Origin of the sequence: Solidesulfovibrio magneticus RS-1 (genome assembly GCF_000010665.1) — a bacterium.
GTDB classification, from domain to species: domain Bacteria; phylum Desulfobacterota; class Desulfovibrionia; order Desulfovibrionales; family Desulfovibrionaceae; genus Solidesulfovibrio; species Solidesulfovibrio magneticus.
Genome location: NC_012796.1, coordinates 576717 through 689025, shown reverse-complemented (window position 1 = coordinate 689025; position 112309 = coordinate 576717). Strand labels below are relative to the sequence as shown.

At 65.1% G+C, this 112309-nt stretch carries 107 protein-coding genes (2 of these 107 only partly in view); 44 read left to right on the top strand and 63 right to left on the bottom strand.

What is annotated here, in order from left to right; all coding sequences use genetic code 11:
* Positions 1–1497 carry the 3' portion of a SpoIIE family protein phosphatase gene (locus DMR_RS02905; protein WP_012750189.1) on the top strand. Its footprint begins 627 nt before the window's first position, so the window shows 1497 of its 2124 coding nt (coding positions 628–2124); the start codon falls outside the window, past its left edge; it ends in the stop codon at positions 1495–1497.
* 121 nt (positions 1498–1618) lie between these two features.
* Here the strand turns inward: DMR_RS02905 and DMR_RS02900 are convergent, their stop codons facing one another.
* The 4 genes from DMR_RS02900 to DMR_RS02885 all read right to left on the bottom strand — a co-directional run bounded on the left by DMR_RS02900 (position 1619) and on the right by DMR_RS02885 (position 4416).
* Positions 1619–1909, bottom strand: a complete 291-nt coding sequence (locus tag DMR_RS02900) for a type II toxin-antitoxin system RelE/ParE family toxin (protein WP_012750188.1) — start codon at positions 1907–1909, stop codon at positions 1619–1621.
* Positions 1910–1915: 6 nt separating this feature from the next.
* Positions 1916–2194: a ribbon-helix-helix domain-containing protein gene (locus DMR_RS02895; protein ID WP_012750187.1), complete on the bottom strand. Its 279-nt coding sequence runs from the start codon at positions 2192–2194 to the stop codon at positions 1916–1918.
* 76 nt (positions 2195–2270) lie between these two features.
* Positions 2271–3131 (bottom strand): class I fructose-bisphosphate aldolase, encoded by an 861-nt coding sequence (locus DMR_RS02890; RefSeq protein ID WP_012750186.1) that lies wholly within the window; start codon positions 3129–3131, stop codon positions 2271–2273.
* A gap of 19 nt (positions 3132–3150) precedes the next feature.
* Positions 3151–4416, bottom strand: coding sequence for an RsmB/NOP family class I SAM-dependent RNA methyltransferase (locus DMR_RS02885; RefSeq protein ID WP_043599928.1), 1266 nt, complete (start codon positions 4414–4416; stop codon positions 3151–3153).
* Positions 4417–4573: 157 nt separating this feature from the next.
* Here DMR_RS02885 and DMR_RS02880 point away from each other — a divergent pair, with 157 nt between their 5' ends.
* A complete protein-coding gene (locus DMR_RS02880; protein WP_012750184.1) occupies positions 4574–5230 on the top strand; it encodes a DedA family protein in 657 nt (218 codons plus the stop codon).
* Between the two features lie 494 nt (positions 5231–5724).
* Here the strand turns inward: DMR_RS02880 and DMR_RS02875 are convergent, their stop codons facing one another.
* From DMR_RS02875 to DMR_RS02865, 3 genes are all read right to left on the bottom strand, one after another.
* The gene (locus DMR_RS02875) at positions 5725–7062 is read right to left on the bottom strand and encodes a glutamine synthetase family protein (RefSeq protein WP_012750183.1); all 1338 of its coding nucleotides are present in this window, start codon (positions 7060–7062) and stop codon (positions 5725–5727) included.
* Positions 7063–7316: 254 nt separating this feature from the next.
* Positions 7317–7841: a DUF6691 family protein gene (locus tag DMR_RS02870; RefSeq protein WP_012750182.1), complete on the bottom strand. Its 525-nt coding sequence runs from the start codon at positions 7839–7841 to the stop codon at positions 7317–7319.
* Between the two features lies 1 nt (position 7842).
* Positions 7843–8355: a YeeE/YedE thiosulfate transporter family protein gene (locus tag DMR_RS02865; protein WP_012750181.1), complete on the bottom strand. Its 513-nt coding sequence runs from the start codon at positions 8353–8355 to the stop codon at positions 7843–7845.
* 122 nt (positions 8356–8477) lie between these two features.
* On the opposite strand from DMR_RS02865, the gene DMR_RS02860 reads away from it, so the two are divergent.
* Positions 8478–9002, top strand: coding sequence for a YbaK/EbsC family protein (locus tag DMR_RS02860; protein ID WP_052278941.1), 525 nt, complete (start codon positions 8478–8480; stop codon positions 9000–9002).
* Between the two features lie 105 nt (positions 9003–9107).
* Positions 9108–10205: a GGDEF domain-containing protein gene (locus DMR_RS02855; protein ID WP_012750179.1), complete on the top strand. Its 1098-nt coding sequence runs from the start codon at positions 9108–9110 to the stop codon at positions 10203–10205.
* Positions 10206–10500: 295 nt separating this feature from the next.
* On the opposite strand, the gene DMR_RS02850 is transcribed toward DMR_RS02855, so the two are convergent.
* From DMR_RS02850 to DMR_RS02805, 10 genes are all read right to left on the bottom strand, one after another.
* On the bottom strand, positions 10501–11280 hold the full coding sequence (locus DMR_RS02850; protein ID WP_043599925.1) for a YkgJ family cysteine cluster protein: 780 nt from the start codon (positions 11278–11280) through the stop codon (positions 10501–10503).
* A gap of 214 nt (positions 11281–11494) precedes the next feature.
* The gene (locus DMR_RS02845) at positions 11495–12523 is read right to left on the bottom strand and encodes an XdhC family aldehyde oxidoreductase maturation factor (protein ID WP_012750177.1); all 1029 of its coding nucleotides are present in this window, start codon (positions 12521–12523) and stop codon (positions 11495–11497) included.
* Positions 12520–13578 (bottom strand): DVU_1553 family AMP-dependent CoA ligase, encoded by a 1059-nt coding sequence (locus tag DMR_RS02840; RefSeq protein ID WP_012750176.1) that lies wholly within the window; start codon positions 13576–13578, stop codon positions 12520–12522. Before DMR_RS02840 ends, DMR_RS02845 begins: the two co-directional genes overlap by 4 nt.
* Complete coding sequence (gene trsS / locus DMR_RS02835) at positions 13569–14915, bottom strand: radical SAM (seleno)protein TrsS (RefSeq protein ID WP_012750175.1); 1347 nt, start codon at positions 14913–14915, stop codon at positions 13569–13571. The genes DMR_RS02840 and trsS overlap by 10 nt, the downstream gene beginning before the upstream one ends.
* Positions 14916–15042: 127 nt before the next feature.
* Positions 15043–15486 carry a DVU_1555 family C-GCAxxG-C-C protein gene (locus DMR_RS02830; RefSeq protein WP_043599922.1) on the bottom strand — a complete coding sequence of 148 codons (444 nt, stop codon included), beginning with the start codon at positions 15484–15486 and terminating at the stop codon, positions 15043–15045.
* Between the two features lie 2 nt (positions 15487–15488).
* Positions 15489–16259 (bottom strand): DVU_1556 family methyltransferase, encoded by a 771-nt coding sequence (gene trsM / locus DMR_RS02825; RefSeq protein WP_012750173.1) that lies wholly within the window; start codon positions 16257–16259, stop codon positions 15489–15491.
* On the bottom strand, positions 16259–16474 hold the full coding sequence (locus tag DMR_RS02820; RefSeq protein ID WP_012750172.1) for a DVU_1557 family redox protein: 216 nt from the start codon (positions 16472–16474) through the stop codon (positions 16259–16261). The genes trsM and DMR_RS02820 overlap by 1 nt, the downstream gene beginning before the upstream one ends.
* Before the next feature lie 5 nt (positions 16475–16479).
* Positions 16480–18786 carry a pyridine nucleotide-disulfide oxidoreductase/dicluster-binding protein gene (locus tag DMR_RS02815; protein ID WP_012750171.1) on the bottom strand — a complete coding sequence of 769 codons (2307 nt, stop codon included), beginning with the start codon at positions 18784–18786 and terminating at the stop codon, positions 16480–16482.
* 90 nt (positions 18787–18876) lie between these two features.
* Positions 18877–21609 (bottom strand): molybdopterin-dependent aldehyde oxidoreductase, encoded by a 2733-nt coding sequence (locus tag DMR_RS02810; protein ID WP_012750170.1) that lies wholly within the window; start codon positions 21607–21609, stop codon positions 18877–18879.
* 97 nt (positions 21610–21706) lie between these two features.
* A complete protein-coding gene (locus DMR_RS02805; protein WP_012750169.1) occupies positions 21707–22729 on the bottom strand; it encodes a molybdopterin-binding protein in 1023 nt (340 codons plus the stop codon).
* Positions 22730–23178: 449 nt separating this feature from the next.
* Between DMR_RS02805 and DMR_RS25180 the strand changes: the two genes are divergently transcribed.
* Complete coding sequence (locus tag DMR_RS25180) at positions 23179–23367, top strand: hypothetical protein (protein ID WP_148208343.1); 189 nt, start codon at positions 23179–23181, stop codon at positions 23365–23367.
* A 246-nt stretch (positions 23368–23613) separates the two neighbouring features.
* Here the strand turns inward: DMR_RS25180 and DMR_RS02800 are convergent, their stop codons facing one another.
* The gene (locus DMR_RS02800; protein WP_012750168.1) at positions 23614–24255 is read right to left on the bottom strand and encodes a DUF2238 domain-containing protein; all 642 of its coding nucleotides are present in this window, start codon (positions 24253–24255) and stop codon (positions 23614–23616) included.
* 318 nt (positions 24256–24573) lie between these two features.
* Here DMR_RS02800 and DMR_RS02795 point away from each other — a divergent pair, with 318 nt between their 5' ends.
* Positions 24574–24759, top strand: a complete 186-nt coding sequence (locus DMR_RS02795) for a type II toxin-antitoxin system HicA family toxin (RefSeq protein WP_012750166.1) — start codon at positions 24574–24576, stop codon at positions 24757–24759.
* 8 nt (positions 24760–24767) lie between these two features.
* A complete protein-coding gene (locus DMR_RS02790; RefSeq protein ID WP_012750165.1) occupies positions 24768–25214 on the top strand; it encodes a type II toxin-antitoxin system HicB family antitoxin in 447 nt (148 codons plus the stop codon).
* Positions 25215–25268: 54 nt separating this feature from the next.
* Here the strand turns inward: DMR_RS02790 and DMR_RS02785 are convergent, their stop codons facing one another.
* The 8 genes from DMR_RS02785 to DMR_RS02750 form a co-directional block, all read right to left on the bottom strand.
* Entirely contained in the window at positions 25269–26468 is a 1200-nt protein-coding gene (locus tag DMR_RS02785; protein ID WP_043599919.1) for a threonine ammonia-lyase, read from the bottom strand.
* Positions 26469–26577: 109 nt separating this feature from the next.
* On the bottom strand, positions 26578–27081 hold the full coding sequence (locus DMR_RS02780) for an asparaginase domain-containing protein (protein ID WP_081429562.1): 504 nt from the start codon (positions 27079–27081) through the stop codon (positions 26578–26580).
* Between the two features lie 121 nt (positions 27082–27202).
* A complete protein-coding gene (locus DMR_RS02775) occupies positions 27203–27907 on the bottom strand; it encodes an ABC transporter ATP-binding protein (RefSeq protein ID WP_012750162.1) in 705 nt (234 codons plus the stop codon).
* Positions 27900–28685, bottom strand: coding sequence for an ABC transporter ATP-binding protein (locus DMR_RS02770; protein WP_012750161.1), 786 nt, complete (start codon positions 28683–28685; stop codon positions 27900–27902). Before DMR_RS02770 ends, DMR_RS02775 begins: the two co-directional genes overlap by 8 nt.
* Positions 28685–29722: a branched-chain amino acid ABC transporter permease gene (locus tag DMR_RS02765; protein ID WP_012750160.1), complete on the bottom strand. Its 1038-nt coding sequence runs from the start codon at positions 29720–29722 to the stop codon at positions 28685–28687. Before DMR_RS02765 ends, DMR_RS02770 begins: the two co-directional genes overlap by 1 nt.
* On the bottom strand, positions 29722–30615 hold the full coding sequence (locus DMR_RS02760) for a branched-chain amino acid ABC transporter permease (RefSeq protein ID WP_012750159.1): 894 nt from the start codon (positions 30613–30615) through the stop codon (positions 29722–29724). Before DMR_RS02760 ends, DMR_RS02765 begins: the two co-directional genes overlap by 1 nt.
* A gap of 96 nt (positions 30616–30711) precedes the next feature.
* Positions 30712–31845 (bottom strand): ABC transporter substrate-binding protein, encoded by a 1134-nt coding sequence (locus tag DMR_RS02755; RefSeq protein ID WP_012750158.1) that lies wholly within the window; start codon positions 31843–31845, stop codon positions 30712–30714.
* 51 nt (positions 31846–31896) lie between these two features.
* On the bottom strand, positions 31897–32664 hold the full coding sequence (locus DMR_RS02750) for an IclR family transcriptional regulator (protein WP_012750157.1): 768 nt from the start codon (positions 32662–32664) through the stop codon (positions 31897–31899).
* A 298-nt stretch (positions 32665–32962) separates the two neighbouring features.
* Between DMR_RS02750 and DMR_RS02745 the strand changes: the two genes are divergently transcribed.
* Complete coding sequence (locus tag DMR_RS02745) at positions 32963–33454, top strand: phosphate-starvation-inducible PsiE family protein (protein ID WP_052278940.1); 492 nt, start codon at positions 32963–32965, stop codon at positions 33452–33454.
* 78 nt (positions 33455–33532) lie between these two features.
* Here DMR_RS02745 and DMR_RS02740 read toward each other — a convergent pair whose 3' ends face one another.
* The 18 genes from DMR_RS02740 to DMR_RS02655 form a co-directional block, all read right to left on the bottom strand.
* Complete coding sequence (locus tag DMR_RS02740; RefSeq protein WP_012750155.1) at positions 33533–34240, bottom strand: ABC transporter ATP-binding protein; 708 nt, start codon at positions 34238–34240, stop codon at positions 33533–33535.
* Positions 34227–35006 carry an ABC transporter ATP-binding protein gene (locus DMR_RS02735; RefSeq protein ID WP_012750154.1) on the bottom strand — a complete coding sequence of 260 codons (780 nt, stop codon included), beginning with the start codon at positions 35004–35006 and terminating at the stop codon, positions 34227–34229. The genes DMR_RS02740 and DMR_RS02735 overlap by 14 nt, the downstream gene beginning before the upstream one ends.
* Positions 35003–35902, bottom strand: coding sequence for a branched-chain amino acid ABC transporter permease (locus DMR_RS02730; protein WP_012750153.1), 900 nt, complete (start codon positions 35900–35902; stop codon positions 35003–35005). Before DMR_RS02730 ends, DMR_RS02735 begins: the two co-directional genes overlap by 4 nt.
* Before the next feature lie 2 nt (positions 35903–35904).
* Entirely contained in the window at positions 35905–36855 is a 951-nt protein-coding gene (locus DMR_RS02725) for a branched-chain amino acid ABC transporter permease (protein ID WP_012750152.1), read from the bottom strand.
* Positions 36856–36925: 70 nt separating this feature from the next.
* Complete coding sequence (locus DMR_RS02720; protein WP_012750151.1) at positions 36926–38107, bottom strand: ABC transporter substrate-binding protein; 1182 nt, start codon at positions 38105–38107, stop codon at positions 36926–36928.
* A gap of 368 nt (positions 38108–38475) precedes the next feature.
* Entirely contained in the window at positions 38476–39231 is a 756-nt protein-coding gene (locus tag DMR_RS02715) for a fumarate reductase iron-sulfur subunit (RefSeq protein ID WP_012750150.1), read from the bottom strand.
* Between the two features lie 141 nt (positions 39232–39372).
* Complete coding sequence (locus DMR_RS02710) at positions 39373–41196, bottom strand: fumarate reductase flavoprotein subunit (protein WP_012750149.1); 1824 nt, start codon at positions 41194–41196, stop codon at positions 39373–39375.
* A 12-nt stretch (positions 41197–41208) separates the two neighbouring features.
* A complete protein-coding gene (locus DMR_RS02705) occupies positions 41209–41868 on the bottom strand; it encodes a hypothetical protein (RefSeq protein WP_012750148.1) in 660 nt (219 codons plus the stop codon).
* A 15-nt stretch (positions 41869–41883) separates the two neighbouring features.
* Positions 41884–43284: a C4-dicarboxylate transporter DctA gene (dctA, locus tag DMR_RS02700; RefSeq protein WP_012750147.1), complete on the bottom strand. Its 1401-nt coding sequence runs from the start codon at positions 43282–43284 to the stop codon at positions 41884–41886.
* A complete protein-coding gene (locus tag DMR_RS02695) occupies positions 43277–43831 on the bottom strand; it encodes a Fe-S-containing hydro-lyase (RefSeq protein ID WP_012750146.1) in 555 nt (184 codons plus the stop codon). The genes dctA and DMR_RS02695 overlap by 8 nt, the downstream gene beginning before the upstream one ends.
* Positions 43831–44670 carry a fumarate hydratase gene (locus DMR_RS02690; protein ID WP_012750145.1) on the bottom strand — a complete coding sequence of 280 codons (840 nt, stop codon included), beginning with the start codon at positions 44668–44670 and terminating at the stop codon, positions 43831–43833. The genes DMR_RS02695 and DMR_RS02690 overlap by 1 nt, the downstream gene beginning before the upstream one ends.
* 23 nt (positions 44671–44693) lie before the next feature.
* Positions 44694–46037, bottom strand: coding sequence for an anaerobic C4-dicarboxylate transporter (locus DMR_RS02685; protein WP_012750144.1), 1344 nt, complete (start codon positions 46035–46037; stop codon positions 44694–44696).
* Positions 46038–46722: 685 nt separating this feature from the next.
* Positions 46723–48138 (bottom strand): sigma-54-dependent transcriptional regulator, encoded by a 1416-nt coding sequence (locus DMR_RS02680; RefSeq protein WP_012750143.1) that lies wholly within the window; start codon positions 48136–48138, stop codon positions 46723–46725.
* Positions 48135–49868, bottom strand: coding sequence for a transporter substrate-binding domain-containing protein (locus DMR_RS02675; protein WP_043599914.1), 1734 nt, complete (start codon positions 49866–49868; stop codon positions 48135–48137). Before DMR_RS02675 ends, DMR_RS02680 begins: the two co-directional genes overlap by 4 nt.
* A 188-nt stretch (positions 49869–50056) precedes the next feature.
* Positions 50057–52618: a PAS domain-containing hybrid sensor histidine kinase/response regulator gene (locus DMR_RS02670; protein ID WP_012750141.1), complete on the bottom strand. Its 2562-nt coding sequence runs from the start codon at positions 52616–52618 to the stop codon at positions 50057–50059.
* A 31-nt stretch (positions 52619–52649) separates the two neighbouring features.
* Entirely contained in the window at positions 52650–53129 is a 480-nt protein-coding gene (locus DMR_RS02665) for an EVE domain-containing protein (RefSeq protein ID WP_012750140.1), read from the bottom strand.
* A 28-nt stretch (positions 53130–53157) separates the two neighbouring features.
* The gene (locus DMR_RS02660) at positions 53158–53367 is read right to left on the bottom strand and encodes a hypothetical protein (protein WP_043599912.1); all 210 of its coding nucleotides are present in this window, start codon (positions 53365–53367) and stop codon (positions 53158–53160) included.
* Positions 53368–53569: 202 nt separating this feature from the next.
* Positions 53570–54004 (bottom strand): phage regulatory CII family protein, encoded by a 435-nt coding sequence (locus DMR_RS02655; RefSeq protein WP_012750138.1) that lies wholly within the window; start codon positions 54002–54004, stop codon positions 53570–53572.
* Positions 54005–54252: 248 nt separating this feature from the next.
* Between DMR_RS02655 and DMR_RS02650 the strand changes: the two genes are divergently transcribed.
* From DMR_RS02650 to ribD, 4 genes are all read left to right on the top strand, one after another.
* Positions 54253–55737 carry an SLC13 family permease gene (locus DMR_RS02650; protein ID WP_012750137.1) on the top strand — a complete coding sequence of 495 codons (1485 nt, stop codon included), beginning with the start codon at positions 54253–54255 and terminating at the stop codon, positions 55735–55737.
* A gap of 86 nt (positions 55738–55823) precedes the next feature.
* Positions 55824–56144: a hypothetical protein gene (locus DMR_RS02645; protein WP_052278939.1), complete on the top strand. Its 321-nt coding sequence runs from the start codon at positions 55824–55826 to the stop codon at positions 56142–56144.
* A 114-nt stretch (positions 56145–56258) separates the two neighbouring features.
* Positions 56259–56720, top strand: a complete 462-nt coding sequence (locus DMR_RS02640) for a deoxycytidylate deaminase (RefSeq protein ID WP_012750135.1) — start codon at positions 56259–56261, stop codon at positions 56718–56720.
* The gene (gene ribD / locus DMR_RS02635) at positions 56710–57855 is read left to right on the top strand and encodes a bifunctional diaminohydroxyphosphoribosylaminopyrimidine deaminase/5-amino-6-(5-phosphoribosylamino)uracil reductase RibD (protein WP_012750134.1); all 1146 of its coding nucleotides are present in this window, start codon (positions 56710–56712) and stop codon (positions 57853–57855) included. The genes DMR_RS02640 and ribD overlap by 11 nt, the downstream gene beginning before the upstream one ends.
* Here ribD and DMR_RS02630 read toward each other — a convergent pair.
* Positions 57852–58973, bottom strand: coding sequence for an AAA family ATPase (locus tag DMR_RS02630; RefSeq protein WP_043599909.1), 1122 nt, complete (start codon positions 58971–58973; stop codon positions 57852–57854). The genes ribD and DMR_RS02630 overlap by 4 nt on opposite strands.
* Positions 58974–59270: 297 nt before the next feature.
* Here DMR_RS02630 and DMR_RS02625 point away from each other — a divergent pair, with 297 nt between their 5' ends.
* The 8 genes from DMR_RS02625 (at position 59271) to DMR_RS02590 (ending at position 67901) form a co-directional block, all read left to right on the top strand.
* Positions 59271–60410, top strand: a complete 1140-nt coding sequence (locus DMR_RS02625) for a CvpA family protein (protein ID WP_012750132.1) — start codon at positions 59271–59273, stop codon at positions 60408–60410.
* On the top strand, positions 60407–61201 hold the full coding sequence (gene mazG, locus DMR_RS02620; RefSeq protein ID WP_012750131.1) for a nucleoside triphosphate pyrophosphohydrolase: 795 nt from the start codon (positions 60407–60409) through the stop codon (positions 61199–61201). The genes DMR_RS02625 and mazG overlap by 4 nt, the downstream gene beginning before the upstream one ends.
* Positions 61202–61377: 176 nt before the next feature.
* A complete protein-coding gene (phrB, locus tag DMR_RS02615) occupies positions 61378–62727 on the top strand; it encodes a deoxyribodipyrimidine photo-lyase (protein ID WP_012750130.1) in 1350 nt (449 codons plus the stop codon).
* Positions 62728–62736: 9 nt separating this feature from the next.
* Positions 62737–63465: a TVP38/TMEM64 family protein gene (locus DMR_RS02610; protein ID WP_012750129.1), complete on the top strand. Its 729-nt coding sequence runs from the start codon at positions 62737–62739 to the stop codon at positions 63463–63465.
* An 11-nt stretch (positions 63466–63476) separates the two neighbouring features.
* Positions 63477–64400: a phosphogluconate dehydrogenase (NAD(+)-dependent, decarboxylating) gene (gene gnd / locus DMR_RS02605; RefSeq protein WP_012750128.1), complete on the top strand. Its 924-nt coding sequence runs from the start codon at positions 63477–63479 to the stop codon at positions 64398–64400.
* Entirely contained in the window at positions 64393–65937 is a 1545-nt protein-coding gene (gene zwf / locus DMR_RS02600) for a glucose-6-phosphate dehydrogenase (protein WP_043599908.1), read from the top strand. Before gnd ends, zwf begins: the two co-directional genes overlap by 8 nt.
* Positions 65934–66650 carry a 6-phosphogluconolactonase gene (gene pgl, locus DMR_RS02595; RefSeq protein ID WP_012750126.1) on the top strand — a complete coding sequence of 239 codons (717 nt, stop codon included), beginning with the start codon at positions 65934–65936 and terminating at the stop codon, positions 66648–66650. The genes zwf and pgl overlap by 4 nt, the downstream gene beginning before the upstream one ends.
* 192 nt (positions 66651–66842) lie before the next feature.
* Positions 66843–67901 carry an acyltransferase family protein gene (locus DMR_RS02590; protein WP_148208342.1) on the top strand — a complete coding sequence of 353 codons (1059 nt, stop codon included), beginning with the start codon at positions 66843–66845 and terminating at the stop codon, positions 67899–67901.
* 259 nt (positions 67902–68160) lie between these two features.
* Here DMR_RS02590 and DMR_RS22880 read toward each other — a convergent pair whose 3' ends face one another.
* Together DMR_RS22880 and DMR_RS02580 are read right to left on the bottom strand one after the other, a co-directional pair.
* On the bottom strand, positions 68161–69105 hold the full coding sequence (locus tag DMR_RS22880) for an IS110 family transposase (protein ID WP_148208341.1): 945 nt from the start codon (positions 69103–69105) through the stop codon (positions 68161–68163).
* A gap of 202 nt (positions 69106–69307) precedes the next feature.
* Positions 69308–69865: a hypothetical protein gene (locus DMR_RS02580; protein ID WP_012750123.1), complete on the bottom strand. Its 558-nt coding sequence runs from the start codon at positions 69863–69865 to the stop codon at positions 69308–69310.
* 60 nt (positions 69866–69925) lie between these two features.
* Between DMR_RS02580 and DMR_RS02575 the strand changes: the two genes are divergently transcribed.
* On the top strand, positions 69926–72094 hold the full coding sequence (locus DMR_RS02575; protein ID WP_012750122.1) for a methyl-accepting chemotaxis protein: 2169 nt from the start codon (positions 69926–69928) through the stop codon (positions 72092–72094).
* 102 nt (positions 72095–72196) lie between these two features.
* Here DMR_RS02575 and DMR_RS02570 read toward each other — a convergent pair whose 3' ends face one another.
* The 4 genes from DMR_RS02570 to DMR_RS02555 form a co-directional block, all read right to left on the bottom strand.
* On the bottom strand, positions 72197–73399 hold the full coding sequence (locus DMR_RS02570; RefSeq protein WP_012750121.1) for an HD-GYP domain-containing protein: 1203 nt from the start codon (positions 73397–73399) through the stop codon (positions 72197–72199).
* A 348-nt stretch (positions 73400–73747) separates the two neighbouring features.
* Positions 73748–74461 (bottom strand): LysM peptidoglycan-binding domain-containing protein, encoded by a 714-nt coding sequence (locus DMR_RS02565; RefSeq protein ID WP_012750120.1) that lies wholly within the window; start codon positions 74459–74461, stop codon positions 73748–73750.
* Positions 74458–75819: a PP2C family protein-serine/threonine phosphatase gene (locus DMR_RS02560; RefSeq protein WP_012750119.1), complete on the bottom strand. Its 1362-nt coding sequence runs from the start codon at positions 75817–75819 to the stop codon at positions 74458–74460. The genes DMR_RS02565 and DMR_RS02560 overlap by 4 nt, the downstream gene beginning before the upstream one ends.
* 80 nt (positions 75820–75899) lie before the next feature.
* Entirely contained in the window at positions 75900–77237 is a 1338-nt protein-coding gene (locus tag DMR_RS02555) for a hypothetical protein (RefSeq protein ID WP_043599906.1), read from the bottom strand.
* A gap of 78 nt (positions 77238–77315) precedes the next feature.
* On the opposite strand from DMR_RS02555, the gene DMR_RS02550 reads away from it, so the two are divergent.
* Positions 77316–77585: a cysteine-rich small domain-containing protein gene (locus DMR_RS02550; protein ID WP_012750117.1), complete on the top strand. Its 270-nt coding sequence runs from the start codon at positions 77316–77318 to the stop codon at positions 77583–77585.
* Positions 77586–77616: 31 nt separating this feature from the next.
* Positions 77617–77844: a hypothetical protein gene (locus DMR_RS22875; RefSeq protein WP_081429560.1), complete on the top strand. Its 228-nt coding sequence runs from the start codon at positions 77617–77619 to the stop codon at positions 77842–77844.
* A gap of 103 nt (positions 77845–77947) precedes the next feature.
* Here DMR_RS22875 and DMR_RS02545 read toward each other — a convergent pair whose 3' ends face one another.
* The 7 genes from DMR_RS02545 to DMR_RS02515 form a co-directional block, all read right to left on the bottom strand.
* Positions 77948–78637 (bottom strand): hypothetical protein, encoded by a 690-nt coding sequence (locus DMR_RS02545; protein ID WP_012750116.1) that lies wholly within the window; start codon positions 78635–78637, stop codon positions 77948–77950.
* 14 nt (positions 78638–78651) lie between these two features.
* Positions 78652–79851 carry a quinone-interacting membrane-bound oxidoreductase complex subunit QmoC gene (qmoC, locus tag DMR_RS02540; RefSeq protein ID WP_012750115.1) on the bottom strand — a complete coding sequence of 400 codons (1200 nt, stop codon included), beginning with the start codon at positions 79849–79851 and terminating at the stop codon, positions 78652–78654.
* A 13-nt stretch (positions 79852–79864) separates the two neighbouring features.
* Positions 79865–82156, bottom strand: coding sequence for a hydrogenase iron-sulfur subunit (locus DMR_RS02535; protein ID WP_012750114.1), 2292 nt, complete (start codon positions 82154–82156; stop codon positions 79865–79867).
* 5 nt (positions 82157–82161) lie between these two features.
* Positions 82162–83403 carry a CoB--CoM heterodisulfide reductase iron-sulfur subunit A family protein gene (locus DMR_RS02530; RefSeq protein ID WP_012750113.1) on the bottom strand — a complete coding sequence of 414 codons (1242 nt, stop codon included), beginning with the start codon at positions 83401–83403 and terminating at the stop codon, positions 82162–82164.
* Between the two features lie 156 nt (positions 83404–83559).
* Complete coding sequence (gene aprA, locus DMR_RS02525) at positions 83560–85557, bottom strand: adenylyl-sulfate reductase subunit alpha (RefSeq protein WP_012750112.1); 1998 nt, start codon at positions 85555–85557, stop codon at positions 83560–83562.
* A 48-nt stretch (positions 85558–85605) separates the two neighbouring features.
* Positions 85606–86097, bottom strand: coding sequence for an adenylyl-sulfate reductase subunit beta (gene aprB, locus DMR_RS02520; protein ID WP_012750111.1), 492 nt, complete (start codon positions 86095–86097; stop codon positions 85606–85608).
* A 782-nt stretch (positions 86098–86879) separates the two neighbouring features.
* Entirely contained in the window at positions 86880–88457 is a 1578-nt protein-coding gene (locus DMR_RS02515; RefSeq protein WP_012750110.1) for an acyltransferase family protein, read from the bottom strand.
* A 499-nt stretch (positions 88458–88956) separates the two neighbouring features.
* Between DMR_RS02515 and DMR_RS02510 the strand changes: the two genes are divergently transcribed.
* The 15 genes from DMR_RS02510 to DMR_RS02440 all read left to right on the top strand — a co-directional run bounded on the left by DMR_RS02510 (position 88957) and on the right by DMR_RS02440 (position 103345).
* Positions 88957–89754 (top strand): 2-amino-3,7-dideoxy-D-threo-hept-6-ulosonate synthase, encoded by a 798-nt coding sequence (locus DMR_RS02510; protein WP_012750109.1) that lies wholly within the window; start codon positions 88957–88959, stop codon positions 89752–89754.
* A 3-nt stretch (positions 89755–89757) separates the two neighbouring features.
* Positions 89758–90732 (top strand): 3-dehydroquinate synthase II family protein, encoded by a 975-nt coding sequence (locus DMR_RS02505; RefSeq protein ID WP_012750108.1) that lies wholly within the window; start codon positions 89758–89760, stop codon positions 90730–90732.
* Between the two features lies 1 nt (position 90733).
* Positions 90734–91885 carry a prephenate dehydratase gene (pheA, locus tag DMR_RS02500; RefSeq protein WP_012750107.1) on the top strand — a complete coding sequence of 384 codons (1152 nt, stop codon included), beginning with the start codon at positions 90734–90736 and terminating at the stop codon, positions 91883–91885.
* 214 nt (positions 91886–92099) lie between these two features.
* Positions 92100–93437: a 3-phosphoshikimate 1-carboxyvinyltransferase gene (aroA, locus tag DMR_RS02495; RefSeq protein WP_012750106.1), complete on the top strand. Its 1338-nt coding sequence runs from the start codon at positions 92100–92102 to the stop codon at positions 93435–93437.
* A gap of 341 nt (positions 93438–93778) precedes the next feature.
* Complete coding sequence (locus DMR_RS02490) at positions 93779–94516, top strand: prephenate dehydrogenase/arogenate dehydrogenase family protein (protein WP_232502868.1); 738 nt, start codon at positions 93779–93781, stop codon at positions 94514–94516.
* On the top strand, positions 94513–95931 hold the full coding sequence (locus tag DMR_RS02485; protein ID WP_043599901.1) for an anthranilate synthase component I family protein: 1419 nt from the start codon (positions 94513–94515) through the stop codon (positions 95929–95931). The genes DMR_RS02490 and DMR_RS02485 overlap by 4 nt, the downstream gene beginning before the upstream one ends.
* Entirely contained in the window at positions 95915–96487 is a 573-nt protein-coding gene (locus tag DMR_RS02480) for an anthranilate synthase component II (RefSeq protein WP_012750103.1), read from the top strand. Before DMR_RS02485 ends, DMR_RS02480 begins: the two co-directional genes overlap by 17 nt.
* Positions 96488–96499: 12 nt before the next feature.
* The gene (locus DMR_RS02475) at positions 96500–96904 is read left to right on the top strand and encodes a HEPN domain-containing protein (RefSeq protein WP_012750102.1); all 405 of its coding nucleotides are present in this window, start codon (positions 96500–96502) and stop codon (positions 96902–96904) included.
* A gap of 11 nt (positions 96905–96915) precedes the next feature.
* Entirely contained in the window at positions 96916–97926 is a 1011-nt protein-coding gene (gene trpD, locus DMR_RS02470) for an anthranilate phosphoribosyltransferase (protein ID WP_012750101.1), read from the top strand.
* On the top strand, positions 97919–98689 hold the full coding sequence (locus DMR_RS02465) for an indole-3-glycerol-phosphate synthase (protein ID WP_012750100.1): 771 nt from the start codon (positions 97919–97921) through the stop codon (positions 98687–98689). The genes trpD and DMR_RS02465 overlap by 8 nt, the downstream gene beginning before the upstream one ends.
* The gene (locus DMR_RS02460; RefSeq protein WP_012750099.1) at positions 98686–99309 is read left to right on the top strand and encodes a phosphoribosylanthranilate isomerase; all 624 of its coding nucleotides are present in this window, start codon (positions 98686–98688) and stop codon (positions 99307–99309) included. The genes DMR_RS02465 and DMR_RS02460 overlap by 4 nt, the downstream gene beginning before the upstream one ends.
* A 201-nt stretch (positions 99310–99510) precedes the next feature.
* Complete coding sequence (gene trpB, locus DMR_RS02455; protein ID WP_012750098.1) at positions 99511–100704, top strand: tryptophan synthase subunit beta; 1194 nt, start codon at positions 99511–99513, stop codon at positions 100702–100704.
* Positions 100701–101471, top strand: coding sequence for a tryptophan synthase subunit alpha (gene trpA, locus DMR_RS02450; protein ID WP_012750097.1), 771 nt, complete (start codon positions 100701–100703; stop codon positions 101469–101471). The genes trpB and trpA overlap by 4 nt, the downstream gene beginning before the upstream one ends.
* A 134-nt stretch (positions 101472–101605) precedes the next feature.
* Positions 101606–102220, top strand: a complete 615-nt coding sequence (locus DMR_RS02445; RefSeq protein WP_043599898.1) for a LysE family translocator — start codon at positions 101606–101608, stop codon at positions 102218–102220.
* A gap of 27 nt (positions 102221–102247) precedes the next feature.
* On the top strand, positions 102248–103345 hold the full coding sequence (locus DMR_RS02440; protein ID WP_043599895.1) for a hybrid sensor histidine kinase/response regulator: 1098 nt from the start codon (positions 102248–102250) through the stop codon (positions 103343–103345).
* Here DMR_RS02440 and DMR_RS02435 read toward each other — a convergent pair.
* Together DMR_RS02435 and phoU are read right to left on the bottom strand one after the other, a co-directional pair.
* Positions 103320–103688 carry a response regulator gene (locus tag DMR_RS02435; protein WP_232502867.1) on the bottom strand — a complete coding sequence of 123 codons (369 nt, stop codon included), beginning with the start codon at positions 103686–103688 and terminating at the stop codon, positions 103320–103322. The two genes, DMR_RS02440 and DMR_RS02435, sit on opposite strands and share 26 nt — an antisense overlap.
* Before the next feature lie 136 nt (positions 103689–103824).
* Positions 103825–104481, bottom strand: a complete 657-nt coding sequence (gene phoU / locus DMR_RS02430) for a phosphate signaling complex protein PhoU (protein WP_012750093.1) — start codon at positions 104479–104481, stop codon at positions 103825–103827.
* Positions 104482–104761: 280 nt separating this feature from the next.
* Between phoU and DMR_RS02425 the strand changes: the two genes are divergently transcribed.
* Positions 104762–106144: an MFS transporter gene (locus DMR_RS02425; protein ID WP_043599892.1), complete on the top strand. Its 1383-nt coding sequence runs from the start codon at positions 104762–104764 to the stop codon at positions 106142–106144.
* 20 nt (positions 106145–106164) lie between these two features.
* Here the strand turns inward: DMR_RS02425 and DMR_RS02420 are convergent, their stop codons facing one another.
* The 3 genes from DMR_RS02420 to pyk are packed head-to-tail and all read right to left on the bottom strand — an operon-like array spanning position 106165 to position 109009.
* Positions 106165–106779 carry a MarC family protein gene (locus DMR_RS02420; RefSeq protein WP_232502910.1) on the bottom strand — a complete coding sequence of 205 codons (615 nt, stop codon included), beginning with the start codon at positions 106777–106779 and terminating at the stop codon, positions 106165–106167.
* A gap of 18 nt (positions 106780–106797) precedes the next feature.
* Complete coding sequence (locus DMR_RS24195) at positions 106798–107526, bottom strand: hypothetical protein (RefSeq protein ID WP_148208340.1); 729 nt, start codon at positions 107524–107526, stop codon at positions 106798–106800.
* A 55-nt stretch (positions 107527–107581) separates the two neighbouring features.
* On the bottom strand, positions 107582–109009 hold the full coding sequence (pyk, locus tag DMR_RS02415) for a pyruvate kinase (RefSeq protein ID WP_012750090.1): 1428 nt from the start codon (positions 109007–109009) through the stop codon (positions 107582–107584).
* 183 nt (positions 109010–109192) lie between these two features.
* Between pyk and DMR_RS02410 the strand changes: the two genes are divergently transcribed.
* From DMR_RS02410 to DMR_RS02390, 5 genes are all read left to right on the top strand, one after another.
* Positions 109193–109498 carry a DUF1844 domain-containing protein gene (locus tag DMR_RS02410; RefSeq protein WP_043599889.1) on the top strand — a complete coding sequence of 102 codons (306 nt, stop codon included), beginning with the start codon at positions 109193–109195 and terminating at the stop codon, positions 109496–109498.
* Positions 109499–109511: 13 nt separating this feature from the next.
* Positions 109512–110564, top strand: coding sequence for an N-acetyl-gamma-glutamyl-phosphate reductase (gene argC / locus DMR_RS02405; RefSeq protein WP_012750088.1), 1053 nt, complete (start codon positions 109512–109514; stop codon positions 110562–110564).
* 95 nt (positions 110565–110659) lie between these two features.
* Positions 110660–110905, top strand: coding sequence for a Nif11-like leader peptide family natural product precursor (locus DMR_RS02400; protein ID WP_006921193.1), 246 nt, complete (start codon positions 110660–110662; stop codon positions 110903–110905).
* 3 nt (positions 110906–110908) lie between these two features.
* A complete protein-coding gene (locus tag DMR_RS02395) occupies positions 110909–111610 on the top strand; it encodes a DUF1847 domain-containing protein (RefSeq protein ID WP_012750086.1) in 702 nt (233 codons plus the stop codon).
* 119 nt (positions 111611–111729) lie between these two features.
* Positions 111730–112309: the 5' portion of a DUF4239 domain-containing protein gene (locus DMR_RS02390; protein WP_012750085.1), read on the top strand. Its footprint extends 194 nt past the window's final position; only the first 580 of its 774 coding nucleotides appear in the window; the start codon lies at positions 111730–111732; the stop codon falls past the right edge of the window.

The following is a 112309-nucleotide window of genomic DNA, read 5'->3' as shown; positions in this document are numbered from 1 at the left end:
ACCTGGGACATCATGACCGACGCCGCGACCCGGCAGGTCGTGGCTTCCATGGCTCTGGCCCTGCGCACGGACAGCGGCCGGGTGCTTGGCGTGGCCGGGCTGGACATCCCCATGGCCCGGCTGTTTCTCCAAAGCGACCTGTCCCGGGCCTGGAGCGACAAGATACGGTCCATGGTCGTTTCCCTGGGGACGCAAGGGGCGGCGGGCAAACCGGACCTGATCATCGTGGCCTGCCGCGACTATGCCCAGAAAAGCCGGGACTGGACCGCGCCGGTGGAACTGGAGCGCATCGAATCCCCGGACACGGCCATCCTGGCCGAAGTGACCCATGAACTCGCCGCCGGACGTAGCGGCGTGCGTCGGCTGACCTACCGGGGCGAGGACACCCTGCTCGCCTTTGCCCCGGTCGCCAAAAAACGGCTGGCCGTGGTGCTGGCCGCCCCGCGCGAGGTGGTGGTGGCCAGCGCCCGCCAAGCCGAGGCCCGGGTCATGGCCTCGGCTTCCGGCCTGGCCGGCCAGATCGGCCTGTTCCTGGCCGGCGCGGTGGCCTTGGTGGCCTTGCTGGCCGTGGCCGCCTCCAAAACCGTCACCAGACCGGTGCGCGAGCTGGCCGAGGCGGCCCGCAAGCTGGCCTCGGGCGACTTCTCGGCCCGGGTCACGCCCTACGGCCGTGACGAGCTGGCCGAGATGGCCGCCTCGTTTAACGACATGGCCCCCCAGCTCGTCGAGCGCATGAAGCTCAAAAACGACATGGCGCTGGCCATGGAAGTGCAGCAGCATCTGCTCCCCGGGCGGCCGCCGGCCATGGAGGGCATGGATATCGCGGCGCTGAGCCTCTACTGCGACGAAACCGGCGGGGATTATTTCGATTTTCTGGAATTCGCCCAGGACGACGCCAGCCATGCCGACATCGTCATCGGCGACGTCACCGGGCACGGCGTGTCGGCGGCCCTGTTCATGGCCACGGGGAGGGCGCTGTTGCGCGGCCGGGCCGTGGGCCAGCCCGGGCCGGGCGCGCTTTTGACCGAGGTCAACGACCTGCTGTGCCAGGACACCCATCTGACGGGGCGCTTTATTACGCTCTTTTTCCTGCGCCTGGACCGCGGCGCCAAGGAGATGGTCTGGTGCCGGGCCGGCCACGATCCCGGGATGCTCTACGATCCGGCCGCCGACGCCTTTGGGCTGCTGCAGGGATCGGGCATTCCCCTGGGGGCCGTGCCGGACTGGAGCTACGAGGAGATGCGCCGGCCGTGGCTGACGCCGGGGCAGGTGCTGGTGCTTTTCACCGACGGCATCCACGAGGCCCGAAACCCCTCCGACGGCATGTACGGCAAGGAGCGCATGGAAGCGGTGATCCGCCGCGAGGCGGCCGGCCCGGCCTCGGCCATCGTCAACGCCCTGGTGGCCGATCTCAAGGAGTTCAAGGCCGGCCTGCCGCTCGAAGACGACGTGACCCTGGTGGTCATCAAGGCCACGGACGAGGGAAAGGCGGGGTAGCGAGGTGTCCCTGAAAAAATACGACTGTATTTTTTAAGAAAAATGAACGATTTCAGTTTGCCAGCGACAAACGTCCCATGCCCTTTTCGCGGACGCGACAAGAGCAAGGGGGGAGCGGCGATCAAGGAAAAAGCGCGCGCAGATCCCGCGCGCCGTGGAGCACCCGGACGACCTCGATGCCGCCCTCGGTTTCCCGGTAAAGAACCAGATAGCGTCCGGCTAGGCCGTAACGCAGCTGCGGGGCGATGTCCGGCCGGGCCGGACCGGCCTTGGGATGGGCCGCCAGGAAAAGGCATTTTCCGTGGATGTCGCGCAGCACGGCCGTGGCGGCGTCCTGGTCTTCGTCGGCGATGTAGCCCCAGATGGCGAGCAGATCGTCTTCGGCCGCCCGTGTGAAACAGAGCCCGGGCACGTCCGCTCAGCCGTTTTTCCGGGAAGCGTCCAGACGGCTGCGGGCCTCGGACATGAGCGCCTCGAAACCCTCAAAACGGCCCGGCCCGCTGGCCAGGCCCGCTTCCCAGGCGTGTCGCACCGCAAGGACGGCGTCTTCCAGCCCGGCCCGCCGGTCCCGCCAGTCGCGAAGGGCGTCGGAAACCACCTCGCTGGCCGAGGCGTATGCGCCGCTGGCCACGGCCCGACGCACCATGTCGGCCATTTCGGGCGGCAAGGCGATGTCGATCTTTTCCATGGCTGGCATAGGCGCTCCGGCGGATGGTTTTGCCCCTACCATAAGACCGTGACCCGCCGCGGGCAAGTCCCAGCGAATCGCCCCCCTACTCCCCGGCCGCGTCCCCAGCCGCCGCCTCGGCCGCCGCTTCTGCCGCCGCTTGCGCCTCCTCGGCCTGACGCAGGACCTCCTCGGCCAACTCCAGCACTTCCTTGCCGTGCACGATCTCCACGATGCGCCGCATGGCCTCGGTGGGGTTGGGATGCTGGAACACGTTGCGCCCGATGCAGGCCCCGGCCGCGCCGGCTCCCATGGCCGCTTCCACCATGGCCGCGAAGCTCTTGAAATCCGCCCGCGACGGGCCGCCCGTCACCAGCACCCGGGACGACGAGGCGGCCACCGCCCGGCCGAAGCTGCGGGCGTCGCCGGAATACGGCACCCCGGTGACGTCGGCCCCAAGCTCGGCCCCAAGCCGGATGCAATGGTTGATAAGGCTCGGGTCCATCTCGTTGACCACCCGCTCGCCCTTGGGGGCGATAAGGGCCAGCACCGGCGTGCCGAAGCCGTGCGCCTCGTCCACGATGGCCCCGAGGTCGGCCAGCATCCGGTCCTCGAATTCGTTGGCGATGTTGACCTGCACCGCCACCATGTCCGCGCCCAGGCGCAGGGCCTCGGCCGTGGAACACATGAGGCTTCGGGCATAGGGCGGCTGGCAATGCCGCGTGCCGCCGGAAAGCTGGAGCACGGCCGAGACGTCCACCGGAATCTCGTGCAGGTAGGCCCGCAGCGCCCCCTTGTTGAGCATGATGCCCTGCACCGGAAACCGCGACACCATCTCCAAAAGGCTCGTCAGTTCCTCCAGCCCCGAGAGCATCCCTTCCGAGACGCCATGGTCCAAGGGAGCCACCACGGCCTTGCCGGTGTGGGGATGGAAAAGCCGCGCCAGTTTGCGATCATTGCCGTGCATTGATCCTCCAGAAAAAGACTTATCGGTCGGACCACAAGGCCCGGGAACCCTTCTTAGTCAAAAATCCCAGCGGCAGCCCGCGCCAGTACAGTCCCGGCCGGGCCGGCAGATCGCCGGCCGGCAGGCTCTGGCCGGCGAGCAGCGCCTCGATACGGGAAAGCGCTTCCTCGTTCAAGCCCGGCCCGCCGCGTCCCATAAGCAGCCGCGCCCGTCCATGGGGCCGAAACACCCTGGAGCGAAACGAACCCACGGCAAAGCCCTGGTAGCGAAAGCCGGCCGGCAGCCAGGCCGCCCCGGCATGGAGAAAAAAGGCCTTGTCGCCAAAAGACCGCACCACCCCGGGCGGCAAGCCCGAAGGCTCGCAGCCGGCGGCCGCAATCGCCGCACGCGGCACGGGCTCGCCCGGAAACACCCCGTCGTCGGGATCGTGCGCCTCGCCGCCGACCTTCTCGAAGAGCGCCAGGTAAAAGCCCTGGGCGGCGCTGGCCGCGCTGTCCACCCGAAGCACCCCGGACACGTCGCCCCGATGCGGAGCCTCGAACACGAACCCGGCCGGCGCGGCCAGGGGAATCTGGCGCAGGGGCAGCTCGTCCAGGGCAAAGCGCGTCTGGTCCTCGTTTTCGGCCACGTTGGTGGTGCAGGTGGAATAGAGCACCCGCCCGCCCGGGGCCAGAAGCGCGGCGGCCGTGGCCAAAAGCTTGCGCTGCAGCGCCACCAGGGGCGCGACCTTGTCCCCGGCCCAAATCTTGGCTGCCTGCGGATTCTTGTCCAGGGTGCCCCAGCCGCTGCACGGCGGATCGAGCAAAATATGGGTAAACGAGCCGGCCGGCAGTTGGGGCGAAAGATCGGCGAACGAGCAGGTGGCTGTGTTGGCGAGGCTTTCCCGAAACAGCGTCTGGCGCAACGTGGCCAGCCGGTCGGGCGAGGGTTCGTTGCCCAGCACAAAGCCCGTCGGCCCCACGAGCTGGGCCAGAAAACCCGTCTTGCCGCCCGGCGCGGCGCACATGTCCAGCACCCGCGCCCCGGCCGGTGGATCAAGCAGCAGCGGCGGCAGCATGGACGAACGGTCCTGGATGTGGATGTAGCCAAAGCGCGCCGCCAGCGACGCGCCCAGGGCCGTGGGTTCGGCCGTCACGCGCCGGCACCACGGCGAAAACGGCTCCGCCTCGGCCACATGCCCCGTGGCCCCCAGAAAAGCCTCCACGAGGTCCCGCTCGCCAGCCTCGCACACCAGTCGGAAACTGCGTCCCGATCCCTTTGCCGTATCCGTGTCGCAAACCGCCATGCCCACACCCTATCGTGCCGGCAACGCCTTGAAAAGCCCCGGCTCCGCGCCTCCCCCCGGGACGACGCCGGGCCGGGCCAGCCGCGAAACGCCCTTGCCAAACGGCCAAGCCCTGCATAGGTTCTGGCCCATCCCGAACAGCACATAAGGAGCCGTCATGGATCTGGTCATGCAACTTGTCGACATGGTTCTCCACGTCGACAAGTATTTAAACGCCCTCGCCGCCGACTACGGCACGTGGACCTACTTCATTTTATTCATGATCGTCTTTTGCGAAACAGGCCTTGTCGTTACGCCGTTTTTGCCCGGCGATTCCCTGCTCTTCGCCACCGGGGCCTTGTGCGCCGGCGGGGTGCTCAATCCGCACCTGATATGCATCCTGCTCGTGTCCGCCGCGTTTATCGGCGACAATCTCAATTACTGGATCGGCCGCCGCGTCGGCCCGGCCGTGTTCGAGCGTGAAAAGACCCGCTTTTTCAAGAAAGAATACCTGCTGCGCGCCCACGCCTTCTACGAGAAGCACGGCGGCAAGACCATCATCCTGGCCCGGTTCGTGCCCATCGTGCGCACGTTTTCCCCCTTCGTGGCCGGCATCGCCCGCATGAGCTATCCGCAGTTTTTGGTCTACAGCATCGGCGGCGCGGTGATCTGGGTCACCTTTTTCGTCTACACCGGCTTTTTCTTCGGCAACATGCCGTTTATCAAGCGCAATTTCAGCATCGTCGTGCTGGCCATCATCGTCATCTCGGTGCTGCCCGGCGTGATCGAATACCTGCGCCACAAAAAAGCCGCCGCCGCCGTCGCCGGCAAATAAGCCGGGCGACAGGGCGCCAGGGCGCTGCCCTGGACCCGCCGGGCCCTGCCCGGACACGCCGGGGGGATAATCCCCCCGGACCCCCTGGCTGTCCGTGGCGGGGGGGAGAGCCACAAGCGGGCGGAAAAGGTGAAGGGCGCAAGAGAAAAGGCCGATCCGGCCAGAAAGACAAACGCCCCGTCCGGCAATGCCGAACGGGGCGTTTGTCGCCCCTGGACCCGGGCGTGCCCGGTCCATGAACATGGCAGGACGTAAGCCGCGCCCTCCGTCCCCGGACAGTATGCGCGGCCGGCCTTCCTGCCGCCTGGCGGCCGGCCCCCCTCGAAAAATAGGTCCTCGCGCCGCCGTTCTGGCGGATGCGACTGTGGCTTGTTGCAAACGAACGCCTGTGTTTTGCACAGGCCCCGGGCACTGGCAAGACAAAACCCGGCCCCGTCTGCCCAAACCATGCAAAAGGCCGCCCGAAGGCGGCCTTGGTCGTTGTCGGCGACAGCTTACAAAATCGGCAGATACCGCTCGATCTCCCACTCCGTGACCTGGGTGCGGTAGGCGTCCCACTCGGCCTTCTTGTTCTCCACCAGCGCGGCGTGGAGATGGTCGCCCAGCACCTCGCGCATGAGTTCGCTTTTCTCCAGATTGTCCACGGCCTCGCGCAGGCTGCCCGGCAGCGAGGTCACGCCCTTTTCCTCCATCTCCTCGTCAGTCATCTTGAAGATGTTCTCCTCGATGGGGTCGGAGAGCGTGTAGCCTTCCTCGATGCCCTTAAGGCCCGCCCCGAGCATGGCGGCGAAGGACAGGTAGAGGTTGCAGGCCGGGTCCGGGCTGCGCAGCTCGATGCGCGTGGCCGATTCCTTGCCGGGCTTGTACATGGGCACCCGCACCAGGGCCGAGCGGTTGCGCCGGGCCCAGGCGATGTAGACCGGGGCTTCGTAGCCCGGCACCAGCCGCTTGTAGGAATTGACCCACTGGTTGGTGATGAGCGTGAATTCCGGGGCGTGGCGCAAAAGGCCGGCGATAAATCCCTTGGCCTCGCCGGACAGATGGTAGGGGTCGGAGGCGTCGTAAAAGGCGTTCTTGGCTCCCCGGAAAAGCGACTGGTGGCAGTGCATGCCCGAGCCGTTTTCGCCGAAAAGGGGCTTGGGCATGAACGTGGCGTAACAGCCGTGCTTGCGGGCCACTTCCTTGACCACCACCCGGTAGGTCTGGGCGTAGTCGGCCATGATCAGGCCTTCCTGATAGCGCAGGTCGATCTCGTGCTGGCTCGGGGCGACCTCGTGGTGGCTGTATTCCACGGCCACGCCCATGGATTCCAGGGCGAAGTTGATGTCGCGGCGCACGTCGTTGGCCAGATCGCGCGGCGGCGCGTCAAAGTAGCCACCGTGGTCGAGGATCTTGGGCTCGGTGGAGTTGGCGAAAAGGAAGAACTCCAACTCCGGGCCGACGTAATAGGTGTAGCCCAGGTCGGCAGCCTTTTTGAGCATCCGCTTGAGCACGTAGCGCGAGTCGGCCGCAAACGGCGTGCCGTCGGGGTTTTTCACGTCGCAAAAAAGCCGGGCCACCGGTCGGTCGGACGGACGCCAGGCCACCAACTGAAAGGTGGCCGGGTCCGGGAAGGCCACCATGTCCGATTCCTGGATCTTGGTGAAACCGGTGATGGACGAGCCGTCGAAGCCCATGCCCTCTTCAAAGGCGTTTTCCAGCTCCCGGGGCGTAATCTGGAAGCTTTTGAGCACCCCCAGCACGTCAATGAACCAGAACTGGATGAAGGAAACGTTGTAATCCTTGACGGCGCGCAGCACGTCGTCGGCGTTTTTGCAGTTGAAAACCGCCATCGGCCTGTCCTCCGTTTGCGGGTTGCGAAGCAGGCGGCCTCAACCGAGGCCGTTTGTAAACGTCTGTCTGAAAATACCGCCGCCCTTCCAAAGGACGCGCGCCACGGGCGCGGACAACCCGCCAAGGCGGGCGCGACCGGGGCGGGAAAGTCTCCTATTCTGGCCGAGTTGGCCCGCCAAATCAAGGGACGGACGGCCCACGAGACCGCAAACACGGCGATGCATTGCCGGTTGGCCCCGGCCTGACCGCGTCGCTACAGCCCCTTGCGCTCAATGAACCGCAAAATAGCCGCGAAGGCGACGATAAGGATGGCGATGACCAGCCAGTGGTTGACGCCAAGGACGCCGGCCAAGGTGATCTTGCCGTAGTCGCCCCAGGTGTAGACCGTGGGCAGCAGCCCGTCGTAGGCCCGGGCGAAGATGCCCGCGCCCACGAGCATGCCGGCGATGGCGGCCAGGGCATCAAGCCGCCCTTCGCCCACGGCCCCCAGCGACGTGCCCGGGCAGTAGCCGACCAGCCCCCAGCCCAGGCCGAAAATAAGCCCGCCAAGGGCGTTGGCCCCGACCACGGTGGCCTTGAGCGACAGCTTCACCAGCCCGAGATCGTTTAAGAGGTAAATCCCCACCATGGCCACCATGATGTGGGAGAGCATAAACTTGACGATGGTCATGTCCTTAAGCCGCAGCGCCCCGAGCTGCACGTCGTAGCGCAGCACCTGCCCCCGTTGCAGGAGGAAACCGAAAAGGACGCCGGTCACGAGTCCGAAAACGAGCTCCATGTCATTTCCCCCGATAGAGCAGCCGGGCCATGAGGATGCCCCCGGCGAAAAAGCCCGCCCCGGCCAGATAGCCCGAGACGGCGAGCTGCGACATGCCCGACAGCCCATGCCCGCTGGGGCAGCCGTCGGCCAGCCGCGCCCCGAACATGGCCACGGCCCCACCGACGAAGGCGGCCAAGGCCCGCAGCCCGATCCCGTCGCCAAACCGCGCCCGCCAGGTGTCCGGCACGAGCTGCACCTTGAAATCGCCGCTGGCCTTGGCCGCGACAAACGCGCCCAGGGCGATGCCCAGCACGAACAGAAACTGCCAGTCGATAATGGGCTTTTCCTTGATATAATACGCCAGCGTCGTCACCACATCCGGGGCGTAGAGCCGTTCGGCCAGGCCCGCGCCGCGAACGAAGGTGGTGGACGCGCCCAGATATTTGCCGGCGACCCACACCGACCCCACCGACACCAGCCCCGAAAGCGCCCCGGCCAGATACGGGCTCCAGCCTTTTGCCTGTCGCGCCATGTTCGTCCTCCTGCCGCAAAACCCATTTGCGTCATAGCAGCAGTAGCGCCTTGGCACGGATGCGTAAAGGGAACAGGCGCATTTTCTTGCATCCCGCGACGCAACGGGGCAGAACCCCGGCCATGACGCACGCACCATATCCCGACCCGTCGCAGGACGTTTTCCGCCATCTGGTCGAGCGCCTCGCCCAGACCGGCCTGCCCCACGTCGTCCACGTCCACGCTCCCACCCGCACCGTGGCCGAAGCCGAGGCCAATCTTGACTTTGACACTTCCCGCATCGTGAAAACCATCGCCTTTGCCCTGCGCAGCGGCGGGCTGGTCCTGGCCGCCCTTCGCGGCACGCGCCGGGTGGCCTATCCGGCCCTGGCCGGCCTGCTTGGCGTAGGGAGAAGGGATCTGGCGGCGCTGTCGCCCGAGGAAGTCATGACCCGCCTTGGCGTCGCGCCGGGCAGCGTGTCGCCGCTGCTGGCCGAAGGACGGGGGAAGCTCTTGGTGGATGCGGACGTGCTGACGATCACGCCCACGCTCTATTGCGGGTTGGGGCGGTCGGACAGGACGCTCGAAATCGCGCCTAAGGATCTGGTCGCGGCGGCGGGAGGGACGGGGGAGGCGATAGTTCGCGTGGGGATGATTTCAAAAGCGTAATAACAAGAAAGAATGGAGAACACCTTGCGCGTTTCCCTATTGTTGCATAGCATCAAAAAGCAAAAAGCAAAAAGCATCCAATATCGCCGTTAAAGAGGAATATCTATGAACCTGACAGACCAGGATTTGGCTGTTCAGTTAAAGATTACGCGGCAAGATATCCGCAGGCGCAAAGAGCTTCTGGGGTTTACGGAAGAAGACGCCCAAACCCTGGCTGAATTAAAACTAGATATAGGCCTTATTGTGTCTTCAATTGTTGATGAGTTCTATGACGATCAAGTCACCAAACCCGAGATCGAAAGGACAATTGGAGACTCCGGCACGCTCGGGCGATTGAAACACCACATGTCGAACTACATTTTAGACATGTTTTCTGGAACTTACGACGACGTATACGTTCTCTCACGCCTCAGAATAGGCTTGGTCCACGACCGCATCGGCGTTCCGCCGATGCTCTACATCTCTTCCATTCGTACGCTCTTTCAAATATTACGAGAACGATTGACCAGCAAGCTTTCCGCAAACAAGCAGTGCAGCACTTGTCACGGCATCTTGGGGGCTCTTGAAAAAATCATCCTTTTCGACCTGACCCTGGTCATGGACACCTATATTCATGCTCTTGTCAAGCAAGTCACCAACAGCAAGATCGAGCTGGAGAACTACGCTAAAAGCCTTGAAGAAGAGGTGTCTTCGAGAACAAAGGAACTCATTGAATTCGCGCGAACGGACGCATTGACACAACTCAACAACAGAAGAGCGTTCTTTGATGCATTGAGAAGAGAAGTAGCCCGATCACTTCGACACAAAGAAGAGTTCGTCCTGGCCTATATCGACCTTGACAATTTCAAGCAGGCCAATGATACGCTTGGACATCAGGAAGGCGATAGGATTTTGATTTGCATGGCCGAGGCCGTGCGTGAGTCCTTGCGGGCCGAAGACCTTGGCGCACGAATTGGCGGCGATGAATTTGCTGTCATCATCGCTAATGTCGATCTTGCCAAAGCAAAGGAGGTCATTGAAAGGCTGACGAAAAGGTTCGACACAAACAAAGGAAACTCCCCCGTCACGATGAGCGTCGGCCTCGCTCGCTTCAACTTAGAATACCCCCAGCTTCCTGACGCATTGATGAAGGAAGCCGACGTTGCCATGTATAATGCAAAGAAACACAAAGGCAACAGTATCGCAACCTTTGGCCAGTCGTAGTCTCTCCTTTTGTTTCTTCATCCTTCCAATGCCTTCAGCCCCTCCTGACCATGGCGAGGGGCTCCGCGACGTGCGACAAACCAGCCTTTTCTGACCGCCTCTCGACAAGCAGTTCCGCCAGGACACTGACCGCGATTTCTTCCGGCGTCCCGGCTTCTCTCCATGGGCGAATGAGCGAACGACAGCGAACGATACCGGCGACGGCAAACGGACGCTCGAAATCGCGCTCAGGGATTTGCTCGCGGCGGAGGAGGGAGGAACGGCAGGAGCGCCTTCCAGATAAAAGACCGTGAAATCACCTGCTGAAATGCTTGTCAACGTGGCGCAAGAATCGCGCAATCATGACTTCCGCCGTCGCTTTGGGGCGCTCAAAGCAATGCAGCATCCCATGAACCAGAAAAATCGCCGGCAAGGGTATTGTCCGGGTCTTTATCGCCTCAAGCCCGTCGAAGGAGGCCGCCGCGCTGCCGAAGTCGTGGGACAGCCTGATCCTTTCGATAAGGTGGTCCTTCTGGAAAACCTGCCCGCAATGTTCCGGGTCGGAACTGACGCCATACTGCCGGCAAATAAACGGTCGACAGGGATATATGGCACAGGTGTCGCCAAGCAGGAACGGACAGGCCAACCCGAGCGACCAGTACCGTTTTTGCGCACCAACAACCAGCGCCCTGTCTTCAAACGCATTCACATGCGAATGCAACAGATCGCGCAACAAGCCGGCTTCTTCAAGGCGCTTCAAGCTACCCTCAAAGGTCGACTGTATCCGCTGCTGCTCTTCCTGACGCAGCAGGCCAACGATATGCGTCAGCAACAGCGCTTCATGAACGGACACCGTGATCAGCTGATGACAGCAGCTGACGCAGCCCTTGCCGCATCGGACCGGTTTTCCTTTCTGCTCGCTTTCTTCGAAATTGACGCCGAGGATATTGGTGTAAATCTCATAGACTTCAGGCAACACATCCACGAACGTCACATCGCCGTCAGGCGGAGACAGGACGCAGGAAAAGGACCGCTTTGCATCCAATCCTATTGAAACGTCGAGAAGTTGGCCATTGGCAACAATATCGATCTTCATGAGGGGGTCCTGAAAAGCGCTCTTGCCTGACGCGGCTGGTGCTTCCCGGCCAAAACGCGCGGCATCCCAACCGCGCCGGGCGCACTGTCGCCGGGCGCGACAGACAAGCCGCAACCATGCCGCAGTCTGCCGCTTCGCTGTAGTGGTCTACCCCGGGAGCCACCACGTCGCAAGGGCGGACGGCTGTCCAGGCGCAAAGCCCGGCTGCCGACGCCTACCCCCGCCGCGCCGCCCGGCAGGCGATCAGCTCGGCCACGATGCTGACCGCGATTTCCTCCGGCGTCTCGGCCTCGATCTCCAGGCCAATGGGCGAATGGCAGCGGGCGATGTCGACGGCGGTGAAACCCTCGGCGCGAAGCCGTTCGTAAACCGAATCCCGCTTGCCCACGCTGCCGATCATGCCGATGTAGCCGGCCCGCGTCCGCAGCGCCAAGGCCAGGGCGTCCTTGTCCTGGGCGTGGCCGCGCGTGACGATGACCACCGAGGCGCTCTCTTCAAAGGGGCGGCCCGCGAAACAGTCGGCCAACTCCTTGTAAGCCATGGTCTCCCGGGCGTCGGGGAAACGCTCGGGGTTGGCGAATTCCGGGCGGTCGTCGAAGACCGTGACGCCAAAGCCCACCAGGGCCGCCATGTGGCAGGTCGGACGCGACACATGGCCGCCGCCGAAAATATAGAGCGGATCGCGGGCCAGGGCCGGCTCCAGCACCCACGGTACTCCGGCCGCCTCGAAACAGATGGGCGCGGCGATGCCCCGGCCTTGCTTGCGGGCGGCTTCCAGCACCTCGGGCGGTACAGCGTCACCAAGAACGCCGTCCGGCGCGATGAGCGCCCGGCCGCTGGCCCCGTCGCCGATGCGGGCCACGATGAGGCAGCCGCGCCCGGCGGCCAGATGGCCGGCCAGGGCGGCGAACAGCGCCTTGGTGGCGTCGTCGGGGTCGATGCGCTCGATAAACACCCGCATCCGGCCGCCGCAGATGAGATCGGCCCCGGCCGAGGCCTGGCCGGTCATGTCGATGCCCAGAAGCCGCGACGGACCGGCGGAGAGCGTTTCCTTGGCGGCGGCGATGGCCATGCCCTCGCCCAGGCCGCCGCCCACGGTGCCGGCGATGGAGCCGTCGGCAAAGACCAGCATCTTGGAGCCGGCCGTGCGCGGCGTGGAGCCTTCGTTGGTGACGATGGTGACGGCGGCCAGGGCCTCGCCCCGGGACAAACGGTCGTTTATGCCGGCAATCAGTTCGATCATGCCCTGCCCTTTCCCTTGTCGGGGGTGACGACGGCAAAGCCGTCGGAAGTTTTTTCGATGCGTCCAAGGATCGGCCCCAGCCGCCGCAGCGGACTGCCGCACGGGCACGGCCCGGGCAGCATGGCCGCCGCGTCGCCGGTGCGGTAACGCACCAGCGGCACGCCGCGCGGTGTCAGGGTGGTGAAGGCCACCTCCCCCACCTGTCCCTCGGCCAGGGCGACGTCGGAGCGAGGATCAAGCACCTCGAAATAGAGCTGCGCCTCGCGCAGATGGTAGCCGACCCCGGCCAGACATTCCATGCCGCCGCCGTAGGCCATTTCCGTGGCGCTGTAATAGTCGAAGACGCGGCAGCCAAACCGAGCCGCCGTGCGCTCGCGAAGCTCCGGCGAAAGGAAATCCGAGGCGTAGACCACCGAGCGCAGCGTCTCCCGGGCGGCCTGCATGGCGGCGAGGTCCTCCAGGGCGGCGCGGAGCTGGGACGGCGCGGCAATGAGGCTGGCCGGCCGATGGGCGTTTAAAGCCTCGGCCAGCCGCGACGGGTTGCCCGTCGGGTCGCCGAACACCGGCAATGCCCCGAGCCGGCGCATCCCCCGGCCGATGAGGTCGCCCACGCTGTCGGGCTTGTCGGCCGGAAACAGGATCAGCACCCTCTCGCCGGGATTGAGCGTCACGGCCATGACCACCTGGAAACACGCAAGCGTTTCGGCGAGGTCGACGTCGGTCAGGCCCATGCGCTTGGGCGGACCGGTGGTGCCCGAGGTGGCCACGGTGACCATGCGGGCGACCGCGTCCTGGGGCACGGCCAGGAAACGCGGAAACTGGGCGGCCAGATCGGCCGGCGTGGTGGTCGCAAGCCCGGCGAAGGCCTCGAAGCTCTCGGGAAACCCGGGCGGCAGCTGGGCCAGCCGGTCGCGGTAAAACGGGGCCTTGCGAGCGTGGTCCAGGGCGCGGCCCAGGGCGGAAAGCTGCCAGTCGACCAGCCGGGCCGGGTCCGGGGTGTCGCCGTCCTGGCCGATGGCCGTGGCGATCCAGGCGTCAAAGGGGCTTACGCGCATGGTTTTGGGCGATACAGCGCCGTCCCGTCGGCGGCGGTCAGATTGTAGAGGCAAAAGGGAATGAGCCGGCCGTCCGGCACGGCCACATGGATGCAGCAGCCGCGCGCCCGCTCCAGGTCCAGGGTCCAGGCGTCCATGAAGGCCATGGCCGAGACGCTCAGTTTGGGCCGGCTGGCGGCGGTGGCCAGGAAACGGTCGAAATCGTCGCAGATGGCGGCCGGCTCGGGCGCGGCCTTGGCCGGCCCCCACTGGCGGGCGACAAAGGCCATGGACTGGCGCGCCCCGTCCTCGGCCGGGATGGCAGCCGCCCCCGTGTCGCAGCAGTTCCCGCCGCCGGATACGGCCAGCCGACCGTCCGGGCCCACGAAGAAGGAGGCGGAAAAAGAGCACAGGGAATGCTCGCAGCACGGGGCATGGAAATCGTCGGCGCGCAGTTCTCCGCCGGTTTGCGCCTCCAGGGCGGCCAGGAGTTCGGGCAGGGTCAAGCGCGGGGCGCTGGCCCCGTCGCCGGGATAGCGGCCAAAGCAGGCGGCCGGCTGGAAATGCACCCCCCGCACGCCCGGGGCGAGCTTTGCCGCCAGCCGCACCAGTTCGCCGACCTCGGCCACGTTGACGCCCGGGACCAAGGTCGCCACCAGCACCAGGCCAAGCCTGGCGGCGGCGCAAGCCTCCATGGCCGCGCGCTTCTCCCGGGCCAGGGGCCGGCCGCGAAGGGCCGTATGGACTGCGTCGGACACGCCGTCACATTGCAAAAAGACCGAATCCAGGCCGGCCGCCGCCAGGCGCGGGGCCAGGGCGGCGTCTGCGGCCAGGGCCAAGCCGTTGGTATTGAGCTGGACAAAGGGAAACCCGGCGGCTTTGGCGGCGGCCACGATGTCCGGCAGATCGGCGCGCATGGTCGGTTCGCCGCCCGATATTTGCAGATTGGCCGGTCCGGCCTGCTGGCGGGCCTGGACGAGGCGCGCCGCGATGTCGGCCAGGCTTGGATCGGGCGCGCTGGCGCTGCCGGCGTCGGCAAAGCAGACCGGGCAGCCGAGGTTGCAGCGGCCGGTCACTTCCAGGACCACGGTGCAGGTGCGCTGGTGGTGCTCCGGGCACAGGCCGCAGACGTAGGGACAGCCCGGCCCCGGGGCCGTGCCAAGAGGTTCGGTCCCGGGCTTGGGGATTTTCGGCCGATCCCAGCCTTGGGGCCCCGGCGGGCCGTGCCAGTAGCGCGTACGGAACAGGCCGTGCTTCGGGCAGGTCCGCACCAGCCAGCCGTCGTCGCCGTCCTGTTCGCGATATGCCGGCAACCGGGCCAGACACACCGGACAAACGCTCTCGGTCGCCGTCATCATATACCGTATTCCTTCCAGCCGGACGACGCTCTCCCGCCGCCCGCACCAGCCCCCGTTAAAAGTCTTTGGAAGGGGGCCCGGGGGAAACCTTTCTCCAGAAAGGTTTCCCCCGCTCTTCCTCTTCGTCCTAATCACGCCCTTCGGACGGGTCGAGGCCGTAGGCCACGAGCAGTTCGAGCATCTTGTTCCAGGCGTCGGCCATGAGTCCGCCGCAGCGGGTGGGGTCGGGCTTGCCGTCGCTTAAAATGGCAGCGCAGGTGATGGCCCCGTAGTCGTCCAGGGCGCGCTGGCTGAACCAGTCGACGAAATCCGACACCAGGGCGTCGCCTTGTTCGAAGGGCGTTTCCTCGTCGCGGCCCTTGCCGGTGTAGAGTCCCAGGGCCAGGCAGCCGCCGGTCATGATGCCGCAGGCCCCGCCCGTGCCGCCCATGCCGTGGCACAGGCCCATGGCGGCGCGGACGAGTTCCGGGTTTTCGCGGCCCTGGGCGGCCAGGGCCAGGAGAATGAGGATCTGGCTGCAGCAGTAGCCCTTGTGGGCCAGGGGCAGGATTTCGAGCAGCGTGGGATTCATGGTCACGCCTCCTTGCGGCAAATCCACAGGCCGTAGCCCAGACGCGGTTTTTGGCCGTCTCCCGCGCAGCCCGGCTCCCGGCCGGTCAGCACGGCCATGACCTCCCGGGCGGAACCGAGTTCGAGGACAAGACGGCAGGAAAGATCAATGAGGTGGCGGGTGTGGTCCTCGAAGACCACGGCAGGCAGCCCATGCCGGGCAAAGCGCGATTCGGCCACTTCCCGGGGCAGGGCCCCGGCGGCGCAGCCCGCGCCCGCGCCCCCGCTGCCGGGCGACCCGGCCCGCAGATAGAGATCGGAGACGACGAGATAGCCGCCCGGGACAAGGACCCGGGCGATCTCCTCCAGGGCGGCCTCGGGCCGGGCCAGGGCCGAGAGCACACATTCGCCAAAAACGCCTTCAAAGACGGTCGAGGCAAAGGGCAACCAGCAGGCTTCGGCCCGAAGCGCCCGGCCCGGGACGCGGCCCGCCGCCTCGGCGGCGAGCAACGCCGAGATGTCGCAGCCAACGGCCCGGAAGCCGGCGGCGCTCAGGCGGGCCAGGGTGGCCCCGGCCCCGCAGCCGCAGTCCAGGAGCCTTGCGCCGGCGGCAAAGGGCAGCAAGTCCAGGGCGCGGTCGGTGAGCGCCAGCCCGCCCGGACGGATGGCCCCGCCCGTGGCCCGGCGCACGTCGGCGCGTTCGTAGGGCTTTTCGCCCGGCCGGCCGCCCCCGAGGCCGGGGCCGGCCGGCGGCGCAAAGGGCGCGGGGCCGGTCAGGGGCGCGGCGAAGGGCACTACTTGTCCTCCAGAAGCTGCTCCACCTCGAACATCTTGCCCACGGCCAGATGCTCGGGCACCAGCGACAGCCCGCACTTGGGGCAGGTCATGAGCGTGATGGTGAACCCGCCTTGCAGATAGGTGACGCCAACCGGCGCGGGGGCCAGCTTCTCGCCGCAGGCGGCGCAGCTCCAGTCGCCGGACTCGGGCAGATAGGTGGGGGTGTCGTTCATGGCGCTTACGCCTCCTGCCGGTCCACGCCGGTGACGTTCATGCGGTGGCTGTAGCCGGCGTGTATGTGGGCCACGCCGTCAAGCATTTCGTAGAGCGCCCAGTAGGTGACCCGCGCCCCGGCCAGTCCGGCCAGATGGCGGCCGGTTGCCGCGTCGGTGAACTTGCGGCCCGTGGCCTCGGCGTAGGCCACGACCCGGGCCAAGTCGGTGTCCAGCACGTGGCGGGCCTCCAGCACAGCCCGCACGGCGTCGGGGATGACGAGCCGCACGGCCGGCGGCGTGTCGGGCGGGGCCGGCTCGTTCCAGAAGGTTTCCAGCACGGCCCGCTTGAGCCGGACCCGGGCCTCGTGGCGGTAGGAAAAGCCGGGATCGGGCCGGGCCGGATCGGCGGCCTTGCTCGGGAAAAGTAGGTCCAACAGATGGAAGGTCCGCTTGCCGGCCCCGGCCAGCCGGTCGCGGCACATGGAGCAGGTGGCCACGAAATCGCGCGGGCTTTCGGCCACGCGCCGGGCGATGGTGGCGGCGGCCAGTTCCGGGTGGGCGTTGGCTTGCAGGCCGCCAAAGCCGCAGCAGGAGGCCAGCTTGCCCGAGGCGGGCAGCTCCTCGACGGCGACGCCGCGCTTGGCGAGAATCTCGCGCACGGCGGCCAGCCCGGCGGCGTCGTGGCGGCCGGTGCAGGCGTCGTGGATGGCCACTGGCGCGTCGGGAAGCTGGCCGGCGGGCGCGGGCAGCCCGGCTTCGTCCAGGAGCACGCGCCACAGGGAGACCACGGGAATGTCGGGGGCCAGGCGGGCGAAAGTGGCCTGGCAAGAGGAACAAGCGGCGATGACGCGCGGTTTGCCCAAGGCTTCCCAGTCAGCCTGGAAGGCGGTCATGGCCGCCTCGGCCAGATCCTGCCGGCCGGCCCAGAAGGCCGGCGCGCCGCAGCAGGCCAGGCCCAGCCCTACGCCGCCGGCCAGGCCGGCGCGCAGGTGGGCGTAGACGGCCGGCACGGAGGCGGCCGGATCGCCGCCAAGCTGGCAGCCCGGGAAAAAGAGGTGGGAGCAGGTCGTCTCGCCCGGCGCGGCCCGCATCAGGCGGAAGGCGTCGGACAGGGAAAAGGCCATATCCTCCAGGGCGAACTCATGGGCCCAAAGCGGCATCTTGCCGCGCGATACCATGTCGCGCCGGGCCGAAAGGATGAGGTCGGGCATGGAAAAGCCCGACGGGCACAGCTCCTCGCACTGGCCGCACAGGGTGCAGGAATTGATCATCTGGTTGTACGACCGCGCGCCCTGGACGATGGAAAGATTATTATAGATCTGGCGGGCGTAGACGCGGGGATAGCCTTTGTAGCGGGCGAGGTACGTGCAGGCCTTGACGCACTCCAGGCACTGGCAGTCCAGGCAGCGGGCGGCCTCGGCCTTGGCCTCGTCCGGGGTGAAGCCGGCGGCGGCATCGGCCGCAGCCACGGCCGGCAAAGGGATGACGCCGGTGGTGTTGGTGAAAAGGCGCGTGGGACAAGCCCCTTCGCGCTCGCGGGAGGCGGTGACGGACACGCCGGCCAGATGCCGGTCCAGGGACACGGCGGCCCGGCGGCCGTCGCCGGCCAGGGAAATGACGGAGAGCGGCTCTCCGGGCGCGGCGAAACCGCCGCAAAAAACGCCCTCTCGCCCGGCCAGGGCCAGGGTGAGAGAATCGACGTCGTCCCTGGCCAGACCAAGAGCCGGGACGGACAGGGCCTCGACATAGACGCCGTCGTTGTCGGCGCAAAGCTGGTCAAGGAGCGCCGCATCCAGGGTCGTGCCCGGACGAAACGTCACGTTCATGCGGCCCATGATTTCGATCTCGGCGGCCAGGGCAGCCGGCGGGAGGATCTCGGGCGAAAGCGCCCGCAGATGCCCGCCCGGGGCGTCGCCCGGGAAATACATGTCCACGGCGTAGCCCTTCTTGCCCAGGTCCCAGGCCACGGTCAGGGCGCTGACGTCGCCGCCCATGACGGCCGCGCGCTTGCCCTTGCCGGGCATGGACAGGGGCTTGGCGGCCGGGCCGGTGGCCTGCAGGACGGCGCGCTCCAGCGACCCCATGGCCAGAGCCGCGTCAATGGGCAGGCGCACGCAACGGGTCTGGCAGAGGTGGTCGCAGACGCGGCCAAGGACGGTTGGCAGGGGCAGGGTGCGGTCCAGGGTCTTGCGGGCCCCGGAGAAATCACCGGAGCGGACCTGGGCCATGAACTTGCGGACGTCGACATGGAGGGGACAGGCGGCCTGGCAGGCGGGCTGCTCCTCCTGGATGCAACGGTACTCGATATCGCGCAGACCCTGCTGATCCATGAAGACCTTCCCTGTTTGCAAGACGGGGCGAACGCCTGGCGTCCGCCCCGTCCGGTTACGACATGAACTTCAAAGTTGCTTGAAACGATCTTACTTGCCAAGAGCCTTGAGGCCGGCCAGCACCTTCTCGGGGTAGGCCGGCAGGTGGCGGATGCGCACGCCGCAGGCGTTGTAGATGGCGTTGATGATGGCCGGGTGCGGGCCGCACAGGGGCACTTCGCCCACGCCCGAGTTGCCGAACGGGCCGTGCTCACGCGGCGATTCGACGTAGATCAGCTCCATGGCGTCGGGGATGTCCTTGGCGTAAGGCACGCCCGCGCCGGCCAGGGAGGAGTGCTTCTTGATGTCCTCGAAGTCCTCGGTGAGGGCCAGGCCGATGCCCTGGGCCAGGCCGCCCCAGTTCTGGCCGTCGACGGTCTGGCGGTTGTTTATCGTGCCGATGTCCTCGACCAGGACCATCTTGTCGACCTGGGTCTTGCCGGTGGCCAGTTCCACGGTCACTTCGGCCAGGAACACGCCGTACATGTAGCAGCAGAAGGGCGAACCGAGGCCGTTGGCGTCGCAGTCCTTGGCCGGGGCGGTCCAGGTGCCGTTGTAGCGGGTCTTGAGGCCTTCCTTGACCATTTCGTCGTAGGTGCGGAACGTGCCGTCGGCCTTCTTCATGGCGGCCACGAGCTGCTCGCAGCCGTTCTTGATGGCCTGGCCGACCACGACGTTGGAGCGCGAGCCGCCGGCCGGGCCGGAGTTGGGGCACTTGCTCGTGTCGTTGAGCACCAGCTTGATCTTGCAGGCCGGGATGCCCAGGGGCTTCAAAGCCTCGTGGGCGAAGCCGACGGTGCCGGCGTCGGAACCCTGGCCGTGATCCTGCCAGGTGTTGTAGATGGTCACTGAACCATCGGCATTGAGCTCGGCGTCGGCGCCGGCGGAGTCCGGACCGTCAAGGCCGGAGCCGTAGATGCCAATCGCCACGCCAACGCCCTTTTTATGGGTGGCGGTGGAGTTCTTTTTGGCGTTGGCCAGGGCTTCCTTGTACTTGGGACGCAGGATGTCGATCATCTCCGGCAGGGTCCAGGAATCGGGCACCTGGTCGGTGGGGGTGGTGTCGCCCGGGCGATACACGTTCACATACCGGAATTCCAGGGGATCCATGCCGAGCTTCTCGGCCATTTCGTCCATGAGGCACTCGGAGGGGAACATGATTTCCGGCGAGCCGTAGCCGCGGAAAGCCGAACCCCAGCCGTGGTTGGTGGCCACGCAGTAGCCCTTGGCGCGCATGTTGGGGATGCCGTAGCCGGCCATCCAGTACTGGGAGCCGCGCAGGGTGAGCAGGTCGCCGAACTCGGAATAGGGGCCGTGGTCCACGATCCATTCCATTTCGGAAGCCACGATCTTCTTGGTGGCCTTGTCCACGGCGATCTTGCCCTTGGTCCAGAACGGGGAGCGCTTGCCGGTGTAGTACTGCTGCTGGGCGTAGTTGTAGCGCAGGTGCACCGGACGGCCGGTGACCATGGCGGCGACGCCGACCAGGGCTTCCATGGTCGGGCTGAACTTGTAGCCGAAGGTGCCGCCGGTGGGGTTCTGCACGAGAACGAGGTTCTCGGGCTCGACGCCCAGGCCCGGGGCGATCATGTACAGGTGCAGGTACAGGCCGATGGACTTGGAGTGGATGACCAGCTTGCCCTCTTCGTTGGTGTAGGCGAAACCGACGTCGGGCTCGATGGGCAGGTGGGGCTGGCGCTGGGTGTAGTAGTCGCCGCCCATGACTTCGTACTTGGCCGGATCGGCGAAGAACGGGGCCACTTCCGCGCCCTTGGCGTGGTTCTGCTCGTAGTAGGTGTTGGGGGTGCCGGGGTGGATTTCGATGGCGTCGTCGGCCATGGCCGCCGGGGCGCTCATGTAGGCCGGCAGGACTTCCAGGTCGACCTTCACCTTCTCGGCGGCGGCGCGGGCATTGGCCTCGGAGTCGGCCGCGACCAGCGCGATGGCGTCGCCGTACTGGAACACCTTGGTGTCGCACAGGATGGGACGATCCCAGCCGTCACCCTTGTTGGTGGGGAAGGTGATGAGGCCGGTGATGCGGTTTTTGCCCTTGACGTCCTTGGCCGTGATGACGCTGTGCACGCCCGGCATCTTGAGGGCTTCGGCTGTGTCCACGCCCTTGACGTTGGCATGGGAAACGCGGGCTTCGACAATGGCCAGATGCAGCGTGCCCGGGGGCAGCATGTTCTTCTGGTCGTCGCCGAACAGCCACTGGCCGGTGACCTTGGCCACGCCGGTGGGCCGCGGGGCGCGCGAACCGAACACGTTGCCGTCGGCCGGCATGTTGTGGTTGATGCAAAGGGTCATTTCGCCGCGCAGCACCTTGGCGGCGTCCATGACGGCGTCGACGAGCGGGATGTAGCCGGTGCAGCGGCAGACGTTTCTGTGCTTCTGGAACCAATCGCGCACCTGTTCGCGGGTGGGCTTGGGATTGCCGTCCAAAAGGCCCTTGGCGGACATGATGAAACCGGGGGTGCAAAAGCCGCACTGGGCCGCGCCGTGGACGACCCAGGCGGTCTGCAGCGGGTGCAGGTTGGCCGGGGTGCCGATGCCTTCGATGGTGGTCACGTTGGCGTAGTCGGCGACGCGGCGGATCTTGGTGATGCAGGCGCGGGTGACCTTGCCGTCGATGATGACCGAGCAGGCGCCGCACTGGCCCTGGGCGCAGCCCACCTTGGTGCCGACCATGTGCAGCTGGTTGCGCAGCACGTCGGACAGGAAGGCCTCCGGGTCGGCGATGATTTTACGCTCGATCCCGTTCACGATAAGAATTTTTTCCTGCATGTCGTCTCGCTCCGTTTCGGTTGGAGGTTTGTCGCGTTGCCGATGCCGCGCCCGGAACCGATTCCCGTCCGCGCGGCCTTTGATCCTTGGCCAGGCCCTATCCCTTGCCGAAACCGCAGGCGGGATAGCGGCATTCGGGACACATGGCGCAAAGGCCGCCGTGCCCCAGTTCCACGATGTCGTCCCGGGTCAGGTATTCGCCGGCCACCAGGCGCGGCACGGTCAGATCGAAGATGCTGGCCTTGTGGTACATGACGCAGCCCGGCAGCCCGACCACGGGGATCTCGCCGACGTAGGCCAGCATGAACATGGCCCCGGGAAAGGTCGGCGATCCGTAGGTCACGACCTCGCCGCCGGCCGCCCGGATGGACGACGGGGTGAGATCGTCGGGGTCCACGGACATGCCGCCGGTGACGGCGATCATGTCGGCCCCTTCGTCGATGAGGCGGGCGATGGCCCGCACGGTCATGTCCTGATCGTCGGGGACGAAGATCTGGCGCGTGACGGCGCAGGATAATGCCTCGAACTTGCGGCGCAGGATGGGTCCGAAGGCGTCCTTGATGCGGCCGTGGTAGACCTCGCCGCCGGTGGTCACCACGCCGACCTTAAGCGGCCGGAAGGGACGCACCCGCACCACCGGGCCGTACGCGGCGCACACGGCCTCCACGGCCTCGATCTTGGCCTCGTCCACCACCAGCGGCACCACCCGCGTGCCGGCCAGCATCTGGCCCGGGGTCACCACGACGTTGCCGTGCAGGGTGGCGATGGTCACTTCCTCAATGCCATTGAGGCGGCGCAGGATGCCGGCGTCGATGGACAGCAGGCCGGCGTGGGCGGCCAGCAGATTGATGCGGCCCTCGCAGGGGGCGGACAGCACGATGCCTTCGCCGGCGATGGCCCGGGCCATGCGCTCGGCGGCGTCGTCCTCGTGGATGAAGCCATCGGCCAGATCCCAGACGTAGAGGTGTTCCTTGCCGAGCTTGAGCAAGGTATCGATGTCGCCGTCCTCGATGACGTGGCCCTTGCGGAAGGCCGGCCCCTTGCCCTCGCCCGGCACGATGCGGGTGATGTCGTGGCAAAGGACCATGCCCGAGGCCTGATGGACGGGGATGGAACGCATGGGGGCGTTTCGGTGCCGGAGGACTTCTTGGCTCACCTGCATGGCGCGTCTTCTTCCCTTGCGGTTGGTTGTTGGTTGGCCGGACCTTGTCCGGCGACTGCCGGCTTTCCGACCGGCCACAGCCTCTGTCTCGGGCCTGCATCCCCGGATACGGCCGGGAATCTGTTGTATTAAACTTAACACGATGCAATCATGAACAAGGAATCACCTGCACAAACGCCTTCTTGAAGCCTAACTTTCTCTGTTAATTTGAACATAGCACGCTTTTATTCTATGTTTTTCACAACACAATACATTCACTCACACTGAAACAGCAATTTACAGGCCAATGCTACGACACCATTGCACACGGCCATTCATGAATATTTTGCCGTGTAGCGTAACAAAGCACGACAGACATGGTGACCCTGCGTGACCGTCGCATCTTCCGGCCAGTCTTGACATAGGACATGCAACACCCTGAAAACAAAAGCTCTTTTCAAACGAGGGACAAATGGGTCAATTTGGCCCGGCGAATGGGTCAAAAAGCGACAGCCGCCGAAGAACTCGGCGACCCTCGCCGCAAGAACGGCAAGAAGCCACGGGGAATTGTCGAATGCGGTGCGTTCCAGGACCGGCAGGGACTGTCGAAGCAGTGAAAAATCCTTCCCGCACTAGGCGGTGAAGGTCTTAGACGGACAACGAGGCGGCCTGGAGGAAAGGCCGATGAGGGAATCAGAGCCGGCGGCGCGGGACCGCGCTCCGGGACAGGGCCGGTTTACCGGCGTGGCGGCACGGACCGGGACCAGCCCGGCCGAGTGTCGCGTCCACGAAAAGCGCCTAGGGCATTGCGTGGACAACAGCCTAAAACCATGTGTTTTTCCTAAAAAATACTCTCGTATTTTTTAAGAGACGCGACACGAGCGGTCGTGGCGATACGAACCGGCCCGATCAGGCTCCACGGGCAGCCGGCGGCGGACGATCCAGAAAAGCGCCACAACGGCCACGGCCCCCAGGGTGTCGGCCAGCATGTCCTTCTGGGCGTCCCAGACGTCGCCCTGGCTGCCCAGGAACTCAATGCCGGCCTGACCGCCCTCGGCGGCGGCGTACCACCATTCGATGATCTCGTAGGCGCAGGCCACGGCCATGATCATGGTGAGGCCAAACACGGCGATGACCGCCGGATGGGCCAGCCGCCTGCGCCAGAGGAATTCGGCTAGGGGAAAGGCGTAAAAACCCACGGTGAAATGGGCCATGCGGTCGAAGTGGTTGCGCGAAAAGCCGAACAGGTCGGTGACAAAGCCAAAGGGGACATTGGCGAAGGTGTAATGCCCGCCGATGGTGTGGAGAACGAGCCAGACCGACATGAGCGCGTAGGCCAGGTTGGAAAACCGGAAGCGCCGGGCTGTGGCCACGAGCAGCAGGAAGACGACCATGATGGGGATGACCTCGGCCCACCAGACCTCCCGGGAGACCGGGGACAGGCCAAGCAACACGAAAAACACCGCGAACGCCGCCGCCAGGGCCTCGGGAAACCAGCGCGCCATGACATTCCTCCTGAGTGGGCCAGCCCGGACAGTCGGGCCGTGGCCTAAAAGGCCTACCCCAGCCAGGGCCTGGCGGCAACGGGCGCGGAACTTTGGGGGCCGTGTCGCGGCCACGAAAATGCGCATGGAGCCTTTCACGGCCAACAGACTAAAACCATGATCTTTTCATACACAATGCTCTCGTATGTTTTTCAGGGACGCGACGCCAGCGGCGGCGTGCGCGCTGGCGACGGCAACGCCGGCCACGCGGCAGGGTTCCCCGAGACGCCGTCCGAAGCCGACAGTTGACATAGTTCTTTTTTGATATACCAAAAGAGGATGAACGGACATGACGTCATCGAACGGCTCAAAGCCGCCGGCTGGCGTCTCGACCGCATCAAGGGAAGCCATCACGTCATGCTCAAGGATGGCCGGGCGGTCCCGGTGCCGGTTCACGGCGCAAAAGACCTGGGGGCCGGCCTGCTGGCCGCCATCGCCCGCCAGACCGGCGTTACGCTCAAATAGGAGAAGCCATGGAAATCCGCTACCCTGCCCGTCTCGAACCCCAGGAAGGGGGCGGCTATTTCGTAAGTTTTCCCGACTTCGCCGACACCTTCACCGAAGGGGACAGCGAGGAAGAGGCTCTCTATTACGCCTCGGAAGTGCTGACCGCTATGCTCGAAACCAAGATCGCCCACGATCTGCCCATCGCCGCGCCCTCCCCGGCAGGCCCCGGTGAACGCCTCATCGCCCCCGACGCCAAGACCCAGGCCGCCCTGCTCGTGCGCTTCGCCCGGGGGCCGCGTGCCCTGGCCGATCTGGCCCGCGCCCTGGGCACGTCCTGGCCGGCCGCCAAGCGGCTGGAAGATCCGGGGCACTGGCCGTCGCTCAAAAGCCTGGAACGGGCTGCGGCGGCTCTGGGCCAGCGGTTGGTGTTGTCCTTCGAGGAAACAAAAACCGGCCGCGACCACACACGGTGATCGCGGCCGGCAGGTCCGGCACGCCAGGGGGGCTTGGCGCGCCGGCGTTGTAAACTACAGCACTTCCGGCTGAAATCCCGCCGCCGTCAGCGCGGCCACCACTGACCGGCCATGCTCGCGGTCCCGGGCCTCGAAGGCGATTTCCAGGCTCGCCTCCTTGGCCGGCAGGGCGAGCAGCGTGCGGTGGTGCTGGATCTCCATGATGTTGGCCCCGCTGTCGCGCAAGACCGCCGTCACCTGGGCCAACGTGCCGGGACGGTCGGAGATGGGCAGGCGGATGGTCACCACCCGGCCTTCCCGAATCAGCTCGCGCATGATGACCGAGGCCAGAAGCCGGGGGTCGATGTTGCCGCCGGAAAGGACCAGCCCAACCTTCTTGCCGGCGAAACGGCCGGGATATTCCAGCAGCGCGGCCAGGGGCGAAGCGCCGGCCCCTTCGGCCACGGTCTTTTCGATGAAGAGAAAGAGCGCCACGGCCTGCTCCAGGCGCGGCTCGTCCACGGTCAAGACCGCGTCCACCCGGGCCTTGACCACCTCGGTGGTGAGCGCGCCCGGATACTTGACGGCAATGCCCTCGGCGATGGTGTTGCCCGTGCCCTCGGGGGGCTCGCCGCGCATGGCGCACAGCATGGACGGATAGCAGGCGGCCTGGACGCCCACGACCTCGATGTCCGGGCGCACGCCCTTGGCCGCCGTGGCCACGCCGGAAATAAGCCCGCCGCCGCCGATGGGCGTGACCATGACGTCGAGGTCGGGCACGGCGTCCAGCATTTCCAGGGCAACCGTGCCCTGGCCGGCCATGACCATGGGATCGTCAAAGGGATGGACAAAGGTCAGGCCGCGCTCGGCCGTAATGCGCTTGGCCGCCTCGGTGGCCTCGGCCAGGGTTTCGCCGGCCAGCACGACTTCCGCGCCGTGGGCGCGGGTATGCTCCACCTTCACCGACGGGGTGTGGGCCGGCATGACGATGACGGCCGGGATGCCCAGGTTCTTGGCGTGGTAGGCCACGCCCTGGGCATGGTTGCCGGCGGACATGGCCGACACGCCACGCGAGCGTTCGGTTTCGGAGAGCGTCAGCAGCTTGTTGAGCGCGCCGCGTTCCTTGAAGGAGGCGGTGAACTGATGGTTTTCGAATTTGACCCAGACAGCGGCCCCGGTCATGGCCGAAAGCACCTGGGACTGCAAAAAGGGCGTCGGAGCCAGCCGGGGCGACAGGCGCTCCCGTGCGGCCAGGACATCGGCGAGTTCGATCATAGGGCTTCTACCTGATGCAAAACACAACGGCCGTCATGTCTTGCGTCTGTCTAAACAGAGCAGCGTGGAAGGGCTTGCGCCGGTTCCACATGGAAAATGGAATCGGCCCTTACCCTTCCCCGCCGGCGGGGGCTGCGTCCTCGAACCGGCCGCGCTTGCGGTTCTTGCGCACGGCCCCGGCCGGGAACACCCGGCCGCTCATGGCGATGTAGACGCCGGGGGGGCTGGACCAGACCGCGCCCACGGCGCAGCCCACATTGAACGGCGCGTCGGAGGCGGCGAACCGGGCCGGGCTCATGGCCCCGGTCAGGACGATGGTCTTGCCCGGGATATCGGCCAAAAACTCGGCCGTGCGGGTCATGGTGTCGGTGCCGTGGGTGATGAGCACGTGGCCGGCCGCGTCGGCCAGGATGCGTCCGCGCAGGACGGCGCGCTCCTCGTCGGTGACGTAGAGGCTGTCCTTGCGGGCGATCTCGGTGACGCTCCAGGTGAAGTCCACCCCGGCCTGGGTCAGGATGGCCCCGACTTGCGGATCGCCCACGGAGTAGTCGGACAGGTCGTCGAAATAGACCTTGTCGATGGTTCCGCCCATGGAATAGACGGCAAGTTTCACATGTTTCCCCATTGCAAACTGTTTCCCCAGGTGGGGTTTCCAAAGGGGCTCAGCCCCTTTGGCCGCCGGAGGCCTCTTCCTCTTCTCAATCCACCGAAAACGCCGTGTTTTTAAACCCCTACTATCCACCCAAATAGGCTTCGCGGACGCGGTCGTCGGCGATGAGCGCTTCGCCGGTGCCGGAGAGCGTGATGGTGCCGACTTCGAGGACGTAGGCCTGGTGGGCGACCTTGAGGGCCGCATAGGCGTTTTGTTCCACAAGCAGCACGGTCATGCCCTTGGCGTTGATCATGCGGATGATGTCGAAGACTTCCTTGACGATAAGCGGGGCCAGGCCAAGGCTTGGCTCGTCGAGCATGACGAGCTGCGGCGCGGCCATGAGCGCGCGGCCCACGGCCAGCATCTGCTGTTCGCCGCCGGAGAGCGTGCCGCCTTTCTGGTTGCGGCGTTCGGACAGGCGCGGAAAGAGTTCGAAGACCCAGTCGATGTCCTTGGCGATGCCGGCCTCGTCGGAGCGGCTGTAGGCTCCCAGGCGCAGGTTTTCCAGCACGGTCAGGTGGGCGAAGATGCGCCGTCCCTCGGGGGACATGACGATGCCGGACTTGACGATGTCCACGGGATTCTTGGTGGAGATGTCCGTGCCGTTCCAGGAGATGCGGCCGCGCTTGTTTTTGACCAGCCCCGAGATGGCCCGAAGCGTACTCGACTTGCCCGCGCCGTTGGCGCCAATGAGCGTCACGATGGAGCCCTTGGGCACGTCGAGGGAGACGCCCTTTAAGGCATGGATGCCGCCGTAGTGGACGTGGAGATCGCGGATCTCAAGCATGGAGTCCCCCTTCCTCGCCGAGGTAGGCCAGGATCACCTTGGGATCGCGGCGGATGGCCTCGGGAGCGCCCTCGGCGATGGTGACGCCGTAATCGAGCACCCAGATGTGTTCGCAGATGCCCATGACAACTTTCATGTCGTGTTCGATGAGCAGGATGGTCAGGTCGAAGTCCTGGCGGATGGTGCGCACGAAACCCATGAGGTCTTCGGATTCCTGGGGGTTCATGCCGGCGGCGGGTTCGTCCAGGAGCAGAAACGACGGCTCGGTGGCCAGAGCTCGGGCGATTTCCAGGCGTCTTTGCGCGCCGTAGGCCAGGCTGGAGGCCTTTTCGTCGGCCAGATCGGCCAGTCCCACGGCGGCCAGCAGCTCCAGACAATGGGCGCGCATGGACTTGTCCTCGCGCAGGTAGCCCGGGGTGAAGAGCACGGCGTCGATCCAGCTGGTCTTCTGGCGCAGATGGCGGCCGATCATGACGTTTTCGAGCACGGTCTCATTGCCGAACAGCCGGATGTTCTGGAAGGTGCGGGCGATGCCGGCCTTGCAGACCTTGTGCGGCGGCAGCCCGGTGACCTCCTGGCCGTTAAAGACGATGGAACCCATGGTCGGCTTGTAAAAGCCGGTGATCATGTTGAAGCAGGTGGTCTTGCCCGCGCCGTTGGGGCCAATAAGCCCGGCGATGGTTCCCCGGCGCACGGCCAGGGACAGGTCCGTCACCGCGGCCAAACCGCCAAAGCGCATGGTCACGTCGTTTGTGGCTAAAATCACGTCGCCGGACATCACGCCCTCCCCCGGGAAAACACTTTGGACAGGGATTGCCAGTGCAGTTCGCGCATACCCATGAGTCCCTCGCGCCGGAAGAGGATGATCATGATGAGCGCCAGGGAAAACACGACCATGCGCATCCCCGGCACGCCGGGCAGCTCGTAGCCGAAGATATCCACCGGATTTTCCACCACCCGCAGCCATTCAAGCAGCACGGTGATGCCGATGCCGGCCATGACCGTGCCGCTCAGGGAACCAAGGCCGCCGGCCACCACGATCATGAGGATGTTAAAGGTGAGGGTAAAAAGGAACATCTTGGGGTCGATGGTGGTGAGCAGGCTGGCCAGGAGCGCGCCGCCGATGCCGGCGAAAAACGCGCCCACGGTAAACGACAACAGTTTGTAGCGGAAGACGTTGACGCCCATGGCCCGGGCGGCGGCTTCGTCGTCGCGGATGGCCTTGAGCACGTTGCCGGTGTTGCTTTTGAGCAGCCGCACGATGACGTAGAGGGTGACCAGGCACCAGCCGAAGTTCCACCACAGGTTGGCGTAGTCGGGAATGCCCTTGAACCCCAGCGCCCCGTTGGTCAGGCGGGGGAAGTTGTTGGCCAGCACGCGGATGATTTCGGCAAAGCCCAGGGTGGCGATGCCGAGGTAGTCGTCGCCCAGGCGCAGCAGCGGAAAGCCGACCAGCGCGCCGATGGCGGCGGCCACGAGTCCGCCGGCCAGGACGGCGACCAAAAACGGGGCGTGGGCGTTTTGCACCCAGTCATAGGCCGGTTCCAGCAGAAAGAGCATGTCTTTCTGGTCCGGGGTCATGATCAGGATGGAGCAGATATAGGCTCCGATGGCCATGAACCCGGCGTGGCCGAGGCTGAAAAGCCCGGTGAAGCCGTAGATGAGGTTGAGCGACAGGGCCAGGATGATGTTGATGGCGATGAGGTTTAAGATCTGGATCTTGTAGCCGTCGAAATTGCCTTCGGCCAGCCACAGAAATCCGCCCAGGGCCAGCACGGCCACAAGATTGAGGATGATGGTTTGTCCGCGTCGCATCAGACTTTATCCTCCAGACGTTCGCCCAAAAGGCCTGTCGGCTTGAACATCAGGACGGCGATGAGCAGCACAAAGGCGAACGCGTCCCGGTAGCCGGCCAGATCGGGGAAGAAGGCCACGGTCATGATCTCGATGAATCCCAGGGCCAGACCGCCGATGACGGCGCCCTGGATGGAGCCGATGCCGCCGAAGACGGCGGCGATGAAGGCCTTGAATCCGGGGATGGTGCCCATGATGGGCTGGAGCTGGGGATAGCGCAGGGCCCACATGATGCCGCTGGCGGCGGCCAGGGCCGAGCCGATGCCAAAGGTCAGGGCGATGATGCGGTTGACCGGCACGCCCATGAGGTAGCTCGTCTCAATGTCCTTGCTGATGGCCCGCATGCCAAGGCCGGCCTTGGTGCGGTAGACGATCCAGATAAGCCCGAGCATGAGCGCCAGGGACAGTAGCGGCACGAAAAGCGTCAGCGGCAGCACCCGCACCCCGCCCATGATGATGGGGTTTTCCAGCCACTGGGGCCGGTAGACCTCGCGGGGGATGGCCTGGAAAAAGACGATGGCCACGTTTTGGAGGAAAAAGGATACGCCGATGGAGCTGATGAGTGCCGAAATTCGGGGAGCGTCGCGCAGCGGCCGGTAGGCCACCTGATCGACCACGATGCCAAGCGTCGCGGTGACGACGATGGCGATGACCATGGCCACGGGCCAGGGGAGGTTGGCCAGGGTGATGCCCCAGAAAACGAAATACGCCCCGAGCATGAACATTTCGCTGTGGGCGAAATTGATCAGGCGCAGGATGCCGTAGACCATCGTGTAGCCGATGGCGACCAGGGCGTAGAGACTGCCCAGGGTCAGGCTGTTGAGCATGTGCTGGATGAACGTCGCCGAGTTCATGCGGGGGTCCTTGCCTGCGGTTTCGCCACCCGGTCGGTTTGGCGGGACGGCCCCTTTTTGGGGCCGCCCCGCCGCGGGCGAAACGCGTCGTACGGTTTAGAGTTCGGGGGTGATTTCGCCTTCGTAGATCTTCTTGCCGTCCTTGATCACCACGAGGCCCACGGGTTTTTCGGCGTCGTGGGTTTCGTTGATGGTGGTGGCGCCGGTGACGCCCTGGAATCCCTTGGTGGCGGCCAGGGCCTTGGCGATGGACTCGGGGTCGGCCTTGCCGGCGCGGGTGATGGCGTCGAGGATGATCATGTAGGCGTCGTAGCCCAGGGCGGCATTCACGTTGAGTTCCTTGCCGGGATACTGGGCCTTCCAGGCGGCGGTGAACTTCTTGGCCATCTCGGTCATGTTCTTCATGGACGGATCATAGGGGAAGGTGGTGTGGACGAACCCTTCCACGGCGGCGCCGCCGATGTCGGTGATCTTGGGGTTGTCCATGGCGTCGCCGCCCATGATCTTGAAGGTGGCGCCGAGTTCCTTGGCCTGCTTCATGATGATGGCGCCTTCGGCGAAGTAGGAGGGGATAAACAGGACGTCGGGCTTCTCGGAAATGATCTTGGTCAGCTGGGCGGTGAAGTCCTGGTCGCCGGACTGGTAGTTGAGCGTGGCCACGACCTGGCCGCCGAGCTTGGTGAAGGACTTGCTGAAGAACTTGGACAGGCCCACGGAGTAGTCGCTGGCCAGGTCGACGAGCATGGCGGCCTTTTTCAGGCCCAGGGTCTTATAAGCATAGGTGGCCGCGCCGGCGCCCTGGTAGGGGTCGATGAAGCACACGCGGAAGATGTACTTCTTGCCCTGGGTGACCAGCGGGTTGGTGCAGCTTGTGCCGACCTGGGGGATGCCGGCCTTTTCGGAGACTTCGCCGCCGGCCATGGCCAGGGAGGAGCCGTAGGTGCCGATGATGGCCTGGACTTTTTCCTTTTCGATCAGGCGCTTGACGGCGTTGGCCGCTTCGACCTTGTCGGACTTGTTGTCCACGACGAACAGTTCGACTTTTTTGCCCAGGACGGTGGGGTTTTCCTTGGCGGCGAGCTGCACGCCCTCAAGCTCCAGCTGTCCGCCAAAGGCGTTCTGGCCGGTCAGGGGCAAAAAGACGCCGATCTTGACGGTGTCGTCGGCGGCCAGGGCCGCGTTGGCGAAACCGAGCACCAAAGCCAGGCACAAAAGAAGCATTTTGCGCATGAGAAGTCCTCCACGTTGCGGTTTTCGCCGGCGGCCGATGCGGCCCGGCGGTTACAGCGAGACCACGGCCGATATTTTCTTGGCCAACTCCACCAGATAGCCGGCGAAGAGGCGTTCCAACTCCTGCATGGAATAGGTGGCGGTGGACGAGTCGAAGCTGACCGCGCCGACCACCTCTCCGGTGCGCAGGGAAAACAGCGGCGCGCCGATGGCGATGAGGCCCGGCAGCGATTCCTCGTTATTCTTGGCGTAGCCCAGTTCCCGGGCCTCGGCCAGCTCGGCTTCGAGCACGGCTTTGTCGGTGATGGTGCGGTCGGTCTTGGCGGTAAGCTGCAAGCGCGACATGATGCCGGCCAGGGCGCGCGGTTCCATGAAGGCCATGGCGGCCTTGCCGGCGGCCAGATAGTGCAGGGACGAAGCGTAGCTGAACGACCGGAAGACCCGGGTGTCGGCCGAGTCACGGCGATAGACAAGATAGACGGCGTCCCGGGAGAGCAGGGCCACGTCGATGTGGATGCCGTGGCGGGCGGCGGCTTCGTCCACAAAGGGGCGCAGGCCGCGCACCAGCTCGCTGGTCTCGATCATGGACTGGGCCAGGGCCAGGGTGCGCACGCCCAGGCGGTACAGGCCCGAGCGGGGATCGCGGGCCAGATAGTCCTGTTCGCAGTAGGTGGTGACGTAACGGTGGGCGGAAGTTTTGCTGATGCCGACGCGGGCGGCGATTTCGCTTAAGGTGAAGCCGGCGTCCTCGACGCCGAACAGGTCGAGGATAGCCAGCCCCTTGGCCAGGGATTCGGATATATTGGCCTTTCCCGACACGAAATCGGCTCCATTTGGCTTAAAATGCGAACCATCGTTCCGCCAGCCGGAACACCCGGCCCGCTGAGCAATACACGGCGGCCGCCCGGCTGTCAAAGGGGAAGACGGGGCCGGCGCAGATTTTTCGGCGTAATTTTAACTTTTTTGGCAATCGTTCGGCGACGACACGAGTTAGCGCGGCAACAGGCTTGACTTTCGTTCTGGAGACGCTACCCCTGGACACTGGGAGCATGGCCGCCGGGCATTTTTGTCCGACCAACAGGCCGCCCGAGGCAGTCCTACGACTCCGGAGAACCCCATGGACCACGACAAAGACGCCCTCCCCCCGCCCGCCTTGACCCGGGACGACGTGTTCCTGGCCCGCTGCCATGGGGTCATCAAGATGGCAGTACGGTTTTTGGCCGTGCTCATGACCTTCGTCATCTGCTGGGGCACCCTGGACGTGGTCTGGGTGATGTACCGGCGCATGGCCGCAAATCCGTACTTCCTGCTCGACATCAGCGACATTTTGGCGACCTTCGGGGCGTTTCTGGCAGTGCTCATTGCCATCGAGATTTTCGAGAACATTGTGATGTATCTGCGCATGGAGTTCATCCAGGTGCGCCTCGTGCTGGCCACGGCCCTGATGGCGGCGGCGCGCAAGGTCATCGTGCTGGATTTCCAGGAGACGGACCCGCAGTTCGTCTGGGCCATCGCGGCGGTGATCCTGGCGCTGGGGGTGGTTTACTGGCTGCTGTCCGCCAAGAAGGCGGCCGCGCCGGCCCCGGGCAATCCGGCCGGAGCGCCCTGAGCCGCCTTCCGCAAAAAAGCGCGGCGGGGAAACCTCCCCGCCGCGCGCGAAAATCCCTCTGCCGAACTGGCGTCGCGATCAGCCCAAATACGCCTTGGTCACCCGCTCATCGGCCGCCAACTCGGCCGACGGCCCTTCCAGCACGATGCCGCCCGACTCCACCACGTAGGTGCGGGCCGCCGCCCGCATGGCCAGACGGGCGTTTTGCTCCACGAGCAGGATCGTCGTGCCCATGGCCCCAAGCCCGGCGATGATCTCGAAAATTTCGGAAACCAGCAGCGGCGCGAGTCCCAGGCTCGGTTCGTCAAGGAGCAACAAGCGCGGCCGGCTCATGAGCGCCCGGGCGATGGCCAGCATTTGCTGCTCGCCGCCGGACAGCGTTCCGGCCGACTGGTTGCGCCGCTCGGACAGCCTGGGGAACAGTTCGTACATGCGGGCCATGTCCTTGGCGATTTCCGCCCGGTCCTTACGCACGTAGGCCCCAAGCTCCAGGTTGTCGCCGACGCTCTGCTTGGCCAGCACCTGCCGGCCCTCCGGGGAATGGGCCATGCCCAGGCGAACCAGCGCCTCGGGCGGCAGGGCGGTCACGTCGCGGCCGTCGAAGCGCACCACGCCGGAACGCGGCGCGACGAGCTTGGAGATGGCGCGCAAAATGGACGTCTTGCCCGCGCCGTTGGCCCCAATGAGCGTGACGATCTCGCCCTGCTCCACGGACAACGACACGTCGCGCACGGCCGAGACGGCCCCGTAATTGACGCAAAGCGCCTCGACCTCAAGCAGCGCCATGGGCGTCCCCTCCGAGATAGGCTTCGATGACGCCCGGGTCGCGCTGCACGTCCTCGGGCGCGCCCACGGCGATGGTCTGGCCGAAATTGAGCACCATCACCCGGTCGCACAGCCCCATGACCATGGGCACGTTGTGTTCGATCAAAAGCACCGTGAGGTCGAAGCGTTCCTTGATGTCGCGGATGAAATCGGCCAGCCCGAGCTTTTCCGAAGGATTGAGGCCGGCAGCCGGCTCGTCGAGGAGCAACAGCTTGGGCGAAAGCGCCAGGGCCCGGGCGATCTCCAGCCGGCGGCGGTCGCCGTAGGGCAGCGAGGCGGCCAAGTTATCGGCCCGGTCCTCCAGGCCGACCAGGCGCAGCAGACCGTAAGCCTCTTCGGTGACGGCCTCGTCCTCGCGGCGGCTGCCCGGGGTGAAGCACAGGCCGGAGAGCAACCCGTGGCGGGCCTGGACCCGGCCGGCCACGCGCACGTTGTCCATAAGGGTCAAGCCGCCAAACAGGCGGATGTTCTGAAAGGTGCGGGCCAGCCCCAGCCGGGCGATGGCCTCGGGCTTGGCCCGGGTCACGTCGTGGCCGTCAAAGACCACCGTGCCGGAATCGGCCCGGGTCATGCCGGTGAGCAGATTGAAAAAGGTGGTCTTGCCCGCGCCGTTGGGGCCGATAAGCCCCATGATCTCGCCGGGGCGCACCTCGATGGACACGTCGCACACGGCCATAAGCCCGCCGAAGCGGCGGCGCAGATCGGTGGCTTGTAACAGCGCGCTCATGCCGCCCCTCCCCGGCCGGACAGCCGCGACCGCAAGGCGGCAAGGCCCCCCATGATGCCCTGGGGCAGATAGACGCAGGCGGCCACCAGCACCACGCCGTTTAGGATCATGCGCGAGTCCTTCAGCGGCCGCAACAGCTCCGGCAGGCTGACCAGCAGCGCCGCGCCGCACAGCGGCCCCCAGATGGAGCGCGAACCGCCGATGAGCACGTAGGCCAGACAGGTGACCGAGGCGTCGAAGGTGCCCTGCCGGGCGTTCCAGGTATTGAGGAACGGCGCGGACATGGCTCCGGTGACGCCGGCCAGGGCGCAGCCCAGGACAAAGGCCGTGACCTTGTTGCCGGTGGTGGCCACGCCCATGGCCCCGGCGGCCAGCTCGTCCTCGCGCACGGCGAAAAAGGCCAGGCCCCGGCCCATGTTCCCAATGCGCCAGACCAGAAACAGGGCAAAAAGGAACAGCGGTCCGAAAAACCAGATGTAATCCAGGCGCGATTCGAAAGCCTGGGGGATGCCGAAGAGGCCGACCGCGCCGCCGGCGATGGGCATGTTGAGCACGGCCACGTTGACCACCTGGACAAAGGCCACGGTGGCCAGGGCCAGATAGATGCCGCGCAGGCGCAGGGCCGGATAGCCCACGGCGATGCCCAGGATCACGGACAGGATAAGCGCCCCGAGCCACTCCAGGGGGAACATCCAAAAGCCCAGGGCCTCGCGCAGCGGAGCCAGGGCCGGATGGGTGCCCATGATGGCGGCCACGTAGCCGCCCAGGGAATAAAACCCGATGCTGGCCAGGGACAGCTGGCCGGCCATGAGCGGGAAATAGATGCTCAGTCCCAAAAGCGCCTGCTGCACGATGGTGACGATGAGAAACCCGTAGTTTTCAAAAAAGCCCGACATGATTACACCTTCTGCTCCAGACGGCCGCCGAGCAGGCCTTGGGGCCGAATCAGCAGGATGGCGAACAACAGCACAAAGGCCACGGCCTCTTTGTAGGAACTCATGTCCGAGGGCAAAAAGGCCTCGCCCAGGCCAATGACCAGCCCGCCAAGCACCGCGCCGGGAATGCTGCCAAGGCCGCCGAGCACGATGACCGCCAGGCCTTTTAAGCCGTAGGACACGCCGAAATACGGCCCGGCCACGCCAAAGGAGACGCCAATCAGCGTGCCGGACAGCCCGCCAAGCAGGCCGGAGATGAAAAAGGTGCCCAGGATGAAGCGGTTGACGCTGATGCCAAGCAGGCTGGCTGTGTCGGCGTTCTCGGCCGTGGCCCGCAGGGCCTTGCCGCCGCGGGTGCGGCCGATGAACCAGCCCAGGCCGGCCAGCATGACGAGGCTTGCGCCAAAAAGGATGATCTGGATGGTGCGCACGGCCACGGGCTTGCCGCCGATCTTGAAGATGACGGCCATGGGCAGGTCGCCGAAGATGTCGGCGGGGAAGGAATAGATCTCCGCGCCGACGAGATACTGGATCAGGTTGACGACAATAAGGGCCACGCCCAGGCTGCTGACCAGGGCCAGGAGCGGATCGGCCCCGCGCTTGCGCAGGGGCTTAAAGGCCAGCCGCTCCACGGCCATGCCGGCCAGACCCGACAGCAGCGCGCCGAGAATCAGCGCCGGCACGAAGGGCAGGGTCACGGGCATGGTCCAGTCGGCCAAAAGGCCGTTTATGCCGAAATGGCCCACGGCCAGGGCGTAGGTGAGGTACGCGCCCAGGGTAAAGACCGCGCCATGGGCGAAATTGATGATGCCGAGGATGGAGAAGACCAGGGTGTAGCCCAGGGCGAAGACGGCGTAGACCGACCCGATGCTCAGGCCGTTGAGGAGACTTTGCAGGAGCCAGGCGAAATCCATGGGAACGCTTTTTTAGCGGCCGGGACGCCCATGCATGGGCGTCCCGGCCGCAGCCGTGATGGGACGGTTGCTATTCGGAGACGAGCACGAACGCGCCGGTCTTGCCGTCGGGATTCATGACGATCTTGGAGACGTAGAAGTCCTTTTGCTGCACCTCGCCGGAGGGGGCCATGCTGATCTCGCCCATGGGCGTCAGGTACGTGCCGGTGCGCAGGGACTTATTCAGGGCGGCGCGCAGGTCGGCCAGCTCGAAGTCGGCGATCTTCTTGCCGGTCTCTTTTTCGATCTTGGCCAGGGCCTCGACCACCACCTGGACGGCGGCGTAGGCCTGGGCCGAGAACTGGGCCGGGCCCTTCTTGTAGGCGGCCTCGAAGGCGGCGGCGAAGTCCTTGTTGACCGGGTTTTTGTCCACCGCGCCGGGGCTGTAGGCCTGGGCCACCAGCACGTCGTTGCACAGCGCGCCGCACACCGGGAACATGTTGGGCGAATTGAGCCCGTTGCCGCCGACGATGAGGCCCTTGTAGCCGAGCTGGCGCAATTGTTTGACGAGGTTGCCGGAATCGGCGGCCAAGCCCGAGATGACGACCAGATCGGCATTGGCTCCGAGCACGGCCGTGACCTGGGTGGTGAAGTCGGTGTCGGTGGTCTGGAACTTCTGGACGGTGACGGTTTCCAGGCCGAGTTCCTTGATGGCGTCCTGGAAGGTCGTGGTCTCGGAAGAGGAGAAGGCGTCGTTTTGGGCGTAGAGCACGGCCACCCGCTTGAGGTCGGGCTTGATCTTCATGGCCTGCTTGAGGGAGTTGGGCGCGACCTGGGTCATGGGGGCGGAGATGCGGCCGACGAACTCGCCGATCTCGGGAATGCCCTTGGCGGTGTTGGAGGGGCCGACCACCGGGGTCTTGGCCCGGTCGGCGATGGGGTTGGCGGCGAAAGCCTGCTGGGAGAGCGTGGGTCCGATGATGGCCACGACCTTGTCGCGGTTGAGCAGGTTCTGGAAGGCGTTGACGGCCCCGGCTTCGTCGCCGGCGGTGTCCTGGAAGACCAGGGCGATTTTCGTGCCGTTCACGCCGCCGGCGGCGTTCAGGCGTTCCTCGGCGAGCTTGGCGCCGTTGACCTGCTCCTGGCCGAAAAGCGCCACGTTGCTGGTCTGGGCCACGGCGATGCCGATGGGGATGGGAGCGGCGACCTTGTCGGCCAGGGCCGGCTGGGCGGCGCACAGGACCAGGGCCAGGGCGATGACGATACGCTTCATGGAGCCTCCGGGCGGGGGAAAGTTGGCGGCACGATGCCGATCACGTCAATGGTGAAAAATGTCTCTTGGGCAATGGCGGCGGCCGTGTCAAGTGCCGCGCGGCGAAAAGCGGCGTGGGAGGCCGATTTTCGCCCAGCGGCGGCGGGGTTGCCTTGTTTTTCCGGGAGTGCTTTCCACAATAACGTCAAGGCCCCATCACCAGGGCGCAAAAAAGGGGCGACGTCGCCGTCGCCCCTGCCGCCTGTGCCGCCCAAGTCTCCCGATCGTGTCGCATTCGGGAAATGCCGGGACGTGAGTCCTTGCGGCAACAGGCTGTTGTTATTGTCTTTACCTGCAACACAACAGATATGTGTTGTGCGGACGCCGCGCTAAAAGTCTTTTTTCAAAAACCTGGGCAGGATGTTTTTGACGGCGGCCAAAGCCATCTTGCGGCGCAGCTTGCCGAGCTGTTCCTGGAGCGGAATCTGCTTGGGGCAGACGTCCTCGCAGGCTAAAAGGCCCATGCAGCCGAAGATGCCTTCGTCGGTGCCCACGATGTCGAAATACGCTTTCTCGGTGCGCTCATCGCGCGGGTCGAGAATGAAGCGGGCGAGCCGGTTTAAGGCCACCGCGCCGAGGAAGTCCTCGCGCATGAGCGCCGTGCCGCAGGCCGCCACGCAGCAGCCGCATTCGATGCAGCGGTCAAGCTCGTAGATCTGCTCGGCCAGGGCGTTGTCCATGCGCTCTTCCTTGGCGGCGGGATCGAAGACCTTGTCGGTGTGCACCCAGGATTCGACCTTCTGGTACATGCCGCGAAACCAGGTCCCGGTATCCACGGACAGGTCGCCCACCAGCTTGAAGACGGGCAAGGGCATGAGCGTGATGTCCTCGGGCATGTCCTTGGTCTTGGTGTGGCAGGCCAGACCCGGGCGGCCGTTAATGACCATGGCGCAAGCGCCGCAGATGCCGGCCCGGCAGCAGAAGTCGAACATCAGGGTCGGGTCGATCTCCTCGCGAATCTTGTTGAGCGCGATGAAAAGCGTCATGCGCTCGGTTTCGGGCAGGGTAAACGTGTCCATATGCGGCGAGGAGGCCGGATCGGACGGGTTGTACCGGAATATATTGAACGTCAGCGTTCTTGCCATCTTGTTCTCCTTCTCATTGACGCGCAACGACGCCGTCACGCCACCAAGTCTTTAACCCATGCCGGGGGTCCGGGGGCCTGAGGCCCCCGGCGGAGAGGTCCAGGAGAGGTAGCGCCTCTCCTGGCCGCCGGAGGCACATCCCTACTCGTCGCGGGCAATGATCTTGCCGCCGCCGTAGCCGCGGTCGCCGGGGGGCAGTTCGAAGGTCTGGGTGGCGGCCTCGTAATTGAGCGTCGGCAGATCGGCTCCCTCGGCCCAGGTGGCCAGGGTGCGGGTCAGCCAGTCGCGGTCGTTGCGCTCGGGGTAGTCCTCGCGGGTGTGCGCGCCGCGCGATTCGGTGCGCTTAAGCGCCCCGTAGGCCACGCACAGGGCGAGCTTGACCATGCCTTGGATTTTGAGCGCCATGGTCAGCTCGGGATTGGCTCCCTTGCCGTTTGAGCGCAGGCCCACGCGGCGGGCGCGGCCGAGAATCTCCTGGAGATCGGCCACGCAGGTTTCCAGGTCCTTGCCGTTACGGAAGATGCCGGCTCCCTTCATGATGGCGTCGTGCATGGCGTTTTTGACGGCGTAGGGATTTTCGCGGCCGTTTGCGCAATTAATGAGATCGTCGATGCGGGCCTGCTGGGCGGCCATGGCGTCGCGCACCGAGGCGGTCTTGATGACGGTCTCGGCGCCTTTGAGGAATTCGACGATTTTCGCGCCGACGATCATGCCGGCGACCACGGTTTCGGCCAGGGAATTGCCGCCCAGGCGGTTGAAGCCGTGCATATCCCAGCAGGCGGCCTCGCCGGCCGAGAACAGGCCCTTTAAGCCGTAGGCCGCGCCGTCTTTATTGGTGCGCACGCCGCCCATGGAATAGTGCTGGGTGGGGCGCACGGGGATGAGCTGGTGGACGGGGTCCACGCCCAAAAACGATTGGCAGATCTCGTCGACCTCGCGCAGCTTGGTGCGGATGTGGTGCTCGCCCAGGTGGCGGATGTCGAGCCAGAGGTGGTCGCCGTAGGGGGAGGGCACGCCCAGGCCCTTGCGCATGTGCTCGGTCATGCGGCGGCTGACCACGTCGCGGGAGGCCAGCTCGGCCTTTTCCGGTTCGTAGTCCGGCATGAACCGGTACTCGTTTTTGTCGAGCAGCGTGCCGCCGTCGCCGCGACAGCCTTCGGTGACGAGGATGTCTGTCGGCACGATGCCGGTGGGGTGGAACTGCACGGCTTCCATGTTGCCCAGGGGCACGACGCCGGTGTCCAGGGCGGCGATGAGGCCGCCGCCGTCGCAGATGACGGCGTTGGTGGACTCGCGGTAGATGCGGCCGAAACCGCCGGTGGCGATGAGCGTGGCCTTGGCCAGGTAGGCGGTCAACTCGCCGGTTTTCAGGCAGCGGGCCACGGCCCCCATGCAGGTTTCGCCGTCGTGGATAAGCCCGATGACCTCGACCTTGTCGATGACCGTGACGCCAACCTGGGCGGCCCGGTTGTCCAGGGTGAAAAGGACGCAATGCCCGGTGCCGTCGGAGGTGTAGCAGGTGCGCCACTTGGCGGTGCCGCCGAAGTTGCGCGAGTGGATCAGCCCCTCGTTTTCGGGCTTTTCAAAGGCGGTAAAGGGCTTGCCGCCCTTGTAATAGGTCTGTTCGCCGGGCACCACGCGGTTCCAGGGCACGCCCCAGAAGGCCATCTGGCGCATGGCGATGGGGGCGTTGTCGCAAAATAGCCGGGCCACTTCCTGGTCACAGCCCCAGTCGGAGCCTTTGACGGTGTCGGCGAAATGGACGTCCGGGCAGTCGCCCTCGCCCATGGCCGAGTTGCCCAAAGCCGCCTGCATGCCGCCCTGAGCGGCCGAGGAGTGGGAACGCCGGGCCGGCACGATGGACAGGCAGATGGCGGAAAAACCGTTCTCGGCGGCCTCAATGGCCACCCGTTCGCCGGCCAGGCCCGCGCCGACCGACAGCACGTCGGATTGGATGATCCTCATGGCGTTGCGTCCTTATTTGAGCGGCAGGAAGTAGTAACGAAGCAGGGTGAGAAGGCCAATGCCGATAAAGATCATGGTCATGGCGTTCTCCTTTTTTTTCAGGGAGAAACGGCCGGAGCGGTCGAGAAAGCCCCACTTGACCAGGATGCGGTAGAAGCCCACGCCGACATGGAGTTCGACCATGGGCAACAGGATCAGGTAGAAGACGAACCAGAAGCCGGACTGGATGCGGGCGGCGGATTTCTCGGCCGAGATGGGCAGGTCGTTAAGAACCACCCACAAATGGATGCCGCCCATGATGAGGATGCCCATGGCCGTGGTCGCCTGGACCACCCACAGCCAGGTGTCGGTGTGGCGCAGGCGTTTGGCGTTGGAGAGCATCACCCGCTGCTGGCTGGTGGCAAAGGGAATCTTGCGGGCGGCCAGGACGAAGTGGACCAGAAAGGCGAGGAAAATAAGCGGTCCGCCGACCTGGGCCATGTAGGTGACCTCAAAAAACCAGGCCAGGGCGTTCATGACCTTGGGGCTTATGAGCACGCTGGAAACCAGCATGAGGTGGCACCACATAAAAAGCACCAGGGCGGCTCCGGTGAGCATCTGCACCCAGTCGAGCCAGGCCGCGAGTTTCCCGACCGGCAGCCCGGCGTGGGTTGCCGTGGATGGTACGGACATTTCCTTTCTCCCGTTTTAGCGTTGCTGCTCGTTTTCGACCACGGACAGCGCCGGTTCGGCCGAGGCCAGAAGCGGCGCGGCGTCCTCGTCGTCGCACAGGCCGCCGGACAAGGCCGCCTCCAGGCGGGCCACGTCCAGGGCCTTTTCCCATTTGGCGACCACCAGGGTGGCCACGCCGTTGCCGATGAGGTTGGTGATGGCGCGGGCTTCGGACATGAAGCGGTCCACGCCAAGAAGCAGGGTGAGCGAGGCCACGGGGATGGTCCCCATGGTTTGCAGGGTGGCGGCCAGGGTAATGAACCCGCCGCCGGTGACGGCGGCCGCGCCCTTGGAGGTCAGAAGCAGGATGCCCAGCAGCGAGAGCTGGTGGCCAAGATCGAGAGGCGTGCCCGTGGCCTGGGCCAGAAACACGGCGGCCATGGTCAGGTAGATGCAGGTGCCGTCGAGATTAAACGAATAGCCCATGGGCAGGCACAGCCCGACCACGGACTTGTCCGCCCCGGCCCGCTCGAGCTTGCGCATCATGCGCGGCAAGGCCGCCTCGGACGAGGACGTGCCCAGCACGAGCAGGATCTCGTCGCGGATGTAGGCCAGGTAGCGCAGCAGCGAAAACCCGGCCAGCCGGCAGACGAGGCCAAGGACCACGAAGATAAACAGCGCACAGGTCACATAGACGCCCAGCATCAGGTAAAACAGCCGGGCCAAGGCGTCGTGGCCCTGGGAGGCGACCACGTAGGCCATGGCTCCGAAGGCCCCCAGGGGGGCGAAGTACATGATGTAGTGGACGACCTTGAAAAGCCCCTGGCCGAACTCGTCAATGACGCCGACGAGGCGCTTGGTCTTTTCCCCCAGGCTGGCCAGGCCGACGCCGAAGAGGATGGAGAAAAAAAGCACCTGCAGGATGTCGCCCTTGGCAAAGGCGTCCACCGCCGAATGGGGCACGATGTTGAGCATGAACTCGGTGGTGGAGAGCTTTCTGGCCTTGCCGGCGAACTCCTCCACCTTGGCCGTCTCGGCCTGGTTGGCCTGCATCCGGGCGGCGTAGTCGTCCATGCCGGCCCCGGGCTGCAGCAGATTGACCACGACCAGGCCAATGGCCAGGGCGCACAAGGTCATGGCCCAGAAGTAGAGCATGCACTTGAGGCCAACGCGGCCGACTTTCCCCATGTCGCCCATCTTGGCGATGCCGGTGACCACGGTGCAGAAGATGATGGGCGCGATGATCATCTTCACCATGCGAATAAAGGCCGTGCCAAAGGGCTGCATCTCCATGGCCAGGCCCTTGGTGGCCGGGACCAGCCCCAGGACGATGCCGGCCACGATGCCGGCCACCACCCAGAAGTAGAGGGAAGCGTAGAGGGGTTTGGGGCCGCCCGGACAGACGCCGCCGGCCGATACGGCCCCCGGGCTAGCCAAGGGCGGCCTCCAGGTCGGGCACGGCGTAGAGGTCGCCGCCCACGCAGTCGTTAATGACCAGCACCGGGAAATTTTCCACGGTCAACTCCCGCACGGCCTCGGGGCCGAGGTCTTCGTAGGCGATGACCTTGGCGTCCTTGATGCGCAGGCCGAGAAGCGCCCCGGCCCCGCCGGTGGCCCCGAAATAGACGGCCATCTCGGTTTCCATGGCCTCGCGCACGGGCGCGGCGCGCATCCCCTTGCCGATCATGCCCTTGAGGCCGAGCTTGAGCAGGCGCGGGGCATAGGAATCCATGCGATAGGAGGTGGTGGGGCCGGCCGAACCGATGGGACGGCCGGGACGGGCCGGCGAGGGGCCGACGTAGTAGATGACCGCGCCCTGCAGCGGAAACGGCGGATTTTCGCCCGCGTCCAGGGCGTCCACGATGCGTTTGTGGGCGGCGTCGCGGCCGGTGTAGATGACGCCGGTCAAGTAGACGACGTCGCCGGCCCGCAGCTTGGACACGTCGGCGTCGGTGAGCGGCGTGGTCAGGTGATGTTCGGCCATCAGAGCGTGACCTCCTTATGCCGGGCGCTGTGGCACTGGATGTTGACGGCCAGGGGCAGGCTGGCCAGATGGCAGGGAGCGAGCTTGACCTTGACGCCAAGGCAGGTCGTGCCCCCGCCCAGGCCCATGGGGCCGATGCCCAGGCGGTTGATGGAGGCCAGCAGATCGGCCTCCATGGCCGCGACCTCGGGATCGGCATGGACGTCGTCCAGCTCGCGCATGAGGGCTTTTTTGGAATTGATGGCGGCAAGCTCGAAGTTGCCGCCGATGCCGACGCCCACGATGATGGGCGGGCAGGGATTGGACCCGGATTCGGCCACCCGGCGGATGACGAACTCGCGCACGCCTTTCCAGCCCTGGGCCGGGGCCAGCATCATGACCCGGGACATGTTCTCCGAACCGCCGCCCTTGGCCATCATGGTGATTTTGAGCCTGTCGCCGGGCACGAGATCGAAATGGACGATGGCCGGCGAGTTGTCGCCGACGTTTTTGCGGCTAAACGGGTCGCAGGTGGACTTGCGCAAAAAGCCGTCCTGATAGCCCCTGACCATGCCTTCGTTGATGGCTTCCCGCAGGCCGCCGCCGGCCAGGCGCACGTCCTCGCCGACTTCCACGAAAAAGACGCCCAGGCCGCAGTCCTGGCACAGGGGCAGTCCGGTTTCCTTGGCCAGGGCGGCGTTTTCTTCCAACTGGTTGAACACTTCCCGGGCGGCCGCCGAGGATTCGGCGGCCTTGGCCCGGGCAAAGGCGGCGAGCACGTCCGCTGGCAGGAACCGGTTGGCCTCCATGCACAGGGCGGCCACGGCCTCCACCACGGTTTTCTTGTCGATAGTACGCATGGCGTTGTTCCAATCTCCCGCGATTACATGAAGATCTTGACCAGGGTGTAGCTCATGAGGGTACCGCAGCCGACGCCGATGGCCCCGGGAATGATGAAGCTGTGATTTAAGATGTACTTGCCGATGCGGGTCGTGCCGGAGCGGTCGAAGTTGATGCAGGCCAGATCGCTCGGGTAGGTCGGCAGGATGAAGTAGCCGTAGCACATGGGCAAAAAGGCCAGCAGGATCTTGGGTTCCAGGCCCAGGGACAAGCCCAGGGGCACCACGGCGGCCAGGGCGGCGGCCTGGCTGTTGACCAGCTTGGACACGACCACCAGCACGATGGCGTAGGTCCAGGGGTAGGCCACCACCACGGCGGACAGGCTGGCCTTCAAAGTCTCGTAATGGGCCTCAAAGAAGCTGTCGGTCATCCAGGCCACGCCGAAGACCGAGAAGATGGCCACCATGCCGGCCTTGAAGACCGCGCTGTTGGCGATGGTCTGCTGCTTGACCTTGCAGAAGATGAGGATGAACGCGCCGGCCATGAGCATGACCATCTGGATGACCAGGTTCATGGACAGGGGCTTGAGCTTGCCCGGCACGCCAAAGGAGGGACGCAGTTCGCTGAAAGCGCCAAGCACCACCACGGCGGCGATGGCGGCGAAGAAGAACCACACGGCCCGGTAGGATTCCTTGGAAAAGACCTTGTCGAGCAGGGTCGCGCCGCCGTCGTAGATGTAGGCCTTCTGTTCGGGATCGGCCAGCTTAGCCTGGAATTCCGGGTCCTTGTCCAGATCCTTGCCCCGGCGCATGCTCCACAGGCCGGCGCACAGCACGCCGAAGAAGGTGGCCGGGATGGAGACGGACAGGAGATCGACGATGCTGATGGCCTTGCCGATGCCATGGGCCTGGGCCAGCATGGAGACCATGGACACGGCGGCCACGGACACCGGCGAAGCGCACACGCCGATCTGGGCCGAGACCGAGGCCACGGCCATGGGACGCTCGGGACGGATGCCCTTGTTGATGGCGATGTCGTAGATGATGGGGAACATGGTGTAGGCCACGTGTCCGGTGCCGCACATGACGGTGAGCGACCAGGTGGTGATGGGGGCCAGGAGCGTGATGTGTTCGGGGTGCTTGCGCAGGACGCGCTCGGCGGCGCGCATGAGGACGTCGAGGCCGCCGGCGGTCTGCAGGGTGGCGGCGCAGCCGATGACGGCCAGGATGGTGAGCATGACGTCGATGGGCGGCTTGCCGGGCTGGACGCCGAAGACGAAGCACAAAACGAACAGGCCGATGCCGCTTATCAGGCCCAGGCCCATGCCGCCGTAGCGGGTGCCGAGCAGCAGGCACAGCAAGATGACGCAAAGTTGCATGGTCAACATGACGATCTCTCCTTTCCTCGGTTGCAATATTCGCGGCGCGGCCTGTCGGCCCGCGTCAGCCCGGATGCGGCCGTCCCCTGCCCCGGCCCGTCGGGAAGCGGCGAAGCGGTTTCCCGCCAGCGACGGCGGCCCTTCCCTCGGGGCCGCCGCCGCCGGCGGACCGGCCGGAGGGGTACTGGCAAGGCTGCCATAGCAGGGACGATGCCAGGACGAGGAAGCGGCGCTAACCACGCGCCGCTTATGAGAAATTCGTCACAATCAAAGAAAAGACGCCGGGGCCGGCCATAACCCAGGTTATGGCCGGCCCCGGCGCGATCTCACGAAATCGTTTTATTCTAACATCTTACAAAAGTCATAACATCCTGCGTTCGATCATTCCCAAAGTTATAGTTGCCCGCTTTCCCCGCTGGCCGGGCCTGCGGCCCCAAAACGAGAACCCCTTTTTTTCCGGCCAGCCCCGCCGTCTCCCTGCCCAGCCGACATCCCCGGCCGCCGGAGCCTCGCGGTTCCCGCCAAGCATCATTCACGGCCTCTTTGGCTCCCCAACCGACAGAGTGCCAAGCCCCGCCCAGAACCCCTTAAAACCTTTCCCCATATGGGGGTTCCGGGGGCCTCAGGCCCCCGGCCGCCGGAGGCATGCTTTCTCTTCTCCGCTATTCTCCCCGCTTCTCCGTTCGCCCTCCCCCTACTCGCCGCCTTCGGCGTCTCGGCGGGCTTTGAGGCGTTTGGACAGGGCGGGCTGGGAGACGCCCAGAAGCCGGGCGGCCAGGGTCTGGTTGCCGCCGGCCCGGGCCAGGGCTTCGTCCACGAGGAGCTCGGCGGCCTCGGCAAAGGTGGGCAGGCGGTCGCAGCCGGCGAACAGGTTGGCCGGGGGGGCCTCGCGGCAGGCGTCGCAGCGACCGACGGCGGCCTGGATGCCGTCCAGGGCCAGGGCGGGGCCGGTGGTCAGGCTCACGGCGTCGTAGAGCATGGCCCGCAGTTCGCGGATGTTGCCGGGAAAGGCGTAACCGGCCAGGCAGCCCGGAAGTTCCCGGGGCATGGCCGGCACGGGCTTGCCCATGGCGGCGGCGGCCTCGGCCAGGAAATGGCGGGCCAGGGGTTCGATGTCCTCGCGGCGTTCGCGCAAGGGGGGAATGCGGGTCTGGTGGGTGCGCAGGCGGAAATAGAGGTCGCGCCGGAAGCGGCCGGCCGCTTCCTCGACGGCCAGGTCGCGGTGGGTGGCCACCACCACCCGGGCCTGAAGGCGCTTGGGCAGATCGCTGCCCAGGGCGAAATACTCGCCTTCCTGGAGCAAGCGCAGGAGCTTGACCTGGGAGGCGATGGACAAGTCGCCGATTTCGTCGAGGAAAAGCGTCCCTCCGGCCGCTTCCTCGATCATGCCTTTGCGGGCGGCCTCGGCCCCGGTGTAGGCCCCACGCACGTGGCCGAACAGGGTGTCGGCAAAAACCGTATCGTCCAGGCCGGCCACGTTGACCGCGACCAGGGGGCCGGTACGGCCGCTCAGGCCGTGGACGGCCCGGACCACGTTTTCCTTGCCCACGCCGGATTCGCCGGTGACGAGCAGGGGCTGGCTGCTTTTCGCCACGGCCTCGATGTAGGCAAAGACCTGGAACATGGCCCGGGAGCGGGTGACGATGCCGGCGAAGGCCTCGGGGCGCGACAGGGTTCCGGCGGCCAGGCTGTCGGAGACGGCCCGGTTTTCGTCGCGCATTTCGATCATGCGGATGGCCCGCAGCACACCGCTGACGATGCGGTCTTCCTCGTCGGTCTTGACGTAGTAGTCAAAGGCCCCGAGCTTCATGCAGCGCACGGCGGTGTCGAGCTGGTTGACGCCGCTGACGATAATGACGGCCACTTCCGGGTGCTCCTCGCCGATGCGGGCCAGCAGCTCCTCGCCGGACAGGCCTGGCATGGTCAGGTCGAGCAGGGCCAGGCGGATGCCGCCTTTTTGCAGCAGCGGCAGCACGTCGCGGCTGTCCTGGCACAAAAAGAGGTTGGTGACGCCGGCCGAGGACTCCAGCGTCAGGGACAAAGAGCGCAGCCAGGCCGGCTCGTCGTCCACGAGCAGAATACCGAAGGCGGGAAAGGGGGTGTCGCTCACGCGGCGTGCTCCATGTTGGCCACGGGAAAGGCGACCACGGCCGTGGTTCCCCGGCCCGGGACGGAGTGGAAGGACAGGGTCGCGCCGTATTCCTTGAGGATGCCGGCGGAGACGGACAGGCCAAGGCCGGTGCCGCCGGTCTCGCGCTTGGTGGTGAAAAAGGGGTCGGTGAGGTGGGGCAGGTGTTCGGGGGCGATGCCCGTGCCCTCGTCGCGCACGGCCAGCACCACCTGGTTTTTTTCCACGTCGTGGACGACTTCCAGGACAATGGCCCGGTCGCGGTCGGGCAGGGCCTGGCAGGCGTTGAGCACAAGGTTGACCACGACCTGCTCGATGCGCTGGGCATGGCCCCAGACCAGGGGCAGGTCGGGTTCGTAGACGGCGGTAAAGCGGTCGGTGGCCTTGCGGATGGCGGCGTCAAGCAGGCGCACGGCCATGCGGGCGGCGTCGGCCAGATCAATGAGCGACCGGGCCGAGCCTTCTTCGCGGCGGGCAAAGTCCTTGAGGTCGTTGACGATGCGTTTGATGCGCTGGGCTCCTTCCTGCATTTCCTCCAGAAGGCGCGGCAGTTCGTTTCGCATGCGCGAAAAGGGGATGCCGCCCAGGAGAAAATCGCCTTCCTCCTCGTAGCGGCGGGCCAGCAGCCGCACGGCGTCGGCCTGGGCCTTGCGCAGGATGGGGATATTGAGAAGAATCAAACCATTGGGATTATTGATCTCATGGGCCACGCCGGAGACGAGGATGCCCAGGGCGGCCATCTTGTCGGCCTGGACGAGCTGGCGCTGGTTGCGGGAGAGTTCGTCCAGGGCCTGGGACAGGGAGGCGGTGCGCTGGGCCACTTGCCGGCGCAGAAAATGCGTCCAGAGCATGGAGCCGCCCAAAAGCGCCAAAAGCGGCAGGCCCACGGCCCCGGCGTAGCGGGCCACGGTGGTCCAGGGCAGGGGCCGGTCCTCCAGGACGCCGAGCCATTTGTTGTAGAGCGCCTCGTACTGGCCGGTGCCGCGCAGGATGGCCAGGCCTTCGCTGAAGCGGGCGAGCAGGGCCTCGTTGCCCTTTTTCACGGCGAAGCCGTAGCGCAGGGTGGCCACGGAGCGGGCCACCACCTCGATGTTGTCGAGCTTGTTGTCGCGGATGATGTAGTTGCCGGGCAGCATGGCCACCACGGCGAAATCGCCGACCCCGGAGGCCAGAAGGCGCAGGCCGTCGGCCGGGGTGTCGGTGAGGATGAGGTCCTGCTCGTAACCCCTGGCGGCCAGTTGGTCGTGCATATAGCCGCGACGGTGGATAATGACTTTTTTTCCGGCCAGATCGTCGAGGCTGCGGGCCAGGCGTTCGCCTTTACGGGCAAAGATGGCGTGGTTGACCACGGCGCTTGGCGGCGCGAAGTCCACCTCTTCGGCGGCGCGCTCCTCGGAGAAACTCATGCCTTCAAGGATGTCCACCTCGCCGTCCAGCAGCGCCTGGCGCATCTCGGCCCAGGAACCCAGGCGAAACTCCACGCGCATCCCCATGACCTCGCCGATGGCCCGGGCGAGGTCCACGTTGAAGCCGGCCGGCTGGCCGTTCTTGTCGAGGTATTCGTAGGGGGGATAGTCGCGGTCGCCGCCGACCACCACCGGCCGGGTGACGCCGGGCACGAATTCGGCGCCATGCCCCACGGCCGCGGCGGCCAGCGAAGCCGCCACGCACAGGACGGCCACGACGGCGCGCAGGCCGGCAAGGCGGGGCATGGCGAAAAGGACGGTTCCTGGCGGACGCACGGGGAAACGGTACGGAAAAAGCGCCGCCCTGCCAAGCCGGGGCGGCCCGGTCAAGGCGACCCCGCTGCGCTCGGCCGACGCCGCGGGCCATCTCCCGCGACGGTCGGGGCCGGCGCGCCGCCGCTTTGCAGCGCGGCAAACCGGTCAAAGGAGGAAAATCAGACGTTTCTGGCCCGGCCGGCGGCCAGGGCGTCTTCCATGGCCCGCAGCAGTTCGTCGCGAAACACGGGCTTGGGCACATAGGCGTCCATGCCGGCGGTCAGGAAGGCCTCCCGGTCGCCGGCCATGGCGAAGGCGGTCAGGGCCACCACGGGCAGGCCGGCCACGACGGCGTAACGGGGGTCGTCGCGCATGACCCGAACGGCCTGGACGCCGTCGAGGCCGGGCATCTGGATATCCATGAGCACGAGGTCAAAGGGTTGTCGGAGCAGGGCCTCCAGGGCCTGGACGCCGTCGACGGCCTCGGCCACGGCATGGCCTTCCTTTTCCAGCAGCCGGCGCACGGCCAGCCGGGTGATGCGGTCGTCCTCGGCCACAAGCACCCGCAAACCGCCTGGCGCGGCCGGAGCGGCCACGGGGGCGGCGGCCTGCCCGGCCGGCTCGCACACGTTAAAGGAGCAGCAGAAAAAGATGGTCGTGCCCCGTCCCACCTCGCTGTCCACGGCGATGTTCCCGCCCATGAGTTCGACCAGGCTTTTGCAGATGGAAAGCCCCAGCCCCGCGCCCTGGGCATTGCGGCTGTAGCCCCGGCTGCCCTGGACAAAGGGTTCGAACAGGCGGGTGAGATCGGCGTCGGCGATGCCGCAGCCGGTGTCGGCCACGGAGAAAAGCGCCCGCGTCTCGCCCTCCCGACGCGGCGGCAGGGGATAGGCCTCCACGGCCACCGACCCTTTGGCGGTGAATTTGAGCGCATTGCCCACGAGGTTGGCCAGCACCTGCTGGAACCGGGCGGCGTCGCCGGCCACCCGGGCCGGCAAGGCCGCATCGACGTAGACGCGCAATTCCACGCCGGCCTGGCGGGCGGAAGGCCGAAACAGCTCCACAGCCTCGGTCACGGCCCGGGCCAGTTCGAAGGACTCGCACAAAATGGCCATTTTGCCGGCCTCCACCCTGGACAGATCCAGGATGTCGGCCAAAAGGCGGGTGAGCCGCCGGCTCGACTGGATGGCCAGGTCGGCGTACTCGCCCTGCTCGGCGGTCAGCGGCGTGTCGCGCAGGAGCTGGAGCATCCCCAGGACGCCGTTTAGGGGCGTGCGGATCTCGTGGCTCATGTTGGCCAGGAATTCCGATTTGGTCTGATTGGCGGCCTGGGCCTCGTTGCGTGCGGCGGTGAGGGTGCGCTCCATCTCGATGCGGGCCGTGACGTCCTCGCGGATGAGGATGCCGCCGGCCAGGGAGCCGTCGTCGCGCAAAAACGGCACGCCGCGCAGGTTGACGTAGCCGGAGTGGCCGCCCGTGAATTCGGGAAAATGCACGGCCTCCAGATCGACCTCGCGCCCCTCCAGCAGCGGGGCCAGCTTTCCGGCGATGCCGGCCCGCACGATGCCCGGCAGGTCGGTGAGCCGCCGACCCAGGAAATAGTCGCGGTCCCGCCGGCCGGCGGCAAAGGTGTCCAGATGCCGCCGGTTGACGAAGATGATGCGGCCGGCCGCGTCAAAGGCCATGATGGAGACCGGGGCCAGCTCGGCCAAAAGCCGGTAACGGCCTTCGCTTTCGCGAAGCCGGGCCTCGGCCTTTTTGCGCTCGGTGATCTCCGAGGCCATGGTGGCCACGCCAAGCAGCCGGCCGTCCTCGGCGTAGACCGGAAATTTCTTGGTCAAAAAGGTGCGAACGCCGCCCCCTTCGCCGCGCATTTCCTCCTCGCTGGTCAGGGTGCGGCCCCGGGGCAGATTCAGGGCGCGGCGGTCGTTTTCCACATACCGGGCGATCTGCTCGGGAGCGGACAAGCCCTCGAAGGCTTCGGGGTCGGTCTTGCCGACGACGTCTTCCAGAGGGCGGCCGGTGAGATTCTGGTAGGCCCGGTTGACCATGACGTAGCGCAGGTCCCGGTCCTTGAAGACCACCACGTGCTCGGCGTTTTGCACCAGCTCGTAGAAGACCGACCGGGCGTCGTCGCGGCGGCGGCGCTCGGTGACGTCGGCGGCGAAACCGAGGACGCGCTCCCCGTCCAGGCGCACGGCCGAAACCGACCACCAGCGTTTGGCCCCGTCGCGCCGCCGGCCCGAAACCTCGGCAATGCGGGCTCCTTCCTTGAAATCGGCCAGGTAGGTGGCCACGGCCTGCCAGCTGTCCTGGTCCAGGACCTCGCCGATGGTCAGACCAAGCAGGGTTTCCCGGTCATAGCCGGTCAGACGGCAGGCCTTGGGATTGACGTCGAGAAACCGGCCAGCGGCGTTGACGATGAAGATGGCGGCCGGGGCGTTTTCCACCACACCCTGGTAGCGCGCCTGGCTCTCGCCAAGGGCGGCCAGGGCCTGCTTGCGCGAGGCCAGGGCGACCAGCAAGGCCACGATGATCCCGGCCATGACCCCGGCCAAAGCCAGGGAGGCCCACAGGGCGGCCATTTGGGGGAAAACGCCCCCCAGTCCGTCAACCATGTTCAGGCTCTGGAGGGAAACGTCGGCCAGGGCTTTCCCGGGGTCCAGCAGCACAACCAAAGCCAGAACCCAGGCCGACGGCAACGGGAACCCGACAACCGGCAACCAGGGAGGATTTCTCATAATGCCGTGATACGGCTCCCCTCCCCTGGCGTCAACGGGTTCCTGGCCCGCCCTGACCAAGGCCCATGGCCCGGATGACGGCAAATTCCCGGTCGGTCACCGGCGTCACGGACAGGCGCGAACCCTTGCGCAGCACTTCCATACCGGCCAGCTCGGGCACGCCGCGCAGGGCGGCCAGGGGCACGGGAGCGGGAAATTTGGCCACAAAGCGCACGTCCACCATGTCCCACAGCGGCTTGTCCGGGCTGGCCCGGGGATCGAAATGGCCCGAGTCCGGGTCCTGGGCGGTGGCGTCGGGATAGGCCTCCCGGGCCACCTCGGCCAGCCCGACCACGCCCGGGTCGGTGACGCTGTGGTAAAAAAGCAGGCCGTCGCCCAGGCGCATGGCCCGCAGGAAGTTGCGGGCCTGAAAATTGCGCACCCCGTCCCAGCCCGTGGTCCGGTCCGGGGCGGCGGCCAGGTCGTCGATGGAAAAACAGCCCGGTTCGGACTTGATCAGCCAGTAGGCCACGGCCGCCTCCCTGTTTGGCCGCAGGGCCTCAGCCCAACCGGCTCATCTCGACCTTGCACTGGTCGTCCCATTCCAGGCAGTCGGCCTCGGCGATGGCGTCGAACTCGCCCAGGCAGCGCTGGCATTTCTCCTTGACCGACACCGACCCGGCCGTGACGTCGGCCGACGAGGCCGTGGCCGTGACGGCCTGGCCGCAGTGGGGGCAGACAGCTGCAAACGACGCGGTTTTCGCGCTCATGGCAATACTCCTCGATCCGGCCTCGGCCGGGTTGCCCGCCCCCGGCCGGGGGCGTGAATCCAAATGATAAGACAGCTTGGGGCAAAAAGCCATGGCCGCGCCCAGCCGCGGCAGCCACGGCCCGCATTGCCGGAGTCCGGCTCCAGGGCACGTCTGCCCGGCCGGCCCCATGACCGCCGCCGGCGACGGATCGCCCGGCCGGTCAGCCTTCTCCGCCGCCGCTTCGGGCCACGTAGAAGGCGAAGTCCTCCTTGAGCTGGCGGATGAGCGTCTCGCGCTTTTTACCCACCACGTCCGGCGGCAGCCCTTCCAGCATGGCCCGGTGGTAGTCCACCAGGGCCTGGTAGGTGTCGAGGAGTTCCTCGTGAAAAGTCGGCTTGTCCGGGGTGATGCCCCGGTTGGAAACCAGCCGGCAATCCAGGGCCTCGGCCAGGCAGCGCAGCGGGGCCGTGGAATCGCAAGCCTGCATCAGCGGCAGCAGCAGCAGCTCCACGCCGAGCTTGGCCCGGGCGTCGCCTGGATCAAGCTCCCGCATGAGGGTTGAATAAGGCTTTCCCACCGCATCGGCGATGTCCTTGACGGGCCTGTCGCTGTTGCGGACCATGTCCAGAATCACGCTGCGAATATCCGACGGCATTATAAAGCGCCTCTTAGATTATAACACCCTTGCATCTAACTCCGCATCGCCTGATAGCATGAACAAGCGGTAAATTGTCAAGAATGCCATGCGGATTGCCCGCACCGTCCCAGCCGGCCATGTGCCGGCCGGTTGCGGCGGCTTTATGCCCAAAACAAGGAGGTGTCTTCACCCGCGCCCAACCGCCGCCACCACGGCGCTTTTTCCATGCGACGCAACACCACGGCCATGCACCAAGGAGATTGTTGATGATCGACACCATGCGAAAAGTCGGCCTGCCCCTGGGTCCAGCCCTGTTCCTGCTCGTGTGCCTCATCCCGCCCCATGACGGCCTGTCCCAGCAGGCCGTTTATTGCGCGGCGGTCACCGCGCTGATGGCCACCTGGTGGATCACCGAAGCCATTCCCATTCCGGCCGCCTCCATGATCCCCATCGTGCTGTTCCCGTTTTTGCAGATCATGCCCAGCGCCAAAGCCACCCTGCCCTACGCCAACCATCTCATTTATCTTTTCATGGGCGGCTTTTTCATCGCCGTGTGCATGGAACGCTGGAACCTCCACTACCGCATCGCCATGCACACCATCCGGCTCGTGGGCACAAGCCCCTCGCGCATCGTGCTCGGCTTCATGGTGGCGGCCGGCTTTTTGTCCATGTGGGTGTCCAACACCGCCACCACGGTCATGATGATGCCCATCGGCCTGGCCATCATCAAGGCCTGCGCCGACATCACCGGCGACCATGACCTCAGGCACAATCCCTTTGCCGTCAGCCTCATGCTGGCCCTGGCTTACGCCGCCTCCATCGGCGGCCTGGGCACCATCATCGGCACCCCGCCCAACACCATCATGGTGGCCCAGATCGACAAGCTCTACGGCCAGACCATCAGCTTTCTCGACTGGATGAAAGTGGGCGTGCCCCTGGCCGCCACCTTCCTTATCATCACCTGGCTGCTGCTGACCAAGGTGCTCTTCCCGGTCAAGGGCGACATCCTCCAGGGCAAGGGCGCGCAGCTCATCCAGGCCGAGCTTGCCAAGCTCGGGGCCATGAAAAAGGAAGAAAAGCTCATCGTGGCCGTCTTTGCCGTGGTGGCGACCTTGTGGATCCTCATGGGCCTGGTCAAATGGCCCATCTTCAAGGGCGTGTCCGACGCCTCGGTGGCCATCGCCGGCGCGCTGCTCCTGTTCGTCATCCCCTCGGACCTCAACAAGGGCGTGTTCCTGTTGGACTGGAAGACGGCGGTCAAGATTCCCTGGGACGTGATCCTGCTTTTTGGCGGCGGTCTGTGCCTGGCCGACGGCTTCCAGGACACCGGGCTGACCAAGTACATCGCCGGGCTCTTGGTCGATCTCGAAGGCATGCAGCTCATCTGGATCATTGCCTGCATCGTGGCGCTCAACATCTTCCTCACGGAAGTGACCTCCAACACCGCCGTGGCCACGCTCATGATCCCGGTCATGGGAGCCATCGCCGTGGGCATGAAGATCAACCCCTTCGGCCCCATCGTGGCCGCCTGCATCGCCTGCTCCTACGCCTTCATGCTGCCCGTGGCCACGCCGCCAAACGCCGTGGTCTTCGGTTCCGGCGCGGTGACCATCCGCCAGATGGCCCGCACCGGCCTGTGGCTCAACATCCTCGGCATCATCCAGATCACCCTGGTGGTCTATTTCCTGATGCCCTGGGTCTGGGGCATCGATCTGACGGTGCTGCCCGACTGGGCCATTCCCAAGAAGTAACCCGGTCAACCGGTTCCCGCCGCCCGGTGCGGCGGCGGAAACCGGCCTCGACCCGTGAGGGCCGGCCCGGCCCTGGGAGCCACGCCATGGGCGCAGCCCTGTACCTGTCGTTTATCCTGCTCATCTTCTGCCTGGCCCGGGCCGCCCGTTCGAGCCTGGAGAAGGACCCGGCCGCCATTGCCCCCGAGGAGCTGCCCGAATCGGCCTGGCGCGCCCTGCGCCGCAGCGCCCAGGGCATCACGGTGACCGAGGCCTGGGTGAGCATGAACGGCGAGGCCGGCCTGCGCTACCGGGTGCGTGGCGTCATGCCGGGCGGCGGCCGGGTGGAGCTCGACATCCACCACGACGGCACGGCCTATCGCCGCGACGGGCCGCCGCCCCTGCCCCGCGCCGCCGGCCGTACTTGACGCCCGGCCCCGCCGTGGTCCACTTAAGGAAGCCGCCTGCCGCGCTGGGGCCGGCCTCCCCCGGCCCGCCCCTTTCCGCCCGGCGCGGCGCATTCCAACCGGAGCCGCCCGACCATGGACAAACGCCTTCCCTGGCCCGACTATTTCATGCGCATCGCCTATCTGGTGGCCGAACGCAGCACCTGCCTGCGCCGCAAGGTCGGGGCCGTGGCCGTGCGCGACCGCCGCATCCTGGCCACGGGCTACAACGGCTCCCCGACCGGAACCGCCCACTGCCTGGACATCGGCTGCCTGCGCGAAAAGCTCGGCATCCCCTCGGGCGAACGCCATGAGCTGTGCCGGGGCCTGCACGCCGAACAAAACGTCATCATCCAGTGCGCCCTGCACGGCGTGCCCATCGCCGGGGCGGACATCTACTGCACCACCCAGCCCTGCCTGATCTGCACCAAGATGCTCATCAACAGCCAAGTCAACCACATCTATTTCTCCCAGGGCTATCCCGATCCGCTCTCGGCCGAGATGATCGCCGAGGCCGGCATCGGCTTTGACGTGCTGGAGGGCGACCATGGCTCCTGACAACGACGCGGTGTTCATGGCCCGGGCCTTGGAGTTGGCCGAGCGCGGCCGGGGATTCGTCACGCCAAACCCCCGCGTGGGCGCGGTGCTTGTGCGCGACGGCGCCATTGTGGCCGAAGGCTGGCACAAGGTGTTCGGCGGCCCCCACGCCGAGGTGGAATGCCTGCGCGAGGCCGAGGAACGGGGCATCGATCCGGCCGGGGCCACGATGTACGTGACCCTGGAGCCGTGCAACCATTTCGGCAAGACCCCGCCGTGTTCGCGCACGGTGCTGGAGGCGGGCGTTTCCCGGGTGGTCATCGGCTGCCTGGACCCCAATCCCGTGGCCGGCGGCGGGGCCGAGACCCTGCGCCAGGGGGGCGTGGCCGTGGACGTCGGCATCCTTGGGCAGGAGTGCCGCGACGCCGTGGCCGATTTCGTGGTCTACAAGACCATGGGCCGGCCCTATGTGACCCTCAAGCTGGCCATGACCCTGGACGGGCGCATCGCCGCCCGCACCGGGGATTCGGCCTGGGTGAGCGGCCCGGAGTCGCGCCGCCGGGTGCACCGGATGCGGGCCGCGTCCCAGGCGGTGATGGTCGGCGGCGGCACCTTCCGCGCCGACGACCCGCGCCTGACCCATCGTCTGGAGGTGGTGGACCCGCTTTCGGGCAATCCCCAGCCCCTGGCCGTGGTGGTCACGCGCTCGCTGCCCCCGGCCGACGCCCGGTTCGCCCTGGTGCGGGAACGCTCCCCGTCCCTGGTCTTTTTGACCAGCGAAGCCGAGGCGCGCGCGGCGGCCGGGTTGGCCCTGGCCAAACGCGGCGTCCGGGTCTACGGCCTGCCGCTGCGCGACGAGGGCGAACTGGATTTGTTGCCGGGACTGACCCGTCTTCGCGACGAAGCCCGGGTGTTTCGGCTCCTGTGCGAAGGCGGCGGCGGTCTGGCCGGCCAGCTCGTGGCCCAGGGGTTGGCCGACGAACTGGCGCTCTTCTACGCGCCCAAGGTGCTGGCCGACGCCGAAGCCGTGCCGGGCTTTTCGGGCCGCATCATCCCGCGCATGGCCGACGCGGCCGGCTTCCGCTTCTGCGGCCTGCGGCAGGTGGGCGAGGATATTTTGGTCACGGCCCGGCCGGCGGCCGAGCCTTCCGCCTAACTGGCCGTCTGCCCCTGGTATTCCATGACCGCCTCCAGATCGATGGTCAGGGTCGGCCCCTTGTCCGTCTCGGCGTAGCGCGGCGAGCCGTAGGGGTCGTACTCGTAGGGCGCGATCAGGCCGTTGAATATTTCGCGCAGGGCCCGCGCGCCGATACGGGTGTTCTTGGCCGCCGCGTCGGCGATGGCCGTTATCGCCTGGTCCGTGACGAGCAGCCGAATGCCCATGTGGCGGAAATATTCCAGGCACAGGCGCAGGGGCGAATTGGGCGAACCGATGAGAATCTGGCGCAGTTCCTCGCGCCCGAGTTCCTCCAGCATGGCCACCGCGCCGAACCGGGCGATGAACTGCGGCATCATGCCGAAGGCGAACATGTCGGCCAGACGCAGGTATTCCCGCAGCCGAAACCGGGTCACGGTGCGCACGTTCATGGTGCCGTCGGGTCGGCGCTCCACTTCCGAGACTTCCTTGAGCCGCCGGTCGTCACGCCGGTTGACGATGCAGTTATAGACTTGATCGTAGAGTTCCTCAAAGGCCCCGCCGCAGATAAACAACAGCTTGCCGGTCTCCAGGGGAATCTCCCGGGTGATCTCCTGGCCGTCTTCCAGCACCGTGGCCCGGTAGAGAAACTCCTCGCCTTCCAGGAGCGTCAAGAGCGCGTATTGGGTGGTGATGCCCTCGACATTGGGCTTGCCCGACACCCGGGCCGAGATTTTGTCCACTTCGTCCACGCACACCGTGGCGTTTTCCAGATAATCCTTGAGCTGCGCGGCGGTCATGGCCCCGCCGAAGGTCACCCTGGCCCGGGCTTCGAGTTTTTTGAAAAGCCGGGTGGTGCGGTCCTCGCCCTCGATCTCGGGGGACAGGGTGTTGGCGTTGATGATGAGCATGAGCCGGAAGCGGTCCAGCTCGGGATGGGCTTCGTAAAAGGCGGCCACGGCCTGCATGAGGGTGGTCTTGCCCGTGCCGGAGTTGCCGATTAAAAGCACGTTGGGGGCCGGCAGGCCATGGATGTGCTTGTACAGCGACACGCTGATGCGGCGCAGAAGTTCCTGCTGGCCGAGCACCCGGGCGGCGAGGAAGGCGTTTATTTCCGTGGGCAGTATCCGGTTTTCCATGGGCACGTCCTTGGGCGATTTCTCATTGCTTACCGCGTCCCCCGACCCCGGACAAGCCGTACTGCCGCCGGCTGCCGGAGCGACGCGTTTCCTGCCAGTCGCCATGCCGGCTCCGTTGGTTTCCCAACCGGCCAGAAAACCAAGCCACGCCGCCTCCCTAAAACCCTTTTCTCCATGCGGGGCGGCTGGGGGCCTCAGGCCCCCAGCCGCCGGAGGCAGCTTTTTCGATAGCTTGGTTTTTGCGGCGGCATCTGCTACCGATGCGTTCGCGACGGCAAACCACCGCCGCCACACGCCATGACGCCGACACTCAATATCGCCGACCTCTCCCTGGCCATTTTGTGGCTCTTTTTCGCCGTGCGCGGCTATATGCGCGGCCTGGTCAAGGAGGCCGGCTCCCTGGCCGCCATCGTCACGGCCTTTTATCTGGCCGGGGCCTACCACAAGCAGCTCGCCCCCAACCTCACCGAGTACATTTCCGGCAACTACGCCGGCACGGCCGCGTATCTGCTCATTTTCACGGTGACGCTTTTGGGCGTGTGGTTCGTGGCCCTGGCCATCTCGGGCATCGTGAAAATCACCATGACCCAGTGGGCCGACCGGTTTTTTGGCGGCGGCTTCGGCCTGGTCAAGGGCGTGATACTGACGGCCGTGCTGCTGTTTCTCCTGCGATTGGCCGCGCCGGACCCGGATTTCCTCAAAGGCTCGATGCTCGTGCCGGTGCTGGACAAGATGAGCACCAAGCTCGTCAATTACATCCCGCCCGACATCAATGAAAAGCTGCGCAAATTCAGCAAGAAAGAACTGCCCGATCCCATAAACGCGGCCCTGGAGAAAAAAGCGGCAGCCGCCGCGGCGGCGGCTGCCGCCGCCATCGGCGACAAGAAACCGGCCGAAGCCGACAAAAAGCCGGCCGAGCCGGAGAAGAAAGCCGAACCGGCCAAGAAGCCCGAAACCAAACCTGAGGCCAAACCCGAGGCCAAATCGGCCGAGCCGCCCAAAAAGGCCGAGCCGGCCAAACCGGAAGCCGACAAAAAACCGGCCGCCCCGGCCCCCAAACCCGAGGCCAAGCCGGCCGAGCCGGCCAAGCCCGAGGCCAACGCCAAGCCGGCGGCCCCATCCCCCAAGGTTGAGGGCAAACCGACCGAGCCAGCCAAGAAACCTGAAGTCAAGCCAGCTGAACCGGCCAAGAAAACCGAGCCGGGCAAGCCTGAATCCAGCCTCAAGCCGGCCTCGCCTGCGCTCAAGGTCGAGATGCGGTCAACCCAGGCCGCCACGCCGGGCCAGACCCCGGCCAAAAATACCGAGACCGCCAAGGCCCTGGGCAACGCCTCCCCGCCGGCCGCTGCCGCCGACAAAACGGCCCCCGCGGCCAAACCCCGGCCCGCCGCCCCAGACAAAGCCCTCCAGGCGGCCGCTACGGACAAGCCCTCATGACCGAACAAGATACCCGGAAAAACGCCGCCGCCCTGGCCGGCCTCCAAGACGTGATCGACGCCCTGCTCGGCCCGGACGGCTGCCCCTGGGACAAAGCGCAGACGCCGGAAACGCTGTGCGACTACATCATCGAGGAATCCTTCGAACTGGTGGACTGCATCCGCTCGGGCGACGTGGTGGGCGTTGGCGAGGAACTGGGCGACGTGCTGTTTTTGCTGCTGTTTGTGGCCACCCTCCACGAACGGCGCGGCGATTTCGATCTGGCCCAGGCCTTTGACGGGGCCGCCGCCAAGATGATCCGCCGCCATCCCCATGTGTTCGCCGACTGCGACATCAAGGACCGCGAGGAACTTTTGCGCAACTGGGAGCGCATCAAACGGGCCGAGAAAGCCGAGAAAACCGGCCTTTACGCCAGCCTGCCCAAGGGCCTGCCGCCGTTACTCAAGGCCTACCGCGTCCATTCCAAGGCGGCCCGGGCCGGGTTCACCTGGGAGTCCGACGAAGCCATGGCCCAGGCGCTTGCCGCCGAGCGGGCCGAGTTCGAGGCGGCCGTAGCCGCCGGTGACCAGACGGCCATGGAAGAGGAATTCGGCGATTACCTTTTTTCGCTCACCGAATACGGCCGCCGTCTGGGCCTCAAGGCCAACGCCTGCCTGGACGGAGCGGTTTCCAAGTTCCTTGCCCGCTACAAATCCATGGAGAAGCTGGCCGCCGCCCGGGGGCTGGACCTCGACAAGCTGGACATGACCGCCAAGAACGCCCTGTGGGACGAGGTGAAGATCAGTTCCTAGCGGCGCGCCCCTTTAAAAATACTTGATATTTTAAAGAAAATTTGTGGCCTTGCACTTGCTGGCCGTGGGGTGGCCCGGGGCATGGTTCCCGGCAGGCCTCACGGCCGGACGCGAACCGGCCCCTGAAGAGCGCCGCGACAGTTGCAAGCGCCCCCCTGACCGCCTACAAGTGAAGGATGCTGGTCCATCCCGCCCGCGTCCGACCACTTGCCGAAAAACCCCGCCGCGCCGGGCCGGTCGTCTATTGGATGAGCCGCGACCAGCGGGCCGAAGACAACTGGGCCCTGCTCGCCGCCGCCGATCTGGCCCGGGAAACCGGCGCGCCGCTCCATGTCGCCTTTGCCCTGGCCCCGGGATACCCGGGGGCCAGCCTTCGCCACTACGACTTCATGCTGCGCGGCCTGGCCGAAACCGAGGCCGCGCTCCGGGCGCGCGGCGTGCCCTTTCATCTGCTCCTGGGCGATCCGGCCGCCGTGGCGCCGGAGTTCCTGCGAGCGATTGCAGCCGGAGCCTGCGTCACCGATTTCGACCCCATGCGCGTCAAGACCCTATGGAAACGCGCCGTGGCCGAGGCTTTCGCCGGCCCACTCCTCGAAGTCGACGCCCACAACGTCGTGCCCTGCGTCGTGGCCTCGCCGCGCCGGGAATACGCCGCCGCCACCTTTCGCCCGAAAATCCACAAGCGGCTCCAGGAATTCCTGGAACCCTTCCCCGAGCTGCCGGCCTTTCCCGACGTCGCCCTGGTCGCCACGCCGCCCGTGGACTGGGGCGCGGCCCGGGCCAGCCTCTCCGTGGACGCCTTCCCCGGCCCGGTCCCGGACATCGTCCCCGGCCCGGCTGCGGCCCGGGCCGCCCTGGACGCGTTTACGGCCGAGCGCCTGCCCGGCTACGCCGCGCGCCGCAACGACCCCAACGCCGGGGCCGTCTCGGGCCTGTCGCCCTATTTCCACTTCGGCCAGCTTGCCCCCCAGCGCGCCGCCCTGGAGGTGCTGGCCGCCCGGGCAGGCCACGTTGCCGACGCGGACGCCTATCTCGAAGAACTCCTCGTGCGCCGCGAGCTGTCCGACAATTACTGCCATTATACGCCAAACTACGACCGCTACGACGCCCTGCCCGACTGGGCGCGCAAAACCCTGGACGCCCATGCCGGCGACGAACGGGAGCACCGCTACACGCCGGCCCAGTTCGAGGCCGCCGCCAGCCATGAAGCCCTGTGGAACGCCGCCCAGCGCGAGCTGGTCGCCACGGGCCGCATCCACGGCTACATGCGCATGTACTGGGCCAAGAAAATCCTGGAATGGTCGCCCTCGCCGCGCCAGGCCCTGGACACGGCCCTGTCCCTCAACGACCGCTATGCCCTGGACGGGCGCGACCCAAACGGCGTGGTCGGGGTGTTGTGGTCCGTGGGCGGCCTCCACGACCGGCCCTGGGCCACGCGGCCGGTTTACGGCCAGATCCGCTACATGAACGAACGGGGCTGTCGCCGCAAATTCGACGCTAACGCCTACATCGCCCGCCATTCGTAAGGAAGCATCATGTCCGGACGTACGCGCAAACTGCTCCTGGCCGCCCTGGCCGTGGCCCTGGTCGCCGCCTTTTTCGGCCTGGGGCTGCACAAGCATCTCACCCTGGAAGCGCTCAAGGCCTCCCGGCAGGCCCTCACCGACGCCCGGGCCGCCGCGCCCCTGGGCTTTGCCGTCGGCTATTTCCTGCTCTACGTGCTGGTGGCCGCCCTGAGCCTGCCCGGGGCCACGGTGCTGACCCTGGGCGGCGCGGCCGTCTTCGGCTTCTGGACGACGCTTGTCCTGGTCTCCTTTGCCAGCACCATCGGCGCGACCCTGGCCTGCGCCCTGTCGCGCACGCTCTTTCGCGAGGCCGTCACCAAACGCCTGGGGCCACGGTTGGCCGCCGTGGACGCGGGACTGGCCCGGGAAGGGGCTTTTTACCTGTTCACCCTGCGGCTGGTGCCCCTTTTTCCCTTTTTCGTGGTCAACGCCGTCATGGGACTCACGGCCGTGCCCTTGTCCACCTTCTACCTCGTCTCCCAGATCGGCATGCTTCCGGGCACGGCGGTCTACGTCAACGCCGGAACCCGGCTCGGCGAGCTGACCTCGCTGTCGGGCATCGTCTCGCCCGGGCTTCTCGTGTCCTTTGCTCTGCTTGGCGTCTTTCCCCTGGCCGCCCGGCGCGCCGTGGACGTCGTGCGGCGAAAACGCGTCGGAAAAAGCACGCAACCGGCCCCATCCGGGCCAAACCACCCGTAAGGAGTCACGCCATGAACATCGCGATGGTCGGCCTTGGACGCATGGGCCTCAACATGGCCAGACGGCTGGCCCGGGGCGGCGTCGCCGTGACCGCCTATAACCGCACCGTGCAAAAAGCCCATGACTTTGCCGCCGAGGAAGGCGGGGCCGCCCGGGCCGTGGATTCCATCCCCGATCTCGTGGCCGCCCTGCCCGCGCCGCGCCTCGTCTGGCTCATGCTGCCGGCCGGCGCGGCCACCGACGAGCACATCGACGAGCTTTTGCCCCTGCTCTCCCCGGGCGACATCCTGGTGGACGGGGGCAACACCTTTTTCCGCGACGACCTGCGCCGCCACGAAGCCGCCGCCAAACATGGCGTCCGCTACTGCGACGCCGGCGTGTCCGGCGGTATCTGGGGACTGGCCGAGGGCTACTGCATCATGATCGGGGCCGAACCCGACGTGGCCGCCGTGCTCAAACCCTACCTGGACGTGCTGACCGGCCCGGGTGGCAACCTGCACACCGGCCCGGTGGGTTCCGGGCATTACGTCAAGATGGTCCACAACGGCATCGAGTACGGCATGATGCAGGCCTATGCCGAGGGTTTCGAGATCCTGGCCGCCTCGCAGTTCGGGGAAAAGCTCGATTTCACGGCCATCTGCGACCTGTGGAACCATGGCTCGGTGGTGCGCTCGTGGCTGCTCGAACTGGCCCAGCGCGCCTTTGCCGCCGACCCGCGCCTGGAGTCCCTGGAAGCCTACGTGGACGACTCCGGCGAGGGCCGCTGGACCGTCAACCAGGCCGTGGAAAACGCCGTGTCCGCCCCGGTCATCACCGCCTCGCTTTTCGAGCGCTTCCGCTCCCGCCAGCCCAACGCCTTCCAGGATCGGGTGCTGGCTGCTCTGCGCAACCAGTTCGGCGGCCACGCCGTCAAAAGGAAGGACGGCCATGACTAGCGACCGCGACGCGGTCCAGGCCGAGGTGGTCCTGGGCCGCACCACCTCCACCCCCTCGGCCGACGCCTGCCGCTTCGACGCGGTGGACGCGCCCTTCACCCTGGTCATCTTCGGGGCCACCGGCGACCTCACTGCCCGGATGCTCCTGCCGGCCCTGACCGCCCTTACCACCGGCGGCCATCTGCCCGACAACTTCGCCGTGGTCGGGGCCAGCCGCACGGAGCTGACCGAAGAAGCCTTCCGGGAACGCATGCGCGAGGCCGCCAAGGAATTCGGCGACTGCGACAACGACGCCTGGGCCGCCATGGCCTCGCGGTTTACCTACAAGCAGGTCCATTACGACGATCCGGCCTCATTCACGGCCCTGGCCGGCTTCCTCGACGACCTGGCCAAGGAACGCAACCTCGGTCCCAACCGCATCTTCTATCTGGCCGTACCGCCCACGGTCTACGAGGACATCGCCGTCAACCTGGCCGGGGCCGGCCTGGCCGAGGAAACCGGCGGCTATGCCCGGCTGGTCATCGAAAAGCCCTTTGGCCGCGACCTGGAAACGGCCAGGGTGCTGGAAAAAGCCCTGCACACCCGGTTCGCCGAGCATCAGATATTCCGCATCGACCACTATCTGGCCAAGGAAACCGTGCAGAACATCCTCATGCTGCGGTTCGCCAACGCCATCTTCGAGCCGCTGTGGAACCGGCGCTACGTCAACTACGTGAGCATCCTGGCCGCCGAATCCATCGGCGTCGGCCACCGGGCCTCCTACTACGACCACTTCGGCGTGCTGCGCGACATGTTCCAAAACCACATGATGCAGCTGCTGTCGCTGTGCGCCATCGAGGCTCCGTCGCTGTTCGAAGCCGATCTGGTGCGCGACGAAAAGACCAAGGTGTTCCGGGCGCTGCGGCCGTTTAGCGACAAGGACGTGGCCGAGCACTGCATCCTGGGCCAATACGCCTCGGGCATGGTGGACGGCAAACGCGCCCCGTCCTACCTCGACGAGGAAGGCGTGCCCGGCGACTCCACCACCCCGACCTTTGCCGCCATGCGCGTCTATCTCGACAACTGGCGCTGGCAGGGCGTGCCCTTCTACCTCATCTCGGGCAAGCGCCTCCCGGCAAAACGCACGGAAATCGCCGTGCAGTTCAAGCCTGTGCCCTTTTCCATGTTCCGGGGCATTTTTGGCGACCATATCGAGGCCAACCGGCTCATCCTGCGCATCCAGCCCGACGAGCAGGTCAGCCTGACCTTCCAGGCCAAGGCCCCCGGCCCCATGTGCCTGCGCTCGGTGACCATGAACTTCAACTACTACCAGGGCTACACCGGCGCGGCGCTGACCGCCTACGCCAAGGTGCTGCTCGACTGCATGCTCGGCGACCAGACGCTCTTCTGGCGGCAAGACGGGGTGGAACTGTGCTGGAAGTTCCTGACCCCCTTGCTGGAAAAGCCCTCGGCCGAGCGCCTGTTCCTCTACAAATCCGGCACCTGGGGACCCCAGGAGGCCGGCCGGTTCTTCTCGGCCCACGGACTTGTGCCATGACCCCCCGGGTGCGCCGCTTCACCGACGTCGCCGCCCTGACCGAGGCGGCCTTCGCCTTCGTGGCCGAGCGGGCCATGGAGGCGGTGGCCGCCCGGGGCCGGTTCTCCCTGGCCCTGTCCGGCGGCGGCACGCCGTTGCCGCTGTACGCCGCCCTGGCCGCCCGGGGACTCGGCATCGCCTGGAACGACGCGCTCATGTTTTTCGGCGACGAGCGCCTCGTCCCCTGGGACGATCCCGAAAACACCTTTGGCGCGGTGCGTCGCGTGCTCTTTGACAAGATCACCGCGCCGGCCGCCAATATCCGGCCCATGCCCGTGCAGCTCACACCCCCCGAAGCGGCGGGGGCCGCCTACGAGGCCGAGGTGCGCGCCGCTCTCGGCCGGCCGGGCGAGGCTGTGCCCCGCTTCGACCTGATCCTGCTCGGCATGGGACCCGACGGGCATACCGCTTCGCTCTTTCCGGGCAGCCCCGTCCTTGGCGAAACCAAACGGCTGGTGGCCGCCGCGCCGCCGCCGACCACGGCCAAGCCGGCCGTGGCCCGCCTGACGTTCACCCTGCCGCTTCTCAACGCCGCCCGACGTGTGGCCTTCCTGGTCACGGCCAAGGGCAAGGAAACGCCCCTGGACAAAGCCCTTGCCGGCCCGGACCCGACCGTGCCGGCCTCGCTGGTGCAGCCGGAAAACGGCGTCGATTGGTTCGTGGCCGAGGGATAGCGCCGCGTCCCTCAAAAGAGTCGAGAATATTGTTCGAATAATACGCACAGCGGGTTTCTAGCCGACGAATCGCTCTCGGCGCTTCTCGTGGACGCGACACAAAGCCGCCAGCCCGGACCGCGGCCCCCGGTCCGGGCTGGCTTTGACGACGGAGCCGGGCCGACCCTGTTTTTCCATGGAGTTCAGAACGCCATGAGAAAATATTTCATCGACAACCTGCGCTGGATGAGCGTGCTCCTGGTCATCCCCTACCATGTGTTTCTGTGCTACAATACCTTCGGCTACGAATACTACGTCTACGCGATGCCCGTGCAAGTGTTCTCGGTTTTCGATCTGCTGTGCGCGCCCTGGTTCATGCCCCTGCTGTTTTTCGTCTCCGGCATCAGCACGACCTACGCCTTGGGAAAACGGACCAATCGCCAATACCTGGCAGAGCGCCTGGGAAAACTCCTCATTCCCTTTTTGGCAGGAGCCATTCTGCTGACGCCGCTCATGGCCTACTATGCCAGAAAGCATTACGAGGGCTATGCCGGCGGCGTATGGGAAAACTACATCCTGTTTTTCCGCCACTGGACCACCGGGTCCAAGGGTGTTCCGCCCTATGAAGTGGGACAGATGTGGTTTCTGCTCTACCTGTTCGCCATATCCCTGGCGGCGCTGCCCATCCTGAAGCTGGCCCGGGAAGGTTGCGGCCGTCTGCGCCTGGAACTGTGGCCGCTGTGGGCCATAGCCTTGCTGTTCGTCCCCCTGGGCTGCGTCTGGGACCTGATGCCCGGCCCCCCGCAAAGCCTGGCCGGCTGCTTTGCCCTGTTCCTGCTCGGCGGCTTGTTCTTCCACACGGACGCGCTCCAGGAGAAACTGGCCCGCCAGGCCTGGCGGCTGTCCTTCCCCTTCGCCGCGCTCCTGCTGGCCGGGGTCGCCCTGACCGGCCGCCTGGGTCCGGGCTGGTGGTCCCCGTACCTGCAGGCCCTGGTCATGTGGATGGGCATATTGGCGCTGATGGGCCTGGGCAGACGGTATGTAAACTTCACCAATCCGGTCACGCGGTATCTGTCGGCCTCGTCCTTTGCCCTGTACATCTTCCACCAGGCCTGGCTGGTGATGATCGCCTTTTACGCCATCAGGTCCATCGCCTCCCCCTGGCTCCAGGCCCCCACGATCCTGGGCCTTTGCCTGGCCTGCAGCCTGGTCAGCTACGAAGCCTGCCGCCGCCTGGCGCTGACGCGCTTCCTGTTCGGCATCAAGCGGTGACGGGAGAGGCGGTTCGGGGAAGAGAAGAATGCCTCCGGCGGCCGGGGGCCTGAGGCCCCCGGACCCCCCAATTGGGGAAAGGGGGTGGGGGCTTTGGATGTTCGTTCGCGCTTCGCGAAACCACGCTTTTTGGGGGCGCTTCGTGCTGCAGGCTCTGCCTGCAGCACGAAGCGCCCCCATTTAGGGAGGGTCCGGGAGGGGGTTACCCCCTTCCGGCCGCCGGAGCAACGGTGTTCTGAGTCAACCGATAATCAGGGATCTACGCCGCGTGTGCGTACTGTCCCCACGGTTGCCCGGATCGCACCATTGCATTCAAAATCGTTATCAACTTTCGCATCGAAGCAACTGCGGCGACTTTATGTGGTTTGCCGGCTTCCTTGAGGCGATTGTAAAAATCACGTATGACGGGATTGTATTTTTTAGCTGACAAGACAGCCATATATAATACAGATCGAACATCACTTCGACCTCCCCATACACGACGTTTTCCTCGACGCTTTCCGCTGTCACAATTCAAAGGGGCAACCCCAACAAGAGCAGCGATCTCCCGACGATTCAACGTTCCAAGCTCAGGCAGATTGGAAAGGAGCGACCTTGATAGGACATCTCCGACTCCAGGGACGCTCCGGAGCAAATTGTCTCGCTCACGCCAAATCGGACTCGCTCGTACTACTGTGCCAAGATGCGTGTCGATCTCAGACAATCGTTCCTCAAGCCAGTCAATATTCTTCTCTATATCTGCTCTTACCGAGCCATAAGCACGAGTAAAACGATTTTTTTCCATGACAAGCATTCGAATGAGTTGGTTGCGCCTGGACATTAGCGAACTCATTTCTTGCGCTTGCTCGTCCTTCAGAGGGCGTACTTCAGGCTCCATCTGCTTGCCAAAAAGAGCAAGAATCTCAGCGTCAATCTTGTCTGTTTTAGCCAGCCGTCCTTTAGCTCGCGCAAAATCCCGAGCCTGGCGGGGATTGATGACTACAACGGGGAATTTCTTGAGACTCAATGCCGTGGCAACAGGAATTTGAAGGCCGCCAGTCGCCTCGATGATAATAAGCTTTGGACGAAATTTTGAAAATTTCCTGCAGATAGCTTTTATACCATCGGGGTCGTTAACAAATTGAAAGTCATTTCCGTCAGGAAGCGTGTGGACAGCAAGAGTTTCCTTAGAGACATCAATTCCGATGAAACAGTCAGCAGCCATGTACATTCCTCCAGTACCCAGCCTTGTGATACGGGCTCTTAGCCCAAGCAACGGTTCGGGCTTCATGGAAGAAGGGGACGACGATCATGGCTCCGGCTCGAGCTTAAAACTCAAGGCAATTTCGACCTATCGTCCCCTTGACCCCATCAAGCTAACCTCGATGGGGAAACATACAAGGCCTCTTTCTTTTCCCTCGCCCCTGTTACCCGAAGTACGTTGAAGCCGCGCCGTCCATGTAGCTGTAGAAAAAATCGCCGGAGGAGGCGGAGCTTTGAATCTGCTTGAGGTAGGCGGCGTAGCCGTTGGTGCGCACCAGCGAGGCCGACTGACTTGAGGTCATGGACGCCAGATCCGAGCTGGTCTTGGACAGGGCGGTGAAGGCTTCGGTCAGGGTCGGCACGTCGGTGAACAGCTTTTCGATGGCGGCCTTGTCCGGGTGGTCGCCGGAGACCGTCACCTTTCCGTCGGCCCCCTGGGTCAGGGTGATGGGGCGGCTGACGTCGATGTCCAGTTCCTCGAACTTGGCGGCCAGGGTCTTGGTGAACTGGGTCTGCAGCGCCTCGGTTTGCAGCTTGGCCTGGAGCACGGGGCTGATATAGGCGCTGTCGAGATTGAGATTTTGCGTGGCGGATTGGCCGGTTGTCGATGCCTTGGCGCTTGTGGCCGTGGTCGTGCCGGCGGTTTTGGCCTGGCCGTCGCTTAAGCCTGACCGGATGGTCAGCTGTCCGCTGAGCTTGTCGTAAGTGGTGTTGATGTCCATGGCACGCTCCCGGGGGACTGTTCCCCAGGGAGTTCATGCAAGGACGATGCCCGGCAAGGCTTGCCGATTTCGCCCCCCGTCGGCGAACACCCCCTCTCGCCGGACGCGCCCCGTAGGCCGGCCAACCCGCCTCCCCCCCAGCCGCGCCCGGCGAACAGGCAGGCACAGCGCGCGGCGACACCTTCACGAAACCGCCGCCGCAATGCCGTGCTCTTGCCTTCTTGTTCGCCGATCCAACGACAGCCGACGCAAGCGCAATATGAAAAGTCGTTCATCTTCAACCGCCACCGTAACCACCCCATATCCTTCTGCGCCTCAAGCGGTGAGGACAACCGGCACGTCGCCGGCTCGTCAGCGATCACACAACATACGCAAGAGGACAGTATTATGCAGTTGTTTAACGACATGCGCGTGGGCAAGAAGCTCCTTCTTTCCTTCCTTGCCATGGCCTGTCTTACTGTCGTCGTCGGCCAGATCGGCTTTCAAAGCATGAGAGACATCAACAGTCTTGCTGAGTCCATGTATGCAAAAGAACTGCTTGGCCTGTCCGCTATCAAGGAAGCGGGTATTGCGCTTGGGCACATCGACAGAGCTTCAAAAAATATGCTCTTGGCCGACTCCCAGGAAGCGAGAGAGATATATATCAAACGAATAGACCAATACAAAATCGATTTCCTCAAAAACTACAACGAGGCACTGCCCTTGTTTTGGACCGAAGTTGGCAAGCAAAGCCTCAAGCGCCTCGACGACCTGTGGCGGACCTACAACATCTCGCTTGCCAAACTTATTGCACTCAACAAAAGCGAAGCCCCTGCCGCGCACCGGGAATCCACGGTGCTGTCCATGGGACAGTTGGCCGAAGAAACCGACGCCATAAACGAGGCCATCAACACCTCAAGCGCCCTCAAGGATGCCAACGCGCACAAATTCGCCCAACAAATCCAAGACACCTATACCACCAACCGCGACTACCTCCTTGGCATCACCCTCACAAGCATCCTCCTCGGCATCGGCCTTGGCCTGGTCATCGCCCGATCCATCAGCAAACCGCTCAACCAGACCATGCAGTTCGCCCAGGAAGTGACCAAGGGCAATCTGGACGCTTCCTGTCCGGTGCACCGGCGCGACGAAATCGGCCAACTGGCCGAAGCGCTGCGCGACATGCTCGTCAGGCTCAAGGACAAGATCGACGAGGCGTTTGAGCAGTCCGAGCGGGCCGCGAAGGAATCCGAGCGGGCCGGGCAGGCCATGCAGGAGGCGCTGGAGGCCAAGAAGCTCGCCGAAACAGCCAAGACCGAGGGCATGCTCCAGGCGGCCGGCCAGCTCGAAGCCATAGTCGAGGTCCTCCATACGGCTTCCGAGGACCTTTCCACCCAGGTTGACCAGTCGAGCAACGGCGCAAGGGAACAGGCCCAGCGCATCGGCGAGACCGCGACCTCCATGGAACAGATGAACGCCTCGGTCCTGGAAGTCGCCCAAAACGCCTCCAGCGCCGCCGCCACTGCCGACCAGACCAAGGCGAAAGCCGCCCAAGGGGCCGACGTCGTCGGCCAGGTCGTGGCCGCCATTGCCCAGGTCCAGGCCCAATCCCAGGAAATGATGCACGACATCAGCAGCCTGGGTACCCAGGCGGAAGGCATTGGCCAGATCATCAACGTCATCTCGGACATCGCCGACCAGACCAACCTGCTGGCCCTTAACGCCGCCATCGAGGCCGCCCGGGCCGGCGAAGCCGGGCGCGGCTTTGCCGTGGTCGCCGACGAGGTCAGAAAACTCGCGGAAAAGACCATGACCGCCACCAAGGAAGTGGGCCAGGCCGTCCGGGGGATTCAGGAAGGAACGCGTAAAAACATCGACAACGTGGAACGCTCCGGCAAAACCATCGGCAAAGCCACCCAACTGGCCACCTTGTCCGGTGAGGCCCTGCGCCAGATCGTGACGTTGGCCGACACCACCACCGACCAGGTCCGTTCCATCGCCACGGCCTCGGAGGAACAATCCTCGGCCAGCGAGGAAATCAATCGCAGCCTGGAAGACGTCAACCGCGTCTCCCTGGAAACGTCCGAGACCATGCGCCACTCGACCCTGGCCGTCAGCAATCTGGCCAGCCAAGCCCAGGCCCTCAAGGATTTGATCGAAGCCATGAAGTCCGAAGAGACGGCCGTCCCGGCCGGACGCCAGGCCCTGCCGATGCTGGGGCAGCCCAAGGCCGAACGCTACAGGCAATAACGGACGCCCCGGCCGTCACGCCGCCAATTGCCGCAACCCTCTGGGGCCGCCCGACGCGCGGCCCCAGAGCCACAGCCCCGACCAGGCCGATTTCCCCCCGCCTCACCGCCCCGTCGGGCAGAGAAATTCCAGGGGATCAATACCGTGGCGGGCCGGATCCACCACCTCGATAATCGGCGATTTCCCGGCGGCGTCGGGCTTGGCCTCGATCTTGCGAGGTTTCAGGCGGGCCATGGCCGGATCAAAGGTCAGGAGCAGCTCCGGGAAAAGCGGCCGGCCGGGATTGGACTTGCTGACAAAGGCATGGTGACCGCTGGCCAAGCGCACGAAGCTGCCCACGGGGTAGGGGCCCATGAACTTGATGAAGCGTTCGACGAGTCCGGGCGGATAGTCGCGCTCCCGCATCCCATACAGCACGCCCAGGGCCTTGGTGGGCAGGATGCCGTCCTTGTAGGCCCGCCTGGACGTCAGGGCGTCGAACACGTCGGCCACGCCGATGATGCGGCCGTAAGGGTGCACGTCCTCGCCGGCCAGGCCGTGGGGGTAGCCCGTGCCGCCCCACTTCTCGTGGTGCTCGGCCACGCCGCGCAGCACCGCCTCGGGCAGCCCCCGGCCCTCAAGAATCTGGCGGCCGTAGCCTGGATGGTTTTTGACCTGCTCGAATTCCCCGGGCGAGAGCCGGGCCGGCTTGTTGAGGATGGCGTCGGGCACGCCGGTCTTGCCGATGTCGTGAAAAAGCCCGGCCAGCCCCAGGTCGCGCAGCCCCAGGGTGTCGAGGCCAAGGGCCGTGCCGAAGGCCACGGACAGCGCGGCCACGTTGACCCCGTGAGTGAAGGTGTAGGCGTCGTGTCGGCGCAGCTTGCACAGGGCGACAAGGGCGTCGGGATTGCGCACGGCGCTGGCGATGACGTCGTCGACGAGGCTCGTCGGCTCGTCCATGTCCAGTTCGCCGCCGGCCTTAACCGTCTCCAACACGTTGCGGGCGATGCACAGGCAGTCCTGGTAGACGGCCGTGGCCGCCACAAGCTCCTCTTCCAGGGGCACGGCCGGCTCGGCCGGACGGTCGGTCTCCCTGGCCAGCAGCTCGGCCAGGGTCGGCTCGGCCGACCGCCCCTGGGCATAGGTCCCGCGCTCGGTGTCGATGAAGGCTTCGGTGTAGCCGGCTTCGGCGATCTCGCGCACGGCGGCCAAACTCTTGATTTCGCCTTCTTGACCAAAAAGATAGGGATGTTCCAACCAGGACAGGCCGGAATCGACGACAAACATGCCGGGCGAAAGCTCGGCGACGGATATTTTCCGCAGCATGACCGTCCACTACAGGCAACGCGCGGTGGCGAAGACATTCGCCGTGCTGCTTTACGCCGCTGCCAGTGCTAAAAATGCCGTTAATACACAGAGAGCAAAAGATTGGCCGATACTTATCCTTAATACGCCCCCAATAAAGCGACCAACCCCTATAGACTATACTGCTCCTACAGGCCATTTCACTTGAGATGCCAGACGCCGCCCGCAAACGAACTTCGCCGACAATTCCAATATAGTCATGCAATAAACATTTGCAAAAGACAAGTCTCTCAAAAGAGCAGTCGAAGGGGAAAGGCCGCCCCGCCGAGAGGACGACGGGGCGGAGGAAGGATCGGAACCCGGGTTGGCCTATTGGGCCGGAGCCGGGATGGTCAACGTCTTGCCGAGCTGCAGCTGATCGGCGTTTTTCATGCCGTTGGCCTCCATGATGGCCTGGGCCGAAACGCCGTACTTCTTGGCCAGGCGCGTGAGGGTATCGCCGCGCGCCACGGTGTGGGTCGCGCCGCCGGCTGCGACCGGCTTATCTGCACCAACGGCCGGCTTGGTCGCCGTGGAAGCCGGCTTTTCCGCTGCGGGGGCTGGCTTGGCCGCTGCAGGGGCAGTCGGCGCGGGAGCCGGAGCCGGGGCAGGCGGTTCGGCGACCACGGTTTCCACGACTTCGGTGACCGGCGCGGCCGGAGCCGGGATGGCAGCCGCCGGCGCCGGTTCGGCGGCCTTGGCTGGCGCAGGAGCCGTCGGCTCGGCCGGTTTGGCCGCCGGGGCCTCGGCCGGTTTGGCTGCCGGGGCAGCCGGAACGGCGGCGGCGTCAAGCTTCTTGCCGGCCGTCCGGGCGTCGCGGAAACGGCCGTATTCCCGGTCGCTGAGCGTCCCGTTGCCGTCGGCGTCGGCGGCCAGGAACTCCTCGACAGTGAGATCCGGGAAGATGACGATCAGCTCCTCGAAGATGACCCGGCCGTCTTTGTTGTAATCCACTTTGGGGAATCCCGTGGGGTCTTCCTTGCTGCAGCCGGCCAGGGCAAGCCCGGCCGCCAGAACCATTGTCGTGGCAATGCGCGACTTCATGCCGCCTCCGTGTGTTTCGCCCCCGCCCAGGCCTTGACCACAACCAGCGTCACGTCGTCGCGGCTGGGTTCTCCCTGGCGGAAGGCTTCCAGATCGGCCAGCGCCTCGCGGGCGACGCCGGCCGCGTCCAGGGACGCGGCCCGGCGCAGGGCATGGCGCAAACGGGTTTTGCCGTACATCTCCCCGTGCGCGTCCCTGGCCTCCCATATGCCGTCGGTGCCAAGGGCCAGCACGGCCCCGGGCGGCAGGCCCTTGACCAGATTCTCTTCATAACGCCAGTCGGCGTCGATGCCCAGGGGGATACCCCGGCCGCCGAGTTCCTGGAACTCGTCCGTGGCCGGATCGTAGAGCAGAGCCGGATCGTGGCCGGCCCGCACATAGCGCAACTGCCCGGTTTCCGGGCACAGTTCCAGCAGAAAAAGAGTTATAAACCGCCCCGAAACGCCCATGTCCTCGGCCAGCAAGCGGTTGACGTCGCCGACGATGGCGGCCGGGCCGCCCGGGGACAGCAGGCGTGAACGTAAAAAGGCCCGCACGCTGGCCATGAGCAGGGCGGCCTGGATGCCATGGCCGGTGACGTCGCCCACGGCCACCAGAAAATGCCGCTCCCCATGTTCGCCCGGGCGCATGAGGTAGTCGTAATAATCGCCGCCGGTGGCGTCGCAGGGCCGGCTCACCCCGGCCACGTCAAAGCCGGTCAAAGTCGGCGCGCCCTTGGGCCAAAAGCCCTGCTGGACGCTGGCCGCCACCTCCATGTCAAAATCCATGCGCTGTTTGGCCAGGGCCTCGCCGTGTAGCCGGGCGTTGACGATGGCTACGGCGGCCTGAGCGGCCAGCAGGGAAAAGGTCTCCAGGTCGTCGGCGCAAAACTCTCCGCCGCCGGCTTTGTTGATGCACTGCACCACGCCGATGACCCGTTCGCGGTACGTCAGCGGCACGCACAGCATGGAGCGGGTGCGATAACCGGTCTGACGGTCCACCTCGCGGTTGAAACGCGGATCGGCGTAAGCGTCGGCCAAGAGCACGGGCTCGCCGGACGCAGCCACCCATCCGGCCACGCCCTGGCCCGGAGCCAGGCGGAAACCGGACTTGAGCGGCATACAAGCCGGCCCCTGGGCCACGGTGAAGACCAGCTCGCCCTGGCCGGGGCCGGGCGTGTCGTCCACCAGCAGCAGGCTGGCCGCCTCGGCACAAAGGGCTTGGCGCGAGGTGGTCATGATGCGCTCAAGCACCTCGGAAAGGTCCAGGGATTCAGCCACAAGCCGCGACAGGGCAAAACACCTCCGCAACCCATCGATCTTGCGCGATAAGCTGACCGCGTCCCCGGCCTCGGCGGGCTTGGCGTCCGTCGGCGTCATGGCCCCATGCTACAACAAATCGCCGCGAGGGCAAACCCGCGCGGCGAGAGGTTGCGATGCAAGCCGCTTCCCGGGGGAAACTAGACGGACGGGCTGTCCAACAACGCTATGGCCGTGGTCTTCTCGTCCTGGAACCGCGACAGGACGGCTTCACGGATACGCTTGTTGTGGCGGAAAAACTTTTGGCCCCGGACGCGGTAAACCTCTTCGATGACCGCCTTGTCAAAATCCTGACCCGGCGGCAGGGCTTCGGCTTTTTCGATGGCCTGGGTGAAGATGCGCTCGGCTCCACCCGGACCGTGCTGCACGGCTGTGCTCCACAAGACCTCGCGCAGAGCGTAGGAGCGCTTGGTGACGTCCACGCCCGTGGTCAGCACGATGGACTTGGCGGCCGGTGAGTAGTTGTTGGAGCGGATGAACTCGTGCTGCAAGGCCTCGAAGCGCCTGGGGTCCGAGGCGGCCACGGCCTTCCAGGCCGCCGGCATCCGCCCGGCCCGACCGCCGGTGTCGGCCGGGCCGGCCGCGCGCAACTTGCCCGCGATGTCCGGGGCCTTGTCGTCGAGGAAGCGCAGGAAATAGTCCATGGTCCCGGTCTTGGAAGCGATCTGGTACTGGCCGTAGGACGTGCCGCCCCGGCTGTCGTAGCCGATATAGTCAATCTCGGAATTGGATTCGTACTGGGCGGACAGCCGGCCAGCCTTATGCTCCAGGGTCGAGGGCAGCACCTTGCGGGAGACGGCGGCCGTCTCCTTGGCCTGTTCCACCCGGGTCGTCTCGGCCAGGATGTTTTCCGCGCCGGCCACGGCCAGGAGAAGCTCTTCCTCGCGCTTGGTGAAGCCGCCCCGGCCCGATGCCTGGTTGACCCGGCCCAAATGGCCGAGGTCGTCGGGATGGCGGGCCGAGGCGCTGACAGCCATGCGCACGGCCGACTTGTCCACGGCCCGACGGATGCTTGATCCATCGGCCTCGACCGAGGCGGCGGCCGCCGCCCCCGGAGCCGACGTCTGCCCAGTGGCCGCCTGTTCCATGGCCATGCGCGACAGCGTGGCCAGGGCGCTGCCCTGGAAACTGGCCATGCCCTGACTCAACCCCGGACTGAGGCCCGGACTCTTGCCCTGGTTCATGCCCTGCTCCATGGCCGTCAAAGCCTTGGCGTCGGTCTGGTAGCCAAGCATGGACAGAGCCGCGTCCTTGCCCGTGCCTTCGCCCGAGGACAGCATCTCCAGGCCGGTGATCATATTTTCCTTGGGAATCGACAGCTTGCTGTTCTTGCCGACTTCCCCGTTGATCCCGTAGCCGCTTTGCAGCATATTCTGGAAAAGTTTGGGATCAAGCCTGGCCTTGCCCGATCCCGGCGTGCTTGCAGCCGCTTTCTTCAGGAAATCCTGAGCGGTAGTGTTGGTTGTCGCTATGGCCATGGCGCTATCCCGTGGTTCGATCAATCCGTTGACGCGATCGGGTTGTTGCAACCCTTGTGCCGACGAACCGGAGCCTTCGTGGAAAACAGCCATCGTTTCTTTCGCAACGCCCCCTGCCGGTATTTCCCCTGCCACCCCGGGGCCGATCCCGAGGCATTCAACTGCCTGTTCTGTTTTTGTCCGCTGTATTTCCTGGAGAACTGCGGCGGCGACCATCAGATGATCAAAGGGATAAAGGACTGCACGCCCTGCCTGCGGCCCCACCGGCCCGAGGGCTATGACGAGATTCTGTCGCGGTTGCGCGAGGAGGCGGCGGCACGGCGGGAGGGGACTTTACCTGAAGACTAATTTCACTCACACACGAACAAAGGGAGGCACAATGGCAATTGTTCGAAATCTTGAACCAATATCTCTTGAAAAGGACACGAACCACACTGAAGTCAATGCGACTTTCACCGTGGTCTCAAATGCCAAAGAGAAGTTTTTACAGATCGACACATATGGATCACCAAACCGCCAAATCCATGGCAAAAAAAGTCAATCCATACGATTCTCTACAGCTGCCATCTCGCAATTAAAAGAAATTATTGCAACTCATTTCGACTAGCTCTCTCAGATATTCAAAGCTTTCTCAAAACCCCTACACTGGCATCAACAAAAAAAGGGAGGCCCCTAAGGGCCTCCCCGTCAATCGACCGGAGTAGATTTTTCTACCACTTGTCGGTGGCAAAGGCGTCGGAACCGAAGCCGAAGTCGGCAGCGGGCTCGCCGCCCACAACCGGTTCGCCGGTGCCGCCGGAAGCGCCGCCGTCAGCCGCGGCAGCGCCGCCGCCGGAAACGGTGACCACGCCGTGCTTCTTGACGTCCTCGATCATCTTGAGCAGCTCGTCGACCTTGCCGATGTACTCGACAACCTTGGCCTCGGAAGCCACGATGACCTTCTCGCCGGCGTCCTTGGCGGACTCTTCAAGGCGCTTGGCCTTGTCTTCGGCGGCCTTCATGCGGACTTCGACGTCCTTCAAGATGGCGGTCTTTTCGGCCAGTTCCGCTTCGACCTTGGCGAGCTTGGCGGCCTGCTCGTCGATGGTCTTCTTGGAATCGGTCAGCTTGGCGAAAATCGCGTTGACCTCGGCCACGACATCCGGGGGCAGCACGGCCACGGAGACGTTCTGGGCGGTGGCGCCCAGCTCGCCCGAGCTCATCCGGACGAGTTCCGGATGCTGCTCGTAGATCCAGGCCTTGGCGAGGGCGGCGGCGAACGGCGCCAGCTCGGCGTCGATTTCCATGCCGGTCATGAAACCGACCATCTCGGCCACGCCCTTCTTGTTGCCTTCTTTGTCGACGCCCTTGAGATACGACACGAACGCATTCATGGGGAACACTTTGCGCGCTTCAGCCATGGTACCCTCCTAAATTAGACCAAGAAAGTTTTTTCTTCTTCACGTTTGAGGGGGAGACGCCCAGCCTGATGGGCGTACACCAACGCCGTGGTTCTGTAGACCAAGTGCCCGAGCTTGGACCAGGGCAGATAGGCGAACAGCATGAACACCGAAATCAGATGCAGGTAGTAGGTCGGATAAGCCAGGGAGGGCACACCAGCCAGGCGGAAGATTTCCGCCCCAAGGCCGGTAAGGCCCACGGCCCAGATGACGCCGAGCAGGTACCAGTCGTAGTAGGACGACGTGGACTTGGCCGGGTCGACATTGATCCGACGCCGGGTCAGCATGACCAAGCCGTAGACCAGGGCCACGGCGCCGACGTTGGCAAGAATCTTCACCGGACTCCACAGCGGCATGGGGGTGTGCCCCAACGGCGCGATGAAGGTGATGATCTTGCCGCCCCAGTGGGAAACGGCCACGACGCCGGTGACGATGGCCAGGGCCACGAAACCGTAGAACAGCGACAGGTGGCCCTTGTACCGCTCGGTATTGTCGTTGCCACACTCGTTGAACTTGGAGTGGGTGCCGATCTCGTCCACGATGACGGCCTTGAGCGATTCGATCAGGGTCGGCTTCTTGGCCTTGGTCCCGATCTGCAAGGTCGTGGGCGTGGACTTTTCAAAGCTCTTCCACAACTTCGTCACGCCCTTGTAGAACGTGAAGGCCACGAAAGCCGAGACCAGCATGAAGATGGGGTCGATGGTGTAATCGCCGGGGTAGAGCTTGCCGAAGACGATCTCGCCCTGGGGCAGCTTGAACCCGGTGGTGATGAGCCAAATGAGCATGAACAGCACGGCCGGGATGGCGATGAGCTTGGGCAAATGCTTGGGCGAGCTCATCCATTTGCCGATGATGGTCGGCGTGACCAGATCCCGGTAGGTGATGTTGCGGATGGCCGAGACGAGGTCGCCGGGACGCGCGCCCCGGGGGCACAGGTCGGAACAGGTCTGGCAGTTATGGCACAGCCAGATGTCGATGTCGCCCTCGAAACGGTCCTTGAGTCCCCACTGCGCCCAGACCATTTCCTTGCGGGGAAAGGGGGTCTCGGGCGGAGCCAGAGGGCAGGCCACGCTGCAGGTGGCGCACTGGTAGCACTTCTTGACGGCTTCGCCACCGGCCGCCTGCACGTCCTTGACGAACTGCAGATCGGGCTTGATACGCTGCTCGTTTGCCATGGAGCCTTCCCTCCTAATAGCCTTTGAACGGGTTCGGCCCGATCTTGAGGACCATGTCCATGAACTGGTCGATCATGTCGGGAATCTTGTCATATTCGTCGATGGCCACCTGATACTGCTCGACGCGCTCAGGTTCGACGCCCAGACGCTTGAGCGACTCGGCGATGTTTTCCTTGCGGCGGTTGCAGATCTCGGAACCCTTGACGAAGTGACACTGGTAGTCGTCGCCATACTTGCAGCCAAGCATCATGACGCCGTCAACACCCTTGCTCATGGCGTCGGCAACCCAGATGGCGTTGACCGAACCCAGGCAGCGCACCGGGATGATGCGCACGTAGGGGCTCCACTTCTTGCCGCGAAGAGCCGCCATGTCCAGAGCCGGATAGGCGTCGTTTTCGCAGGCCAGGATGAAGACGCGCGGTCCGCCGTCTTCGATTTTCGGCGGGATCTCGCATTCGCGGATCTGGGAGCCGATCATGTCGACGTTGTAGTTGTCAAAGGAGATAACGCGTTCCGGACAAGCGCCCATGCAGGTACCGCAGCGGCGGCAACGCGTGGGATTGGGCTTGGGCGTTCCCTTTTCGTCGTCGTCCAGGGCGCCGAACGGACATTCCTCGGTGCAGCGTTTGCACTGGGTGCAGCGCACGAAGTTGAACACCGGGTAGGACAGGTCGCCCGAACGGGGATGGACGGCCACGCCCCGGCTGGCGGATTCGATGCACTGAATGGCCTTGAGGGCCGCGCCGGCCGCGTCTTCCTTGGCCTGGGCCATGGTCATGGGCTGGCGCACGCAGCCGGCGGCGTAAACGCCGGTGCGGCGGGTCTCGTAGGGGAAGCAGATGTAGTTCGAATCGGCAAAGCCGTCGAAGAGCTGCAGATCCGGGAAGGCCGGCCCCTGGCGATAGAGCAGGTTGATGGTCGGATCCAGGGCCGTGGCCGGCACGATGCCGGTGGGCACGACAACAAGATCGGCGGCCAGGGAGATGTCGCCGCCAAGGAGCGTGTCCTTGGCCGAGACCACCAGACTGATGCCTTCCTCGGCAACGCCGGTAACGGTGCCCTTGGTGAGCATGACGCCGGGGTTATCCTGGGCGGCGCGGTAGTAGCGCTCGTTGATGCCGGGGACCATCATGTTGTCATAGATGATCATGGCCACGGCGTCGTCGAGCTTTTCGCGCACGTAGTTGGCCTGCTTGAGCGCCACGAGGCTGGTGAGCTCCGAGGAGTAGGCCAGGTGCTTGGGGGTCTTGATGGGACTAAAGACCGGTCCGGCTTCCTCGCCTTCCTTGGCCTCGGCGGGCTTGGCGGCTTCGGCCGGGGCTTCCTCGACGACAGCGGCCGGCTTGGCTTCCAGGGCCTTGGTCACGTCCACGATGAAGGCCACGGTCTTGGGGGCCTTGCCGTCGGAGGGCCGCTTGATGGAGCCGGCCTTGACCATGGCTTCGAACTCGGCCGAGGTCACGACGTTCTTGAGCGTGCCGTAGCCGTAGGGGGCCAGGGCCTCGCCGTCCATGGGCTGCCAGCCGGCGGCCAGGACCACGGAGCCGATGGGCAGGGTCTCTTCCTTGCCGCCGCTTGCCAGGGTGGCCTCGTAGAGGCCCGGCGCGCCGGCCAGGAGCTTGAGCGACGTGGACAGCTTGACCGTGATCTTGCTGTTGCCGGCAACCAGGCCGATGAGGCGGTCGATGCCGGTGTCGGTAGCTTCAAGGTAGGGATAGGCCAGGGGGAAGGTCTTGTAGAGGTTGGCCGCCTTGCCGCCCAGGGCCGCTTCCTTTTCCACGAGGACCACGGAGTAGCCGGCGCCGGCCGCGGCCAGGGCGGCGTTGATGCCGGTCCAGCCGCCGCCGAGCACCAGGATGGTCTTGTTGGTCTCGGGGATCTCGGGGTTGGGCTTGGCCATCTTCTGGAGCTTGACCACGCCCATGCGCAGGTAATCCTGCACCATGGAGGTCAGCTCGCGGGGCACGGGCTGCCCGGCCACTGGGGCCGAACCGTCCGGGTTTTTATAGGACAGGGTCACGAACTCGCGCAGGTTGACCCGGTCAACGATGACCTTGTCGCCGAAGTCGAAGACTTCCCAGTCCACGCGGGGCGAGGTGCCGGCCAGCATGACCGCGTCGATCTCGCCGCCCTCGATGTCGGCCTTGATCATAGCCACGCCGTCGGGGCTGGACAGACGCTTGTGCGACTTGACGATGGGGCAGGCCCCAGCGCATTTTGCCTTGACGAACGCGACCAACTCCTCGGCGGACAGAAGCGGGGCGACGCTGGATTCGTCGATATACACACCGATTTTTTCGGCCATCGCCGCTACCTCCCTCGCACCGAAGCGATTGCTTTCATGGCCGCGCCGGTGGCCGACTGGGCCGACTTCATGACGTCAAGGGGCGTGGCGGCGCAACCGGCGGCAAAAATGCCCTTCTCCTCGCCGCCCACGATAAATCCCATCTCATCGACGGGAACGTCCACAGGCAGGCGTTCGCCGGCGATGCTCGGCTGCATGCCCGTGGCCAGGACGACCAGTTCGAACCGGTTGTCGGACTTGATGCCGGTGACGGCGTCTTCCACGGTGAGGATGACGTCGCCGGTGCCGGCGTCCTCGGCCACGGCGGCCACTTTGCCCTTGACCGCGTTGATGCGGTCATCATCCAGGATGCGCTTGGCGAAGTTGTCGTAACGGCCGGGGGTGCGCAGATCGATGTAGTAGATGGTCACGCGCGCATCGGGGAAGGCTTCCCGGACGTAGGCGGCCTGCTTGAGCGACGCCATGCAGCAGATGTAGGAACAGTAGTTGAGGTGGTTCTCGTCGCGGGAACCGGCGCACTGGACGAAAGCCACGCTGCGCGGGGCCTTGCCGTCCGAGGGACGCACGATGTTGCCGCAGGTCGGGCCGTTGGGGGAGGCCAACCGCTCCAATTGCATGTTGGTCACGCAGTTGGCGATCTCGCCCGCGCCGAGGTTGGTCAGGCGGGTGACGTCGTAGGGCTTCCAGCCGGTGGCGTAGACGATGCTGCCGACCTTGAGGACGATTTCCTTGGGAGCGTCGTCGAGATTGATGACATCGGAGCCGGACAGGACTTCCAGGTCTTCCTTGGTGCAGCGTTCCTTGTCCAGAACGTAGCGGTTGGGGAAGGCAAAGGGGACGTCCATGTACAGGGCCTTGCGGTCGCCCAGGCCGAGTTCGAAATCGCTTTTGACGTCCTTGGACAGCTTTTTCGCGGCATCCGAGAGATCGACGCTGCCGGGCTCGACGAAGCGGGGCTTGATTTTCACCGTGACTTCGTAGTCACCGGCCTTGCCCGTGACCTTGGTCACTTCGGCGAGGGTGAAAAACTTGACGTTTTTATTGTTCTTGATGCGCTGGAACTGAATTTCCAGCCCGCAGGACGGGGGGCACAGCTTGGGGAAATATTTGTTGAGCTGCATCACCCGGCCGCCGAGAAAGGGGTTTTTCTCGACGATGTAGACTTCGTGGCCGACCTCCGCGGCTTCCAGCGCGGCGGTGATGCCGCTGAAGCCGCCGCCGACGACCAGTATCGCGTTGCTCGACATCGCAACCTCCCGGCAATGGTTAAGGCCAGCAAGAAAACGGCCTGATCCGCGAGGATAGACCGCCCCCGCCGTAGGCGTACAAGCACGGTCCATCCGCCCGGGTAAGACCGTTAAAAAGCGGCCGCCGGGCTAACCCGGCGGCCGCTCTGGTCATTCCTACTGAGCGTCGGGAATGATCTGGTAGTAGGTCTTCTTGAAGACCTTGGTTTCCTTGGTGGCCGGATCGTACTTCGAGTTGACGAAGCACTTCCATTTGGAGTCGTCCAGGCCCAGGAAGTCGCCGCGGTAGTAGAAGCCCGGGTAACGGGTCTCTTCGCGGAACATGATGTGGGTCATGTGCAGGCGGACGGTCCACAGGCGGTGGTACTGTTCCCAGCAGCGCATAAGCTCGTGCAGGTCGCGGGCGGCCAGCTTCTTGCTGTCCTCTTCCAGGTACTGCAGCAGCTGGAAGCCGGTGTCGAGCAGGGTCTTGGAGGTCGTGTACAGGGTGGCGCAGCCTCCGCCGTACTCGTCCGTGCACTTGACCAGGCGCATCATGAAGTTATGCGGGCTGATGAAGTTCGGGTTGACAATCGGGTCGGTGGAGACGCCGACGTTGTCCTTGAAGGTGTGCCAGGGCTGGTAGATCTCTTTGGCCAGCTCGGCGGCGGTGACGGACAGGGTGGGCTTGAAGTCCTTGTGGTCGACAACCCAACGGACCATCTGCTTGCCGCAGATACGGCCTTCAGCGTGGGAGCCGGAGGAGAACTTGTGGCCGGAGGCGCCGACGCCGTCAGCGCAGGTCCACAGGCCGTTGACCGTGGTCATGCGGTTGTAGACTTTGCCGTTGTCGGCCTTGATCTTGTACTCTTCGGGAACCCAGGCTTCGTCCGGGCCGGAGACCCAGATGCCGCAGCAGCCGGAGTGGGAGCCGAGCAGGTACGGCTCGGTCGGCATGATCTCGGAGCCCTTCTTCTCGGGCTCGGTGTCGGTGCAGGCCCACAGGTTGGCCTGGCCGACGCACATGTCGAGGAAGTCTTCCCAAGCTTCGGACTCGAGGTGCTTCTGCTGCTCAGCGTTCAGGTTGGCGAAGGTGGCCTGGAGGGCGCCGGCGGTGTCCATGTAGATGGGGCCGCGGCCTTCGCGCATTTCGCGCAGCATCATGTGGTTACGCAGGCAGGTCGGGATGATGTGACCCTTGGCGTAGCCGCGATCCTCGTAGGGCTTCAGCATGGCGCGGTTGGTGACGCAGTAGTCTTCGCCCTTGGCGTTGGTGGCTTTGGCCTTGAAGAGCAGGAACCAAGCGCCGACCGGGCCGTAACCGTCCTTGAAGCGGGCGGGGACGAAGCGGTTTTCCATCATGGTCATCTCAGCGCCGACCTGAGCGCACATGGTGTAGGTGGAGCCGGAGTTCCACACGGGGTACCAAGCGCGGCCCATGCCTTCACCAGTGGAGCGGGGACGGTACACGTTGACCGCGCCGCCGCAGGCCACCAGGATGGCGTTGGCCTTGAAGACATAGACTTTGTTTTCGCGGGTGGAGAAGCCGACAGCACCGGCGATGCGGTTGGGCTGCTTGGCGTCCAGGAGCAGCTTCACGATGAAGATGCGCTCCAGGTAGCGGTCCTGGCCCAGGGCATTCTTGGCAGCTTCGGCCACGATGCACTTGTAGGACTCACCGTTGATCATGATCTGCCAACGGCCGGAGCGGACGGGGTCGGCGCCGGTGCGCAGGGAGACGCCGGCGGCCTTGGACTGGGCGCCGTCGAGGTTGTGACCGTGGGCGTCCTTGGTCCAGCAGGGCAGGCCCCACTCTTCGAACAGGTGAACGGAATCGTCGACGTGACGGCCAAGGTCGAAGATCAGGTCTTCGCGAACCAGGCCCATCAGGTCGGTGCGGACCATGCGGACGTAGTCGTCAGCATCGTTCTTGCCGAGGTAGGTGTTGATGGCGGACAGGCCCTGGGCAACGGCGCCGGAGCGCTCGAGCGAGGCCTTGTCCAGCAGCATCATGCTGATGCCACCGACTTTGTCGGCCCAGCGAACGGCTTCGAAAGCCGCGCCGCAGCAGCCCATGCCGCCGCCGACAAAGAGGATGTCGACATCTTTTTCAATCAGTTCCGGCTCGGCAAGGGCAACGCCTTTGGGCTCGTCCTTCACGGGAATGGTCGGCATAATATATGTCCTCCGTAGGGTGGATGGCTATTCAGTTGGCGAAACGGACTACTTGCAGAAGCCGTCCAACCAGCACTGCACGGTGTCGGCGCCGGTGACGTCGAACTTCTTGCCAAGGGCTTCCTTGGGGGCGACCAGAGCGGTCTCGGTGAAAAGCAGTTCGCTTTCCAGATCGCCCGGCTCCGGCTTGCCTTCGAAGGGCTTGATCGAACCTTCGGGGGTGGTGCGGATGGGGAACTTGAAGCGCTTGATGTTGCCGTTGCGGAACTTCACGGTCCACATGATGGAGTCGGCGGAACGCATGGGGATCGAGGTGCCGCCCATGGGAGCGAAGTCAGCGTAGGGGCGAGCGGAGATAGCGCCCTGGGGGCAGATCTTCACGCAAGAGTAGCATTCCCAGCAAGCGGAAGGCTCCTGATTGAAGGCCTTCATTTCCTGAGGATCCAGAATCATCAGGTCATTGGGGCAAATGTACATGCACGCGGTCTTCTCACCGCCTTTGCATCCGTCACACTTGCTCGGATCCACAAAGGTAGGCATAAGTAGTCCTCCAAACGTTTAGTTGTTGTACACCCAGCGCCCAATCCATTAAAGAGCTGAACGCCTGGACGCCTGGGACATCCGCGCGCCGTCGCCATGTGGCGCATTGTGCGCCTGGCTCCGGCTTGCCCTCATGCGTCGGCGTCGCTTGGTGCCGACGTTCTATGCAACCGCCGGGCTTGGGGATTTTTGTCATCCCCACCGCCTCTCGACAACAAAACCCCGGAATCGCTTCCGTTTGTGAACTGCCTGCGGTTAGCTTGTGATCGGTTTAACAAGCGCCGCAACCCCAGTCAAGGGTAATGTTCTTTTTTTCACGTCCGTCCAAAAGCGCCGACAAATCGGCCCCGAAGACCCCGACGGGACCCCGGTCACGGACGATGCACGGAAGTGGTTGCACCGTCCAAGCTAGCAGACACCACCCACCCCCGCAAGACCTTTTCCCGGTTTTCCCCGGTACCTCATCACAACCCCCCGCCTCTTGTGACTTTTTAAACAAAACCCGTTTTCCCACCAAAACCATGGACATTCCAGCCGAAGCACCACCCCCGGACAAGTTCATGCAACAACAATCTTTCGGTCGATGCGCGGCTGCATCCGTGACACGCGCCAGCCCCGACGACTCCGCCGTCGGCCGTGCCACGCCAAGAGGCCTCCCGCCTCCCGCCTCCCGCGACAACGCCGGCAAACCGACTCTGGCCGAAGAAGCGATCAACTAGGTCAAAGCCCGCCGGCGCCCTCCAATGCCTGTCCAGGCTGCAGGGGGAACTTTCCGGCGGGCGTCAGAAGGTGAGTTCGAATTTATTGAAATTAACGGCTAACGGGCGGGAGTCTTCCGGAATATAGCGGACAACTCGACCATTCCAGTCATCATAGACGAAACGCACGACATTGCCAGACTTCTTGGCAGGCAGGGCATATTGCCTGTAGATCGCATCGTTTTTTCTCAGGCGGAACGTCTCAAGGAGGAGATCGTTAAAATAGACAGACACCGTCTGGCCGTCGGCCACGGGAAAGAACTGAAAGACGAGGTTGCAGTTTGTCGCTTTTGGCAGAGAGAAGAGTATTTCGGACTTCTCGCCCAAGCCCCAGCGCCAAGCGCTCGAAGCATTATTTTCGGGGGGCTCGAAGCCGATCAGAATCATATTCCGTGGCGTGTCTTTGATAAAATCGTAATCCACCATGGCAGCGCTTTGGGAGAGATGCTTGCTCTCTAACAATGCCTTGCCAGTCAGAAGCACAGCTACAATCGCCAGGGCACAGACCGCGGCTGCGGCCAGGCCCTTGGCGGAGGGAAAGCGGCGATTGGTCCCTGCCACCACCCGTCCTCGCCACGTTTCGACCCTGCGCTCAACGGCGAGATACAGCAACAAAGAAAGGGCCAGCGTGACGAGGACGCCGGGGAGTTCATAGCCCACTTGGGTGTACTGCGTAATGGCGTAGAGTACGAGAATATGGCTAATGTAAATTGGGTAGGACAGTTCACCGACAAAACGATCAAGGCGGCTGTTTTTGGTCAGGAGAAACAGCGAAGGGATGGCCAGGGCCAGGGCCGCGTAGCGCGTCAGGTCCGGAATATTCCAGTCAAAGGCAAGAAAAAGCGGAGCCAGAGCCAGCACGGCGACGACGTGGAACGTCCTGCCCTTGTCAAGGATTCGGTAGCGAGCGTAGAGTTTGTACGCCAGCGCACCACAACCAAAAAAGGCGATCTCAAAAGGAAAAAAGCGGTAGGTGAACGCGTTGGCCTCGACTCCCCATGCGGGGAGGGCGACGAAGCGCAACAGGCAACTCCCCAGGATGACCCCCAAAATAACTATTGACGAACCTGCGACGAACAAGGGTGCGACAAGATAGAAGGCCAATTCGAGGCCAAGCGTCCAGGCTTGGGGCACAAGCATGTAGCCGCCCAAAGAACTGTTGGACAGGCGATTGAGATAATCAAAGACCAGCCCCCCGTTCTCGGACACATGGAAAAAGCCGAGGACATCTTGACCGAAGATAAACACGTTGGCCAGGGCGTAGTAGACGATAGACAGGTCGTCGAGTCTGGTCAGGGTATTGGCCCAGCCAGCGAGGGGCCACTGCACTGAGCCGATGATCGCCCACGTAACGCAGCCATAAACCAGAGTCAGCAACAAAACCGCAAGGTAGAGAGGGAATATACGTAGATAACGACTCTTAATGAATACATAATAAGGCTTTCCATTGTACTTCGTGGAAAGCACCATGGCCATATAGAATCCTGACACAACGTAAAATGAACGCACTGCCAGGGTCGTATTGAGCCCTGGCAGTCCGAACGAGTGGTCACTATGGCCGATGACTACGGAAAGAGCAAGTATTATTCGCAAAAATCCCATTCAATTACAAGGACCCTTTGGCCTAGAGAGCTTCTTAATAAATAAACACGTTGGGTTGATACAGCCAGCATCTCATGGCGTCAACTGACAAATATTGCCCGAGTCTCGGCATGGGGACCCAGTCGCCAGGGTTCATCTCTCCCCCAAGTTCCACACCTTGCCATGCCTTGGTTATTGACCTTAACCACTCTCGGCCTTCCGGCCCAGATGCGTCAAGCAAGCCTGTCGCGCCCCCCATTTTACCGAAAACGAAAAAACCCTTGACAATCTCCCGCCGCCCCACGTACCCGTATTGCCCATGCAGACCCTCCACACCCCCACCACCGGCTTTTACTTTTGGTACTGGTTTAGCCACGCCCGTGGTCTGGGGGGGGTGCGGTCGAACTAGGTCAACCGCAAACGAGCCTCTCCAGGGCCGCGGGCATTACGCCGGCGGCCCTTTTTTATTACCAGTCGCCGGCGGCCTCGGCCGGTTGGGCCAAACGCAAGGAGATACGCCATGCTGCTTGGGAAAGCCGTCCGCCTCGAACGCATTTTCAATCGCAACACCCACCGCGCCATCATCGTCCCCATGGACCACGGCGTCACCGTCGGCCCCATCTCGGGACTCATCGACATGCGCGACGCCGTCAACCAGGTCGCCGAAGGCGGGGCCAACGCCGTGCTCATGCACAAGGGCCTGCCCCGCTGCTCCCATCGCGGACGCGGCCGCGACGTCGGACTGATCATCCACCTGTCCGCGTCCACCAGCCTGTCGCCCTTCCCCAACGCCAAGACCCTGGTCGGCACCGTCGAGGACGCCATCAAGCTCGGGGCCGACGCCGTGTCCCTGCACATCAACCTCGGCGACGAGACCGAACGCGACATGCTGGCCCACCTCGGCGAAACCACCTCCCGGGCCGCCGACTGGGGGATGCCGGTGCTGGCCATGGTTTACGCCCGAGGCCCCAAGGTCAAAAACGAGTACGACGTGGACGTGGTGGCCCACTGCGCCCGGGTCGGCACCGAACTCGGCGCGGACGTGGTCAAGGTGCCCTACACCGGCGACATCGAATCCTTCTCCAAGGTCACCGACGCCTGCTGCATCCCCGTCGTCATCGCCGGCGGCCCCAAGATGGACAACGACCGCGACCTGCTGCAGATGGCCCACGACTCGGTCCAGGCCGGCGGCTCGGGCCTGTCCATTGGCCGCAACATCTTCCAGCACGCCCAGCCCGCCCGCATCGTCCAGGCCCTGCACGGCATCGTCCACCTCGACTGGGAAGTCGATCAGGCCCTCGAACTCCTCAAGGATTAAATCATGACCAAAGAAATATGGCTCAAGGTCGTTCCCTTCGACAAAAACGTCATCACCCTCGGCCTGGAATCCGGCGTGGACGGATTCGTGGTCGAAGCGGCCGACGCCGACAAGGTGCTGGCCCTGGGCCGCACCCAGGTGATGACGCCGGATCAGTTCGAACTGATCCCCATCTGCTGCAAAGATGACGAGGGAACGGCCATCGATTCCTTGAAGGCCTGTCGTCCGGTCTTCCTGGCCCAGGGCTGGGAGATCATCCCGGTGGAAAACATCCTGGCCTGCACCGAGGGCCTGGGGCTTGAGTGCGAAAGCCTGGACCGGGCGCGACTGGCCGCCGGAGTCCTGGAGCGCGGCGCGGACAAGCTGCTCATCACCCCCGAAGCCGTGTGCGACCTCAAGACCATCGTCAATGAACTCAAGCTCTCCCAGGGAACCATGGAACTCGTGCCGGCCACCATCACCAAGATCGAACACGCCGGCCTTGGCCACCGGGTCTGTGTGGACACCACGAGCATCTTAAAAACCGGCGAAGGGATGCTTGTGGGCAACAGCTCGGCCTTCACCTTCCTGGTCAACGCCGAAACCGAGTCCAATCCCTACGTCGCCGCCCGCCCCTTCCGCATCAACGCCGGCGCGGTCCACGCCTATTGCCAGATGCCCGGGGACAAGACCCGCTACCTCGAAGAGCTGGCCTCGGGCTCGGAAGTGCTCATCGTCTCCCACAAGGGCGCCACCAAGACCGCCGTGGTCGGCCGGATCAAGACCGAAATCCGGCCCATGCTGCTCATCACTGCGGAAGTCGGCGGCAAGGAAGGCAAGGTGTTCCTGCAAAACGCCGAAACCATCCGGCTGGTCACCCCCGAGGGCAAGCCCGTCAGCGTGGTGGCCCTTAAGGAAGGCGACACGGTGCTCGTTTCCACCGACGTGGCCGGCCGCCACTTCGGCATGCGCATCGCCGAAGAGATCAAGGAAGGATGACATGAACCCGGACACGACCCAGCCTGCCGTCGCCCCGGGTTCCCTGGAGGAGGCGCTGCTCGAAATTCGCCACGGCATCGACGCCGTGGACGACGAGATCGTGGCCCTGCTCAACAAACGCGCCGCCCTGAGCCTGGAGGTCGGGCGGCGCAAGGACGGCCGGGCCAGCGCCATCTTCAAGCCCTTCCGCGAACAGGAAGTGCTGGCCCGCCTCACCGCCGCCAATCCCGGACCGCTGCCCAACAACCATCTTATCGCCGTCTACCGCGAAATCCTGTCCTCCTCGCGCCGTCTCCAGCGCCCCGAACGGGTGGCCTACCTCGGCCCCGAAGGCACCTTTTCCCACTTCGCCGCCATGGCCGCCCTGGGCCATTCCCCGGATTTCCTGCCCCAGACCACCATCGGCGACGTGTTCGCCGCCGTGGCCGGCAAGCAGGCCGACCTGGGCGTCGTGCCGCTGGAAAATTCCCTCCAAGGCACCATCGGCCAGAGCCTGGACAACTTCCAGCGCTACAACGTCTTTATCCAGGCCGAGATCACCTGCCGGGTCAGCCACGCCCTGCTCTCCACGGCAACGAGCCTGGACGCCGTGGAAATCGTCTACTCGCACCCCCAGCCCCTGGCCCAGTGCGCCGGCTGGCTCAAGACCCATCTGCCCCGGGCCAAGGTCATCCCCACCGACTCCACCGCCGCCGCCGCCGCGCGACTGGCCGGAGAGCCGAACGCCGCCGCCATCGGCCACCTGCGCCTGGCCGCCATGCACCACCTTAATGTGCTGGCCAGCCCCATCGAGGACCTGCCCGACAACTGGACGCGGTTTTTCATCATCGGCCCCGAGGACACCAAACAGCAGACCCGGGACAAGACCTCGCTGCTTTTCACCGTGCCCAACAAGCCCGGCTCCCTGCATCAGGTGCTGGCCCATCTGGCCGGCGAGGGCATCAACCTGACCAAGCTCGAATCGCGGCCCATCCGGGGCGAAAAGTGGCAGTACTTCTTTTTCGCCGACCTGCAATGCGACCTCACCCGCGAGGAATACAAGAAGCTCCTGGCCACCCTGACCGAAAACACCCACAGCCTGCGCATCCTCGGCTGCTACCCGGCCGGTCCCCAGGTGGACCTGGCCGAAGGCGCGACGGACAAGGCGGAGTGAGAGGAAAAGAAGAAATCCGGGGGGGATCATCCCCCCCGGACCCCCTGGATGGAAAATTTATGGAGGGGTTCATGCGCAAGGACGCATTCGCCGGAAGCAACATCGACAGGTTTATGCTATAGGCGAACAGCATCACGGGATTCCAAAGGGCGGCAGCCCTTTGGCCGCCGGAGGCTTTTTCCCTACCCCTTTTGCATACCCCAACGAGGACCCTATGCCGATCATCACCGCGCCGCCTTCCAAGTCCGTGTCCCACCGGGCCGTCATCGCCGCCAGCCTGGCCGCCGGCACCAGCCGCCTCACGGGGTTGCTCGATAGCCAGGACATTTCCCGCACCCGGGACTGCATGATCGCCATGGGCGCGGCCATGCATCCCCAAAGCGACGGCTCCGTGGTCGTCTCCGGCACCGCCGGCCGGCCCCTGGGCGGCGAAGACGAAGAAGAACATTCCGTCGCCCTCGACGTCGGCGAATCCGGCACCACCTGCCGCCTGCTCGTGGCCGTGGCCGCCGCCGGACGCGGCCATTTCCTGGTGCGCGGCCACGGCCGGATGCACGACCGCCCCATCGGCGAACTCGTCAACGCCCTGCTGCCCCTTGGCCCGGAATGCCTGTACCTCGAAAAATCCGGCTGCCCGCCCCTGGCCGTCGTCACCCAAGGGCTTGCCGGCGGAACCACCTCCATATCCTTGGAAGACAGCTCCCAGTACCTCTCCGGGCTGCTGCTGGCCGCACCCATGGCCGCCGGGCCGCTGACCATCGAGATCACCGGCAAAAAAACCGTATCCTGGCCCTACGTCGCCATCACCCTGTCCGCCCTGGCCGATTTCGGCGTGCCGTTCACCGTCCAGACCCGCCAAGGCGACGCCTGGGTCGAGGCCGACTGGCGCGCCATCACCGACGTCGTGCCCGGCCAGATCCGCTTCGCCATGCAGCCCGCCCGCTACAGGCCGCGCGAGTACGCCGTGGAAGCCGACTGGTCCAGCGCCTCCTACTTCCTGGCCGCCGGAGCCGTGGGACCGGCCCCGGTCACCGTGGCCGGCCTGCGCCAGGATTCGCTCCAAGGCGACCGGGCCATCCGCGACATCCTCGCCCGCATGGGCGCGCGCATCGAGGAAACGGCCGAGGGACTCACCGTCTTCCCGTCCGAACTGCACGGCCAGGAACTCGACATGGGCCGCTGCCCCGACCTCGTGCCCACCGTGGCTGCCGCCGCCTGCTTCGCCTCGGGCGAGACCATCATCAAAAACGTCGCCCACCTGCGCCTCAAGGAGTCCGACCGCATCGAGGCCGTGGCCGAAAACTGCACCCAGGCCGGAGCCGTGGTCACCACCCTGCCCGACGGCCTGCGCATCAAACCCAAAGCCCTGCGCACCGACCAGCGCGTGGAATTCTCTGCCTTCGACGACCACCGCTTAGCCATGTCCGCCGCCATCTTCGAACTGGCCGGCATCGACGTGGTCATCGACAACCCCGGCTGCGTCGCCAAATCGTTCCCCACCTTCTGGGACAAATGGGAAGCCATACGCGAAGCGATGCAGGACGAAGAGTAGACGAAGCGGGAAGAGAGAAGAGGCAAGAGCGGGCTCTGCCCGCACCCGCCGGGGGGCTGAGCCCCCCGGACCCCTCACATGGAGAGGGCTTCGGTGCTGCTGCCTGTTGCGCCGCGGACGGCGCAACAGGCAGCAGCACCGAAGCAGAAAATAAATTTCAGGAAGTACAGCATATTATGCCCAACACGAACAGCAACAAACCATCCACCCAACCCCAGGAAAAAGTTTTTGGGGAAGGAGGGGGTCCGGGGGAGGAAACCCCTTTTTTCAAAAAGGGGTTTCCTCCCCCGGGCGCGCCGCGCGCCATTTCCACTATCGCCCTGGTCGGGGCGCGGGGGGGCATGGGCCAGCTTGTCGCGGCCAAATGCCGGGCGGCGGGCGTGGCTGTTCGGGAGCTTGACCGGCCGCTGACGCCTGACGGCATCGCGGCGGCGTTGGCCGGGGCGGACATGGTGCTGGTTTCGGTGCCGGTCTACGCCACGGCCGAGGTGACGGCCAGGCTCGCGCCGCATCTGGCCGCGCCGCAGATTCTGGCCGACGTCGGGTCGGTGAAGACGCTGCCTATCGCCGCCATGGTCGAAGGGTACGGCGGGCCGGTGGTGGGCACGCATCCGCTTTTTGGCCCGGCTCCGGCCCAGGATGACGGGCTGCGGGTGGCGGTCATGGACGGCCGGCCCGGGCAGGACGTCTGGGCGACGGAGCTTGTGGCCGACTGGTGCCGCCGCATCGGCTTTGCCCCCTTCCCGTCCACGGCCAAGGAGCACGACAAGGCGGCGGCCTATGTCCAGGGCCTCAATTTCGTCACCACCGTGGCCTATCTTGCCGCCCAGGCGGCCGGCGGCGAGGTGCGCAAGTACTTAACGCCCTCCTTCGAGCGGCGGCTGGCGGCGGCGGAAAAGCTCATCACCAAGGACGCGGCCCTTTTCACGGCGCTTTTCGAGGCCAATCCGCACAGCCATGAGGCCGTGCGAAACTACCGGAATTTCCTCAATATCGCCGCAGGCGGCGACATCGACCTGCTGGTTCGCCGGGCCGAGGCCTGGTGGACCGAGAAGACGGAAAAAAAGGACAACCCATGAGTGCGATCAAGCTCCGCCAGGAAGGGACGTGGCTGCCGGCCGACGTCCAGACGCCCATCAGCCTATTCCTCGGGCTTGTGGGCGAACGGCCCGGAATCCTTCTCGAAAGCGCCGAAGTCGACGGCCGCCTGGGCCGTTACAGCCTCATCGCCTGGGATTTCCGCCTGCGCATCCGTTTGAAGGACGGCAAGCTCGACGTCAACGCCCGGGACCAGCGGCTGGCCGGCCTGGAAAAGCATTCCGGCCGGGGCATGATGGAGGGACTTCGGGCCGTCTTGGCCGACCTCAACATCTTGGCCCCCGAGGGTTTTGACGACGTGCCGCCCATCACCCGCTCCCTGGTGGGCTACTTCGGCTACGGCGTGGCCGGGGTGTTCGAACCCAAGCTGGCCAAGGTGTTGCCGCCCGATGAGGCCGAGTTTTGTCTGGTGCTGCCCGGCCGGGTGGTGCTTTTCGACCACGTCAAGCACCGCTGCCTGCATCTGTCCCTGGACGAGGGCAAGAAGGCCAAGATCGAGCACGCCAACATCTTCGCGCCCATGAATCGGCCGGTGCTGGGCAAGGTGGTCAACACCCCGGACGCCGAGGGCTACATGGACGCGGTGGCCCAGTGCAAGGAGATGATCCGGGCCGGCGAGTGCATCCAGACCGTGCTTTCGACGCGCTTTGCCGCGCCGTTTTCCGGCGACCCGTTTGTGGTCTACCGGCGGCTGCGGCAGGTGAACCCTTCGCCCTACATGTTTTTCATGCGCCTGCCGCGCGTGACGCTGCTGGGGTCGTCGCCGGAGCTGCTCATCCGCTGCCGCGACGGCGAGCTGACCACCTGCCCCATCGCCGGCACCCGCCACCGCAGCGCCGATCCCGTCGAGGACGACCGTCTGGCCGAGGAACTGCTGGCCGATCCCAAGGAACGCGCCGAGCATGTCATGCTGGTGGACCTTGGCCGCAACGACCTTGGCCGCATGGCCGAAAAGGGCACGGTGAAGGTCGAGAAGTTCATGGCCGTGGAGCGGTTTTCCCACGTCATGCACATCGTCTCCTACGTCACGGCCAAGCTCAAAAAGGGCCTCGACGCCCTGGACGTGCTGCAATGCGCCTTCCCGGCCGGCACGCTTTCGGGCGCGCCCAAGGTGCGGGCCATGGAGATGATCGCGGACCTCGAAAACCGGCTGCCGCGCGGCCCCTACGCCGGCTGCATCGGCTGGATCGGCCTGGACGAAGGCCGCGTCAACCTCGACACGGGCATCACCATCCGCAGCATGTGGATACGCGACGGCATGGCCTCGTGGCAGGCCGGCGCCGGCATCGTCTACGACTCGGACCCGGCTTCGGAATGGAAGGAGTGTCAAAACAAGGCCCGGGTCATCGCCGAAGTGCTGGCCGCCAAGGAGGAAGGCGATGTTTTTACTTATTGATAACTTCGACTCGTTCACCTTCAACGTGGTGCAGGCCTTCCAGCAGTGCGGCCACGATCCGTTGGTGCTCAAAAACGACGACCCCAAGATTCTGGAGCTGGCCGCCTCGGGCAAGCTGGAGAAGGTCTGCATCTCCCCCGGCCCGAGCAACCCCACCAACGCCGGGCTGTGCCTGCAATTTCTGGAGCTGTTGCCGGCCACGACCCCGGTGTTCGGCGTCTGCCTGGGCCATCAGATTCTGGGCCATTTCGCCGGCGCGCCGGTCGTCGTCGCCGACCGCATCATGCACGGCAAGACCTCCGACGTGTACCACCGCGAAACCGGGCTTTTCGAGGGCCTGCCCAACCCCATGGAGTGCTGCCGCTACCATTCGCTTTTGGTGCTGGCCTCCAAGGCTCCGGACAAGCTCGAAATCACGGCCTGGACCGAACAAAACGAAGTCATGGGGATGCGGTATCGGGATAGACCGTGGGTCGGCGTACAGTTTCACCCGGAGTCGGTGTTTACACCCGACGGCATGAAGCTGATCGGCAATTTCCCGGATAAGATTCTGTAAGGACGGCCAGACGTGAACACCATCCCCGCCCTCATCGACAAGGCCGAGGCCAGCCTTCGCGCCGCGCGGCTGCTTGGCAGCGAGGGCTACCTCGATTTCGCCGTGGGTCGCCTCCACGCCGTCATGCGCTACGTGGCCGAGGCCTTCCTCATCCGCCACGGCTACCCCGTGGCCGATGCCGCCAACATCCCCTCGGCCTTTGCCCTGCACCTGACCGCCACCGGCTACCTGCCCGAAACCTTCAACCGATTCCTCACCGAAGCCGCCCGGCTGCGCGACCGGGCCGAAAACGAAACCGATACCGGCATAACCGCCGAAGACGTGTCCGAACAGATCGAACGGGCCAAGGCCTTCCTCTACCTCGCCCGGGAAGAACTCGCCGACACGCCCAAATCACCCCCGCACGCCGCCGCATAAGGAGTCCCACCGTGGAAAAACACGTTGAATGCCTCGAACTGCTCGCCATCGGCAAGAACCTGCCCCCCGATCTCGCCACTTACGCCTTCCGGGCCATGTACACCGGCGAAATGCCCGCCTCGTGCGTGGGCGCCTTCCTCATGGGCCTCAAGACCAAGGGCGAGGCCGCCGTGGAAATCGCCGCCGGCGTCACCACCGCCCTGGAACAGGCCCGGCTGGTCGAAGGCCTCACCGGCCCGCGCATCGACACCTGCGGCACCGGCGGCGACAACACTTGCTCGTTTAACTGCTCCACCGCCGTGGCGCTGTACCTCGCCGCCATGGGCCACAAGGTCGTCAAACACGGCAACCGCGCCGTGTCCAGCGCCTGCGGCAGCGCCGACGCCGTGGAATCCCTGGGCTTCCCCCTGGTCGTCGAACCCGACGCCGTGGCCGCCGAACTGGATAAGCACAATTTCGTGTTCCTCTTCGCCCCCAACTACCATCCGGCCTTCAAGCGCATCGGCCCCATCCGCAAGGAACTCGGCGCGCGCACGCTGTTCAACCTCATGGGGCCGCTTTTGAACCCCGCCCGGCCCACGCACCAGATTCTCGGCGTACCCACCTCGCGCCACGTGCCGCTCATGGCCGAGGTGCTGGCGCTCACCGGCCTGTCGCGCGGCGTGGTCGTCCACGGAGCCGGCGGCTTTGACGAGCTGACCCCGTTCGGCCCGGCCGACGTGTGTTGGGTGAAAGACGGCTGGCTCAAAAAGGAGCGCATCGACCCGGCCACCCTGGGCGTGTCCGAAAGCAAACTCGGCGACGTGGTGGTCTCGGGCCGCGACGAGGCCGTGGCCGTGCTGCAGGGCGTGCTCTCCGGCAAAGGCCCCCAAGCCATGCTCGACATGGTGGCCTTAAACCTCGGCTGCGCCCTGCATCTGCTCGAAGACGGCCTGACCCTGCGCCAGGGCGTGGACAAGGCCAAGGACGCCATCGCCCAGGGCGCGGCGGCCGCGTTTTTCAAGGACGTGTTCCATGCTTGAGAAGTTTCGGGCCGCCAAGGCGGCCGAAGTGCGCCGACTGGTCGGCCTTGAGGCGGCCCAGCAGCTGCCCGAGCCCTACAAGGGCAAACGGCCGTCGTTTTCCGACGCGCTCATCGCCAAGGCTCCCATGGCCGTCATCGCCGAGTACAAGCGGGCGTCGCCTTCCATGGGCGACATCAACCTCGGCCTTGGCCCCCACGACGTGGCCGCCATGTACGCCGCCTCGGGAGCCGCCGCCATCTCGGTCTTGACCGAGGAGACCTACTTCAAGGGGTCCCTGGACTACCTCGAAACCATGAGCCGTTGCGGTCTGCCACTTCTGCGCAAGGACTTCCTGCTCCATCCCTTGCAGGTGGTGCAGACGGCGGCCACCAAGGCCTCGGCCTTGCTGCTCATCGTGCGGATGCTCACCGATGTGGAATTAAACGAAATGCTGCGCCTGACCTACGACGCGGGCCTGGAAGCCGTGGTCGAGGTCTTTGACGAGCGCGACCTGGAACGCGCCGAAGCCGCCGGCGCGCACATCATCCAGGTCAACAACCGCGACCTGGATACGCTCAAAACCGACTTCGCCGTGGCCACCCGGCTGGCCGCCTACAAACGCCCCGGCCGGCTGTGGATCGCCGCCAGCGGCATCAAGACCCGGGCCGACGTGGAGGCCATGCAGGCCCTCGGCTTCGACGCCGTGCTGGTCGGCACCTCCATCATGGCCGAGGCCGACCCCGGCGCGGCCCTGGCCCGGCTGGCCGGGAGCGCGGCATGAGCGCGCCCCTGGCCAAGGTCTGCGGCATGACCCGGGCCGAAGACGTCGTCGGCTGCGCCGAGGCCGGAGCCGACCTGCTCGGCTTCATCTTCGCCGCCAAAAGCCCGCGCCGCCTGACCCCGGCCCAGGCGGCGGCCCTGCCGCGCGTCGCGGCCAAACGCGTGGGCGTTTTCGTGGAGCAAACCCTCGAAGAAGTGCTCAGCATCATGGCCGAGGCAGAACTCGATCTGGCCCAGCTCCACGGCGGCCAGGACCCGGAGTTCTGCCGGGCCGTGGGGCCGCACCGGGTCATCCGGGCCTTCTGGCCCCAGAAGCACCCGACCATAGGCAGCCTCGCCGCCGAGATGGCCGCCTTTGACGGCGCGGTCCGCTACGCGCTGCTTGACGCCGGCACCTCGGGCGGCGGCCACGGCACATCCCTGGATTTCAGCGCCCTGGCCGAACTCGCCCCGCCCATGCCGTGGCTTTTGGCCGGGGGCCTGGGGCCGGACAACGTGGCCGAAGCGCTGCGCATCGCCAAGCCCCACGGCGTGGACCTCAACTCCGGCGTGGAATCCTCGCCGGGCCTCAAAGACCTCCAAAAAGTCCGGAGGTCCCTTTGGTCCGTGAAGGGCGTGTAGTTTTTTAATCGGGGCGCTGCCCCGAGCCCCGCTGGGGGCCTGAGGCCCCCAGACCCCCCACTTGGGGGTGCGGCGTTCACCGCCGCCGACGTCGGAAATTTGCGCGCACCCATGCGCCACCCATGAAAAGTTTTTGGGAAGGGGTCCGGGGAAACCTTTTTTGCAAAAAAGGTTTCCCCGGCCGCCGGAGGCATCCTACTCATGACCATGCATAAAAAAGGCTACTACGGCGACTTTGGCGGGCAGTTCGTGCCGGAGCTGCTCATGCCGCCGCTGTTGGAACTGGAAGAGGCCATGCGCACCATCGTGCCCAGCGAGCCGTTCAAGAAGGAGCTCAATGCGCTGCTGGCCGATTACGTGGGCCGGCCGTCGCCGCTGTATCGCTGTCCCAACCTGTCCAAGGAACTGGGCTTTGATTTGTGGCTCAAGCGCGAGGATTTGAACCACACCGGCGCGCACAAGATCAACAACACCATGGGCCAGGGGCTTTTGACCAAGTACATGGGCAAGACGGCGCTTTTGGCCGAGACCGGGGCCGGCCAGCACGGCGTGGCCACGGCCACGGCCGCCGCCATGTTGGGCCTGGACTGCATCGTCTATATGGGAGCCGAGGACGTGGTGCGCCAGGCGCACAACGTCAAGCGCATGAAGCTGCTGGGGGCCGAGGTCGTGCCCATCGAGTCCGGCACCAAGACCCTCAAGGACGCCATCAACGCGGCCCTGCGCTATTGGATCGCCGAGCAGGCCACGACGCATTACTGTTTCGGCACGGCCGCCGGACCGCATCCGTTTCCCCTGCTCGTGCGCGAGTTCCAGGCCGTCATTTCCCTGGAAGCCCGCGCCCAGTGCCTGGACAAGATGGGCCGGCTGCCGGACTACGTGGTGGCCTGCGTGGGCGGCGGCTCCAACGCCATCGGCATGTTCCACCATTTCGTGCCCGACGAAACGGTCAAGCTCATCGGCGTCGAGGCCGGCGGCACGGGCGAGCCGGGCTGCTACCACAGCGCGCCCATAAGCCTTGGCACGCCCGGGGTGCTCCACGGCATGCGCACCATGCTGCTGCAAACCAGCGAAGGCCAGATCGAACCGTCCCATTCCGTGTCGGCCGGCCTGGATTATCCCGGCGTCGGCCCGGAGCACGCCCACTACGGGGCCAGCGGCCGGGTGCGCTACGACATCGCCGTGGACGATCAGGCCCTGGCCGCCTTCGAGGCGCTGTGCCGCCGCGAGGGCATCATCCCGGCCCTGGAGAGCTGCCATGCCGTGGCCTGGGTCCTCAATCACGCCGCCGAGATACCCAAAGGTTCCCAAGTCGTCGTCTGTTTGTCGGGACGCGGCGACAAGGACCTCGGCATCATCGAGGCCCACGAAGCCAAGCTTGGAGGCGCGAAATGAGCCAGTCCATCCTGACCACCCGCATCATGGAAGCCCTGGCCGCCGGGCGCAAGGCGCTCATCCCCTTCCTGCCCGGCGGTTTCCCGGACAAGGAGCGCTTTTTCGACGAACTGGCCGCCCTGGACGCCGGCGGGGCCGACATCATCGAGATCGGCGTGCCCTTCTCCGACCCCGTGGCCGATGGGCCGGTGGTGGAGCAGGCCAGCCTGGATTGCCTGCTCAACGGCACCTGTTTGTCGTGGCTTTTTTACGAGTTGGGCAAGCGCAAGGGCCAGTACCGGGCCGGGCTTGTGCTCATGGGCTACTACAACCCGTTTTTGCAGTACGGCCTGGAGCAGTTGGCCGCCGACGCGGCCGACGCCGGGGTGTCGGGCTTTATTGTCCCGGACGTGCCCCTTGAGGAGTCCGGCCCGCTGCGCGAGGCCCTGGACAAGCACGGCCTGGACCTCATCCCCCTGGTGGGGCTCAACACCTCCGAGGAGCGGCTGGCCGCCTACGCCCAAAACGCCCGGGGCTACGTCTACTTCGTGTCCGTGCTGGGCACCACCGGCATGCGGGAATCGCTGCCCACCGAGGTCAAGGAACGCCTGACCGCCGTGCGCCGCATTTTCAACGTCCCGGTGGCGCTCGGGTTCGGCATCAAATCCCCCGAGCAGCTCTACGCCTTTGGCGACCTCGTGGACGGCGTGGTCTTTGGGTCGGCGCTCATCGCCCACATCAAGGCCGGCGGCACGGCCGCCGAGTTCATGGCCCGCTGGCGCGGCTGACCGCATCTGATACGGGCGACCGCCTGCCGCCGCCGCGACCTGTCCATGGGACGGAAGCGGCGCGGCAAGCGGTCAAAGGCTCCCGGCCGGCCATGCGACCCGGCCGGGCAGCTCCCCTGTCGCGGGAAGCCGCCATGGACACCCTTTCCTACCCTGCCTATCTGCTGGCCCTCACCGCCGGCATGCTCACCCCCGGCCCGGCCATGCTCCAAGCCCTGAGCCTGGGCCTGCGCCACGGCGCGCGGCCCGTGGCCGCCGCCGCCCTGGGCAACGTCTGCGCCACCCTCGCCCAGGTGGCGGCCGTGCTGGCCGGCCTGGCCTTCCTGGCCCGGGAACCGCTGCTCCTGCGCCTTATCTCCCTGGCCGGCGCGGCCTATCTCGGTTGGCTGGGGCTGTGTCTGTGGCGCGCCCCGGCCAGGCTTGCCCTGCCCGAGGCCTCCCGGGCCAGCCTCACCGGCCTTTTTGCCCAGGGGCTGGGCGTGGCCGCTTGCAACCCCAAGGCCTGGGGATTTCTGGCCGCCATGCTGCCGCGTTTCGCCGCCTCGGGCGCGGTTGACGCCGCCACCCTGGCCCTGACCGCCGGCCCGGTGTGCCTGCTGGGATTCGGCGGCATGATGGCCTACGCCCGTTTCGGGGCCTGGCTGGCCAGCCGGCTGGCCTCGCCGGCCGCCCTGCGCCGGGTTTTTCGGATCATGGCCGTGGTCATCTGGGCCTGCGCCGGCTTTTTCGCCGCCGCCCGATTCCCCTGAAACCGGGTTTGCGATATGAATACAGCCATGCCCCAATGCGCCAAAATCCTCTTTGTCGACGACGAGGGCGCGGTGCTTGATTCCCTGCGCCGCAACCTCGGCCGCTGTTATGACATGGAGACCGCTGTCGGGCCGGAAGAAGGCCTGCGCCGGCTGGAAACGGCCGGCCCGTTCGCCGTCATCGTCTCCGATCTGCGCATGCCCGGCATGGACGGCGTGGCCTTTTTGGCCAAGGCCCGGGAACTCGCCCCCGAGGCCGTGCCGCTCATGCTCACCGGCCACGGCGACCTCGACGCGGCCATGGCCGCCGTCAACGAAGGCCGCATCTTCCGGTTTTTGACCAAGCCCTGCCCGCCCGACATCCTGGCCCGCTCCCTGGACGCCGCCCTGGCCCAGTACCGGCTGGCCGCCGCCGACCGGGAACTGCTGCGCGTCACCCTGGAAAACGCCCGCCTCAAGGAGGACGTGGAGCGCATCCTGCGCCACGACCTCAAGACGCCCCTGACCACCATCGTCAGCCTGCCCCAGGTCATGGCCGAGGACGAAAACCTGACCAGCGACCAGCGCGAGATGCTTTCGCTCATCGAGGACGCCGGCTACACCATCCTCGGCATGGTCAACCTGTCGGCGGCGCTGTATAAAATGGAGCGTGGCCAGTACCAGCTGGAGCCGGCCGAGGTCGATCTAGTGCCCATGCTGCGCAAGCTCTTCGCCAGCCACGCCGACACGGCCAGACGCCGGGAACTCGCCCTGACCCTAAGCCTCGACGGCCGGCCCGACAGCCCCGAAGCCGCCTGCCTCGTGCGCGGCGAATCACTCCTGTGCTGTTCCATGCTGGCCAACCTCATGGCCAACGCCATGGAAGCCTCGCCCCAGGGCGGGACGGTGTCGGTGGAACTGCGTCGGGAAGGGGAAACGGTGCGCGTCGCCATCGCCAATCAGGGCGAGGTGCCGCAGAGCATTCGGGATCGGTTTTTCGAGAAGTACGTCACGGCCGGCAAACCCAAGGGGACCGGACTTGGGGCCTATTCGGCCCGGCGCGTGGCCCTGGCCCACGGCGGAGACATCGTCATGGAAACGGGCGGGGGCGAAACGACCCTTACCGTATCCCTGCCCGCAGCCTGACCAGGCTCGGGCAGCGGTCGCACACGGCGTGGAGCTTTTTGGCCAGGGTGTCCGGGGAAAACGGTTTGACCACGTAGTCCGTGACCCCGGCCTGGGCGGCCGTGACCACATGGTCGGCATGGGCCTCGGCCGTCACCATGATGACCGGCAACTGCCCGTGGCGCTCGCTTTTGCGGATGCGCTCCAGAAGCGACAGCCCGGACAGGCGGGGCATGTTCCAGTCGAGCAGCACCAGATCGATGCGCCCGGTGTTGATGATGCCCCAGGCCTCGTCCCCGTCTTCGGCGAACTGGACGTTTTTGAGTCCCAACTGGCGCAGGATGAAGGCAATGGTCTTGCGCATGGGTGCTGGTCGTCCACGATGAGGATGCTCATGGCGGGAGGCAGGCGTACGGCGGCATGTTCCTGCGGCGTCATGGAGCCACCCTACGACGCCGGCCGCCAAAAAGCCACGCCCGGCCAAGCCGTTTGGCGCAAAATCAGTCGCAGCGGTGGCGGCTGCAAGCCCCTTCGCGGGTGAAGACCACGGACTCGGCGATGTTGGTGCACTGGTCGCACACGCGCTTTAAGCCATGGGCGATGAAACAGACCTGCACCGCCCGCTCCACCGGCCGGGCCGCGTCGCGCATGAGCTCGGCCATCTCCTTGAGAATGGTGACGTTGAGCTCCAGAATCTCGTCGGATTCCTCGCACAACCGCCGGGCCATGGTCAGGTCGAGATTGGTGAAGCAGTCGGCGGTATGGGCCAGGAAGTCCCGGGTGGCCTCGGCCAGCTCCACGAGCTTGGGCGGCGGGGCTTGCGGGGCCAGCTCCATGAGAATAAGCCCGCGCTCGGCGATGTTGACGGCCTGGTCGCCGATGCGTTCGATGTCGCCGGCGCAGCGCATGCAGCCGACGATGGCCCGCAGATCGCCGGCCACGGGCTGGTGCAGGGCCAGTATCCGCAGCACCTCGGCGTCCAGCGAGCATTCCAGGGCGTCGATGGCGGCGTCGCCGGAAATGACCGCGTCGGCCAGGGCCGGGTCGCGCTCGAACACCGAGCGCACGGCCGTGTCCACGGCCGCCTGGGCCAAGCGGAAGGCGGTCAGGGTTTCGGTCTTCAGGCGCTGCAAATCGGCTTCGATGAGGCGTTCCACGATTCCCCCGGGGCTGGTCTGGTTATATGCCGAATGCAAACCGTAACCGGCGGCGTCAGGCCTGACAAGGGGCGCGCCAAAATGTCACATTGGCCGGCCGGCCCGCCCTCAAAACATACGAAAGCCTTTTTTAAAAAAAATCATTGGGCTACCCCATTGCCCCCGGCAACTCCATAGGCACGTATCGTGGACGCGACACGAGGGGCCCTCCCGCCGGCCCGGCCTTGACGGGGCCGGCCGAAAAGCCCACACCCGCCCAAAAATGCATAGGGACGTCGTTATGCCTTTCCCCGCCGCCGGCGCGCCGGTTTTGACCCTGGTCACCGTCTGCATCGCCCAGTTCATGGCCCCGTTCATGCTGACCGCCGTGGGCGTGGCCCTGCCGTCGCTGGGCCGCGATCTCGGGGCCTCGGCCATGCAGCTGGGGCTTATCGAACAGCTTTATGTCGTGTCCCTGGCCATGGCCATGCTGGCCTTTGGCCGCCTGGGCGACATCGTAGGCCAGCGCAAGGTGCTGCTCCCGGGCCTGGCCCTATTCACCGGGCTGACCTGCTCCCTGGGCTTTGCCGGCTCGGTGGAGATGGTGCTCGTGCAGCGGTTTTTCCAGGGCCTGGGCGCGGCCATGGTGCTGTCCGGGTCCCTGGCCATGGTGGCGGCGGCCTATCCGCCGGAGATTCGCGGCCGCAAGATCGGGCTGGTTTCGGCCTGCACCTATGCCGGGCTGTCCGTGGGACCGGTCATCGGCGGCTGGGTCGCCGGCCATTTCGGCTGGCGCTACGTGTTTCTCATGTCCGTGCCCCTGGGGCTTTGCGCCACGGCCATGTGCCTGTTCGGGGTGCGCCAGGGTAAAGCCGCCGCCTCGGGCGAGGGCATGGACTGGCCGGGTGCTATGGCCTACGCGGCAAGCGTGGGCCTTATCATGCTCGGCGCGGCCCACGCCCGGGAGCTGCCTCTGGGACCGGCCATGATCGGCGGCGGACTCATCGGGCTGGCCTGTTTCCTGCGCCTGCAGGCCAACACACCCTGTCCGCTGCTGGACGTGTCGCTTTTACGCCAAAACCGGTTTTTCACCCTGAGCTGTCTGGCGGCCCTGGGCAACTACGCCGCCACGTTTGGCATCACCTTTCTCATGAGCCTGTATCTGCAATACGCCAAGGGGTTGCCGCCCCGTCTGGCCGGGCTGGCGCTTTTGTGCCAGCCGGTCATGCAGGTCATCGCCTCGCCCGTGGCCGGCCGGCTGGCCGAGCGGTTCGCTCCGGCCAAGCTGGCCACCGTCGGCATGCTCGTCAGTTCGGCCGGACTGCTCGCCTGCGCCGCCGGCATCGGCCAGGACACGCCGCTGTGGCTGCTCGGCCTGGAACTGGCCGTCATCGGCACGGGATTCGGGCTTTTCATCACGCCCAATTCCACGGCCATCATGGGCAGCGTGCAAAAGCGCCAGTTCGGCCTGGCCTCGGGCATGGTGGCCAGCATGCGCACGCTCGGCATGGCCGTGTCCATGACCAGCGTGACGCTCATTTTCGCCCTGCTCATGGGCGAAGCGGCCATCGGCCCGGACACGCTGCCGGCCTTTCTGACCAGCATGCGCATCGGGCTGACCGCCTTTGCCGCCTATTCCTGCCTGGGGGTCATCCTGTCGTTTCTGCGGGGGAAAACGCGCTGACGGCGTGGGGAAACCCGGCCCTAATGCAGCACCGGGAAAGCGGCGGTAAGTCCCGTGATGATGAACTGGATGCCCAGGGCCAGGGTAATCAGCCCAAAAATCTTGGTGAAGATGTCCATGCCGGTGCGGCCAAGAAACCGCACGATGGCCGGCGAATAATAAAACGCCAGATAGTTGACCACGCTCATGACGCAGATGGCTCCGCCGATGCGCAAAAGCCCGGCCATGGTGTGGGCGGATTCGGCGAACAGCACGATGGTCGAAATGGTGCCGGCCCCGGTGGTCAGGGGTATGGCGATGGGCACCACGGCCATGGGGATCATCCGCGACACGCTCACCGGCGGGAGTCCGTCGGCCTCGTCGCAGCTGCTTTTGAGCATGGACAGGCCGCTGGAGACCAAAAGCAGCCCGCCGGCGATGCGAAAGGCGGCGATGGAGATGCCGAAAAAGTCGAGCACCGCCGCGCCGATGAAAAGGGATATGGCCATGGTGGCCAGCGAACTGGCCGTGGCCACGCCGCACAGCCGATGCTGCACCGGGGTCTGCGCCCCCCGGCACAGGTTCATGAACAGCGGCAAGGCCGGGATGTTGTTGGCCACGGCGAAAAGGCCGAGCAGATAATGCTGGAAGGTCATGTCCAAGAAGCACTCTCTCTATGCGTTACAGTATTCTTGAATCACTCTCTTTACTATCTTCTTAAACACCGACACCACCTTGTAAACATCATATCTTTCAGTTCTAAATATCGAACCACTCCTGTGATGACTAATTTCATTCCTCAGCCTTGTAAAAACAGTTTCACGCTTATTGCATCCATGCGGAGAGATCAAGACTTCAACACCAGGACAAACAGAAGCAATTAATCTATCGACACCACCCTGCGACTCACCTTTGACAAGAGAACATAGTATATTATACAACAACATAAACTTTGTTATCTCATCAGACGAATCTAACGCAGCTCTATACATTGCGCTATAAGCCGCAAACAAAGGTCTGTCAGCACCTCCAAACAAACAAGAATCTCCAACATACACAGCTCTACACATATCTCTGTCAATTGAAATATTTATTGTCGGGACAACTACCCCGACTGTATTGTCTCCAGAAAAATCACCCCCGCAGAATTCAAAATCTGAAATACGTATTTCGAATTCAAAAAACAATACGTCGATAATTTTTTTGCAAAAATCTTCACAAACCACCTGAGCCTTTCTGGCGTAATTTCTATCCTCACAACAAAAAAAAGCATCAACATGCAAAATTCCTTCTCGACAATAAATTTTATAAGAAAAACCCAATCCATCTTCAGGACGATGCAGACAATCTTTAATCGCTAAGCTTGGAGCAACTGCTTTAAAATAAAGAGTATACTCATACATTCAATTCCTCCGTGAAGTGCGGAGGGAAAAACTCCATCTCCCTCCGCACTCCCAACTATTTGTAGTAGATCTTGATCTCGTTGGTGCCGGGCATGTCGTTGCCGGGCGTGGGGCGGCCGGCGGTGATGACCACCGGTTCGCCCTTCTCGAAATCCGGACACTCGTTCACGAAGTTCTCCACCTGCTCCATGTAGCCGCAATCGGCGCAGTCGAGCAGTCGGGGCTTTACGCCCCAGGCGAAGTTGAGAAACCGCATGACGCGGGGATCGGGCGTCATGGCGTAGATGTTCTGGCGCGGCCGGCGGGTGGAGGTCAGGCGCGCGTTGGCCCCGCTCACCGTGTGGCACAGGATGGCCTTGCTCTCCAGGTTGTCGGCCATGAGGCAGGCCGAGTAGGCCACGAACTTGCGCGGGTTTTTCTCCCGCTTGGGGGCGTAGGGCGAGGCGATGCGCTCCAGATAGTATTCCAGGGCGTTCTGGGAGATTTCCTGCATCACCTTGACCGTGTCCACCACATGGTCGCCCACGGCCGTCTCTTCCGAAAGCATGACGCAGTCCGCGCCGTCCAAAATGGCGTTGGCCACGTCGGTGCACTCGGCCCGGGTCGGGATGGGGTTTTTGACCATGGAAAGGAGCATCTGGGTGGCCACGATGACCGGCCGCTGGGCATGGCGGCAGGCCCGGATGATCTTTTTCTGGATGATGGGCAGCTCGGACATGGGGCATTCCAGGCCCAGGTCGCCGCGCGCCACCATCACCGCGTCGGTGACGGCCAGGATGGCGTCGAGGTTGTCCACGGCGTTTTGCCGCTCAAGCTTCGACACCACCGGCACCCACACCCCGTGGCGCTTGATCTCTTCCTTGGTCTGGATGACATCCTCAGCATTTTGCACAAAAGAGATGGCCACGGCGTCCACGCCGACGTCGAGGCCCTCGTGGAGGTCCTTGATGTCCTTTTTGGTCAGCGCCGGCAGGGGATGGTGCTTGCCCGGAAAAGCGATGCCCTTGTTGGACGAGAGCAGGCCGGCGTTCTGGGCCTCGATCTCATAGAGCCGGTCGGCCTTGATCTCCCGGGTGACGTGGAACTGGAGCAGCCCGTCGCTCAGGTTGACCGGCATGCCCACCCGCAGGCCGGCCAGAAGCGGCGGCACGTCCAGGGAGACGAACACGCGCTCGTCGCGGTCCGGGTCCGGGCGCTCGTCGGGCAAGCCCAGGAGCAGGGCCTCGCCCTTGGCCACGGTGCGCGGCGAACCCGCCACCTCGCCGATGCGGGTCTTGGGGCCGCACAGGTCGGCCATGGCCGTCAGCGGCACGCCGAGTTCGCTTTCGATGGCCCGGATGGTTTTGATGATGGGCGCGAAATAGGCCGCGTCGGCATGGGAGAAGTTGAGGCGGAAAATGCGCACGCCATGGCGGGCCATCTCCAGCATGACATCCGGGGACAGCGACGCGGGGCCGAGCGTGGCCACGATCTTGGTCAGCATGGTTTGCCTCCGTTTAAGGGGCCGCATCCGCCCGGGGTCGCCGGGAAAAAGCGGATGCAAGCCGGACGGGTTTGGGGTAAGACTACCCCCGGCTGGTTGCCGTTTTGCGTCATAGGCTTCTGTAATAGGGAGCGGGACGCAGGACAAGGCCCAATGCCGCGCACTCAAGGAGGAATTCGTCCCATGGCCAGCGAATCCGACAAGACCGGGGGCTGCTGCGGGCAGCGCTCCGGCCAGGAACCGTGCATGCCGCCGGTCTCCTTTATCACCTTCATTTTGTCCCTGGCCCAGTCGGCCATGGTGCTCATGGGCGAAGCCCCGGACCCGGAATCCGGCCGCACCCTGAGCAATCTGCCCGAGGCCAAGCACACCATCGACATCCTGGCCATGCTCGACTGCAAGACGCGCGGCAACCTGACGAGCGAGGAAAAAGAAGTGCTCGGCAGCCTCTTGTGCGATCTGCGCATGCTCTACGTCAAAAAGCAGTAACGAGGAAACCGCCATGCAGACCATCCCCGTGGGACTTGTCGGCGTCACCGGCTACACCGGCATGGAACTGGCCCGCATCCTGGCCGTCCACCCGTCCCTGACCCTGACGCGCGCCACCTCCCGGGCCGAGGCCGGAAAGCCGCTCAAAGCCATCTACCCGTTCCTGGAAGGCTTCCCGGCCGGCGAGGTGGCCATCACCGCCCCCGACGCCGCCGATCTGGCCGCCTCCTGCCGGCTCGTCTTCCTGGCCGTCCCCCACGGCGCGGCCATGGACTACGCCGCCGAACTGCTGGCCGCCGGCCTGAAAGTCGTTGATCTTTCGGCCGATTTCCGCCTGCTGGACGCCGGCATCTACGCCGCCTGGTACGGCCTGGACCACCGCCACCCGACGCTTTTGCCCGAGGCGGTCTACGGCCTGCCCGAACTTTACGGCGAGCAGTTGCATACAGCCAAGCTCACGGCCAACCCGGGCTGCTACCCGACCTCGGTCATCCTGGGTCTGGCTCCGGCGCTGCAAAACGGTCTGGTCGCCACCGACGACATCGTCTGCGACAGCAAATCCGGCGCGTCCGGGGCCGGACGCAAGGCCGCCGCGCCCATGCTTTTCTGCGAGGTCCACGACTCGTTTCGGGCCTACAATCTGGGCAAGCACCGCCACACCCCGGAGATCGAGCAGGAGCTGTCCAAGCTTTGCGGCGCGGCCATCACCGTGTCGTTTAATCCGCACCTGCTGCCCATCGACCGGGGCATCCTCTCGACGATCTACACCAAGCTCGCCGCGCCCATGAGCGTGGAAGAGGTCCGGGAGCTGTACGCCAAACACTACGCCAACGCCCCCTGGGTGCGCGTGCTGCCGGTCGGCAAGCTGCCCGAGACGCGCTTCGTTCGCGGCACGATGTTTTGCGACATCGGGCTGGTGGTTGATCCGCGCACGGGCCGGCTCATCGTCGTCTCGGCCATCGACAACCTCTGCCGGGGCGCGTCGGGCCAGGCGGTGGCCTGCGCCAACCTCATGTCCGGCCTGCCGGTCAATGCCGGGCTTAATCTCGCGCCCATGATGCCGTAAAGGCGGGGCGGCAACCGCTTCCAAAACCGCGGTTGCCGCCCCACACCCCTGCCTTTTCCCCAAACCTGCAATGGTTGCCACGGCGGAGGTCTGCCATGACCATGGACAACGTGCGCCGGCTCTACGAGCGCTTCGAGACCGACAAGGAGCTGCGTAAGAAGCTCTACATGGCCGAAGGCAAGGACGCCCGCGAGGCGGCCCTGCGCGAGGCCGGGCTTTTTTTCACCGACGCCGAGTTCGACGAGATGATTGATCCGCTCCACGTCAAATGCCAGACCGTGGAAGAGGCCGAGCGGTTTTTCGAATTCCGCAACTGGTGGGACATGCTTCGGAGAAGTTAGACCATGGACGAACAACAAGTCCCCCTGTCCCAGTGCGCCGTGTGCCCTTACGACTGGTCCGAGCGCTGGTGCCGGGCGGCCAAGGGCAAGGCCCCGGCCGACTGCCCGTCGCTTCGGCTGCGCGATCTGGCCGGCGCGTCGGTGGCCTGCATGACCGAAGGGGCCTGCGCCGCCTTCGCCAAGCAGGCCTCTCTCCAGGAAGCGGCCTGCTACGCCGGAGGCGAAGATGGCTACGCCGCCGTGCGGGCGATAAAGCCCCGCATCGTGGAGATCGTGGAATTCGCCCGGCGCATGGGCTACCAACGGCTCGGGCTGGCCTTTTGCATCGGCCTACGTTTCGAGGCCAAGGTGGTCCACGAGATCCTCACGACCAATGGCTTTGCCGTGGCCTCGGTGGGCTGCAAGGCCGGCGGCAAGGCCAAGGCGCTTTTGGGCATCGGCCCGGCCGAGCAGGTCGATCCCACCGCCGCCCACGAAACCATGTGCAACCCGGTGTTCCAGGCCTTGGCCCTCAACGAGGCCCGCACCGACTTCAACGTGCTGCTCGGCCTATGCGTTGGCCACGATTCGCTCTTTTTCAAGCACGCCGAGGCCATGGGCACGGTGCTGGCCGTCAAGGACCGGGTGTTTGGCCACAATCCCCTGGCCGCGATCTACCAATACGACACCTACTATCGGTATCTCAAGAATCCCTTGCCCGATTGAAGTTCCCCTGCCAAAGCGCTCTCGTAGCCCACACAACAAGCAGGCCTGAAAGAAGCAACTGTTGTCCTTGCGCTTCGTCTTCGTGAGCTTCAAGGACACGAAACGCAGCGGAGCATGTCGTGACCAACCTGTTTTGGACCAGCGAAACCTCGGTCATGCTGCTTCTCGGCCTGCCGACCGTAGCCTACCTGGTCATCGCCTATTGGCGCAACGCGCCGCCCATCCAGAACCTGTCGGAAACCATCGCCAACTTCAATCTCTTCAACTCCCTCTACTCCATCTTCCTGAGCATGGCCCTGGTCACCCTGCTCGTCAATTTCAACAACGTCCAGGACGACACGCGCCGGGAATCGGAAGCCATGGTCTCCATGGCCCGACTGCTCAACGGCCTGGACGACGCCGCCGGGGCCAAGCGGGCCCTGGTCGATTACGCGACGGCCGTGGTCCGCTACGATCTGCCGGCCATGGCCCAAGGGGAAATGTCGCCCGAGGCCCACGCCGCCATCGACGGGCTCTGGAACCAGGCCTACAAGCTGCAACCCACGACCAAAGCCCAGGAATCCCTCACCCGCCTTTTGCTGCAAGACCTCGCCGACATCACCAAATGCCGCCTGACCCGCCGCATCAAGGCCAAGGAAAACCTGCACCCCATGATCTTCGGGCTCATCGTGGCCGGCTATTACGTCATGCTCATCAAGA

Excerpts from the sequence above, each read along its gene's own strand:
- DMR_RS02895 (WP_012750187.1), bottom strand. The coding sequence starts at position 2,194 with ATGCCAGCCATGGAAAAGATCGACATCGCCTTGCCGCCCGAAATGGCC.
- DMR_RS02890 (WP_012750186.1), bottom strand. The coding sequence starts at position 3,131 with ATGCACGGCAATGATCGCAAACTGGCGCGGCTTTTCCATCCCCACACC.
- DMR_RS02885 (WP_043599928.1), bottom strand. The coding sequence starts at position 4,416 with ATGGCGGTTTGCGACACGGATACGGCAAAGGGATCGGGACGCAGTTTC.
- DMR_RS02880 (WP_012750184.1), top strand. The coding sequence starts at position 4,574 with ATGGATCTGGTCATGCAACTTGTCGACATGGTTCTCCACGTCGACAAG.
- DMR_RS02875 (WP_012750183.1), bottom strand. The coding sequence starts at position 7,062 with ATGGCGGTTTTCAACTGCAAAAACGCCGACGACGTGCTGCGCGCCGTC.
- DMR_RS02870 (WP_012750182.1), bottom strand. The coding sequence starts at position 7,841 with ATGGAGCTCGTTTTCGGACTCGTGACCGGCGTCCTTTTCGGTTTCCTC.
- DMR_RS02865 (WP_012750181.1), bottom strand. The coding sequence starts at position 8,355 with ATGGCGCGACAGGCAAAAGGCTGGAGCCCGTATCTGGCCGGGGCGCTT.
- DMR_RS02860 (WP_052278941.1), top strand. The coding sequence starts at position 8,478 with ATGACGCACGCACCATATCCCGACCCGTCGCAGGACGTTTTCCGCCAT.
- DMR_RS02855 (WP_012750179.1), top strand. The coding sequence starts at position 9,108 with ATGAACCTGACAGACCAGGATTTGGCTGTTCAGTTAAAGATTACGCGG.
- DMR_RS02850 (WP_043599925.1), bottom strand. The coding sequence starts at position 11,280 with ATGAAGATCGATATTGTTGCCAATGGCCAACTTCTCGACGTTTCAATA.
- DMR_RS02845 (WP_012750177.1), bottom strand. The coding sequence starts at position 12,523 with ATGATCGAACTGATTGCCGGCATAAACGACCGTTTGTCCCGGGGCGAG.
- DMR_RS02840 (WP_012750176.1), bottom strand. The coding sequence starts at position 13,578 with ATGCGCGTAAGCCCCTTTGACGCCTGGATCGCCACGGCCATCGGCCAG.
- trsS (WP_012750175.1), bottom strand. The coding sequence starts at position 14,915 with ATGATGACGGCGACCGAGAGCGTTTGTCCGGTGTGTCTGGCCCGGTTG.
- DMR_RS02830 (WP_043599922.1), bottom strand. The coding sequence starts at position 15,486 with ATGAATCCCACGCTGCTCGAAATCCTGCCCCTGGCCCACAAGGGCTAC.
- DMR_RS02820 (WP_012750172.1), bottom strand. The coding sequence starts at position 16,474 with ATGAACGACACCCCCACCTATCTGCCCGAGTCCGGCGACTGGAGCTGC.
- DMR_RS02815 (WP_012750171.1), bottom strand. The coding sequence starts at position 18,786 with ATGGATCAGCAGGGTCTGCGCGATATCGAGTACCGTTGCATCCAGGAG.
- DMR_RS02810 (WP_012750170.1), bottom strand. The coding sequence starts at position 21,609 with ATGCAGGAAAAAATTCTTATCGTGAACGGGATCGAGCGTAAAATCATC.
- DMR_RS02805 (WP_012750169.1), bottom strand. The coding sequence starts at position 22,729 with ATGCGTTCCATCCCCGTCCATCAGGCCTCGGGCATGGTCCTTTGCCAC.
- DMR_RS25180 (WP_148208343.1), top strand. The coding sequence starts at position 23,179 with ATGCAACACCCTGAAAACAAAAGCTCTTTTCAAACGAGGGACAAATGG.
- DMR_RS02800 (WP_012750168.1), bottom strand. The coding sequence starts at position 24,255 with ATGGCGCGCTGGTTTCCCGAGGCCCTGGCGGCGGCGTTCGCGGTGTTT.
- DMR_RS02795 (WP_012750166.1), top strand. The coding sequence starts at position 24,574 with ATGAACGGACATGACGTCATCGAACGGCTCAAAGCCGCCGGCTGGCGT.
- DMR_RS02790 (WP_012750165.1), top strand. The coding sequence starts at position 24,768 with ATGGAAATCCGCTACCCTGCCCGTCTCGAACCCCAGGAAGGGGGCGGC.
- DMR_RS02785 (WP_043599919.1), bottom strand. The coding sequence starts at position 26,468 with ATGATCGAACTCGCCGATGTCCTGGCCGCACGGGAGCGCCTGTCGCCC.
- DMR_RS02775 (WP_012750162.1), bottom strand. The coding sequence starts at position 27,907 with ATGCTTGAGATCCGCGATCTCCACGTCCACTACGGCGGCATCCATGCC.
- DMR_RS02770 (WP_012750161.1), bottom strand. The coding sequence starts at position 28,685 with ATGTCCGGCGACGTGATTTTAGCCACAAACGACGTGACCATGCGCTTT.
- DMR_RS02765 (WP_012750160.1), bottom strand. The coding sequence starts at position 29,722 with ATGCGACGCGGACAAACCATCATCCTCAATCTTGTGGCCGTGCTGGCC.
- DMR_RS02760 (WP_012750159.1), bottom strand. The coding sequence starts at position 30,615 with ATGAACTCGGCGACGTTCATCCAGCACATGCTCAACAGCCTGACCCTG.
- DMR_RS02755 (WP_012750158.1), bottom strand. The coding sequence starts at position 31,845 with ATGCGCAAAATGCTTCTTTTGTGCCTGGCTTTGGTGCTCGGTTTCGCC.
- DMR_RS02745 (WP_052278940.1), top strand. The coding sequence starts at position 32,963 with ATGGACCACGACAAAGACGCCCTCCCCCCGCCCGCCTTGACCCGGGAC.
- DMR_RS02740 (WP_012750155.1), bottom strand. The coding sequence starts at position 34,240 with ATGGCGCTGCTTGAGGTCGAGGCGCTTTGCGTCAATTACGGGGCCGTC.
- DMR_RS02735 (WP_012750154.1), bottom strand. The coding sequence starts at position 35,006 with ATGAGCGCGCTGTTACAAGCCACCGATCTGCGCCGCCGCTTCGGCGGG.
- DMR_RS02730 (WP_012750153.1), bottom strand. The coding sequence starts at position 35,902 with ATGTCGGGCTTTTTTGAAAACTACGGGTTTCTCATCGTCACCATCGTG.
- DMR_RS02725 (WP_012750152.1), bottom strand. The coding sequence starts at position 36,855 with ATGGATTTCGCCTGGCTCCTGCAAAGTCTCCTCAACGGCCTGAGCATC.
- DMR_RS02720 (WP_012750151.1), bottom strand. The coding sequence starts at position 38,107 with ATGAAGCGTATCGTCATCGCCCTGGCCCTGGTCCTGTGCGCCGCCCAG.
- DMR_RS02715 (WP_012750150.1), bottom strand. The coding sequence starts at position 39,231 with ATGGCAAGAACGCTGACGTTCAATATATTCCGGTACAACCCGTCCGAT.
- DMR_RS02710 (WP_012750149.1), bottom strand. The coding sequence starts at position 41,196 with ATGAGGATCATCCAATCCGACGTGCTGTCGGTCGGCGCGGGCCTGGCC.
- DMR_RS02705 (WP_012750148.1), bottom strand. The coding sequence starts at position 41,868 with ATGTCCGTACCATCCACGGCAACCCACGCCGGGCTGCCGGTCGGGAAA.
- DMR_RS02695 (WP_012750146.1), bottom strand. The coding sequence starts at position 43,831 with ATGGCCGAACATCACCTGACCACGCCGCTCACCGACGCCGACGTGTCC.
- DMR_RS02690 (WP_012750145.1), bottom strand. The coding sequence starts at position 44,670 with ATGCGTACTATCGACAAGAAAACCGTGGTGGAGGCCGTGGCCGCCCTG.
- DMR_RS02685 (WP_012750144.1), bottom strand. The coding sequence starts at position 46,037 with ATGTTGACCATGCAACTTTGCGTCATCTTGCTGTGCCTGCTGCTCGGC.
- DMR_RS02675 (WP_043599914.1), bottom strand. The coding sequence starts at position 49,868 with ATGCCCCGCCTTGCCGGCCTGCGCGCCGTCGTGGCCGTCCTGTGCGTG.
- DMR_RS02670 (WP_012750141.1), bottom strand. The coding sequence starts at position 52,618 with ATGAGAAATCCTCCCTGGTTGCCGGTTGTCGGGTTCCCGTTGCCGTCG.
- DMR_RS02660 (WP_043599912.1), bottom strand. The coding sequence starts at position 53,367 with ATGAGCGCGAAAACCGCGTCGTTTGCAGCTGTCTGCCCCCACTGCGGC.
- DMR_RS02655 (WP_012750138.1), bottom strand. The coding sequence starts at position 54,004 with ATGCCGTCGGATATTCGCAGCGTGATTCTGGACATGGTCCGCAACAGC.
- DMR_RS02650 (WP_012750137.1), top strand. The coding sequence starts at position 54,253 with ATGATCGACACCATGCGAAAAGTCGGCCTGCCCCTGGGTCCAGCCCTG.
- DMR_RS02645 (WP_052278939.1), top strand. The coding sequence starts at position 55,824 with ATGGGCGCAGCCCTGTACCTGTCGTTTATCCTGCTCATCTTCTGCCTG.
- DMR_RS02640 (WP_012750135.1), top strand. The coding sequence starts at position 56,259 with ATGGACAAACGCCTTCCCTGGCCCGACTATTTCATGCGCATCGCCTAT.
- ribD (WP_012750134.1), top strand. The coding sequence starts at position 56,710 with ATGGCTCCTGACAACGACGCGGTGTTCATGGCCCGGGCCTTGGAGTTG.
- DMR_RS02630 (WP_043599909.1), bottom strand. The coding sequence starts at position 58,973 with ATGGAAAACCGGATACTGCCCACGGAAATAAACGCCTTCCTCGCCGCC.
- DMR_RS02625 (WP_012750132.1), top strand. The coding sequence starts at position 59,271 with ATGACGCCGACACTCAATATCGCCGACCTCTCCCTGGCCATTTTGTGG.
- mazG (WP_012750131.1), top strand. The coding sequence starts at position 60,407 with ATGACCGAACAAGATACCCGGAAAAACGCCGCCGCCCTGGCCGGCCTC.
- phrB (WP_012750130.1), top strand. The coding sequence starts at position 61,378 with ATGCTGGTCCATCCCGCCCGCGTCCGACCACTTGCCGAAAAACCCCGC.
- DMR_RS02610 (WP_012750129.1), top strand. The coding sequence starts at position 62,737 with ATGTCCGGACGTACGCGCAAACTGCTCCTGGCCGCCCTGGCCGTGGCC.
- gnd (WP_012750128.1), top strand. The coding sequence starts at position 63,477 with ATGAACATCGCGATGGTCGGCCTTGGACGCATGGGCCTCAACATGGCC.
- zwf (WP_043599908.1), top strand. The coding sequence starts at position 64,393 with ATGACTAGCGACCGCGACGCGGTCCAGGCCGAGGTGGTCCTGGGCCGC.
- pgl (WP_012750126.1), top strand. The coding sequence starts at position 65,934 with ATGACCCCCCGGGTGCGCCGCTTCACCGACGTCGCCGCCCTGACCGAG.
- DMR_RS02590 (WP_148208342.1), top strand. The coding sequence starts at position 66,843 with ATGAGAAAATATTTCATCGACAACCTGCGCTGGATGAGCGTGCTCCTG.
- DMR_RS22880 (WP_148208341.1), bottom strand. The coding sequence starts at position 69,105 with ATGGCTGCTGACTGTTTCATCGGAATTGATGTCTCTAAGGAAACTCTT.
- DMR_RS02580 (WP_012750123.1), bottom strand. The coding sequence starts at position 69,865 with ATGGACATCAACACCACTTACGACAAGCTCAGCGGACAGCTGACCATC.
- DMR_RS02570 (WP_012750121.1), bottom strand. The coding sequence starts at position 73,399 with ATGCTGCGGAAAATATCCGTCGCCGAGCTTTCGCCCGGCATGTTTGTC.
- DMR_RS02565 (WP_012750120.1), bottom strand. The coding sequence starts at position 74,461 with ATGAAGTCGCGCATTGCCACGACAATGGTTCTGGCGGCCGGGCTTGCC.
- DMR_RS02560 (WP_012750119.1), bottom strand. The coding sequence starts at position 75,819 with ATGACGCCGACGGACGCCAAGCCCGCCGAGGCCGGGGACGCGGTCAGC.
- DMR_RS02555 (WP_043599906.1), bottom strand. The coding sequence starts at position 77,237 with ATGGCCATAGCGACAACCAACACTACCGCTCAGGATTTCCTGAAGAAA.
- DMR_RS22875 (WP_081429560.1), top strand. The coding sequence starts at position 77,617 with ATGGCAATTGTTCGAAATCTTGAACCAATATCTCTTGAAAAGGACACG.
- DMR_RS02545 (WP_012750116.1), bottom strand. The coding sequence starts at position 78,637 with ATGGCTGAAGCGCGCAAAGTGTTCCCCATGAATGCGTTCGTGTCGTAT.
- qmoC (WP_012750115.1), bottom strand. The coding sequence starts at position 79,851 with ATGGCAAACGAGCAGCGTATCAAGCCCGATCTGCAGTTCGTCAAGGAC.
- DMR_RS02535 (WP_012750114.1), bottom strand. The coding sequence starts at position 82,156 with ATGGCCGAAAAAATCGGTGTGTATATCGACGAATCCAGCGTCGCCCCG.
- DMR_RS02530 (WP_012750113.1), bottom strand. The coding sequence starts at position 83,403 with ATGTCGAGCAACGCGATACTGGTCGTCGGCGGCGGCTTCAGCGGCATC.
- aprA (WP_012750112.1), bottom strand. The coding sequence starts at position 85,557 with ATGCCGACCATTCCCGTGAAGGACGAGCCCAAAGGCGTTGCCCTTGCC.
- aprB (WP_012750111.1), bottom strand. The coding sequence starts at position 86,097 with ATGCCTACCTTTGTGGATCCGAGCAAGTGTGACGGATGCAAAGGCGGT.
- DMR_RS02515 (WP_012750110.1), bottom strand. The coding sequence starts at position 88,457 with ATGGGATTTTTGCGAATAATACTTGCTCTTTCCGTAGTCATCGGCCAT.
- DMR_RS02510 (WP_012750109.1), top strand. The coding sequence starts at position 88,957 with ATGCTGCTTGGGAAAGCCGTCCGCCTCGAACGCATTTTCAATCGCAAC.
- DMR_RS02505 (WP_012750108.1), top strand. The coding sequence starts at position 89,758 with ATGACCAAAGAAATATGGCTCAAGGTCGTTCCCTTCGACAAAAACGTC.
- pheA (WP_012750107.1), top strand. The coding sequence starts at position 90,734 with ATGAACCCGGACACGACCCAGCCTGCCGTCGCCCCGGGTTCCCTGGAG.
- aroA (WP_012750106.1), top strand. The coding sequence starts at position 92,100 with ATGCCGATCATCACCGCGCCGCCTTCCAAGTCCGTGTCCCACCGGGCC.
- DMR_RS02490 (WP_232502868.1), top strand. The coding sequence starts at position 93,779 with ATGGGCCAGCTTGTCGCGGCCAAATGCCGGGCGGCGGGCGTGGCTGTT.
- DMR_RS02485 (WP_043599901.1), top strand. The coding sequence starts at position 94,513 with ATGAGTGCGATCAAGCTCCGCCAGGAAGGGACGTGGCTGCCGGCCGAC.
- DMR_RS02480 (WP_012750103.1), top strand. The coding sequence starts at position 95,915 with ATGTTTTTACTTATTGATAACTTCGACTCGTTCACCTTCAACGTGGTG.
- DMR_RS02465 (WP_012750100.1), top strand. The coding sequence starts at position 97,919 with ATGCTTGAGAAGTTTCGGGCCGCCAAGGCGGCCGAAGTGCGCCGACTG.
- DMR_RS02460 (WP_012750099.1), top strand. The coding sequence starts at position 98,686 with ATGAGCGCGCCCCTGGCCAAGGTCTGCGGCATGACCCGGGCCGAAGAC.
- trpB (WP_012750098.1), top strand. The coding sequence starts at position 99,511 with ATGACCATGCATAAAAAAGGCTACTACGGCGACTTTGGCGGGCAGTTC.
- trpA (WP_012750097.1), top strand. The coding sequence starts at position 100,701 with ATGAGCCAGTCCATCCTGACCACCCGCATCATGGAAGCCCTGGCCGCC.
- DMR_RS02445 (WP_043599898.1), top strand. The coding sequence starts at position 101,606 with ATGGACACCCTTTCCTACCCTGCCTATCTGCTGGCCCTCACCGCCGGC.
- DMR_RS02440 (WP_043599895.1), top strand. The coding sequence starts at position 102,248 with ATGCCCCAATGCGCCAAAATCCTCTTTGTCGACGACGAGGGCGCGGTG.
- DMR_RS02435 (WP_232502867.1), bottom strand. The coding sequence starts at position 103,688 with ATGCGCAAGACCATTGCCTTCATCCTGCGCCAGTTGGGACTCAAAAAC.
- DMR_RS02425 (WP_043599892.1), top strand. The coding sequence starts at position 104,762 with ATGCCTTTCCCCGCCGCCGGCGCGCCGGTTTTGACCCTGGTCACCGTC.
- DMR_RS02420 (WP_232502910.1), bottom strand. The coding sequence starts at position 106,779 with ATGACCTTCCAGCATTATCTGCTCGGCCTTTTCGCCGTGGCCAACAAC.
- DMR_RS24195 (WP_148208340.1), bottom strand. The coding sequence starts at position 107,526 with ATGTATGAGTATACTCTTTATTTTAAAGCAGTTGCTCCAAGCTTAGCG.
- pyk (WP_012750090.1), bottom strand. The coding sequence starts at position 109,009 with ATGCTGACCAAGATCGTGGCCACGCTCGGCCCCGCGTCGCTGTCCCCG.
- DMR_RS02410 (WP_043599889.1), top strand. The coding sequence starts at position 109,193 with ATGGCCAGCGAATCCGACAAGACCGGGGGCTGCTGCGGGCAGCGCTCC.
- argC (WP_012750088.1), top strand. The coding sequence starts at position 109,512 with ATGCAGACCATCCCCGTGGGACTTGTCGGCGTCACCGGCTACACCGGC.
- DMR_RS02400 (WP_006921193.1), top strand. The coding sequence starts at position 110,660 with ATGACCATGGACAACGTGCGCCGGCTCTACGAGCGCTTCGAGACCGAC.
- DMR_RS02395 (WP_012750086.1), top strand. The coding sequence starts at position 110,909 with ATGGACGAACAACAAGTCCCCCTGTCCCAGTGCGCCGTGTGCCCTTAC.